Here is a 111,777-nt window from a genome sequence, read left to right on the forward strand (position 1 = left end):
ACAAGATCAAACCAAACAAACAACATCACACGACAACCTCTTCGCAAAACCACACAACACAACACACAAAAGCCCTCCGAGAGTAATCTCCGAGGGCTTTTTGCTATGCAGAAACAGGCAATCCCCATCCCATTGAAGCGGAAAGACCTATAACCGCCACTCGCCGCATCCTGCCCGAGGTCCTATGCCTGCGCATAGGATGACAGATCGATATATGCGAATAGAACCATAGGTGGTCGTCCTTCCCCTGACGTCGAGGACGAGGCGACCGATATATGCGGACAGAACTATAGATCTGTCATCCTACGCGAAGGCGTGGGACCTCAGCCAGAAAAGCGCAAAAGGCAAATATAAAACGCCTTGCCCCGGCTTAAGTGCTGCCTACCCGCCGCTCACTCCGGCCGTGACCAGACATAAAACCCGATCAGCACGAAGACCGCGGCCACGACCAGCATCAGGAGCGGGCCGGGATGGCTGCCCTTGTAGAAGGCGTAGAAGCCGAGCGTCATGCCGGCCGTCGACAGGAGCTTGCCGGAGCGCGGAATGGCGCCGCGCTCGCGCCAGGCGGCGAGAAGCGGACCGAACCGCCGATGCGACAGAAGCCAGGCTTCGAGGCGCGGCGAGGAACGGGCGAAGCAGCCGGCGGCGATCAGCAGGAAGGGCGTCGTCGGCAACAGCGGCAGGACGACGCCGATCGCTCCGATGGCCACCATCAGGCAGCCGATGATCATGTAGGCCTGTCGCATGCCCGAACCGTCCCGCCGCAGCCGGCGAGAGCGTCGCGACGCCGACGGAGCCGAGACTATGCGAGGCGTTCGCAACAGACAACTAGGGCCATTCCGACAAAAGTGTATCGCGGCTTCGCGCGGGGAATTGCGCCGAAGCAGGGAGCCGGACCATGTCCCGTGAGCCCGTTTCACCGGGAATGGTCCGGGCGGTCGCCGGACGCCACCGGAACGAAGGAAACGCTGCCGCGGCAGCTCTCGCCTTCTACGCAATATCGCCTAGCGATCGCGGCCTGTTCATCTTGACGCGGCGCCGGCCAGATGTTTTTGTCCGCAGGAAAGCCGCTGCGCCCTGCCGGCCGCGATGTCGCGATCGGCAAGGCTGCGCCGCACGCCGGAAAGGACCGAGACTTGAGCACTCTGAACCAGCCGTCCACCGCCTTCACCCGCTCGCTTGCCAGCTCGAATCGCGCCGTCAAGGTGACGGCCGTCGTGTTCGGCTCGCTGCTGATCGCCGCTGCGTCGCAGATCGAGGTGCCGTTCTTCCCGGTGCCGATGACCATGCAGACCTTCGCCGTGCTGCTGGTCGGCCTGCTGTTCGGTGCCCGCCTCGGCGCCGCGGCCGTTCTCGTCTATCTCGGGGAAGCGGCGATCGGCCTGCCGGTGCTGTCCGGTGCCGGCAATATCGCGACGCTGCTCGTCAAGCCGTCCACCGCCGGCTATCTCGTCGGCTTCGTCGGCGCCGCCTTCGTCGCTGGCCTGATCGCCGAGCGTACGGCCGGCCGGCTCTGGGGCACCTTCGCGGCCGCCGTCGCCGGCGAAGCGGTGCTGATGGCCCTCGGCGTTGCCTTCCTCGCCTGGCTGATCGGCGCCGACAACGCCGTCGCCTACGGCTTCCTGCCGTTCGTTCTGGGCGATGCGCTGAAGATCGTGCTGGCCGTGGCGGTCGCGCGCGGCGTCGGGCGGCTGTCGCTGCCGGGCGCGCTCTGATCCCGATCTTTACAAATGATTAGTTGTGCGGCCGCCGGTTTTCCCGGCGGCCGTCGTTTTGTGCGGATGATTCGTTTTTAGTTGGTTGTCCTTCAGGTTTTGGAAACGATCACCTTCCAAACTCTCCGCCCGCGGGGACGGCTGCGGCGATTCTGCTGGGCCGGGGAGTGACGAGGGCGATGAACAGATCGGGCGCAATCGAGAAGAAGCGGCTGCGCGAGCTCTATCGCTACCGCATTCTGGATACGCCGTCCGAGCCCGAGTTCGACGGCCTCTGCGAGCTCGCGCGCAGCCTGCTCGGCGCCGATGTCGCGGTCATCACCTTTCAGGATACCGATCGTTCGTGGTGCAAGGCGTCGGCCGGCCGGCATGTCGATACCCTGCCGCGATCGAGCTCGGTCAGCGAGCAGGCGGTGCTCGCCGGCGAGGTGGTGGTGTTCGAGGATATGGCCAACGAGCCGCTGTTCCGCGACCATCCGCTCGTCCAGGGGGACAACGGCTTTCGCTCGGCCGTCGGCGTGCCCATCGAGGTGAAGAAGGGCCTTTCCATCGGCGCCGTGGTGCTGATGTTCGGCGAGCCGCGGACGGTCTCGGCCGCCGATATCGACAATCTCCTGCGCCTGACGCACGCCATCATCGACCGGCTGCATCTCCGCCGCATCCGCATCGAGCGCGAGCTCGATCAGATCACCCGCGCCAAGAAGGACGCCGAGATCGCCGCCCAGAAGTGGGAGATCGGCAAGCAGCGGCGCCTCCTCGAGCAGACCGCCCGCCTCGCCCGCATCGGCGGCTGGGAATATGACGTCGTCGCCGACCGGATGATCTGGTCGGCCGAGATCTATCGCCTGCTGGAGCTCGACGAGACGGTCGCGCCGCCCAACCTGACGACGCTGCTCGACTATTGCCGCGAGGAGGCGGCCGGCGAGGTCAAGCGGCTGATCGTCCGGGTGCTGACGCGCGGCGAATCCTTCGAGACGGAAATTCCGCTGACGACCACGTCGGGACGGCGGCGCTGGGCGCGCTGCGTCTGCGAGGCGGAGGTCCAGCGGGGCAAGGTGGTCCGCCTGCTCGGAACGGTGCAGGACACCACGCTGCAGCGCGCCACCGAGGAGGAAGTCAACTTCATCGCCACTCATGACATGGTGACCGGTCTTCTCAACCGGGCCGTGTTCCAGGAGCGGCTCGACAGGGCGCTGACCTTCCGCACGCAGGCCCGCACCATCGGCCTCTATCTGATCGATGTCGACCACTTCAAGTCGGTCAACGACACGCTCGGCCATCACGCCGGCGACGTGCTGCTGGCCGAAGTGGGACGGCGGCTGCGCGAGGCGGTCGGCGAGCTCGGCATCGTCGCCCGGCTCGGCGGCGACGAGTTCGCGCTTTTGATGCCCGATTGCGGCGGCGAGGACGAGCTGACCGCCATCGGCGAGCAGATGATGCGCGGCCTGCAGGAGCCGATCGCCTACGACGCCGAGGCCATTCCGGTGACCATCTCGGTCGGCATCGCCCGCGCGCCGTCGGGCACGCCGGCCGACCAGTTGTTCAAGGACGCCGACATCGCCCTCTACGAGGCCAAGGGCGAGGGGCGAAACCGCTTCGTGCTGTTCGACCGGGCGATGCGCGAGGCGATCGAGCTGCGCCATTCCATCCTGAGGGCGATCCGCCAGGCCATCGACCGCGGCGACCTGCGCCTGCATTACCAGCCCAAGTATTCGCTGCGCACCGGCGTGCTGGCCGGCTTCGAGGCGCTATTGCGCTGGCACCGGCCGGACGGCTTCATCGCCAGCCCCGGTTTCTTCGGCATCGCGCTCGACGATCCGCAGCTCGGCCTCGCCATCGGCGACATGGTCATCCGCGAAGCGGTGCGGCAGGCGGCCGACTGGCGCGCCAGGGGCATCGTCTTCGACCATGTGGCGATCAACGTCGCCACGCCGCAGTTCCGGCGCGGCGACCTCTGCGACTGCCTGACCGCCGCGCTCGACGAATTCGGCGTGCCGCCGGCGGCGCTGATGGTCGAGGTGACCGAGAACGTGCTGCTGTCCAAGGTGGCCGACGAGGTGCAGACGACGCTGTCGCAACTGGCCGACAAGGGCATCAAGATCGCCCTCGACGACTTCGGCACCGGCTATGCCTCGTTGAGCCACCTCAAGGATTTCCCGGTCGACCTCCTGAAGATCGACCGCTCCTTCGTGGCGACGCTGACCGAGGAGCGCGAGAGCCGCTCCATCGTGCGCGGCATCACCGCGCTCGCCCACGACCTCGGCATTCCGGTGATCGCCGAGGGCGTCGAGACGACGGCCCAGCGCGACATGCTCCGGCATTTCGGCGTCGATTTCGGCCAGGGCTACCTGTTCTCCCGCGCCATGCTGCCGGCGCAGATCGAGTCGTCGGGGCTGGTCAACATGCTCCCCGTGCAGGCCCGCGCCTGAGCAAGAACAATTTCGCCGATCGGGCCGGTTCGGCCCGATCGGCGATGGAAATGCTCAGCCTTGCGAACGTTCAGGCGGCGAGCGCCGCCGCTTCCCTCGCCAGTTGCTCGATGCGCGCCCAGTCGCCGTTCCTGACGGCATCGGCCGGCGCCACCCAGGAACCGCCGACGCAGACGACGTTCTTCAGCTTCAGATAGTCGGGCGCGTTGTCGAGGCTGACGCCGCCGGTCGGGCAGAACACCATCTCGCCGAGCGGCGAGGCCAGCGCCTGCAGGTATTTCGGGCCGCCGGCCGGGCCGGCCGGGAAGAACTTGACGATGCGGTAGCCCTTGTCGCGGGCGACCATCGCCTCCGACGCCGTGGCGACGCCCGGCAGCAGCGGCACGCCGAGCTCGACCGCCGCGTCGAGCAGGTCGGGCGTGGCGCCGGGGCTGACCAGGAACTTGGCGCCGGCCTCGACGGCGGCCTTGGCCTGGGCGCGGTCGAGCACGGTGCCGGCGCCGACCACGCCGCCGGGGATGGCGCTCATCGCCCGGATGGCTTCGAGCGCCGCCGGCGTGCGCAACGTCACTTCCAGCGCCGGCAGGCCGCCCTTGACCAGCGCGGTGCCGAGCGGCACGGCGTCCTCGAGGCGGTCGATGATCAGCACCGGGACCACCGGCGCGCGGCGGAGAACGGCGAGAAGGGCGGCTGTGTCGAACATGGCGGATCCTTTTTCGTCGGCGATCGCCAGCGCATTGACATTGCAGATGAATGCGTTTGTGCGCCAGCCGGAAGACGGCGGCAGGATCACCGGAGAAAGCGCCCGCGTGCGTCCTGCCATTCCGGGGTGGTATGGCAGAAAACCATCGGCTCAGCCACTCGATTCCCGAATGACCAGATGCGGAGCTATGAGTTTATGCTCGAACGGCGGTTCCTCGCCGACGATCAGCGCGTAGATGGCGCGCGCCGCTTCCCGGCCGATTTCCTCGGAGCCGTTCTCGACGGTGGTGAGCGCCGGCGCCCAGGTTTCGGAGCCGTCGACGTCGTCATAGCCGGTGACGGCGATATCGACGCCAGGGCGGATGCCGAGGCGGGCGAAGCTGCTCATCAGGCCGAAGGCCAGCACGTCGTTGAAGCAGACGACGGCGGAGGGGCGCGGCGAATGGCCGGCGATGATCTCGGCCGCCTTGCGGCCGTCGCCCTGCGTCATCAGCTCGGGAACGTCGAGCACCGGCGTCAGGCCGGCCTCGGTCATCGCCTCGCGGAAGCCGGCGTAGCGGTCGCGGCCCGACGAGGTGGAGCGCAGCCCGCCGACGAAGGCGATGTCCTTGTGCCCCTTGCCGATCAGCAGGCGGGTGATCTCGTACATGCCGTGACGGTCGTCGCCGCGCACGCTCGGGGCATTGGCGCCGTCGATGTCGCGGCAGACCAGCGTCACCGGCGTGCCGGTACGCATGATGGCGTCGATGTCGGCGACGGTGGTGCCGACCGAGGGGCAGAGCACCAGGCCGTCGGCGTTCTGCTGCTGCAGCACCTGGACGAAATTGCGCTGGCGCTCGATGCTGTCGCGGTGATTGCAGATGAGGATGGTCAGCCCGTATGTCTCGAGCTCGCTCTCGACGGCGCGGAACACCTCGGCGAAATAGGGATTGAGCACGTCGTGCACCACCACGCCGACGATGTCGGTGCGGGCGGTCCTGAGCGAGGCGGCCTGCCGGTTGTAGATGTAGCCCATCTCGAGGGCCAGCGCCTGCACGCGCTTGCGCGTCTCGGCCGACACCGCCGGGTTGTCGCGCAGCGCCAGGGAGACCGTCGCGGTCGACACCTCGAGCTGCGCGGCGAGCTGGCTCAGCGTCACGCGGCGGCGGCGGAATCGGCGGAGGTCTTCCCGTTTGCTGGTGGTCATCGACGGTCCTGTTTTCTGCCTTCTCAATCGATCACATGAAGCATAAGGGCGGGCGGCGTCAACTGAATTGCCTACGTACGCAGCCGGTCGCCGGCGGTCTGCGCCGTCAGGTGCGCGCGGCGGCCGTTTCGCGCGCCCGCACGACGCGCTCCCTGTGCAGGAGGTAGAGGCCCGAGGCGATGACGACGCCGGCGCCGACGAGCGTCCAGATCGACGGCAGGTCGGCGAAGACGAGATAGCCGGTGATGATGGTCCAGATGAGCTGGACGTAGGTGTAGGGGGCGAGGCTGGCGGCCGTCGCGAAGCGATGGGCGCTCATCATCAGGAAGTGGCCGAAGCCGCCGGCGGCGCCCATGAAGATCAAGAGGCCCCAGACGAGCGGCGACGACGGCGTCTGCCAGACCACCAGGAGCGGCGGGATCAGCAGCAGGCTCGGCACGGCGGCGAGCGAGATGACCAGCGAGCCCGGATCGACCCGCGTGGCGAGATGGCGGGTGACCAGATAGTAGACGGCGCCGGACAGCATCGAGGCGAGCGCCAGCAGCATGGCCGGATGAAAGGTGCCGAGGCCCGGCTGGGTGATCAGCAGGACGCCGAGGAAGCTGACGATGATGGCGACGACGCGGCGGATGCCGATCTTCTCGTGGAGGAAGACCACCGACAGCAGCGTGATCACCATCGGCGACAGGAAGCCGATCGCCGTCGTCTCGGCCACCTGCAGGTAGTGGAGGGCGCTGAAGTTGGCGAGCGTCATCACCGTCAGGAGCAGCGCCCGCACGATCTGCAGGCCCGGGCATTCGAATCGCCAGGCACCGGGCGAGGACAATGGGTTCAGCACGGCCATCGCCATCAGGAGATTGATGACGTAGCGGAACCAGGAAACCTCGATCACCGGCAAATAGTAGCTCGCCGCCTTGGCCGTCGTGTCGAGGCAGGCGAAGACGATCGTCGCGCCGAACAGCAGGATCAGTGCCTTGAGGGGTACGCGGGCAGGCGAGGCGGACGGCTGGGACGGGGGCGGGATTGGCCCGGAAGAGGACATTCGGGGTTTCGCTGACGCATGACAGGACGGGCACCGGCGCGGATTCCGCCGCCGGATCGATTCAAAGTCATACTAAAGTATTGCCGCGGCGGATGTAAGCCGGTTCGCGACGCCGGCAGCCCGACTCCGACATTTGCATCCATCTGGCATCGCCGCGGCGACCTAAATGGCAAATCCGCGCCGCCGGCGACTCAGTCCGTGGCGCCCTCTTCGGCCTCGTCGTGCGGTATCGGGACGACGGGCTTGGCGACGGCGTCGGGCGTCTCCTCGTCGTCATCGTCGGCATTGGCGGCGACGCCGGCCGGCATGAGGTTCTTTTCGATCTGGCGCAGCAGCTTCTTGAGGCGCTTGCGGTCCTTCTCGTCGAGGCCGGCCAGCGCTTCCTTCTCGACGCGCTTCCAGACGGCATCGACGGCGCCGGCCCGCTCGCGGCCGGCGTCGGTCAGGAAGACGCGGGCGAGACGTCCGTCGGCGCTGGAGGTCTGGCGGGTGAGCAACCCCTGCGCGCCGAGGCGGGAGATCATCTTGGTGACGGTCGGCGGCTGCACGGCCAGCTCGGCGGCCAGCTCCGACATCGACTGGCCGTCGCGATCGGCCAGCGCCTTCAGCACCGCCTCCTGGCCCGGATGCAGGCCGATGCGGCCGAGGTGGACCGCGGCGCGCGTGCGATGGACGCGGGCCGCCTGCACCAGACGGTGGGTGACGCTCTTGCGATGGTTGAAGCTCATGCCGCTTCGTCTCCCTTGCCGGCGCCGGTCTCACCGGTCGCCGCTCTACACCTTTGAGTGATCCCCTTTTCACATGGAACTATGACACTTATTTAGGGGCCGAAGATTTTTCCGTGAGCCGCCGTCCGCCTTTGTCGTGCGTCCGTCAGAAGGGCGTGCTAGGACAGCGGTCCTCTCATCCGTGGAGATGCGCATGTCCGCTCCGGCCGCCGCCCTGTCCATTCCCGTCACCGTCCTCACCGGCTACCTCGGCGCCGGCAAGACGACGCTGCTCAACCGCATCCTGACCGAGGATCACGGCAAGCGTTATGCGGTCATCGTCAACGAGTTCGGCGAGATCGGCATCGACAACGACCTCGTGGTGGACACCGACGAGGAAGTGTTCGAGATGAACAACGGCTGCATCTGCTGCACCGTGCGCGGCGACCTGATCCGCGTCGTCGAGAATCTCGCCAAGCGGCGCGGCAGCTTCGATGCCATCCTGGTGGAGACCACCGGCATCGCCGATCCGGTGCCTGTCGCCCAGACCTTCTTCATGGACGAGGAAGTGAGGAAGTTCGCCCGCCTCGACGCCGTGGTGACACTGGTCGACGCCAAGTTCTTCCTCGACCGGCTCGGCGACGCGCCGGAGGCGGAGGACCAGGTGGCGTTCGCCGACGTCATCGTCCTCAACAAGACCGACCTCGTCACGCCGGAAGAGCTGCGCGAGGTGGAGACGACGCTCCACCAGCTCAACCCCTACGCCAAGATCCACCGCGCCACCCGCTCGGGCGTGGCGCTCGACGCCATTCTCGATCGCGGCGCCTTCGACCTCGACCGGGTGCTGGAGCTCGACCCGAGCTTCCTCGACGCCGACGAGCACGACCACGACCATGATCACGTCTGCGGTCCGGATTGCGACCACGACCATCACCATCACGACCACGATCACCACCACCACGGCCACGAGACGCACCACGACACCGAGGTGGCGTCGGTGTCGCTCAAGGGCGGCGAGCTCAATCCCGACAAGATCCTCGGCTGGATCTCGGAGATCACCCAGACGCAGGGGCCGAACATCCTGCGCCTCAAGGGTATCCTCGCCTTCCCCAACGAGCCGAAGCGCTATGTGGTGCAGGGCGTGCACATGATCGTCGAGGGCGATCTGCAGCGCGACTGGAAACCGGGCGAGCCGCGCGAGAGCCGCCTCGTCTTCATCGGCCGCAAGCTCGACCGCGCCGAGCTGGAAGCCGCCTTCAAGGCGGCGGTTGTTTGAATTCAGCCTCAGTCGCCGGCGGGCCCTCCGGCCCTTGGCTTCCGCTCCGCTTCCGTCCTTCGAGACGCTTCGTGTCTCGAAGGACTCGCTTCGCGCAGCGCCGCTTGGCGCAGGAAGCCGCTTTGCGGCTTCTGGTTTGTTCTGCCTCAATCGCCGGCGGGCCTCCGGCCCTTGGCTTTCGCGCTCCGCGCGGGCGCCGCTTGGCGCCGGAAGCCGCTTTGCGGCTTCATAGCGACCGCCGCTCTTGCATTTGCCGGCCGGATGACGCACTCCCGTCGTACCATTCCTAACATCGCTCCGGAGCCGCCATCGTGCCCGAGGTCACCCCGCTTCCGCTTTCCGGCTATGTCGTCGACGTCCATTACGTCGCCGGCGTGCCGGTCTTCGTCACCGGCGACGGCGCCGTCGCGCTCGGTACGGCCGGCCGGGTGGTGAAGCCGCATGCCGGCGGCATACTGGCATCCGCGCTGGCCGCCGACGGCAAGTCGATCATTACCGGTGGCGACGACGGCAAGGTGATGCGCACCACCGCCGACGGCACGAGCGCGCTGGTCGCCGAGCGGGGCCGCAAGTGGATCGACGTGATCGCCGCCGGGCCGGGCGGCGCCGTTGCCTTCGCCTCCGGCCGCACGGTGGTGGTGGTCGACGGCACCGGCAAGACGCACGAGCTGGAACGGCCGCGCGCCGCCCTCGGCCTCGCCTTCTTCCCCAAGGGGCTGCGGCTCGCCATCTCCGGCTACAACGGCGTCGGCCTGTGGTTCCCCGGCACCGCCGCGCCGGTGCAGGAGCTCGAATGGAAGGGCTCGCACATCGCGGTGACGCTGTCGCCGGACGGCGCCAACGTCGTCACCTCCATGCAGGAGATGGCGCTGCACGGCTGGCGCCTGCGCGACGGCCAGCACATGCGCATGTCCGGCTATCCGGCCAAGGTGAAGTCGATGTCCTGGTCGGCGAAGGGGCGCTACCTCGCCACCTCCGGCGCCGGCGTCTCGGTGCTGTGGCCGTTCTTCCACAAGGACGGGCCGATGGGCCAGCGGCCGCTGGAACTCGGCGGCCGCCAGGAACTGGTGACCCGCGTCGCCTGCCATCCCGCCGAGGAGATCGCCGCGCTCGGCCATGACGACGGCATGATCCTGCTCAGCCGCTTCGCCGACCGCGAGGAGGTGCTGCTCGCCAAGCCGAACGGCTCGCCGATATCGGCGCTCGCCTGGAGCGGCAACGGCCTGGAGCTGGCCTTCGGCTGCGAAAGCGGCGCCGCCGGCCTGATCGACCTGACGCGCTGATGACCGCCCTTCGATCCCTTCATCATCCCGTCCGCACCACGCCCGGCGAACAGCGTGACCTCGACGCCGCCTACGCGGCGCTCGCCGCCCGCGAGCGTCTGCTGCCGATCAAGGTGCCGGCCTTCTACCAGCGCAAGCTCGACGAGGAAGCGGCGGCGCTCGGCCACACCGAGGGGCCGCTTCACCGCATGGTGCGGCCGACGCGCGAGCGCTTCGGCGCGCCGGCCGGCGGCGAGGTGCCGGACTGGGTCGACGACCGTTCCAACATGCCGGTGCCCGGCTCGCAGGCGATCATCCACAAATACGCCGACCGCGTGTTGTTCATGCCGACCTCGATCTGCGCCGGCCATTGCCAGTATTGCTTCCGGCAGGACGTGCTGACCGACGCCCACGCCGAGGGCGGCGACCTCACGGGGCTTGCCGCTGAGGTGGCGAGGCTGACCGGCTATCTCGGCGCGCGACCGGAGGTGTCCGAAGTGGTGCTGTCGGGCGGCGATCCGCTGACGCTGTCGACGCGCGATCTTGCGCTGGTGCTCGCCGGCATCCGTGCCGTGCCGACCATCCGGTCGATCCGCCTGCATACGCGCACGCCGGCCTTTGCGCCGAAGGTGTTCGGCGACGACCGGAAGCTCGATCTCCTGGCCGAAGCGGGCGTGCGGCTGGTGCTGCACTTCGCCCACCCTTACGAGGTCTGCGGCGAGGTGGCCGCGGTGCTCGACCGGCTCGATCGCCACCGCATCCGCCTCTACAACCATTTTCCGCTGCTCAGGGGCGTCAACGATCATCGCGACGTGCTGGCGCGGCTGATCGAGGCGCTCGACGATCGCCGGGTGCGCACGCTGTCCGTCTACGTGCCGGAGCCGATCCGCCACTCGGCGCCGTTCCGGGTGACGCTCGACCGCTTTTTCGCCTTGCAGGACGAGCTGACCGCCACGACGCCGAGCTGGATCAACGCCGTCCGCTTCACCCTCGACAGCCCGGTCGGCAAGGTCCGGCGCGAGCATATCGTGGCGCGCGACCGAACCGCCGGCCTCGTCACCTTCGAGAAGGCGGGCAAGCGCTTCGTCTTCCCCGACTTCCCCGCCGAACTCGACATTCCCGGCGATCGGGACACGCTGCTCTGGAAGGGGTGATCACGCCACCACGGGCAGGAACAGCAGCACCGCGAACAGGATGGCGCCGCCCAGTGCCAGGAAGGACGCGGCGGCGACGAGCGGCTCGAAGCTGGGGTGGCCGTTGAGCAGAAACACCAGCGAGGGGAACATCACCACGGCGGCGATGGTGTTGAGTCCCCAGAGGATCTTCGGCAGGCGGCCGGTGCTTTTGCGCGGGTTGAGCGCAAAGAAGATGCCGTAGACCGACATCACCACGAAGCCGATCAGGTTGAGATGGGCGTGGGCGCCCGCCGCGGCGTGGTTGCCGCTCGCCGACATGTAGATGCCGAAGAACATGCCGACGATCAGCAGGACGGCGGCGGTGCGAAAGAACAGAAGCGAAATGGAATTGCTCACAATGGTCTCCCTGCCGGCGAAACGCCGGTCAGGTTGACCATACTATATTATACGTAGAAATACAGCCGGGGCGATCAGCGCACCAGGATGTTGCGGAAGCTCCAGGGGTTGTCCTCGTCGATATCCTCGGGGAAGAAGCCGGGACGGCCGGCGAGCGGCGTCCAGTCGGTGTAGTAGCCTTTCACCGGTCCGAGATAGGGCATCTGCACCTCGAGGCAGCGGGCGTGGTCCATCTCGTCGGTCTCGACGATGCCGGCCTGGGGATTTTCCAGCGCCCAGACCATGCCGGCCAGCACCGCCGAGGTGACCTGGAGGCCGGTGGCGTTCTGGTAGGGCGCGAGCTTGCGCGCTTCCTCGATGGTCAGTTGCGAGCCGTACCAGTAGGCGTTCCTGCCGTGGCCGTAGAGCAGCACGCCGAGCTCGTCGGCGCCGTCGATGATCTTGTCCTCGGACAGCACCTCGGTCGCCGGCTGCACCTGGCCGCCCTGGCCGAACATCTCGTGCAGCGAGAGCACGGCGATGTTGGCCGGGTGGTAGGCGTAGTGGCAGGTCGGCCGGTATTCGGGATGGGCGCCTTCGCCGACCGTGTAGTAGTCGGCGATCGAGATCGCCTCGTTGTGGGTGACCAGGAAGCCGAACTGCGGCCCCGGCGTCGGGCACCAGGTGCGGACGCGGGTGTTGGCGCCGGGCTGGAGCAGATAGATCGCCGCCTGGCAGCCGCCGTCGTGATGGCGGGCGGTGTCGGGCTCCCAGGTCTCGCTGGTGCCCCAGCCGAGCTCGGCCGGCTGCAGGCCTTCCGACACGAAGCCGTCCACCGACCAGGTGTTGCGGAAGACGTCCATCGAGTGGGGAATCAGCGTGCGCTGGGTGTCGCGCTCGGCGATGTGGATGCCCTTGACGCCGACGGCCTGCATCAGCCGCGCCCAGTCCTGGCGGCTTTTGGGCGGCGCGTAGGCGATCTCCATGTCGTGGGCGAGGTTCTCGAGCGCCACCTTGACGAACCAGGAGACCATGCCGGGATTGGCGCCGCAGCAGGAGACGGCGGTGGTGCCGCCGGGATTGTTGCGCTTTTCGGCCCGCACCGCCTCGCGCAGCCAGTAATTGGTGCGATGGGCCGGATCGATGTCCTTGTCGAAGTAGAAGCCTTCCCAGGGTTCGGCGACGGTGTCGATATAGAGCGCCCCGATCTCGCGGCAGAGCTTCAGGATGTCGAGCGAGCCGGTGTCGACCGACAGATTGACGCAGAAGCCCTGGCCGCCACCGGCGGTGAGCAGCGGCGTCAGGATGTCGCGATAGTTGTCGGGGGTGATCTTTGCCTGGATGTAGCGGATGCCATGATAGGCGAGGATGTCTCTTCCGGCATCGCTGGGGTCGATGACGACGAAGCGCGATCGGTCGAATTCAAGGTGCCGTTCGATGAGCGGCAGCGTACCGCGTCCAATGGAGCCAAAACCGATCATGACGATGGGACCGGTGATCGTGCCATGCACGGGCCATGAATTCATTCAAACCTCTCCTGTGGCGGCACCCCTGGTGCCGGAAGATCTCCGCGTCTTGCAGGTCAACGGGAATACAAATACCGGGTAAAACGGCGGCGCCTGTGCCTTCCATGCCGAACCCTTCAGACATTAGAGCATGCCGGCGGGAAGTTTTCCAGTCGCAGCCCTGTGGGAAATGCCGAGGTTCGACCTCCGGCCTACGGGAAAAGCCGGGTAATAGACGAGAGCGGGATGGCGACGCGGCGCGGTGGACTTGGGCAAGGCTCGAAAAACCGTGCCGCCGATAATCAAATCCAGCCCTGAAGCTCGCGGCGCACCACGTGCTCGATGACCGCCATGCCGTCGTCGCCGTCGTTGAGGCAGGGTATGCGGGCGAAGTCGACGCCGCCGTTGTGGCGGAAGATGTCGGCGTTCTCGACGCCGATCTCCTCGATGGTCTCCAGGCAGTCGGCGACGAAGCCCGGCGTCATGACGGCCAGCGACTTGACGCCCGAACGTGCCAGCGCCTCGACGGTCTTGTCGGTGTAGGGCTGGAGCCATTCCTCCGGCCCGAAGCGCGACTGGAAGGTGACGCGCAGGCGCTCCTCGTCCCAGCCGAGCCGCTGGCGCAACAGCCGCGCCGTCTTCTGGCAATGGCAGTAATAGGGATCGCCCTTCTCGAAATAGCTTTTGGGTATGCCGTGGAAGGAGGCGAGCACCACCTCCGGCTCGAAGGACAGCGTCGCGAGATGCGCCTCGGCCGAGCGGGCGAGGGCGTCGATATAGACGGGATCGTCGTGATAGGGCGGCACGGTGCGCAGCGCCGGCTGCCAGCGTCTGGTGAGAAGATGCTCGAAGGCCTTGTCGTTGACGGTGGCGGTCGTGGCGGCGGCATATTGCGGATAGAGCGGGTAGACAAGGATGCGCTCGCAGCCCGCCGCCTGCAGCGCGTCGAGGCGGCTGGCGATCGACGGATTGCCGTAGCGCATCGCCCAGTCGACGACGACGCCGTCCCCGAGGTGGGCCGAGAGCTTTTCCGCCTGCGAGCGCGTGTAGGTGCGCAGCGGGCTTTCGTCGCGTTCGCGGTTCCAGATGGTGGCGTAGTCGCGGCCCTTCTTCTGCGGCCGCGTGTTGAGGATGATGCCGTAGAGGACGGGATACCACTTGAGGCGCGGCGTCTCGATCACCCGCCGGTCGGTCAGGAACTCCTCGAGATAGCGGCGCATCGAGCGGCGATCGGTGCCGTCGGGCGTGCCGAGGTTGACGAGGAGGACGCCGACCTTGCCATGGGGAACGGCGGGATGATGGGGCAGCAGCGGCATTTCGGCTCGATTCAATCCAAGAGTTTAGAGGATTTCTAGCCGAAAGCGGCGCGGCGCGCGAGACCTCCGGCCAAAGCAGGCAACAGACGAAGGGAAGCGGAGAAAATCCGCCAAGACCATATGGGTATTGCGTATTCCCTGCGGTTTGCTTGTGTTTCTTGCCGAAAATGAGCTATTGAAGCCCGGCCTCCGCGGGAAAAGCGGGTCGGGTCGGCAGGATGACGATCGCCGCCCGGGGGAGGAGGCGGCCATCCCGCCGGGGGAAGACGATGCGAGGCTTGCTCAGGGTATGCGCGGCGATCGACGCGCTGAACGTCGGCGTCAATTATTTCGCCCGCTGGCTGGTGCTGGCGGCCATCCTGCTGTCGGCGGGCAATGCCATCGTCCGCAAGCTCTTCAACTACTCCGCCAATTCGCTGCTCGAGGGGCAGTGGTATCTGTTCTCGGCGGTGTTCCTGCTGTGCGCCGGCTATACGCTGCTCAAGGGCGAGCATGTGCGGATCGACATCGTCGCCTCGCATTTGAGCCGCCGGACGCAGGTCATCATCGACATCCTCGGCACGCTGTTGTTCCTGATGCCGTTCACCGTCGCCGCCATCTGGCTGAGCTGGCCGCAGGTGGTGTCCAAGGTCCTTTCCGGCGAAGTGTCGTCGAGCGCCGGCGGCCTGCCGCTGTGGCCGGCCTGGGTGCTGATCCCCGTGGGCTTCTCGCTGCTCGGCCTGCAGGGGGTGAGCGAGATCGTCAAGCGCATCGCCTTCCTGACGGGCGACGGACCGGACCCGTCGCCGGCTCACGCTTCCCATAACTGATCGGACGAGGATCGCCTGCCATGACCGCCTTCCTCGTCGCCAATCTCGCGCCGATCATGTTCGGCTCGATGCTGCTGTTCCTGCTGGTCGGCTACCCCGTCGCCTTCGCGCTCGCCGCCTGCGGTTTCGGCTTCGGCCTGATCGGCATCGAGCTCGGTCTGCTGTCGCCCAACCTGTTCCAGGCGATTCCCGACCGCGTCTGGTCGGTGATGAGCAACGACACGCTGCTCGCCATTCCGTTCTTCACCTTCATGGGCCTGGTGCTGGAGCGCTCCGGCATGGCCGAGGACCTGCTCGACACCATCGGCCAGCTGTTCGGCCCGATCCGCGGCGGTCTCGCCTACGCGGTGATCTTCGTCGGCGCGCTGCTCGCCGCCACCACCGGCGTCGTGGCGGCGTCGGTGATCGCCATGGGGCTGATCTCGCTGCCGATCATGCTGCGCTACGGCTACGACCGGCGCGTCGCCTCGGGCGTCATCGCCGCCTCCGGCACGCTCGCCCAGATCATCCCGCCGAGCCTGGTGCTGATCGTGCTGGCCGACCAGCTCGGCCGGTCGGTGGGCGACATGTACGCGGGCGCGCTCTACCCGAGCCTGCTCCTGACCGCCCTCTACGCGCTGTTCGTGTTCGTCGTCTCCATGGTGCGGCCCCAATGGGTGCCGGCCCTGCCGCCGGAGGCGCGGACGCTGCGCGGCTGGCGTCTCCTCGCCAAGGTGCTGACGTCGCTGGTGCCGCCGCTGGTGCTGGTGTTCCTGGTGCTCGGCACCATCTTCATCGGCGTCGCCACGCCGACCGAGGGCGGCGCCATGGGCGCGGTGGGGGCGCTGCTGCTGGCCATCTTCAACCGCCGCCTGACGTTCCGTATGGTGGTGCAGGCGCTGGAGCAGACGGCCAAGCTCTCGGCCTTCTGCATGTTCGTGCTGTTGGGCGCCCGCGTCTTCTCGCTGACCTTCTACGGCATCAACGGCCATCTCTGGGTGGAGAGCCTGTTGGCCGGCCTGCCGGGCGGCGAGGTCGGCTTCCTCATCGTCGTCAACATCCTGGTGTTCTTCCTCGCCTTCTTCCTCGATTATTTCGAGCTGGCCTTCATCATCATCCCGCTGCTGGCGCCGGTCGCCGACAAGCTCGGCATCGACCTGGTGTGGTTCGGCGTGCTCCTGGGCGTCAACATGCAGACGTCCTTCATGCACCCGCCGTTCGGCTTCGCGCTGTTCTTCCTGCGCTCGGTGGCGCCGAATCATCCGTATGTCGACAAGATCTCCGGCCAGAAGACGGCGCCGGTCACCTCGTCGCAGATCTATCTGGGCGCCATTCCCTTCGTCGTCATCCAGGTCTTGATGGTGGCCTTCATCATCCTGTTTCCGGGAATGGTGACGCACTACAAGTCGGATCGTCCGGTGGTGGATCTCGACAAGGTCAAGATCGAGATCATGGCGCCGACGCCGGCCGCTCCGTCCTTCGGCGCGCCGGGCGGTGCCGGGGCCAGTCCGTTCGGCACGCCGGCCGCTCCGTCCTTCGGCGCACCGGCGCCGGATTTCGGCGCGGCGCCCTGATGGCGACCCGGCAGCGTTGCTTCCGCAAGTTGCCGCGCCGCCATGCAATTCCGCCACAATGCCTCGCCACGGTTGCAGTGCCGTCCTTCTTTTGCGCGGCTGCCCCTGGGATCGATCAGACATGCCGAACAGCCGCCGGATCAGGGTTCCCTATTTCAGTCAGTGGGAAAGCGCCGGGTTGACGTCGGCCGTCGTCGCCGAGGGCGAGAGGGCGCTGCTCGGCGATCCGCTCTGGCAGCGATCGGGCGCCGCCAGCGTCGGGGAATACGCCCGCTGGGCCAACAATCTCTGCGGCATGGCCTGCCTCAAGATGATTCTCGGCGCGCGCGGCGAGGATCATCCGACGCTCGATCTCGCCAAGGCCTGCGCCGCCTACGGCGGCTATGTCGTCAACGAGGCCGAGGCATCCATCAGGGGCCTCATCTATGCGCCGTTCGTCAGCTTCGTCGAGCAGCGGTTCGGCCTCCGGGCCGAGGTCAAGACCGGAGTGGCGACGGCGGCGCTGCCATCGGTCCTCGACGAGTGGGATTTCTTCATCGCCTCGGTCAATCCGGGCATCCGGTGGCCGGAACGCGAACCGTCGTCGAAGGGCGGACATCTCGTGCTGGTCACCGCCGCGACGGCCGAGACCATCCGCTTCAACAATCCGTCGGGCCACGCGCCGGCCACCCAGGCCGACGTCGAGCTGCTGCCCGGCGTGTTCGACGGATTCTTCGCCAACCGCGGCATCGCCGTCAGCCTGTAGTGCGCCACGCCCCGCGTGCCGCCGTTCCGAGAGGTCGCCGTGACCGTTTCCGAAACCATCAAGCCCCGCATTGCCGTGCTGTTCGGCGGCCGATCCGCCGAGCACGAGGTGTCGGTGATGTCGGCCGAAAACGTCATGCGGGCGATCGACCCCGTGCGCTACGAAGCCGTTCCGATCTATATCGACCGGCAGGGCGCCTGGCGGCTGAGCTCCTTCGACGGCGGCAGACTCGCCCGGCCGGAGGCCGGCGCGCGGCTGACGCTGGTTCCGGGCGGCGGCGGCCGGCTGGTCGCTCTGCCCGACGCCGGGGCCGCCTACGATCTGCCGTCCGTCGACCTGATGTTCCCGGTGCTGCACGGCCAGAACGGCGAGGACGGCTCGCTGCAGGGGGTGGCCCGCGCGGCGCGGCTGCCGCTCGTCGGCTGCGACATTCTCGGGTCGGCGACCACGCTCGACAAGGACGTCGCCAAGCGCCTTCTCAGGGAAGCGGGGCTGCCGGTCGCCCGCTGGGTGGCGATCCGCCGCGATGCCGTTCCCGCCTTCGACGGGCTCGCGCGCCATCTGGGATTGCCGCTGTTCGTCAAGCCGGCGTCGCAAGGCTCTTCGGTCGGCGTCAGCAAGGTGTCGACCGAAGCGGAATTCCAGGCGGCGCTGGCCGAAGGGTTCAAGTACGACCGCAAGCTTCTGGCCGAAGAGTTCGTCGGCGGGCGCGAGATAGAATGCGCCGTGCTGGAGGATGCCGACGGCGTGCTGTCGGTCTCCCGGCCGGGCGAGATCGTGCCGGCGGCGCGGCATGGGTTCTACAGCTACGACGCCAAGTATATCGATGCCGGCGGCGCCGAGCTGAAGGTTCCGGCCGACCTGCCGGCCGACCTCGAACGGACGCTTCGCGATACCGCCGGCGCCGCGTTCCGGGCAACCGGCTGCGATGGCTGGACCCGGGTGGATTTCTTCGTGGCCGCCGATGGCCGCTTTCTCGTCAACGAGCTCAACACCATACCCGGCTGTACCGACATCAGCATGTATCCGCTGGCCATGGCGGCGAGCGGCGTGCCCATGCGCGACGTCGTCGATCGTCTCGTGCGGCAGGCGCTTGCCCGCCACGCCGCCGCGGACGGGCTCGGCTCATGAAAAGCCGCCCGGTCCGTCGGGGCCGGGCGGCGTATGAGACGGCGGGCGATTACTTGCCGGCGGCCTGCTGCGAGTAGACGTAGCTGTCGAAGTTGTATTCGGCGACGCGGAACCACTGGTAGCTTTCGGCGCGGAACTGCATCCACGGCTCGTAGATCTTCTTGAAGGCCGGATTCTTCGCCGCTTCGTCCTCGTAGAGCTTGAAGGTGGCGTCGTAGGCGGCGTCGAGGATCTCGCGGCTGAACGGCCGGAGCTGCACGCCCTGCGCCACCAGCCGCTTCAGGGCGGCGAAGTTGCGGGCGTCGTAGGCGGCGGTCATGTCGTCGTTGGCGAGCGCGGCGGCCGCCCTCAGCACGGCCTTGTAGGCCGTCGGCAGCTCTTCCCACTTCTTCTTGTTGATCATGTACTGCAGCGCCGACGAGCCTTCCCAGAAGCTCGGGTAATAGTAGTATTTCGCCACCTGGTAGAGGCCGAGCCGCTCGTCGTCATAGGGGCCGACCCACTCGGTGGCGTCGATGGTGCCCTTCTCCAGCGCCGGGTAGATGTCGGGCGCCGGGATCTGCTGCGGCACCACGCCGAGCATGGACAGCACCCTGCCGCCGACGCCGCCGACGCGGAACTTCAGGCCCTGAAGATCGGCGACGGTGTTGATCTCGTTGCGGAACCAGCCGCCCATCTGCGTGCCGGTGTTGCCGCCGAGCAGCATCACCGCGTTGTAGTTGGCGAGGAAGTCGTTCATCAGGTCGAGGCCGCCGCCCTGGTAGATCCAGGCCTGCTGCTGGCGGGTGTTGAGGCCGAAGGGCAGCGAGGTGGCGATGGCAAACGTCAGGTCCTTGCCGATGAAATAGTAGGAGGCGGTGTGGGTGATCTCGACGGTGTCGTTCTGCACGGCGTCGAGCACCTGCAGCGCCGGCACCAGCTCGCCGGCCGGGAACACCTGGATCTGGAACTTGCCGTCGGTCGCCTCGGAGACGGTCTTGGCGAACAGCTCGGAAGAGCCGAAGATGGCGTCGGTCGATTTCGGGAAGCTCGAGGCGAGGCGCCATTTGATCTCCGGCTGCGATTGCGCGATGGCCGGCATGGCGAGCGTCCCCACGCTCGCCGCGGCGCCGGTGGAGACGAGCCCGGCTTTCCTGATGAACTGACGACGATCCATGCGATCCTCCCTTGCCCCTTATGTCCTGGCCGCCGCATGGCGCGGCGGCATCGTTGAAACGCGAAAGCGGCGCTCGCTTCCGACGGAAGGCGGAAGCGGCACGGGCAGCATTAGAAACGGAAATTTCGGCATGGCGCAATTAGTTCATGCTTCAATCCTGCAAACTTTTCCGAAAGTTGCGTGAAATCGTCACCGGCGGCGACAGCCGTCCTCCGGGCTCAAAGATTGCTCTCCCGTTCGGCCGGCCGATCGGTTAACAAGGACAGGTTCCCAACGCTTCGGATCCGTTCATGACCACTCCCGTCGTCCTCTTCACTTCCGACGCCCGCGACTTCGACGGCTACACCTGGCACTCAGCCCCCACCACCTATCTCGAGGCGGTGCTCGACGTGTCCGGCGGCCTGCCGGTGATTCTCTCGGCCTTCGGGCCGCGCCTCGATCTCGACGCCGTTCTCGACCGGGTCGACGGCGTCGTGGCGACGGGCTCGAAGACCAACGTCCACCCGTCGCACTACGGCGTGGCGGCGACCGAGGCGATGGGGCCTTACGACGAGGTGCGCGACGCCACCAGCCTGCCGCTGATCCGGCGGACCATCGAGCGCGGCATCCCGCTGCTCTGCATCTGCCGCGGCCTGCAGGAGCTCAACGTGGCGCTGGGCGGCTCGCTCGCCTCCGACGTGCAGGAGCTGCCCGGCCGCATGGACCACCGCCATCCCGACGTCGCCGACATGGACGGCAAGTTCGCCATCCGCCACGGCGTGACGATCGCCGCCGGCGGCTGCCTCGGACGCATCGTCGAGGGCGAAATTCAGGTCAACTCGCTGCACCGGCAGGCGGTGGCCCGCCTGTCCGACCGTCTGGCCGTCGAGGCGACGGCGCCGGACGGCACCATCGAGGCGGTGTCGGTGAAGGGGGCGCCGGGCTTCACGCTGGGCGTCCAGTGGCATCCCGAATATTGGGGAGCGGCCGACGGTCCGTCGAAGGCCATTCTCGAGGCGTTCGGCGCGGCGATCGCCGCCGAGGCGGCCCGCCGCTAATCCTCAGCCCCAGAGCGAGGCGCCGAGCATCAACAGGCCGAACAGCAGCACGACGACCGCCGCGCCCGCCTCGATGACGGCGTGCAGGCGGTAGGCGGTGTCGCCGCCGCCGGTGGCGGCGAGGCGGACGGCGAGGCCGCGCGTGGTGACGGCGGCGAGCGTCAGCACGGCGACGGTGAGGCCGGTGCCGAGCGCCATGGCGAAGGCCGAGGCGATGCCGGCGGCGAACAGGCCCTGGCTCAGGGCGAATACCAGCACGATCAGCGCGCCGGTGCAGGGGCGGAGGCCGACGGCGACCACCGCCGACCACGCCTTCTTCCAGTCGAGGCGGCCGGCGGCGACCTCCGGCGACGGCGCGTGCAGATGGCCGCAGCCGTCGTCATGGATATGGCGGGCCGGCTTCAGCCCGAGCCGCTGATGGTCGTGGCCGCAATCGTCGTGGGAGAGGGCGGTGGAAAAGCTCGCCGTCATCACCGCCGGAGCGCCGCCCACGGTCACGGCGACGGGGGCATAGCGCTCGGCGAGCCAGTCGCCGACCGGACGGACGATCTTGCGCCAGACCAGCCAGAGGCCGAGCAGGACGATCAGCGCGAAGGATCCGGTCTCCAGCGCCGCCGCCGCCCGCGTCATGGCGATGGAGGTGGCGCCGAGCAGCACGGCGGCGACCACCACCATGACGACGGCCGTCACCGCCTGGGCCAGCGCCGAGACGAGGGCGAGGAGGGCGCCGTTGCGGGCCGTCTCGCGATTGGCCAGCACATAGGTGGAGATGACGGCCTTGCCGTGGCCGGGGCCGACGGCGTGCAGCACGCCATAGAGGAAGGAGAGCGCCATCAGCCACAGGCCGGCGCTGCCGTTCGCCTTCATGGCCGACAGCGTTGCCGTGAGGTCGCGATAGAACCCGGCCTGCCAGCCGGCGATCAGCCGAAAGAGCCCGGGAAGGAAGCCGCCGCCGGTGGCGGCCGGCTCCGGCAGGCCGACGCCGAACGGGCCCGTCCCGGCGAGGGCCGGCATGGCGGCGAGAAGGAGCACGGCGGCGAGGCCGAGACGGCGGGCGTTCAGGGACATGCGATATCGGCCCCGTTGGTCTGATCGTCGGCCAGAAGCTGCAACGCGGGCGGCAGGTTGCGCTGGTCGGCCGGCACGGCGGCCAGCGCGGCGGCGGCGGCCGGGTCCATGTCGGGCGGCCGGAACGCCTTGGCGGCGCAGGCGGCGGGGGCGCCGTCGAGCACGATCGGGCCATCCTTGTCGTCGATCATGCGGAAGGCGACGAAGAAGGTCGGATCGTAGATCTCCAGCCGGATCTTGCCGGCGGCCTTCACCGGCGCCTTGGTCGGCAGGGTGAAGAACAGGATGAGGTGGCCGCCGTCGTCCTGCAGCCAGTATTCGGTGGGCTTGTCGAAGTCGATGTCCTCGCCGCCGGCCCCGGTGATGAACGTGAAGTAGGCGTAGTCCTTCAGCGATTCGACGTTGATGTCGGCGAGCGGCTTCAGTTCGTCGGTGCTGAGCTTGCCGTCGCCGTTGGTGTCGAGGCCCTGGCTGGCAAAGGCCGAATAGGCGTCGTCGAAGCGCCAGATGTTGCGGACGGCGGTGATTTCGCCCTTGCCGTCGAACACCAACTCGGCCTTGGCGTCCACCCAGACATGCGGGTGGGCAAGGACGGGCGCGGCCGCACCGAAGGCGCCGACGAGCATGGCGGCGAAAAAGATCGTCCTCTTGGTCAACAGCGTCACCCCGTGGCGGCGGCGGTCAGCGCCTCCGGCGACACATCGCTGCCAAACAAGGCGGCACGATGTCAATGCGGCTCGGCCGTCTCCGCCGCCGGGCTGGTCGGGCCGGTGCCGCATTCGTCGCCGTTCTTCTGGAACCAGTCGGCCATGAAGTCGACGAAGGCGCGGATCTTGGCGGAGAGGTGCCGGCGGTGCGGGTAGACGACGTAGATGCTGGCCGCGCCCAGCTCGAAGTCGGGCAGCACGATCCTGAGCCGGCCGGCGGCGACATCGTCCTCCACCATCTTGTAGGGCACCGAGCCGAAGCCGAGGCCGGCCAGCACGGCGAGGCGCACCGCCGACGGCGAGTTCACCTCGACGCGGCCGGACACCGGCACCGTCTGCCGGGTGCCGTTGACCAGGTAGCGCCAGTTGAAGCGGTTGCGGAGATTGGAATCGATGATGCAGGGAAGCCGCGTCAGGTCGTCGGGCGTGTCCGGCAGGCCGTGCACGGCGGCGACGTCGGGGCGGACGACGGTGGCGAAACGATAGTCGGCAAGCTTGCGGGCGATCAGGCTCGAATCGGAGAGCTCGCTGACGCGGATGGCGCAGTCGAAGCCCTCGTCGATCAGGTCGACGAAGCGGTCGTCGAGCCGGAGGTCGAGGCGGATGGCGGGATTGGCCGCCACGAAATCCATGATCGCCTTGCCGAGCATCGAATCGCCGAAAGTGCGCGGGGCGGCGACGCGCAACAGGCCGGTGGGCTCGCCGTGGCGTTCGCGCACCATGTCCTGAAGATCGTCGACCCTTTGAAGGATTTCACCGGCATCGCGGAAATAGGCCTGTCCCAGTTCGGTGAGCGCCAGGCGCCGCGTCGTGCGATTCATCAGGCGGGCGCCCAACTCGTCCTCGAGTTCCTTGACGTATTTGGAGATCAGGGCCTTCGACCGGCCGAGCTTTCGTGCGGCCGCGGAGAATCCGCCCGCTTCGACGACCTCCACGAAAGTACGCATGCGAGTGAATGTATCCATTGTCCGCCGCCAGTTTGAGGACGCTCCGGTCTTTCGGCGATATCCTGCAAGCGATTCCGTGGCCTCCGGAACGCCCGCAAGATGGCGAAAGCGCTTTAGGACCGACCATGTGGCAGCCCTGCAATCGGCCTACCGGCAGTCGCGCCCATTAACTCTAATGACCTGAATCCAATCAGTTCCGTCAATATGAAAAATAAGGTCTCCATCGCAGAATCATGCGATTTTCTGCTGATTTACGTATAGTTTCCCGTGAGTGGACAATCGAATTCTTCCCGTTGAACTACTGCCGCTTCGGCAGCGTCGTTTGGACTTGGCATCGGGCGAGGCGAGGAGCGCCGCGCCTCCCTCCGGCGGAGGTGTCGCAGCGGGGGCACACCGCATGAAATTGTCGTCACAAACGGATTTTCGGGCTGGAAGGTCTTGCGGAAGGGGGCGACGCAGAGTACATGCGTCCTTGCCCAATTTCGCACGTGCCTGTGGTTGCGTGCCGGTTTCGCTAGGGCCGCTAACGGCGGTTCCGGCGAGGGCAAACCGGTGACCGGAGTTAAACCGGGTCTAAGCCGCTTCTCAAGCGGCGGACGCGACTTAAAGCAACGACGTAGAGGGCTTTTTTGGTCTCTGCCGGCGCTCCAAACGCCGACGTTACTGAAGAGGCACTACTTCCTTGCCGGACGTGCGGACTGGAGTCATCCGTCCAATCAAAGGCTGCACGACCAAAGGTTCCGCTCGCACGGCGCATCTTCGCCGGGCGCTCTGAGTCTCAGGTCGTAACCGACATCCACCGCCCGCCGGCAACGGCAGGCGACGAGGATGCATTCGCTCGCGCGTGCCGGGTCCACACCGGTCGCGGAGAGAGGCTGCTCATCCTCAGAATACAGTGTTTGGACGACGGAGTTCCCTGGGCCATGACCGCGCGCATCCTCGATTTCCTTGCCAGCCGACGACCCGAAGGCCCCTGCCTCGTGGTCGACCTCGATGTCGTCCGCGACAACTTCAACGCCTTCCGCCACGCCTTGCCCGACACCCGCATCTACTACGCGGTGAAGGCCAATCCGGCGCCGGAGGTGCTGCAGCTGCTCGCCGACCTCGGCTCGTCCTTCGACTGCGCCTCGATCCCGGAGATCGAGATGGTGCTGGCCACCGGCGCCACCGCCGACCGCATCTCCTTCGGCAACACCATCAAGAAGGAGCGCGACATCGCCCGCGCCCTGGAGCTGGGCGTCAACCTGTTCGCCGTCGACTGCGAGGCCGAGGTGGACAAGGTGGCCCACCAGGCCGAGGCGACCGGCCAGCGCCGCGCCAAGGTGTTCTGCCGCATCCTCTGCGACGGCGCCGGCGCCGAGTGGCCGCTCAGCCGCAAGTTCGGTTGCGACCCGTCGATGGCCGCCGAGGTGCTGGAGCACGCCCATCGCGCCGGCCTCACCGCCTACGGCATCTCCTTCCACGTCGGTTCGCAGCAGGGCAATGTCGAGGCCTGGGACGGCGCGCTGTCGTCGGCCGCCGCCATCTTCGGCGAGCTGGCCGAGCGCGGCATCCAGCTCAGGATGGTCAACCTCGGCGGCGGCTTCCCGACCCGTTATCTGAAGGACGTGCCGGCGACGGAGGCCTACGGCCGCTCGATCGACGAGGCGGTGCGCCGCCACTTCGGCAACCACGTGCCGGAGACGATCATCGAGCCGGGCCGCGGCATGGTCGGCGGCGCCGGCATGATCAAGGCGGAAGTGGTGCTGATCTCCAAGAAGCATCGCGACGACGCGCAGCGCTGGGTCTACCTCGACATCGGCAAGTTCGGCGGCCTCGCCGAGACGATGGAAGAGGCGATCCGCTATCCGATCCGCACCCGCCACGACGGCGGCGCCACGGCGCCCTGCGTGCTGGCCGGCCCGACCTGCGACAGCGCCGACGTGCTCTACGAGAAGACGCCCTACGAGCTGCCGATCAGCCTGGAGATCGGCGACGAGGTGCTGATCGAAGGCACCGGCGCCTACACCACGACCTATTCGGCGGTGGCCTTCAACGGCTTCTCGCCGCTCAAGTCCTACGTGATCTGATCCCGCTCCGGGCGGCCAGCCTCCGACCGGTTCCTTTGTGACTTCATCGCCCCGCCGGCAGCGGCGGGGGACGGGGTTGCCTCGATGATCGCCTACATGAACGAACAGACGGGTGACGTTTTCGCCCGCGAGATGCTGCTCGACCGCGCCTTCGGGCCGGCCCGCTTCCGCAAATCCTCGGAGAAGATCCGCTCGGGGCGTCTTCCCGCCGAGGGGCTGGCGCTCGTTGCCCGGGACGGCGACCGTCTCGTCGGCAGCGTGCGCCTGTGGGACGCGGCGGCCGACGGCAGCGGCACGCCGCTGTTGCTGCTCGGTCCGCTCGCCGTCGAGGACGACTGCCGCGGCGCCGGCATCGGCGCCGCGCTGATGCGGCTCGCCGTCGAGCGGGCGCGGGCACTCGGCCACGGCGCCGTCGTGCTGGTGGGCGACGAGCCCTACTACCGGCGCTTCGGCTTCTCGACCGACGGCATGGAGCGGCTTGCCATGCCCGGTCCCTTCGAGCCGGCCCGTTTCCTGGGGCTGGAGCTCGTCGCCGGTGCGCTCGGCGGCGCCGAGGGCGTGCTCCGGCCGGCCGGCCGCCTCGTTCCGGCGGAGCCCGCGACCGTCGCCGCCTGATTCGGCGGTCGCCAATGGCGATTGCTTTTTTTCTGCCTCGGGCGCCGGCGGGCCTCCGGCCCCTGGCTTCCGCTCCGCTTTACGTCTTTCGGGGCTTCGTCCCGAAAGACTCGCTTCGCGCGGCGCCGCTTGGCGCCGGAAGCCGCTCCGCGGCTTCGCGCATGTGACGGTGGGGCCGGCGCGGCATTTGAAATCCTCTCCGGAAGTGCTTAGATTTCATGGGCATTTCCGGGGAGGCTCAGATGGATGTGTTTTTGAGTGGCGGCGACATCGCCATCATCGCGCTGGTGCTGTTCGCCATCATCGTCGTGTTCGCCGGCATCAAGCAGGTGCCGCAGGGCTATAACTGGACCGTCGAGCGCTTCGGCCGCTACACGCGCACGCTCCAGCCCGGCCTCAACCTGATCGTTCCGTTCTTCGACCGCGTCGGCGCCAAGCTCAACCGCATGGAGCAGGTGCTGGACGTGCCGAGCCAAGAGGTGATCACCCGCGACAACGCCACCTGCACCGTCGACGGCGTCGCCTTCTACCAGGTGCTCGACGCGGCGCGCGCCGCCTATGAAGTGTCCAACCTCAAGAGCGCCATCCTCAACATCACCATGACCAACATCCGCACGGTGATGGGCTCGATGGACCTCGACAACCTCCTCTCCAACCGCGACGAGATCAATGCCCGCCTGCTGCACGTGGTCGACGCGGCGACCGAGGCCTGGGGCGTCAAGATCACCCGCGTCGAGATCAAGGACATCAATCCGCCGGCCGACCTCGTCGCCTCGATGGCCCGGCAGATGAAGGCGGAGCGCGAGAAGCGCGCCCAGATCCTCGAGGCCGAGGGCCTGCGCCAGTCGGCCATCCTGAAGGCCGAGGGCGAGAAGCAGGCGCAGGTGCTGCAGGCCGAGGGCCGGCGCGAGGCCGCCTTCCGCGACGCCGAGGCGCGCGAACGCCTCGCCGAGGCCGAGGCCAAGGCGACGGCGCTGGTGTCCGAGGCGGTGTCGAACGGCGACGTGCAGGCGCTCAACTACTTCATCGCCGACAAGTATACGCAGGCGCTCGGTCAGTTCGCCCATTCGCCCAACCAGAAGATCCTGATGCTGCCGGTCGAGGCGTCGGCGCTGATCGGCTCGCTGGGCGGCATCGCCGAACTGGCCCGCTCCGCCTTCGCCGATGACGGTTCGCGGGGCGGCCCGACCGACGCTTCGCCGCGCCGGCGCGGCGTCGTGCCGCCGGTCGGCGGCTGAGGGGAAGGGCCATCATGGGTTTGCTCGAAGGGTTGATCGTTTATCTCGGGCCGTGGTCGTGGCTGCTGCTGGCGCTGCTGCTCGCCGGCGTCGAGGTGGTGGTGCCCGGCACCTTCTTCATCTGGTTCGGCGCGGCGGCGCTGGTCGTCGGGCTGCTGGCGCTGGCCGTCGCCATGAGCTGGCAGGTGGAGCTGGTGCTGTTCGTCCTGCTGTCGGCGGCGGCGGTGCTGATCGGCCGGCGCGTCTACGGCCGGGCGGCCAAGGAGAGCGACGGCCTGGCCAACGACCGGCTCGGCCGGCAGGTCGGCCGCCTTGCCGTGGTCGACCGGGCGATCGAGGGCGGCTCCGGCCATATCCGCCTCGACGACACCATCTGGCGGGCCGACGGGCCGGACCTGCCGGCCGGCGCGCGGGTGCGGATCATCGGCCATCGCGACGGCCGCTTCCTGATCGAGCCCGAGACCGGCGGCTGACGCACGGCGCTCCGATATCGCCGGCTGCGTCCCGTCGGACAGATGGGACGCGGCGGATGTCCTAACGCCTCGTTAACCATCTCCCTTTACTCTTCGTCAATACTGGACACCGCTCGGGGCGGTGAGCGCGGCGACGGAGGCAAGGCGTGCATCGGCGGCAGACCTTTCAGGTGCTGACGATGGCGTCCGTCCTCCTCGCCGCGCCGTCCTATGCGCAGGACGCCGAGGACGCGGACGCCGCGCCGGCGCTCAGAAGCTCGCTGCCGGCCAAACCGGCCAACACGACCGCCGACCCGACGGCCGGCGAGACGGATGAGGCCACGGCGGCCAAGCCGGAGCCGGCCGAATTCGTCGTGCCGCCCCTGCGCTCCAGCCTTCCGGCGACCGATCTCCGGACGGTGATCCGGCCGGTGCCGCCGAGCCAGTCGGCCAGGCTGCCGTCAGTGGCGCCGAGCCTGCCGGCCGTCACGCGCGAGGCCGACGCCCGCGCCGAATACGAGCCGCTCGGTCTCCGCCTCGGCAGTTTCGTGATGAACGCCGCCACCTCGACCGGGCTCGGGCTTCGCTATCATTCGAGCGAGGGCGATGAAAGCTTCATCCGCTCGACCGGCGAAGTCACGGCCCGTTCCGATTGGGAGCGCAACAGCCTGGAGATGCGCCTTGCCGGCGGCTACCGCCGCTCGCTGACCGGCATCGAGGAAAAGCTGCCGGAAGGCGACGCATACCTCGCCGGCCGCTTCGACCTCACCGACGCTGACCGCCTGACGGCATCGGCCGGCTGGACGCTGCGCGACGACGAAGCGGGGGACGGCAAGGAAAACACCTTCTCCGGCACGCTCGGCTACGAGCGGTTCGGCGGCATTATCGGCCTCAAGACCGGCATCGGCATCGACCGGACGGTGAACGAGACCGACCCGACGCTCGACAATACCGCGCTGTCCTCGTCGCTGCGCCTGTCGCTCGACAGTGGCGCCATCCTGCAGCCCTTCGTGGAGATCGGCGCCTTCGGTCGCGACTTCGACCGGCCGGCGGCCGGCGACGGCCTCAGGCGCAACGGCGCCGGCGGCGAGGCGAAGGTCGGCCTGACGGCGGCGCGCGACGACCTCGCCGGCGAGATTGCCCTCGGCTACGGCTACGAGTGGCTCGACGAGGACAGGCTTGCCGACATCTCCGGCGTGGTCGGATCGGCCTCGCTGACCTGGGACGCCAGCGAGTTGCTGCGCCTGACGGGGAGCGCCTCGACCAGCTTCGCGCCGACGTCGACGGCCGGCGCCTCCGGCGTGCTCAAGCGGATCGGCGAGCTGACGGTCACCTATGCGCTGGCGCCGAACGCCTTCGTGGTGGGCGGCGGCGAGCTGATGCTGGAGGACTACGCCGGCATCGATCACCGGGTAACGACCATGACGCTGAAGGCCGGCGTCGGCTACAAGTTCAACCGGACGGTGGAGGTCGGCCTCGACGGCGAGCACAAGCTCGTCAGCTCCGACGCGGTGAGCGGCGACTATACCGACAGCAGCATCACCGCGACGCTGACCTTCCACAAATGAAGGCCGCCATCAGGCGACGGCCTCGCGGCGCTTGCTCCACTCCGCCCAGAAGATGCCGCCGAGCACCAGCGCCAGCGCCAGGGCGTGATAGGCGCGGAAGCTCTCGCCGAGCACCAGCACGGCGAGGATCGAGGCGAACACCGGGATGAGGTTGATGAACACGCCGGCCCGGCCCGGTCCGACCAGCTCGACGCCGCGCACGAAGAAGATCTGCGAGATCACCGAGGGGAAGACGGCGCAGTAGGCGACCACCAGCCAGCCGAACGGCGTCGGGGTGACATATTGGCCGATGGCGATCTCGGCGGCGAGGAAGGGCAGCGAGGTCAGGAAAGCGGCGACCGACAGGCCGGCGAAGAAGGAGATGCCGGCAATCTTCGGCCGGCGCGGCAGCAGCACGGTGTAGAGGGCATAGACGACGCAGGCGCCGAGCATCATCAGGTCGCCGGCGTTGAGATCGAGCGAGGCGAGGGTGCTCGCGTCGCCCTTGACGGCGATGACGCCGACGCCGAGGAGCGTCGTCGTCATGCCGGCCAACTGGCCGGAGCCGGCCCGCGTGCCGGCGATCAGATAGGCGAAGACGAAGACGAGGCCGGGCAGGGCGCCCTGGATGATGCCGATGTTGACCGCCGAGGTGAAATGGGCGGCGATGTAGAAGAAGGCGTTGAACGAGGTGAAGCCGAGCGCGCCCATGGCCAGCATGTAGGGCAGGCGGCCCTTCATCACCGCCCAGTCGGCAACGATGGGCCTGCGGGCGATGAGGACGAGCAGCAGCAGCACGCCCGACCAGCGGTAGGTGGTGAGCGCCATCGGCGACACCTCGCCGACGGCGAGGCGGCTCGCCACGGTGTTGCCGGCCCAGAACAGCGGCGACAGCGTGAGGAGCAGATAGGGCCGGCCGTAGAGGCGCGACCAGAAACCGTCATCAGCCACGGAACACCTCTAGCCGACTTGCTAACCGTCTCTTTCCTAGAGCCTTCCGCCGCGTTCCGCACGTCTCTTTGACGTAATCCGGTACGCCGGGTTCCGGATAAACGGCAGATTTCCGACATCGCGGCTTTCATTGGGGGGCGGGGGGCGTTATAGTCGGTCAAGCCCCGGTACCCAAGGTATCGGGGCTTTCCGTGTGCGGGCTGCCGGCGGCGGCGCGGCGCGGAAAGGTCTGACACATGAAACGACGGGACCTTTTTCAATGGCGAACGTAGTGGTGGTCGGCTCCCAGTGGGGAGACGAAGGCAAGGGCAAGATCGTCGACTGGCTGTCCGAACGGGCCGATGTGGTCGTCCGCTTCCAGGGCGGCCACAATGCCGGCCACACGCTGGTGATCGACGGTGTTTCCTACAAGCTGTCGCTGCTGCCGTCCGGCGTCGCCCGCCCGGGCAAGCTTTCGGTCATCGGCAACGGCGTCGTCGTCGATCCGCGCGCCTTCGTCAACGAGGTGACGCGCATCCGCGAGCAGGGCGTCAAGATCAGCCCGGACAACCTGCGCATCGCCGAGAACGCCACGCTCATCCTGTCCATCCACCAGGAGCTTGACGAGCTGCGCGAGAACGCCGCGTCGCCGACCACCCGCATCGGCACCACCAAGCGCGGCATCGGCCCCGCCTACGAGGACAAGGTCGGCCGCCGCGCCATCCGCCTCGTCGACCTCGCCCATCCCGAGACGCTGAACAACCGCATCGAGCGGCTGCTCGCCCACCACAATCCGCTGCGCCGCGGCCTCGGCCAGCCGGAGATCGCGCCCGAGACCATCCGCGACGAGCTGATGGCGGTGGCCGACTTCATCCTGCCCTACATGGACGTCACTTGGCGGCTGCTCGACGAGAAGCGTAAGTCCGGCTCCCGCATCCTGTTCGAGGGCGCCCAGGGCGCGCTGCTCGACAACGACCACGGCACCTATCCCTTCGTCACCGGCTCCAACACTATGGCCGGCCAGGCGGCCGCCGGCTCCGGCATGGGGCCGGGCGCGCTCGACTACGTGCTCGGCATCACCAAGGCCTACACGACGCGCGTCGGCTCCGGGCCGTTCCCGACCGAGCTGTTCGACGAGGTCGGCGACTTCCTCGGCCAGCGCGGCCACGAGTTCGGCACGGTCACCGGCCGCAAGCGGCGTTGCGGCTGGTTCGACGCCGTGCTGGTGCGGCAGACGGTGGTCGCCTCGGGCATCAACGGCATCGCGCTCACCAAGCTCGACGTGCTCGACGGCCTCGACGAGATCAAGGTGTGCATCGGCTACGAGATCGACGGCCGCACCCTCGATTACCTGCCCGCCAACCAGGAAGACCAGGCGCGGGTGAAGCCGATCTACGAGACCATGGAAGGCTGGAAGGAATCGACGGCCGGCGCCCGCTCCTGGGCCGAGCTGCCGGCGCAGGCGATCAAGTACGTGCGCCATATCGAGGAGTTGATCGGCGCGCCGGTGGCCATGTTGTCGACCAGTCCGGATCGGCTCGACACGATTCTTGTGCGTGATCCGTTTCAGGATTAAGTGATTCACCACGTTTTGCCGGCGTTCCCGCCGCAAAAAAGCCCGGCCGCCATCGCAAGGCTCGCCGTCGGGTGTCCTATCGAAACAGCGTTCCGCCGCAAGGCGGGGCGCCAAGCCGAGAGATGCGGTACATGGCCGACTACTATCCCGTATTGAAGCGTGCCATTTCCTCGCTGCCATCAGGGTCGGGCGAGGCGCGGCGCGCCGTCTACGAGAAGGCTCGGGTCGCGCTTCTCCGCCAGCTCAGCTCGTATAATCCGCCGCTGTCGCCGACCGAGATCGCCGACCAGCGCGTGGCGCTCGAGGATTGCATCCGCCGGGTCGAGGCCGAGGTGGCGGGTGTTGCCGAGGAAGCCGGGACCGGCGCGGAGCAGGCCCCGGCCGCGCCGCCCGCCGTCAAGGCGCCGCCGCCGGCGCCGGAAGAGCCCGCTCCCCGCGTCGAGCTGGAGCCGCGGCGGGAAGAGGCGCCGGCGCGCAAGGGCGGGCTGGCCTCGCTCTCGGCGCCGGAGATGAATCCGTTCCGCCATATCGAGCCGCTCGCCACGCCGGACATGAACCCGTTCCGGCACATCGAGCCGCTGCCGGCGCGCGGCGGCGCGCCCGTCCGCACCGAGCCGCCCGTCCGCGACGAGCCGTCCGACCGGGATGCGCCCCGGCCGCCGGCCAGCCTGCCGACCGAACGGCCGCGGCTGCCGACCGCCCGGCTGCCCGACGAGCGTGGCGAGCCGCGCATCGGCGTCGGCGTCAGCGCGCTGTCGCGCACGCTGAAGCAGGCCGATTCGCTGGGCGAGGCGTCGTCCACCGCCGTGCGCGCCGCGCGCCACGCCATGAACGAGGTCGAGGAGGTCGACGAGCCGATATCGGCGGAAAGGGTCGAGCCGGACCTCGGCAACGGCCGCGCCGCCGGTTCGCGCCCCGAGGCGGTTCTGCTCGGCACCTCCGATAAGCTCGACGCCGAACGGCTGCCGCCGCAGCGCGAGACGGCGACGCTGCCATGGCCGGAAGAGAACGCCGGCACCGGCCGGCGCGGCCGCCTGCTGCTCATCGGCCTCGTGGCGATCCTGGTGCTGGCGCTCGGCGGCGCCGTCTACGCATTCCGGGATACGCTGTCCGGGCTGTTCGCCGGGGCGCCGCAGGTCGAAGGCAACGCGGCGACGACCGGCGACGACGGTCTCGCCCCCAAGATCCTCGATCGGCTGCCGGCCGAGGGCGAGGCGCCGGCGGCGCCGGTCGCTCCCGATGCCGTGGCGGTGCAGACCGAGCCGGTCACCGCGCCGGCCGCCGTCGATCCCGACCTGCCGCCGGCGCCCGGCGGCGCGATGGCCCTGGCTCCGGCGACCCCGGCCCAGACGCCGCCCGCCGCCGAGGAGCCCGCCCTCGGGCCGACCTTGGCGGCGCCGGCGAGCCCGTCGGCTGCCGCCGGGACCGGCGAGACGATCGGCGTCGCCCAGAAAGCCATCCTCTACGAGGAGCCCATCCCCGGCGCGCCGGGCACCAAGCTCGACGGCACGGTGGTCTGGGCCTTCGTCAACGAGCCGGCGCTGCCCGGCGACAAGCCGGTGCCGCAGATCCGCGGCAATATCGAGATCCCCGAACTCGGCCTCAAGATGCGCCTTTCCATTCACAAGAATGACGATCAGGCGCTGCCGGCCAGCCACATCGTCGAATTCTCCTTCGACGTGCCGCCGTCGTTCGCCGGCAAGTTCATCGACGCGGCGCCCGGCATGATCGCCAAGCAGACCGAGGAAGCGCGCGGCGACACGATCACCGGCGCCGTCGCCAAGGTGTCGGACAGCCTGTTCTGGCTGGCGCTGTCGGGCCTCGAGCAGGACGTGACGCGCAACATCCAGTTGCTCAAGGAGCGGCCCTGGATCGATATCCCGATCCGCTACGGCAACCGCCGCCGGGCCATTCTCACCTTCGAGAAGGGCACGCCCGGCGAGAAGGCGTTCACCGACGCCTTCGCCGCCTGGGGAGAGTAACCTCGCGAGACCGGCGCCGCCCCTGAGCGGCGCCGGCCTTGCTTCAGGCGGGGCTCGACAGCTTCATCAGCACGAGACCGGCGAGGATCAGCGCCGCGGCGACGAGCCTCGTCGCGGTGACCGCCTCGCCGAGCACGGCGATGCCGACCGCGAAGCTGCCGACGGCGCCGATGCCGGTCCAGACCGTATAGGCGGTGCCGAGCGGCAGCGACTTCATGGCGACGGCGAGCAGGCCGAAGCTCATCAGCATGGCGACGAGGGTGACGATGCTGGCGCCGACTTGCGTGAAGCCGGCCGACAGCTTCATGCCGTAGGCCCAGACGACTTCCAGAAGTCCGGCGATCACAAGATACATCCAGGCCATGGCGGCCCTCCTTATCGTCGGGCCGGGCCGTCCCGGACTTGGAACCCGCCGCGGAAGGCGAGGGAGGGCGTTGCCTCGGGGGAGGAGATGGGACAGCCGGCCCTCGGCGTCAAGTGGAGGCCGGCGTCACTTCGCCAACAGCACGGCGCGGCCGACGAGCTTGCCGGACGGCAGGTGATGGATCTCGATCACCTTGCCCTCGGGGCCGTCGATGGTCAGCGACAGGCGGTCGGCGTCGACGTCCGTGCCGACGATGGTGCCCGGCGTCACCACCTCGATCAGCGTCTGGAACGGCGTGCCGGCCGGCGGCGCATCGTCGCCGCTCCTCGCCACGCGGAAGGCGATGGCGACGAACACGGCGATCAGGCCGACGCCGAGCGTGCCGGCGGCGATCAGCATCATGGTGCGCAGGCGGGCCTGTACCCGGGCGATGGCCGGATCGAGCGGCGCCTCGCGTTCGTCGTCGGTCGGCCCTGCCATGATGCTTTCCTTCAGCGCGAATTTCTGCGATAGGCGGCATTTAGAGCATCGGGCGCGGTTTGTCGACGCGCGCCCCCGGAGCAGAGGCCGATATGGCTGATGATGACGATATCGGCCTGGAAGACGAGTCCGGCGAGACGCGGACGGCCACCGTCGAGGCGGCGGCCAAGACGCGGTTCGACAAGCTGGTCGCCGAGGCCTTCCCCGACGTCAGCCGTTCGCGCCTGAAGGCGCTGATCGAGGCGGGCGCGGTCTCCGTCGACGGGGCGGTCGTCACCGACGCGGCGAAAAAGCTCGCCGGCAGCCTGGCGCTCGCCGTTCTGGTGCCGCCGGCCGAGGACGCGGAGCCGCAGGGCGAGGATATCCCGCTCGACGTCGTCTACGAGGACGACGACCTGATCGTCATCGACAAGCCGGCCGGCCTCGTGGTGCATCCGGCGGCCGGCAACTGGACCGGCACCTTGGTCAACGCGCTGATTGCCCATTGCGGCGACAGCCTGTCGGGCATCGGCGGCGTCCGCCGGCCGGGCATCGTCCACCGGCTCGACAAGGACACCACCGGCCTGATGGTGGTGGCGAAGAACGACCGGGCGCACGCCGGCCTCGCCGCCCAGTTCGCCGACCACGGCCGCACCGGCCCGCTCGAGCGCGGCTACCTGGCGCTGGTCTGGGGCAGCCCGGAGCCGTTTCGCGGCGTGATCGAGGCGCCGCTCGGCCGCTCGTCGTCCGACCGCACCAAGATGGCGATCATCCGGGGCGGCGGCGGCAAGGAGGCGATCACCCATTACGAGGTGGCGGAGCGCTTCCCGGCCGAGGCGGGGCGCGGCGCCGTCGCCTCGCTGGTCGAATGCCATCTCGAGACGGGGCGGACGCATCAGATCCGCGTGCATCTTTCGGCCGCCGGCCATCCGCTGGTCGGCGACGCGGTCTACGGCGCGCATTTCCTGACCAAGGCCAATCGCCTGCCGGAGGCGGCGGCATCGGCGGTGCGCGCCTTTTCCCGCCAGGCGCTGCACGCCTTCCTGATTGCCTTCGAGCATCCGGCGAGCGGCGAGCTCCTGCGCTTCGAGAGCGGACTGCCGCCGGACATGGCCGATCTCGTGGCGGCTTTCCGGGAACTTTAGGCTTTTTCACAAGTTTCCCATGAAATTGCCGGGATCGTCCCTATATTCGACTTTCAGTGCGCTTGCGTGGCAAGGCACCGAAGGGGATGCCGTGTCCGTCCGGGAGCGGTCCCGCGAACGTAAGGGGGGTGCTTGATGGCCCGTACCACATTGCCGATGATCGCCGCGGGAGAGGGCGGCCTCAGCCGCTATCTCGACGAAATCCGTCGCTTTCCGATGCTTGAGCCGCAGGAAGAATACATGCTGGCCAAGCGCTATGCCGACTATGACGACCGCGATGCTGCCCAGAAGCTCGTCACCTCGCACCTGCGCCTCGTCGCCAAGATCGCCATGGGCTATCGCGGCTACGGCCTGCCGATCGGCGAGGTCATTTCCGAAGGCAACGTCGGCCTGATGCAGGCGGTCAAGCGCTTCGAGCCGGACAAGGGCTTCCGCCTCGCCACCTATGCCATGTGGTGGATCAAGGCGGCGATTCAAGAATACATCCTGCGCTCGTGGTCGCTGGTCAAGATGGGCACGACGGCCAACCAGAAGCGGCTGTTCTTCAATCTCCGCAAGGCCAAGAGCCAGCTCCAGGCGCTCGGCGACGGCGACCTCAAGCCCGATCAGGTGGAGGCGATCGCCACCAAGCTCGGCGTGACCGAGGAAGACGTCGTGTCGATGAACCGGCGCCTCAGCGGCGACGCCTCGCTCAATTCGCCGTTGCGCTCGGACAGCGAGAGCGGCGAGTGGCAGGACTGGCTGGTCGACGACCGCGACGACCAGGAAACGGTCCTGGCCGATTCCGAGGAGCTCGATCAGCGGCGCGCCATGCTGAAGCGGGCGCTCGGCGTGCTCAACGAGCGCGAGCGCCGCATCTTCGAGGCGCGGCGGCTCGCCGAGGATCCGATGACGCTGGAAGATCTTTCCACCGAGTTCGGCGTCAGCCGCGAGCGCGTCCGCCAGATCGAGGTGCGCGCCTTCGAGAAGGTGCAGGAGGCCGTCAAGGCCCAGGCCCGCGAGCAGGTGCCGGCCGTCGTCGAGGCCGGCTGACGTTCGCCGGCCGAATGCGCGGCCGGTGGCGCGCCGCCGGCACTATCGCGCTTGTCCGCGCCGAGGCTTTGCGCTATAGAGGCGCCCGACCGGGCCATGCGGTGGACCGGAGACGAGCCGCCCGAGGTGTTCCTCGGGGCGGCTCGTTCCTCTGATGAGCCGCCGCGCGGCCGATACCCCACACCGGGCGCCCCGACAGGCCGGCGTCACTGATGCGCCCCCGCGGCGCCGGAAAGGACCGAAAAGATGAAGCAGGGCATTCATCCCGACTATCACGACATCAAGGTCGTCATGACCGACGGCAGCGAGTTCGTCACCCGCTCGTGCTACGGCGCCAAGGACGCGACGCTGAACCTCGACATCGATCCGAAGGTGCACCCGGCCTGGACCGGCGGCCAGCAGCAGTTGATGGACCGCGGCGGCCGTCTGTCGCGCTTCAATTCCAAGTTCGGCGGCCTGTTCACCAAGAAGTAAGGCGAGCCGACAGCCCGAACATGAAAAACCCCGGCGCGCGCTGCTCGCCGGGGTTTTGTTTTGGGCGTAACGGGTCGATCGAAAGTGGGAGTCAGCTTTCGACGCGGCGGGCGCCGAAAGCATTGGCGAGGCGGTCGATGTCGCGGGCGACGAGATTGGCGGCCGGTTCGGCGGCGGTTTCGTAGATCGCCTTGTCCATGTGGACGATGCGCTCGTGCAGCCGGTCGGTGCGCTCGATGATCGAGCGGAGCGCCGCCGGCAGCTCGCTCCACAGCGGGCCGGACATCACCGGCGCCTGGAAGTCGAGGCGAACCTTGTTCTTCTCGCTGCGCGCCTGCTCGGGCGACATCTCGCCCTCGTTGACGGCGCGCTGCATGAGAAGCCAGGAGGCGATCTGCATCAGCCGGGTGGTGAGGCGCATCGACTCGGTGGAATAGGCGAGCGTGGCGGCGCGGCCGAGCGCCCGGCTTTCGCTGCGGCCGTCGCCGTCGAGATAGCTCGCCGTCTCCTCGACCAGCGCCATGCCCTCGCGGAACAGCTCGCGGAACAGCTCCGAATTGAGCGCGCGGGCACCGAAGGCGATGGCCTCCGTGCCGGAATGGGACTTGCCGAATAGATCACTCATCACGCCACCTCTGCACCAGACGCTCGGACGATCGGCCCGGCCGGTTCCGCCGCCCATGAGTTGGACCGCGGAAGCGCCATCGCAAAGAAAAAGCTGGCGCGGATCGCCGCTCTTCCCCGCAATCCCCAGAACGGGACGAAATGACATCCCCTTCCGGAACAGTCGTCCGACTTTGCGATCAAGGTCGCAACAGGCATGCCAGGGACGGTCGGAGCCGGCCCGGACATGAATGAAAGGTTAACGCAAAGCGGAAAGGGAGTCTCGGCAAATCCGAGCGGCTGCATCGCGGCCCGATGCCCAAAAAAGAAGGCCGCCAGGGGCGGCCCTTCATAAGTTAAACAGGGAGGCGTCAAAAGAGTGACGAGAGCCACTCGTGATCCAACCGTGCGGATCACCGTCTTGATAAACGAAACTGGTAAATGCGCCCTTAACAATGAATATTTTTCGACGGAGGCTGGCCGGCCGGCTCAGAACTTGAACAGGGAGTCGGCGGCGCTGCGGACGTCGTCCTTCAGGCGGAGCGCTTCCTCGACCCGGCCGATCTCGGCCTGCAGCAGGTCGATGCGGGCGCGGAGTTCGGCCACCGAGAGGCGCGACAGATCCTGGCCGACGACATGCGCCGGGGGCGGCGGCTGGGGGCGATCGTCATCGATGGTCATCGAACGTCCTCCTCATTCTGGCACAGGAAAGTGAAGGCCGGCTCGCCCGGCATGTCAAGCCGGCGAAGACGGAATGAGCTAACCTCCCGGGGCTTTCAGGATCGGCGATTCGTTGCGAAGGAGCTCACCATGGCCGCGTTGCCCTCCGATATGCTGGCGATCGAAATTTCCCGTCCCGGCGGGCCGGAGGTGCTGAAGCCGGCGCGGCGGCCGCTGCCGGTCCTCTCCGCCGACGGCGTATTGATCGCCGTCGAGGCGGCCGGCATCAACCGGCCGGACGCGCTGCAGCGCCAGGGCGCCTACCCGCCGCCGCCCGGCGCCTCCGACATCCCCGGCCTCGAGGTGGCCGGCCGCATCGCGGCGGTCGGCGCCGAGGCGCGGGGGCTGGCGGTCGGCGACAGGGTGACGGCGCTGGTGGCCGGCGGCGGCTACGCCCAGTATTGCGCGGCGCCGGCCGGCAGTTGCCTGCCCTGGCCGGAGGGCTACGACGCCGTGCGGGCGGCCGCCTTGCCGGAAACCTTCTTCACCGTCTGGTCCAACGTGTTCGACCGGGGACGGCTGCGGGCCGGCGAGAGCTTCCTCGTCCATGGCGGCACGTCGGGCATCGGCACCACGGCGATCCAGCTTGCCCGCGCTTTCGGCGCGCGCGTCTTCGCCACGGCCGGCAGCGCCGACAAGTGCGACGCCTGCCGGCGGCTCGGCGCCGAGATCGCCGTCAACTACCGCGCGGAGGATTTCGTCGCCGTGCTCCAGGCGGCGACGGCGGGGCGGGGCGTCGACGTCATCCTGGACATGGTGGGCGGCGACTACGTCGACCGCAACTACGAGCTCGCCGCCGTCGACGGCCGCATCGTGCAGATCGCCTTTCTCGGCGGCGCGAAGGCCTCGGCCAACTTCGCCAGGCTGATGCAGAAGCGGCTCGTCCATACCGGCTCGACGCTGAGGCCGCGCGAGGCGGCCTTCAAGGCGGGGGTTGCCGCCTCGCTCCGCGACAAGGTGTGGCCGCTTCTTTCCGCCGGCACCGTTGCGCCGGTGATCGACCGGGTGCTGCCGTTCGACCGGGCGGCGGAGGCGCATGCCCGCCTCGAGGCCGACCACGTCGGCAAGATCGTGCTGACGCTGGAGGGCGCCTGAGAAAACTGCCCTTCGTCAATTGCGGAACGGCGGCGCCATCTGTATATAGGGGTCATTCCCCGCTCATCGTGATACGAGACGGAGGGCCGCCGGCGAAAGCCGGTGGACCAGCGAAGAGGATTTATCGATGTCGACCCCCTTGATGCCCAAGGCTACCGCCGTCTGGCTGGTCGAGAATACGGCCCTGTCGTTCGACCAGATCGCCGCTTTCTGCAAGCTGCACGCTCTCGAGGTGAAGGCCATCGCCGACGGCGAGGCGGCCCAGGGGATCAAGGGTCTCGATCCGATCCTGACCGGCCAGCTCGGCCGCGAGGATATCGAGAAGGCCGAGAAGGATCCGTCGATCCGCCTGAAGCTGCTCGATCCCAAGGTGCGGGTGCCGGAGGCCAAGCGCCGCGGGCCGCGCTATACGCCGGTGTCGCGCCGCCAGGACCGGCCGAACGCCATCCTGTGGCTGGTGCGCAACCATCCCGAACTCAAGGATGCGCAGATCATGCGCCTCGTCGGCACCACCAAGACGACGATCGCCCAGATCCGCGACCGCACCCACTGGAACTCCGCCAACCTGACGCCGGCCGATCCGGTGACGCTCGGCCTGTGCTCGCAGATCGAACTGGACATGGAGGTCGAGAAGGCGGGCAAGGCGTCGCCGGAGAAGGTGCTGACGCAGACGCTGCTGCCGGTCGAGGAGACCACCTCGCCCGACGCGCTCACCGGCTTCCGCGCCCCGTCGCGCGACGAGGAGGAGGAGCTCGACGCCGAGGCGGTGTTCGCCAAGCTCAACGCGCTGTCCGCTCCGAAGTCCGACGAGGACGACGACGACCGCTGAGCCGTCATCGCACCGGAACGATTTTTTCGACGGCCGCCCCTTCCGGAGGCGGCCGTTGTCGTTTCCGGGGTGCGTCTTGGTATTTTCGCTATCCGTGAAGACCCGCAGGGCGTCGACCGCCGGCGAAGGACATTTTTAGGGTTTGTTCAGACCTTGGTCGATGGCGCAACAAACGCGATCACGGGCTGGTTATCCGCGCAATTATACACAATAATTACAACGATAGACGCAATTTATAAACGGCGGGCCGCGCCTTGAACTCCGCGGCCATCGACTTCATATCAAAATTGTGACACGATGACCGTGTTGAGGCTTAGCCCACAGCAAGGAGGCCCGAATGTCTGTTCAGTCGCATATTGCAGAACTTGAACGCCGTCACGCCGCTCTCGAGCGTGAACTCGACGAGGCTAATCAGCACCCGAGCGTCGACGGCACGACACTGCGCGAATTGAAGCGGCAGAAGCTGGCCCTGAAAGACGAAATCGTCAAGCTGTCCTCCGAAGCCAAGGTCCTGCATTAAGGCCGCCGCGGTTCGGAACGTCATCTTAATTCGGCAAACGCCACGGCCTCTGGTCCGTGGCGTTTTGTTTTGGCACGGGCGGTTAGATCGCCTTGCGTCCTGACGGACGCAAGGCGATCTAGTTTCCTGTTGTCGCATCGGACCGAAAACCGGAGTCCACTTTTCGGTCCGATCCTTTAGGCCGCCATCGCGTCCTTGCCGGCGGCGGTCGGTTCGGGAACCGCCTTGGGAGCGGCCTTGGCCTTGCTCGCCTTGCCGAGGTAATCGAGGAAGTAGGCGAGCGCCGCCTGGGCGGTGATGCCGACGGCGATGAAGGCGATCTGCTCGACCGGGCCGGGCTGATCGGCGAACAGCACCACCTGGCCGACCACCGACAGCGCGGTTCCCAGCCAGAACACCGGCAGCGAATTGCGGCCGATGCGCGACAGCACGCCTTCCGGCGACAGACGCCCCAGCCAGCCCATGATCAGCCGGCTGTGGCCGATGACGTAGGCGAGCGACAGGATGTGCAGGAGGCGCGGCAGCGCCACCCAGGGCTTCTCGTTGATCTGGAAATTGTGCGGCAGCCAGCTCACCTCGGGGATGCTGCCGTAGAGATTGTAGCGGTGATAGACGCAGGCGGCGATCAGGTAGGCGAGCGCCAGCCACCAGAGCGGCCGGAAGAAGGGCACCGGCGTTTCGCCGCGCAGCACCCTTACGCCGGTGAAGAAGCCGACGCCGAAGATCAACTGCCAGGTGAACGGGTTGAAGAACCAGCCGCCGTTGCCCGGATAGGCCGGCATATTGAGCCCGAAGACATGGGCGGCGGCGTAGGTGGCGACCGAAGTGGCCAGCATGGCGCCGAGGCCGAAGAAGCGGGCCACCACCATCAGCACCGGCAGGAAAACCAACAGGCAGACATAGAGCGGCAGAATGTTGTGGTAGCCGATCTGCTGCGTCATCAAGGGTATGCCGATGAAGGCCTTGGTCGGCTCGGCATAGATGGTGTCGATGTTGAGGGGGGTGTTGAGAATGGGCATGCCCCACCGCTGGAGGGCGAAGCAGAAGATGCCGAGGCCGACCATCAGCGAGGCGATGTGGGCGACGTAAAGCACCACCACGCGCTTGGCGATCTTGGCCAGCGGCAGGGCGATGGCCCCGGCGTAGAAGCGGGGAAAATAGGCGAAGGCCGAGGCGACGCCGGCGAGCAGCACGAACGCCTCCGCCGAATCGGACAGGCCGAAATTCTTGTGCGTGTAGGGCTCGAGAACGTTACCCGGAATGTGGTTGATGAAGATCGACAGGAGCGCCAGGGCGCGCAGAATGTCGATCCGGTGGTCGCGTTTGCCGAGAGGCTTGATATTCATCGGTATTCTCCCGTCTCGGTGCGCCCTTCCGGGCTTTCTGCAAAACGTCTCCCGCAAGAATTGTAAGCGCCGACCTCGGCGAAGACGCGGCGGAACTATGGCCCCGGGGCTTTAACGCGTCAGAGGTCAAAGGGATGCATGGCGAGGCAAAAAAGCGGAGCGTCGGTCATTACATCGTCACCTGTCCCTGCGGGGGAGAGCGGCGGGCTCGTGCGGCCAAGGCCGGCTTGTATCGATTCGGAGCCCAGGCGGACCATGCTGCGCGTGGGGCGGATCGCCGGGTGCCGGCAGGCCGCGGATGGTCTCCGAGGAGGATCATGTCGTCCGCGCGTGCCCTCAGGGCAGGCGCGGAGCCATCGTTGTCTAGACACATTCGGCGGGGCCGGCAAGATGGAGAAAGCGCTGGGCGGGCATCCGGTCGTCGGAAAACGCGAGACAATCGCCGTGAGTCGGCTAAGTTTCCGGGCGTATTGCAAGGGGCGGGGCGCTCCTGATCGGTGTTCTCCGCCCATTCCGGACGGCCGGTTTTTCGATCGGGTGATCCGGGCGGAAAACGGCCGCGAAGGTGGCGCCACAGGGCCGGAAAACGCCGCCGGACACGCAAGGGGCGTGGGCGGCCGGGGGCGCGAAAGACGGGGGCTTTCCCGCCGAAGGCCATGAAAAGGCGGCGCGGATCTGCTAGACTGGCATAAATGCCGGGGCGCGGCCGCCGGTGGGGACGAGGCGAAGGGTTTGCTGGATGACCGGGCAGGAAGAAGGCAACGAACAGGTGCAACTGGAGCTGGCGCGGCTCCGCCAGGAGCACCGGGATCTCGACGCGGCCATCGACGCGATGGTGTCGCTCGGTACCGCCGATTCCATCCAGATCCAGCGCCTCAAGAAGCGCAAGCTGGTGCTGAAGGACCGAATCAAGCAGCTCGAGGACCAGACGGTTCCCGACATCATCGCCTGATCCCGACGGGCATGGGGAATCGGTTGCGGCTGCCGGACGCTCGGCTTTCCGGCACGGGATTGGCGTCTGAGGCTTGCCAGCGCCGGTTATTTCCCCTACCGCCATGGGCACCACGCCGCGAGCCGGGGATTTGCCGAGATGACCGATAAGCCGCCCGTCGCCATCATCATGGGCAGCCAGTCCGACTGGGCGACCATGAAGCACGCCGCCGACACGCTGGACGCGCTGGACGTGCCGCACAAGGCGATGATCGTTTCCGCCCACCGCACGCCCGATCGCATGGTCGCCTTCGCCAAGGGCGCCCGCGCCGACGGCTTCAAGGTGATCATCGCCGGCGCCGGCGGCGCGGCGCACCTGCCGGGCATGGTGGCGGCGCTGACGCCGCTGCCGGTGCTCGGCGTTCCCGTCGAAAGCCACGCCCTCAAGGGGCAGGACAGCCTGCTGTCCATCGTGCAGATGCCGGGGGGCGTGCCGGTGGGCACGCTGGCCATCGGCAAGGCCGGCGCCGTCAACGCGGCGCTGCTCGCCGCCGCCGTTCTGGCGCTGTCGGACGCGGCGCTGGCCGCCCGGCTCGATCATTTCCGCGCCCGCCAGACGGCCGCCGTTGCCGAGGAGCCGGTCGATGGCGCCTGAGATGCTTCCTCCCGGCTCGGTGGTCGGCATGCTCGGCGGCGGCCAGCTCGGCCGCATGATGGCGCTCGCCGCCGCCCGGCTCGGCCTTTCCGTGCACGTCTATTGCCCCGATCCCGACAGCCCGGCCTTCGATGTCGCCAGGGCGCATACCGTCGCCGGCTACGACGACGAGGCGGCGCTCGCCGCCTTCGCCGACCGATGCGACGTCGTTACCTACGAGTTCGAGAACGTGCCGGCCCGCGCCGCCGAGGTGATCGCCCAGCGGACCCTGCTGCGGCCCGGCGCGCTGGCGCTCGCCACCTCGCAGGACCGGCTCGTCGAGAAGACCTTCCTGCGCAAGGCCGGCGCCGAGGTGGCGGCCTTCGCGTCGATCGACCGGGCGGCCGACATCGACGCGGCGATCGCCGTCACCGGCCTGCCGGCCATCGTCAAGACCCGCCGCTTCGGCTACGACGGCAAGGGTCAGCGCAAGGTGGAGAGCCGTGAGGCGCTCGCCGCGGCGGTGACCGAACTCGGCGGCGCCGACCTCATTCTCGAGGCGCTGGTGCCCTTCGAACTGGAAGTGTCGGCCATCGTGGTGCGCGGCGCCGACGGCGCGGCCGCCGTCTACGACATCGGCGAGAATTCGCACGCCGATCACATCCTGAAGCAAACGCGGGTGCCGGCGCGGATCGGCGCCGAGACGGCCGCTGCCGCGGCGGCGCTCGGCCGCCGCATCGCCGATGCGCTCGACTATGTCGGCGTGCTCGGCGTCGAGCTGTTCGTGGTGCGCGACGACCAGGGCGAGCGGCTGGTGGTCAACGAGATGGCGCCGCGCGTCCACAACTCCGGCCACTGGACGGAAGACGGCGCGGTGACCTCGCAGTTCGAGAATCACGTGCGGGTGATCGCCGGCTGGCCGATCGGCTCGGTGGCGACCATCGCGCCGACGGTGATGGAGAACCTGATCGGCGCCGAGGCCGACGCCTGGGCGGCGATCGCCGCCGATCCCAAGGCGCGGCTGCACCTCTACGGCAAGGCCGAAAGCCGCCCCGGCCGCAAGATGGGTCATGTCAATCGGGTGGGCGTCTGAGAAAATCGTCAGGCGACGGCGACGCGGGCGGCGACCCGGCGGTCGAGCTCCACCTCGAAGCCGGCGAGGCTGACGCGGCCGCCCGGCTCCACCGTCAGCACCGTGTTGGGCGCGACGGCGGTCCACTGGTCGTGCGCCGCGTCGATCGGCTCGGACACCACGGTGATGCCGTCGTCGCCGTGCCGCCAGTAGAGGCTGGGCGGCCTGTCGTCGGACGAATAGCGGAAGGCATGCAGGTGCGTGCCGTCGGACAGCGCGGCGGTGAGGCGCAGCGGCTCGTCGACGCCGGCATCGATCATCGCCCGCCGCGTGTCGGCGAGCACGGCGCGCATGGCGGCGATCGGATCGGCGTCGAGGTCGTCGGCGTCGAGCAGCAGGAACAGCACCTCGGAATCGGTGGAGCCGCAGCGCTCGTGGTAGCGGGCGTCGGAAAGGCGCGCCTCGAGGCGGCGGCGGATGCGGTCCCAGCCGCCGACCTGGCCGTTGTGCATGAACATCCAGCGGCCGCTGACGAAGGGGTGGCAGTTGACGCGGGTGGTCGGCGTGCCGGTGGAGGCGCGGACGTGGGCGAAGAACAGCGGTGATGAAATCTGATGCGTCAGGCTCTTCAGATTGTCGTCGTTCCAGGCAGGCATGGCGTCGCGGAACAGGCCGGGCTCCTGCCAGGCGCCATACCAGCCGAGGCCGAAACCGTCGCCGTTGGTGGCGGCGAGGCATTCGGTGGCCGACTGGCTCTGATGGATCAGCGAGTGGCAGGGTTTGGACACCAGGGTATCCAGGAAGATCGGACGACCGGAATAGGCGAGCCAACGGCACATGGTAAGGGCGACCCCGAGGCGGACGCTGCAACAGAAGGCGGGTCAGCGGTCCTGACCCGATATCCACCTTCGCAAATCTCATGCCGACCATCTTGGCGAAAATGCGTTGACCATGATCTGCCGGCCTCACAAGGCGGCCCGGGTGTGGCTTTGGGGTTGCGCCGATGGCGGCCGGCCGGCCGGCGGGCGGATTTTCCGGCCTGTCCCGCCGATCTCTAGTGGACAGGCTGCCGGCGATTTGCTAGAGAACCACCACTCTTGCGGCGCCTTGGCGCGCTGCGGCGGGAATTCGTCATTCCCGCGAGATTGGTTTCATCATGTCGCCTGAGACGCGAAGCCGCGGGTGGGTCCGCCCCGGCCATATGGGTTTCACGGTGACCGACCACGGGAAGAACAGGCGTGCAGGTACTCGTTCGCGACAACAACGTCGACCAGGCTCTCAAGGCGCTGAAGAAGAAGATGCAGCGCGAAGGCATTTTCCGCGAGATGAAGCTGCGCGGTCACTACGAGAAGCCGTCGGAGAAGAAGGCCCGCGAAAAGGCCGAGGCGGTGCGCCGTTCGCGCAAGCTGGCTCGCAAGCGGGCTCAGCGCGAGGGTCTGGTGTCGGTCAAGGGCCGCACTCACTGATATACGGGCTCCGTCGCCCGATGGTGTTTGTCGAAGTCGAGGGACGGTCACGCGAGTCGACCGTCTCTTTTGTTATGTCCGGCCGTCGTGCCCGGTTTTGGCGGCCCGAGGCCATCCGCCGGGCGGTTTGCCGCGCGGACGACAGCGCCGAGCAAGGGTGCCCGCCGGTCCGGCTTTCGTCCGGTCTTGCCTGAAAGGGATGGTTTGATGCGGTTCATTGCGACGTCTTCGGCTCTTCGCGGTCTTACGGGCGCTCTCGCTCTCGGCCTTCTGGCGTCCGCCTGCACGACGTCCGGGCCGTCTCGCGAGCCGAGCTGGGTGGTCGACCCCAATGCCGGTTCGACGGCCAACATTGGCTCGCTGACCGCCGCCATCCAGCGCGATCCCCAGAACCCGGTGAACTACAACGTGCGCGGCTCGGCCTACGGCCAGGCCGGCCAGTTCCAGGCGGCGCTCGCCGACTTCAGCATGGCGATCCAGCTCAATCCCGGCTTCTCGCAGGCCTACAACAACCGCGCCCTGATCTATCGCCAGCTCAACCAGCCGCAGGCGGCGCTCGCCGACTACAATCAGGCGATAACCCTCAACGCCACCTACCAGCCGGCCTATCTCGGCCGCGGCACCCTCTACCGCCAGTCCGGCCAACTGGACCTCGCCATGGCCGATTTCGACCAGGCGGTGACGCTCAATACGTCGGACGCCAAGGCCTATTACAACAGGGCGCTGATCTACCAGACGCGCGGCAACCACATTCGCGCCGTCGCCGACCTCGACGCCGCCATCGCCCTCGACGCCAACGCGTCGGAGCCCTACAACGCGCGCGGTCTCAGCCACCTCCAGCTCGGCAAGAACAAGGACGCGCTGCAGGACTTCGCGGCGGCCGTCAACCGCAACAAGCAGTCGGCCGAATTCTGGACCAACCTCGGCATCGCCCAGATCCGCACCGGCGACGTCCAGCGCGGCCGCGATTCGATCAACCGGGCCCTGGTGCTGAAGCCGGGCTACGGCCCGGCCCGCGAAGCGTTGCAGACGGCGACGGCGCAAGGCTGACGCCTTTCTTCCTTCCGCGGAGATTCTGCTCGGCCGCCGGTTTCGGCGGCCGTGTCGTTTTGGGATCCGGCAAAGAAGAAGGCGCCGGAACGATGCGTTCCGGCGCCTTGCTTATTGCCATCGTTGGTGCCGCGACCCGCTTTATGCCGTCGGCTGCGGCGTGGCGCCGTCGGGCTCCTCGCCCTTGGGGCGGGGCTTGGTGGTCGGCACAGCCGAGCCACGCGGCGGCGTCGTGTCGTCGAAGGCGTCGCGCACCGGCGGCCGGCCGTTCATGATGCCGCGCAGCTCCTCGCCGGTCAGCGTCTCGAACTCCAGGAGCGCCTCGGCGATGGCGACGAACTTGTCGTGGTTCTCGGTGATGATGCGGCGGGCGTTCTGCTCGCCCTCCTCGATGTAGCGCCGCACTTCCTCGTCGATCAGCTTGGCCGTCTCGTCGGCCATGTTGGTCGACTGGCTGACCGAGTGGCCGAGGAACACCTCCTGCTCGTTGGGCCGGTAGCGGACGCGGCCGAGCTTCTCGCTCATGCCCCATTCCATCACCATCGAGCGGGCGAGGCTGGTGGCCATCTGGATGTCGCCGGCGGCGCCGGTGGTGACCTTTTCCGGGCCGAAGGTCTGGATCTCCGCCTCGCGGCCGCCGAACAGCATGGTCAGGCGGGCCACCGCCTTCTCGTAGGTCCAGTTGTAGCGGTCGCTTTCGGGCAGCGTCATCACCATGCCCAGCGCGCGGCCGCGCGGGATGATGGTCGCCTTGTGGATCGGGTCGATGGTCTTGTCGAGCATCAGCGCGATGATGGCGTGGCCGGCCTCGTGATAGGCGGTGTTGCGCTTCTCCTCGGGCGTCATGGCCAGCGACTTGCGCTCGGCGCCCATCATCACCTTGTCCTTGGCGTCCTCGAACTCGGTCATGGTGACGATGCGCTTGTTGCGGCGGGCAGCGAGCAGGGCGGCCTCGTTGACGAGGTTCATCAGGTCGGCGCCCGAGAAGCCGGGCGTGCCGCGGGCCAGCACCTTGAGGTCGACGTCCGGCGCCATCGGCACCTTGCGCACGTGCACCTTCAGGATCTTCTCGCGGCCGTTGACGTCCGGGTTGGGCACGGTGATCTGGCGGTCGAAGCGGCCGGGGCGCAGGAGCGCCGGGTCGAGCACGTCCGGGCGGTTGGTGGCGGCGATGATGATGACGCCCTCGTTCTGCTCGAAGCCGTCCATCTCGACCAGCAACTGGTTCAGCGTCTGCTCGCGTTCGTCGTTGCCGCCGCCGAGGCCGGCGCCGCGATGGCGGCCGACCGCGTCGATCTCGTCGATGAAGATGATGCAGGGGGCGTTCTTCTTGGCCTGCTCGAACATGTCGCGGACGCGCGAGGCGCCGACGCCGACGAACATCTCGACGAAGTCCGAGCCGGAAATGGTGAAGAAGGGCACGTTGGCCTCGCCGGCGACGGCGCGGGCGGTCAGCGTCTTGCCGGTGCCCGGCGGGCCGACCAGCAGCACGCCGCGCGGGATGCGGCCGCCGAGCCGCTGGAACTTCTGCGGGTCGCGCAGGAACTCGACGACTTCCTGCAGGTCCTCCTTGGCCTCGTCGATGCCGGCGACGTCGTCGAAGGTGACGCGGCCGTGCGCCTCGGTCAAAAGCTTGGCCTTGGACTTGCCGAAGCCCATGGCCTTGCCGCCGGCGCCGCCCTGCATCTGCCGCATGAAGAAGATCCACAAGCCGAGCAGAATCAGCATCGGCAGCCAGTTGAGCAGCGTGCCGATCAGCGAGATGCTCTCGGTGGGCGGGCGGGCGACGATGGTGACGCCGGCCTTGGTCAGCTCGCCGATATAATCGGCGTTGTAGGGCGCATAGGTCTGGAAGGTCGAACCGTTCTGCAGGTGGCCGGTGATCGTCTGGTTGACGATGGTCACGTCGCGCACGGCGCCCTGATCGACGTTCTTGAGGAACTCCGAGAAGGCCACGTCATTGCCGGGTTGGCGCGTGTCCGAGCCCTGGAAGAGCTGGAACAGAGCGACCAGCAGCAGCAGAATGATCACCCAGAGTGCGAAATTGCGGAAGTTTGCGTTCATCGTCGACCTTTGAGGCGCATCGCGCGATGCGGAAGGGGCGGGCAAGCGGGGCGGCGCGTCATCCTGGCCCCCATCACCCTAGCCCATGTCGGGTTAAGATAGGTTGTCGGCGCTGCCTTGCCAAGCCACGGGCCGGCAATCCTCGTTTGCAGTGAGCGACTCGGGGGGCGATTGCGCGCCGATCGGGCGAATTACCGTCGTCAGGCCGGCCGGCAGGTCGCCGCCGTCCGCCGCGCCGACCCTGGGGAGGCTGGCGATGGCGGCGGCAGGCATGTCGCCGTCGCGGGTCTCCGGACCGCGCGGGCCGATGATCAGGCGGTGGCCGCCGCCGCCGGCGATCGACACGTTGAACCGGCCATCCCAGACATGATCGCCGTCGGTCTCGACGACCAGCTCGGGAAAGCCGGCCCGCCCGGCCTCGGCATAGAGCCAGAGGCGATCCTGGCGCAGGTGCAGCACGACGCCGGCCATGGTGGCGCGCCGGGGGGCGGCGCCGGCGCGGAAGGCGGCGTGCCAGGTCTCCGGGGCGTCGGCGCGCGGCGGATAATCCGAGGGACGGACGGCGCGGATCAGCCGGACCAGGAGGCGGAGGCCGATCTCGTCGGGCGCGGCGACGAAGATTTCCCGGTCGACCGACCAGACGCCGCCGTGGTCGGTGGCCGCCCGGCGGTGGAGATCGTCGGTGACCGAGCGCAGCGCCGCCTCGGCGCGGGCCATGCGCCGGGCGGTGCCGGCCAGGCGGTCGGCGGTGAGGCCGAGGTCGGCGAGGGCCGGCAGCGTCTTGCGAAAGCGGACGCGGGTGTAGCGGTCGGAAGCGTTGGAGGGGTCGGTGAGATAGGGAACGCCGGCCTCCCCGAGGACGGCGAGAAGGTCGGCCTTGGCGACGTCGAGGAGTGGGCGCAGGAAGCGGACGCCGTCGATCTGCCGCTCGGGCGGCATGCCGGCGAGACCGGCGACGCCGGAGCCGCGCGCCAGGTGCATCAGCAGCGTTTCGGCCTGATCGTCGCGGGTGTGGGCGAGGAGCACGGCGTCGAGCCGGTGCCGGCGGGCCGCCTCGACGAGCAGGCGGTAGCGGGCGGCGCGCGCTTCGGCCTGGATGTCGCTCATCGGCGGCGGGCCGTCGTGATGCCAGACGAGCTTTTCGGCCGGGTGGCCGAGGCGGGCGGCGAGATCCAGGACGGTGTCGGCCTCGCGGGCGGCTTCCGGCCGGAGACCGTGATCGACGGTCAGCACGTAAAGGGCGGGCGCGGCGGGGCTCTGGCGCTTCCAGAGATCGAGCAGAACGAGCAGGGCCGTCGAATCGGGGCCGCCGGAGACGGCGATGCCGACGCGGCCAAGCTCGGCGAGCGGAGAGAACAGACGGTCGCGCAGCTTCGCCGCCGGAAGATCGGGCGAGGCGGGGCGGTCGTTCATGTCAGTCGCAGCCGAGCTTCTGCTTCTGCGTGGTGACGCGCGAGACGAGGCCGGACTGGGCCTTGGGGAATTTCTTGGTCAGCTCGCCATAGGTGGCGCAGGCGGCGCTGGTCTCGCCGAGGCCCTCGAGCGACAGGCCGAGCTTGAACAGGCTGTCGGGTGCCTTCTGGCTGGTCGGATGGTTCTTGTAGGTGGCGAGGTAGGAGGTGGCGGCGTCGCGATACTCATGGCGCGAGAAATAGCTCTCGCCGAGCCAGTATTGGGCGTCGGCGGCGCGCGGGTCGCCGGGGAAGTCGGTGAGGAATTTCTTGAAGCCGGTTTCCGCCGACGCGTAGTCGCCGCTGACGATGGAGGAATAGGCGCGGTCGTAGTCGGCGCCGGGATCGACGGTGGCGGGCGCCACCGAGGCCATCTGCTGCTGCGGCGCGGCCACGCCGCCGACGGGGGGCGGGGCGAGCGCGCCGGCTGCGCCAAGATCCTGGCTGGCGGCGGCCGCGAGGCCGCCGGAGGTGGTGATGGCCGTATCGGTCGGCGCCAGTTCGCCGCGGGCGATCGCCGACAGGTCGAGCGGCCCGCCGACGGCGCTCGCCGAGGGGGCGGCGGCGTCGGCCATGCTGCCGGGCAGCGTGCCGAGCGGGGCGGGCGGCGTGCCGAGCGTCGTGCCGGGCGCCGGCTGGGTGGCGGCCACCGCGCCGGGCGCGTCGATGGCAAAGCCGGCCGGCATCGTGCCGTCCTCGCCGACCGAATCCATCGGCGCGTCGGCGGCGGCCGTGCTGCCGGCGGCCGGAGGCGCCGCCGGCGGCGCGGCTTCCGAGCGCTTCTGGCCCTTGCCGCCTTCCAGTTGCTGCAGGCGGAACTCGTTGTCCTCCTGGGCGCGCTTCAATAGGTTCTGCAACTGCTCGAGCTGGTGCGTCAGCTCGTCGATGCGGCCGTTGAGCGAGCGCATCTGCTGTTCCATGTTGTCCATGCGGACCGCCTGCTGGGCGGCGTCCTGCTGGCCGGGAATGGCGGCCGGCGGCGTCGGGTCGGAGCCGAACAGGCCCGCCGAGGCGGGCGCGGCGGCGAGCAGGCCGGCGCCGAGCGTGGCGATGGCCAGCGCGGCGAAACGGAAACGGCTCGGTGGGCGGAAGAGGCGGCTGGTCATCAGCGCGGGCATCCCAGGCAAATCCAGTGGTTCAATTCCGACATTTGCATCCGCGCGCTGCCATCTTCATGGCAAATCGCGGCGCAACCCGGAGGACGGCGGCGGACGGACTTCCGGACGGCGCGGCGGTCGCCTCGGTCCCTCCGGCGGGAATTAAGCGCCGGACTTCGGCGGTATTGCGGCCGCAACACGAAAATCCCGGCCTCCGTGCAGGATTCCGGGACGATCGTGCCTGGGGTGTGGCGGCGGCGACGGCCGGGAGGTCAGCCGCCGGCGTTCAGCACGGTGACGGCGCGGCGGTTCTGCGCCCAGCAGCTATCCTGATCGCAGAGGGCGACCGGGCGCTCCTTGCCGTAGGAGATGGTGCGGATGCGGGTGCTGGCGACGCCGCGGGCCACCAGGAAGTCCTGCGCCGCCTTGGCGCGGCGGGCGCCGAGGGCGAGGTTGTATTCGCGCGTGCCGCGCTCGTCGGCGTGGCCTTCGACGGTGACCGTGTAGCGCGGATAGAGCGCCAGCCACTGGGCCTGGCGGCCGAGCGTGGTCTGGGCCTCGGTGTTGAGCGAGGTCGAGTCGGTGTCGAAGAACACGCGGTCGCCGACGTTGACCACGAAGTCCTGGGCGCTGCCCGGCGTGGCGGCGCCGGCGCCACCGGCTCCGCCGGCAAGCTGACCGTCGAGCTCGCTGGGGCTCTTGGCGCAGGCCGCGGCGAGGAGGGCAAGGCCGAGAGCAAGCGCTGCGCGGCGGCTGAAAATTCTGGTCGTTGTCGTCATGATACCGGTAATCCTCGAATACGTGCTGACCGGATGTTTCGAGAGTCTTGGTAAACGGCTTTGGTTAAGCTCACGTTCAAAGACATGGTTAACGAAGCATGAAATCTCGGGTTCCCGGCCTTTTGATGGTAAACGCGCGCCGAACTCGCGTCCGGCGCGGCGATTTCGTCACTTGAGCAACGGCGACCAGGCGGGGTCGGAGGCGAAGTTCGGCGTCGGCACGCGCTGCTCGTTGCGGCCGGTCAGGTCGACCGACCAGAGCTGCGGGCCGCCGTTCGGGCCGCCCGAGTCGCGGAAGAACATGATGACGCGGCCGTTGGGCGCCCAGGTCGGGCCTTCGTTGTGGAAGCCCTCGGTGAGAATGCGCTCGCCCGAGCCGTCCGGCTTCATGACGCCGATGGCAAAGCCGCTGCCGGACTGGCGGGTGAAGGCGATCAGGTCGCCGCGCGGGCTCCACACCGGCGTGCCGTAGCGGCCGTTGCCGAAGGAAATGCGGTTGGCATTGCCGCCGCCGGCGCTCATCACGTAGAGCTGCTGGTTGCCGCCGCGGTCGCTCTCGAAGACGATGCGCGAGCCGTCGGGCGAATAGGAGGGCGAGGTGTCGATCGCCGCCGTGTTGGTCAGCCGCGCCGGGGCGCCGCCGATCGGCATGGCGTAGATGTTGGCGTTGCCGTCCTGCTCGAGGCTCATCACCACCGAATTGCCGTCCGGCGAGAAGCGCGGCGAGAAGGTCATGTTGGGGAAGTTGCCGACCAGCGTGCGCTGGCCGCTCTCGATGTTGAGCAGGTAGACGCGCGGCTCGCTGGTGCCGAAGGACATGTAGGTGACCTGCTGGGAGGTCGGCGAGAAGCGCGGCGTCAGCACGAGGTCGCGGCCGTTGGTGAGGAAGCGGACGTTGGCGCCGTCCTGATCCATCAGGGCGAGGCGCTTGACGCGGTTGCCCTTGGGGCCGCTCTCGTCGACGAAGACGATGCGGGTGTCGAAATAGCCCTTCTCGCCGGTCAGCCGCTCGTAGATGGCGTCGGCGATGATGTGAGCGATGCGGCGCCAGTTCTCCGGCGTGGTGAAATACTGCTGGCCGGCGAGCTGGGTGCCGCCGAACACGTCCCACAGGCGGAAGTCGGCCTGCAGCCGGCCGTCGGCGGCGCGGACGATGCCGCCGGACACCAGCGCCTGGGCGTTGATCGCCCGCCAGTTTTGGAAGTTGGGCACGGCGTTGGGATCGGTGATGCGGTCGACGAAGGAGGCCTGGTCGAGCACCTGGAACAGGCCGGAGCGCTGCAGATCGCCGGCGATGACGCCGGCCATCTGCTGGCCGACGGCGGCGGTGTCGGCGCCGCCGACGAAGTTCGGGATGGCGATCGGCAGCGGCTGGATGTTGCCGCCGTTGATGTTGATGGTGATTTCGGCGCTCGACGGCGCCGCCGCGGCGAGGGCGGCGAGGGCCGTCAGCGCGGCAAACAGAGTTCGGACCAGTTTTCGCATCCTGAGGTGCTCCCAAACGGATGTTCCGGACGTGCTCCGATCGAGCGATGCGGCGCGGTCCGGCTCGATTTTCTTGGCTCGCCTCGTCAATAGGACGGCGGCGGGGTGAAATTCATGTTCACGACCTGCCAGTTGTCGAACTTGTCCTTCGGCAGGAACGGGTAAGGCGCGCAGCGCTGGACGGCGCGCACGGCCGCCTCGGCCACCGCCTGGCCGGCGGGGCCGGCGGGAACCGACTTGATCTCGGGCGGCGCGGCGAGGTCGCCATCGATGGTGAAGGTCACGCGCAGCGGCACGACCATTTGGTCGACGCCCTCGGCGCCGACCGGCGGATTGAAGCAGGCGGTGACCGCGGCGGTCAGCGCGTCGAGCTCGCTCTGGCTCATCTCGGCCACCGGGCCGGTGCGGTTCTCCGAGCCGAGCGAGGCCTCCCTGTCGGATTCGCGGCCGCCGCCGCCGGATGGGTCGACCTTGTTGAGCAGCGCCGCCATCTCGTTGGGGTCGAAGTTCTCGCTCTTGGAGTCCTTCTGCGTCTGCCTGGGCTTTTCCTTTACCGGCTTGGCGTCGGCCTTGTCCGGCTGGTCGGCCGCGTCCTCGGTCGGCTTCGGGGCCGGCGGCTTCGGCTTGACCGGCGGCAGCTTGGGCGGCACCGGCGCCGGCTTGTCGACTTCCTTGATCTTCTCGGCGATCTCGCCGGTATCGGCCTTGGGCGCCTCCTCGAGCGCCGCCATCTTGGGCTCGTCCGGCTTTTCGGCCGGCGGCGGCGTTTCGGCCGGCTTGGGCGGCGCGGCCTTGGGCGGCGGCGGTGGCGGCGCGTCGGCCGTCTTGGCGGCGGCGGTGTCGGTCGCCTTCTCGGTGATCGGCGTCGACTGGTCGTTCCTGGCGGCGCCGGCCCGCTGCGAATCGGGCCGCGGCGTCGGCGTCTTCACCTTGGCCTGCGAGGCATTGTCGGATTTCGGCGCGGTCTTGCTGCCTTCGGCGATCTTCGACACGTCGGAGATCGGCACGAGGTCGACCGGCAGCGCGTCCACCGGCGTGGCGTCGAACGGCTTCGCGCCGGAAAAGGATGCGAATCCCCAGGCGAACAGCAGGACGTGACCGATGACGGATGTCGTAAGACCTATGCGCATGTATCAGCCGGACGGCGCCGCGGCCGTCCCCTGTTCCTCTTGCGTGATAAGACCGATCTTCTTGAAGCCGGCCGCCGAAATGCGGGCCATGACGCGCATCACCATGCCGTAGTCGGCGGCCTTGTCGCCGCGCACGTAGATGCGGTCCTCGACGCCGTTCTTGGCGACGGCCATCAGCTTGGGGACCAGTTCCTCGTAGGAGATCTCGCTGTCCTGGATGAACACCTTGCCGGCGGCGTCGACCGAGATGTTGATCGGGTCGGTCTGGCCCTCCATCGGCCTGGCGGCGGTCTCGGGCAGGTCGATCGGCACGCCGACGGTGAGCAGCGGCGCGGCCACCATGAAGATGATGAGCAGCACCAGCATGACGTCGACCATCGGCGTCACGTTGATCTCGCTCATCACGCCCCGGGCATGACGACGCCTGCGGCGGCGGCTACCGGCCGGCGAACCTCCCCCTGCGACACCCATGCCCATGGCTCAGCTCCTGTCGTCGATCTGGCGCGACAGGATGGCGGCGAACTCGTCGGCGAAGCCATCCATGCGCGAGCCGAGCTTGGCGGCGTCGGCGGAAAGTTTGTTGTAGGCGAGCACCGCCGGAATGGCGGCGGCAAGGCCCATGGCGGTGGCGAGCAGCGCCTCGGAGATGGCCGGCGCCACCACCACGAGGCTGGTGTTCTTGGAGGTGGCGATGGCCTGGAACGAACTCATGATGCCCCAGACGGTGCCGAACAGGCCGATGAACGGGCCGGCCGAGCCGACGGTGGCCAGGAAGATGAGACGGGCCTCGAGGCGCTCCATCTCGCGGGAAATGGTGACGTCGATCACCTTGCCGATACGGTCGGTGATGCCCTGGAAGGAGACGCGGCCGGCTTCATGGCTGCGTTTCCATTCGCGCATGGCGGCGACGAAGATGGCGGCGAGCCCCTCGTTGGAGCGGGCGGTGAGCGAGCGGTAAAGCTCCTCCAGCGACTGCCCGGACCAGAACACCTTCTCGAAGCGGTCCATCGAGCGGCGCGCACGGTTATAGGCGACGATCTTGTCGACGATGATCGCCCAGCACCATACCGATGCGGCCAGAAGGCCGAGCATCACGGCCTTCACGACGAAACTCGCCTGCCAGAACAATGCCCAGATGGACACCTCGACGGCCGGTGCTGCGAGCGCGTTCTGGGTCAGTTCGACCGGATTCATGGGTGTCTTCCGTTGTCCTCAGGATGGGGCGGCGATCTCTTGGCGCCAGGTCGCGTCGGCCGGGGCAGGCTATGGCGGCATGTGTCGATGCCTGGGTCTCCACATGCCGCCGAAATTTGGCGAAAACGGGACTTGACGATCAGGAAAGCCGAGGGATTTCGCCCCTCCGCCGCCGGGACGGATTCCGCCGCCGACGGCGCCGGGGTCCCGTTCCTGTCATCCTATGGTATGGTTAAGGAAGGTTTACCGGAGCGGCAGATGTTGTGGCGGCCGGCGAGGACGTCAACGCATCTGGTGGTTGAACGGTCACGAATTTCGCCGCGCATCCTCGATCAGCGCGGCCATGGCGGGCGGCAGGCGGCGCGGCCGGCCGTTGCCGCCGGTCGCCACCACCTCGACCTCGGCCGCGGCGATGAGGTCGTCGCCGCGCAGGAGGCGCTGGGCGACAGTGAAGCGGGGGCCGGAGATGGAGGCGATCGCCGTCTCCACCGTCAGGAGATCGTCGAGAAAGCCGGGCTTCTTGTATTCGATGGCGAACCGGCGGACGACGAACAGCAGGGCATCGGGATTCGTGCGGTCGGCCGTGGCGCTCTGGCTGATGCCGAGGTCGCGCAGGAATTCGGTGCGGCCGCGCTCGAAGAAGCGCATGTGGCTGCCGTGGTAGAGGATGCCGCCGGCGTCGGTATCCTCGAAGTAGACGCGGACGGCGAGGCGATGGATCAATTCGTCATCTCGAAAAATAGGTTAATGCCCATGTCAAGATTACCGCCAATAGTGAGAATATGCCGGCCGATGCCACGGGATTTTGTTCGATCAGATTCGGCTCCCTTTCCGTGTGGGTTAGCATCTTCCGGTCGGCACGAGTGTAGATATCTGGACTGATTATTTCTTTTTCGAGAATAACATTTTTAGGCGCCGGCGAAGAAGACGGTCTCTTCACGGAGTCGATCTGCTTCAATAAGAGCCCTGCTATTAGCTTTTCAACATCGGAAACGTCCACTGTGCCGCGCAAAAAATTTCGATCGGCTGCCTCAAGAGCGGCATAGTAGGGTCTTTTGTCGTGCGAAATCTGCTCTGGTATTGTATTTTCGCCAGGTAGACGAAGCCCAAGATGAGCGGAAAGGAGAATATAAGAAATAATACGAGCCGTTCGTCCATTTCCATCAGTAAATGGGTGTATCCAGTTGATTCGCCAAAGAGCATAGGCCGCCAAATGTTCGGCAGATCGGGTCTTCCAATTCGAATTTATGTAGTTGCAAAAATCCTCGACCAACTCTGGAACATAATGAGCTGGTGGAGGGGAGTGACGGCTTCCTTCGATTCTGACATCTGTGTTGCGAAAAGTGCCGGCGAATTTATTGATTCCTTCAAGCGCGAATCTATTCAAGGTAAGAAGATCAGACGGCCGCAAGGCTGGGATGTGATCGCGACTGCCATCTAGCCAGTGTCCCAGAAAAGCCATCCCGACATCGAATTGACGAAGCGCATTTCTGGCTTCAGCTAGAGCTAGCTCCGCCGGATCGCTGATGAGTTCGGGCTCGTCTGAGACACTATGCCTATCGGTCATTTTTTAGAGCTCTTGGCTTCTTCCTTCAGAAGATTTTCCGCCTTTTTTACCGTATCTCTCGTAATTCTAGAGTTTTCGATGTTTGCTGAACCAAAAGCAAAGCTACGCCGTTGAGCTTCCCGTTCCTCGATAGACATTCCCGAATCTTTAATCTTCTCGATTGCTTGGCGGATCATCGTATCCATTGTCTGACCTCTTTAAAAGCGAATAGCGTTCAATTTTAGCATCTCGCATGACGGCTGACCATATCTCATTAATGGTCATTCCTCCTCGCCGTTGGAAAACAGCGTGAACTGGGCTTCCTCGGCGGCCTTCGGCACGGCGAAGCCGAGGTGGCGGAAGGCGTGCGGCGTCAGGAGGCGGCCGCGCGGCGTGCGCTGCACGAAGCCCTTCTGGATCAGGTAGGGCTCGACGATGTCCTCGATGGCGTCGCGCGGCTCGGCGATGGCCGCCGCGATGGTCTCGATGCCGACCGGGCCGCCGTTGAAGCTGAGGGCGATGGTGTTGAGGTAGCGGAGGTCGAGGGCGTCGAGGCCGATGGGATCGACGTCGAGCCGGATCAGCGCCCGGTCGGCGATCTCGGCGGTGATCGTCTCGGCGCCGTCGACGATGGCGAAGTCGCGGACGCGGCGCAGCAGGCGGCCGGCGATGCGCGGCGTGCCGCGCGAGCGCTTGGCGATCTCGGTGGCGCCATCGTCGGCGATGCCGATGCCGAAAATGCGGGCACCGCGCCGGACGATCCTTTCCAGTTCCTCGGTGGTGTAGAATTCGAGCCGGATGGGGATGCCGAAGCGGTCGCGGAGCGGCGTCGTCAACAGGCCGAGGCGGGTGGTGGCGCCGACCAGCGTGAACTTGGCGAGATCGATGCGGACGGACCGGGCGGCCGGTCCCTCGCCGATGATCAGGTCGAGCTGGTAGTCCTCCATGGCCGGATAGAGGATCTCCTCCACCGCCGGGCTCATGCGGTGGATCTCGTCGATGAACAGAACGTCGCGCTCCTCGAGATTGGTGAGGAGGGCGGCGAGGTCGCCGGCCTTGGCGATCACCGGGCCGGAGGTGGCGCGGAAGTTGACGCCGAGCTCGCGGGAGACGATCTGGGCCAGCGTCGTCTTGCCGAGGCCGGGCGGGCCGACGAACAGCACGTGATCGAGGGCTTCCTTGCGCGCCTTGGCGGCGTCGATGAACACCTGGAGGTTGGCGCGCGCCGACGCCTGGCCGACGAATTCGGACAGCGCGCCCGGCCGGATCGACTGCTCGAAGTCCTCGGCGCGCTTCTCGCCCGAAACGAGGCGGCTCTGTTCACTCATGGCGGTTCGATCGTCTCCGGCGGTCCAGGACATTTCCGGCGAAGCGGCTGGGCCGGAGGCGCCGGACCGTCCAGCCGAATCGGCGCGCGGCGCCGGCTGTTCGCCTTTCGTTTTGCACGAAAGGGGCACGGTTGCCAAGCAGTCGCCAAAGCGGCAGCACCCCGACGCCACAGGTTCCGGCCAATGTGCCCAATTGTTGGCTGTCAATGATCACAATTGCATCACGCCTCCGTGATCAGTCGCATTGACGTCACGTAAGGTCTGGTTAATTCTTTCCTGGGCTCGAGGGCGTTTCCATCCCCCTGCGGCGAGGTGGTCATGGTGGCTTTCAGGACGGTATTCGGGTTGATGCTGCTCGCGGTCGCGCTGGCGACGGTCGGCGACCTTTTCTCCAGCCCGGTACGGGCCGAAAGCATCGTCGGATTTTCCGACGACGAATTGATGGACGGTTTCCAGAAAACGGTGTTCGGCGTCGAATACGGCAGCGCGGTGGCCGGCGGCAGCGTCAAGAAGTTCGACGGCGCCGTGCGCATCCGCGTCGTCAATCTGGCCGACAAGGACCGGCAGCGCGAGATCGCCGGGTTCGTTTCCCGCCTGCCGCGCCTCGTCAGGGGGCTCGACATCCGCATGGCGGCGCCGGGCGAAAACCCCAACTTCACCGTCTACGTGGTCGATCGTGCCGATTACGTCGACACCGTGCGGGCCGACGTGCTCGGCTCGACGCACGGCGCCGCGCCGGGGCAATGCCTGGTGCGCGTCTATCCGAGCTCGCTCGGCATCGTCCGTTCGACGGCGGTGATCGTCTCCGACGAGGGCGACAGCCTGTTCCGCCGCTGCATGGTGGAAGAGATCCTGCAGGGCCTCGGCCCGATGAACGACAATGCCGCGCTCTATGCCTCGGTGTTCAACGACCGTTCGCGCCACGATCGCTTCATGCCGTTCGACCGGGCGGTGGTGTCGATGCTCTACGACCGGCGCATCCGTCCCGGCATGACGCGCACCGAAGTCGGCACGCTGTTGCCGGCCGTGCTCGCCGACGTGCGGCGTTCCGTCCGCTAAGCGCATCTCCGGCCGCCAGGCGAATTCCCGGAAGTTTGCTGGAGCACCCGCCGACAGGGTTATTCAACCCGATCGGCGGGTGTTTTGCAGAACGGCCTACCACATGCATGATCGCAACGCGGCGGAGCGTCGGCGCTCACTGCATGTTGCGCCGGATGCGGCTCAGGAACTGGTTCTGCTGGCCGGCGGGGCGTTTCTCGATAGCCGCCGTGATCTGGTCGCGCCTGTCGGGCATGGCGATGTAGAGCTTGGCCAGATCCTCGCGGCCGCGGTAGCTGGCGGCCAGCGTCGCGATGTCGGCGTCGACGATCGCCTTGACCGCCGGCGGCGTATCGGGAATCAGGGCTATCAACTGCATCCGGTCGGTGGCGAGGGCATATTGCCAGGGACCGTAGGCGCGGCTGAGCTCCAGGGCGCGGAACGTGGTGTCGCGCCGGTCGGCGTCGGTGGCCGCGAACCTTGCCAGCGTCAGCCACAGGATGGCATTGCCCGGCGCCGCCGCCACCATGGACTTGGCGCGCTCGTAGCAGGCGTCGTTGAGGCGCGGACGGTCCTCGAAGGGGATCGTCTCGGCGGTCTGGTCGAAGGCAAGCCGGCGGCAATCGAGGTCAAAAACGCCGAGCGCCCGCTTGCTGGAGAGGAACGGCACGTCCGGATCGGCGGCCACCGATTGCAGCCGGTCGGCGACGGTGCCGGCGGTGCTGAGGAAGGGAGCGGACTCCACGCTCATCCCGTAAAGGCCGAGGCAGAGCAATCCGGCCGAGAACAGGCCGATCAAGGGCGCGGACAGCTTCAGCGACAGCATGACTAACCTTCCCCAAATTTGGACGCCCGCCAGCGCCAACGGCCGGCAACCCCAAGGCGAATGCCGCGGTACGGAACCGAAAGGCGCGGCTGCCGTTCTCTCTATCCCGGACTGCCTTAACCGTCTCGATAAAATTCAACGGATACCGGGAGAAATCGCTGGACGTTTTCGAGCGTAAACCGGATAAATACGTAAAGACAAGAGGCGTCGGCGGCCTTCATCGCCGGCAGGCCTGCCGACGGTGGCGCAACCATTCGCCGCCGCCCCAGTTTGGAGCTCCCTATTGCTCACCGCGGTTCGATCGCTTTTCGGTCTTGGAACAAAATCCGAACCGGCTCCGCCGGCGAGCCGTCGCGAACGCATCGAGATCGACCCGAAGGACACCGTCATCTACGCCATCGGCGACGTGCACGGCTGCTTCGCCGAATTGAAGGCGGCCGAGCAGCGGATCGTCGCCGATGCCGCCGACATTGCCGCCGAGCGCCGGATCATTCTCTGCCTCGGCGATCTCGTCGACCGGGGGCCGCAATCGGCCGACGTGCTCGACCACCTGGCCGGCCCGCCGCCGCGCGGCTTCGAGCGCCTGTCGCTGTGCGGCAACCATGACGAGACCTTCCTCGCCTTCATCGACGATCCGCACGCCAACATGGGGTGGCTGGATTTCGGCGGCGAGCAGACGCTGGAGTCCTACGGCATCGACCTCCTGCGCCTGGCGCGGCATCGCGGCGGCACGGGCGGGCTCGGCGAGATCGCCCGGGCGACGGTGCCGGAGGCGCATGTCGAATTCCTCAGGAGCCTGCCGGTGGCGGTGCGGTTCGGCGACGTGCTGTTCGTTCACGCCGGCGTCCGTCCCGGCGTGCCGCTCGATGCGCAGGACGACGACGACCTGATGTGGATCCGCGAGCCTTTCGTCAGCCAGCCGAACGGGCTGGGGCTCACCGTGGTGCACGGCCACACGCCGGCCAACGAACCGGTGTTTGCGCCGGGGCGCATCGGCATCGACACCGGCGCCTTCGCGACCGGCCGCCTTACCGCATTGCGGGTGTTCGAGGGCCGGGCGGCTATCGTCGGGTGAACGCTGCGGCCCCTCGCGGCAAGGCCAGGCCTAAGGTTTTGCAGTGCGTCGGCGGATGCCGGACGGCAGCGTTTCGAGGGTCACGGGCGCGGCAACTCGGAACGATTTCCCGCGGGCGTGCAGCGCAAGCGACCAGGGATCGAACACCGGAACGTCGGCGGCGATGAATTCGCTGGTATCCCGGCTGACGACGACGAGGTCTTCCACGACCGCCATCGCCGCTATGAAGAGGTCCGGCTGGCTGAACGTGTGGCCGCGCTTTTGCCCGGCGACATGCAGCATCTTCCAGCGAAGGATGATGTCCTCGCCGATCGACAGGACGCGGCCTGCAAACAGGGGGCGCATCGTCCGGTCAAGCCACAGGTTCAGGTCGGCCCGGCGGCTCGCGTCGTCCAGCCGTTCGATGCCGAAGCGGATTTCGGCAAAGGTTATGTCCGACAGGAACAGCGTGTCGCCCGGCTGGTCGGCAATGAACGCCTTGACGTTTGCGTCGGGTCTCGGCTTGCGGAGTTCCGAAATCACGTTGGTATCGAGGAGCCATCCCCTCATAGGGGAACGTCCCGAACCGGCGCCTTGAAGGGCTCGCGGTCGAAGGAAACGTCCTGCAACGGCGATTCCGCAAGGGCCGTGACCAGGTCGAGCCCGCTGACCGGCTTTTGGATGCGGTCAAAATCTGCTGCGGAAACAATGACGGCCGCATCCTGCCCGTGCAGGGTGACGCGCTGCGGCCCGCTGGTCTGGGCATGGCGCACGACCTCGCTGAGGCGTACCTTGGCGTCCTGAAGGCGCCAGGAGGTAGGAGGGGAGCCAGGTGTCTTGCGGGAGGAGCGAGTGGCCATGACTGGTCTTTCTAGAGCATCGGACTGAAAAGTGGAATCCGGTTTTCAGAAAATCCGATGCAATAACAAAGGACTAGATCGTCACTTTGCGTCCGTTAGGACGCGCGACGATCTAGTCGTTCTGACCAGTTTATCGCACCGAATGGAGATGCTCGCAAGCAAGAACGGAACATGCCGGGAACGACGGCTTGTTCCGGCTCACCGGGCTGGATTTGGTAAAGGGGCAGTATTCCGCGAGGAAGAATTTCTTCGAGACAACGGATCCGGCCAATTTCAACGCGTTGTCCGTCGTTGGCAGGTTTGTATTCATATATCTTGGTTGAAGAATGAATTGGCGTTCCTACAGCCGGAACTCAAAAAATTAGGGAATGCCCAACTGCCGCAGTCAGGCATTCCCTTTCTTGTTGCCGTGCCGGCTTCAGCGCATGGCCAATTGGCGCCGTGTGAAGTCGAGGACTTCCGTCGGCGCCGCCACCGGGCCGGCGAAGCGGGTCGACACCAGCGCGCCATAGGGACTGGCCGAGAAGGTGGTGTTCACCACCTGGGCCGGCGCCTCGAACATGGTGGCGAGATGCAACTGGTCCGGGTGAACCAGCGTCCGGAAGCGGCCCCAGTAGACGGACTGGCCGCCATCGAGCAGCAGAGGGCCGTCCTCGGAGGCGATTTCCGGCAGTTCGAGATTGCCGAACATGTCGCTCTTGCCGCCGTCGATCACCGGCCGGGCCAGTTCGGCCGCCGGTGCCGGCGGCGCCGGCTTGCGGGGCGCCGGCGAGAGGGCGGCGGTCTGCACCGGCTGACGGGCGGCCGGGGCCGGCGGCAGCTCGGAGGCGGGCGGCGCGAAGGAAAGCGCGCTGGCCGGCTGCGGCGCCGGATCCTGGGCGACTTCGGCCAGCGCCAGCTGGGCGGCGATGGCGTCCTCGCGGCTGGCGGCCACCGGCAGCGGCACCGCGACGGGCGCCGGCGGCTTTGTCGGCGGCAGCATTATCATCGGCGCGTCGGCCATGGCGAGCTCCACGGCGGTGTCGGCGATCTCCGAAGGCTTGGCCTGCGGCAGCGGCACATTGTCCATGGCCAGCCGGTCGGCGCCGGTCAGCGTCGGCACGGCGGCCGGCTCGAGCCCGGCCGGCAGCGTCGCCTCGGCGAGGCTGGTCACCCGGCGTTCGGGCGCGACCGGCGCGGCGGGCGGCGGCGACGTGAAGGCGGCGGTCAGCACCGGCGCGGCGGGAGCCGCGGCCGGCGGGGCGATCTTCGGCGCCACCGGAGCCGGCTTGGCGGCAACGGCCGGCGCATCGCCATCGGCCGAGCCGATCTCCTCGGCGCTGTCTTCCTCGTCGTTAGAGAACAGCATGGCGAGCAGGCCCTTGCCGGAGCTCTTGGAGGAGGAAGAGGCCGAAGCCATGGCCACCGGGGCGGCGGCGCCCTTCTCGCGCTGCAGCTCGGCGAGGGCCTGTTGATAGCCGGGCAGGGGCTTGCCGTCGGTCGGGATATGGGCGGTCTTGCCGTCGGGGAACAGGCCGACGAGCTGGGTGCGGCTGAGGCGCGGCCAGGCGCGAACCGAGCCGACGTCGATATGCACGAAGGGGCTGTTGGCCGACGGATACCAGCCGACGCCGCCGTTCTGCATCTGCACGGCGATCATGCGCAGCTTGTCGACGGACACGTCGGGAATGTTCATGTCCATCGCCTTGCCCAGCGAGTGCTGGCTGTGCTTGGCGACGGCCGACGAACGGGAGCGCAGCATGTTGTTGGTGGCGAGCGACCGGTAGCCGCAAACCACCTGGATCGGCTGGCGCGACCCGGACTTCTGGTAGAGCTCCCACACCGTGTCGAACAGGCGCGGATCCATGCGCGTCGCCTCGTTGCGGCGCCAGTCGCGCAGGAAGCGGTTGAGCTCGGACAGCGCCGAGGGAATGTAGCGGCCATCCTTCTTGAAGGTGATGGTCAGCCGCTCCTTGGTATGCAGGTTGTAGAGGTCGAGGGTGCGGGCGTCGGCCGCTTTCGCCGCCGAGGCGAACAGCGACAGCGCCGCGGCCGTCCCCACGAAGGCGCCGAGCGCCGCGCGACCGGCGGCAAGGGCGAGGCGGGAAGAGGTCGCCGTTGCGCCGAACGCCTGGGCTGCTTTCATTGAAGCGATTCCTCTTGCCGATGGTGTGTTCGTTGTCCGGGTTTTCACGCGTCTTTGTCCGCTTGCTCTCGTCTCCAGCCAACGTGGATTATTGGCGGAGAGAATTAAGCAACGGTTTACCGTAAGCCCTTGAAGACCGGCTTAGGCTCCGATGGTCGGAAACTTCCCCTGGATTTCACGGCGCGTACAATACCCGCCACCGGCCGAAAGGCCAAGTGGGTAGTTCATGGCATGGCAGAAACGCCAAAAAACCTGCTCCGCCAAGGGCAAAGCAGGTATTTTCCTGGGGAAAATGCTTACGTGGCCGGTCAGACCTGCGACATGCCCAATGCCTTCTTGATGGCCTGGGTATGGCCGTAGATGTCGTCGCGGATCTGCAGCTTGCCGCCGTCGTCGACGAAGGCGGTGAAGTAGGCGAGATGCACTTTGAGGTGGGTGGCGATGTCGACGCGCTTCTCGTCGCCGCCGAACATCGCCTGCAGCTTCGGCACCGTCCATTGCGGGTCGCCCTGCAGCACGGCGTCGGCGAAGGCCATCGGGTCGTCGACGCGCACGCAGCCGTGGCTGAAGGCGCGGACGTCGCGGTTGAACAGGCTCCTGAGCGGCGTGTCGTGCAGGTAGACGGCGTGCTTGTTGGGGAACATGAACTTGATGTTGCCGAGGGCGTTGGCCTCGCCGGGCACCTGGCGGATGCCGACCGCCTTCACCGCGTTCTCGTCCCAGATGATGCGGGTCGGGTCGATCAACTGGCCGTCCCAGGTCACTTCGTAGCCGTGGCGGGAGAAGTAGCCGGCCGGGTCGGCCTGGATCTCCGGCAGCATCTCCTTGACCTTGATCGATTCCGGAATGTGCCAGTAGGGGTTGACCACCAGATACTGCATCTCGCCGGAAAACACCGGCGTCTGGTTGGTGGCCTTGCCGACCACGACGCGCGCCTCGTGCACCTGCTGGCCGTGGCGGAAGACGCGCACCTTGAACTCGGGAATGTTGACGAGGACGTAGTCCTGGCTGAGGTCGCGCGGCATCCAGCGCCACATTTCCATGTTGGCGATGATCTCGCCCTCGACATCGCGATGGGCGCCGTTGAGGAGCGCCAGCGTGCGGCTGCCGACCACGCCGTCGGCGTTAAGGCCGTTCTCCTTCTGGAAGGCCTCGACGGCGGAGATCAGCGCCTCGTCGTAGAGCTCGGGATCGAACAGATCGTCCCCGGGCGCGGCGACGCCGAGCCGCTTGCGCAGGGCGGGCACGCCGGCGTCGCTCATGCCGGGCTTCAGCGATTTGGCAAGGGCGACCGGTTCGGGCGCCGCTTCGGCGTTGCTCTTGGCGGCCCGCACCTCGGCCAGCATGGCTTTCAGGCGGCGGAAGCCCTCGGTCGGCGGATTGAAGCCGTCGAGCGCCGCGGCGGCGTCGCCGGCCTCGGCGACCGTGGCGAGCGCCCTGTCGGCGGGGATGCGCTCGGGCGTGCGCGTGATGTCCTTGGAGATGGACAGCGGCGCGACGCGGCCGCCGGACGCCTGCTCGGCGAAGGTCGCCACCGCCATGGAAACGCGGAGATCGGCGTTGGCGACCAGTTCGGTGTCGGGGGCGGAGAGGTCGGCCTCGGGCAGGGCATAGTCGAGCGGGTTGAGGCCGTCTTCCACGGCGTCGGCAAGGCGGGCGATCACCGCCTTGGCCTTGTCGGAATAATGATCGCCCTCGACCCAGAGCGGCTGGTTGCCGCGGGCGGCGTAGACCTTGGCGACGGCGTCGGCCCGGCGGCGGGCGTCGCCGGTCGCCGAGGCGACCACCTTGCCGATCTCGGCGACGATCGCCTGATCGACCGGCATGCCGGGGACGCCGGCGGCGACGACGGGCGCCGGGGCGGCATCGGCGGCCGGCGTCACGGCGGGCGCGGCGGTTTCGGTCGCCGGCGTGGCGGGCTCGACGCCGGGCGCGGTGGCCTCGGCGGGCGGCGCGGTGGGCTCGGCAGGCGGCGCGGCGGCCTCGGTGGCCGGCGGCAGCGGTTTGCTCTCGACGGCTGCCGGCGTGGCGGTGTCGGTGGTCTTGGCGCCGAGCGGATCGAAGCCGGTCTCGGCCAGGGCCGGCACGGCCGAAAGGCCGAGACCGATCACGGCGGTGGAAATGAGAAGCTTGGACAGCGAGGAGATCATCACGTTCACCACGGCCATTCCCGCGGGCAACCGAGCCGGACGGGAAACGTCATAGGGTTTGTCTTGGCGTTTCGGCAGCGCGCCGACAAGGCCGGCACACCGCCAAAAGTCGATTACTGGTTTCTTGTTACTCGGCGGCCACACCCGCGTCGTCGTCGCCGTCGGCGAGGCCGTATTCCTTGAGCTTGCGATAGAGCGTCGAGCGGCCGATGCCGAGCCGGCGCGCCACCTCGGCCATGCGGCCGCCGTAATGGTCGATGGCGAGGCGGATCATCTCCTCCTCGATGGCGATGAGCGGGCGGACGTGGCCGTCGTCGGCCAGCGAGCGCAGGAAGCCGAAGGGCGCCGGATCGTTGCCCGCGCCGGAGTTGACGGCGACGCCGATCAGGCCGTCCTCCGGCACCGCCGGGGAGGGAGCGCTTTCGACGACCACCGGCTCGGCCGGCGGCGGCGCGTCGGCGCCCTCGACGCGGCGGATGGCCGAGACGTGACCGGTCTGGGCGGCGATCTGCGGGAACTCGTCGACGGTGAGGTCGCCGCCGTCGCACAGGATGACGGCGCGGAAGACGGCATTCTCCAGTTGGCGGATGTTGCCCGGCCAGTTGAAGGCGCCGAGCATGGCGACGGCGTCCGGCCGGATGCCGGTGATGCGGCGCTTGCCCTCTTCGGCGGCGAAGCGCGAGACGAAATGCTCGACGAGCAGCGGGATGTCCTCGCGGCGATCGCGGAGCGGCGGCACGAAGATCGGATAGACGTTGAGCCGGTAGTAGAGGTCCTCGCGGAAGCGGCCTTCCTTGACCATGTCGAGCAGGCGCCGGTTGGTTGCCGAGATCAGGCGGAAATCCACCTTCTGCGACCGGCGGGCGCCGACCGGCTCGATCTCGCCTTCCTGGATGGCCCTGAGAAGCTGCACCTGCACGTCGAGCGGCAGCTCGCCGACCTCGTCGAGGAACAGCGTGCCGGTGTGCGCCTCCTGGAACTTGCCGGTGTGGCGGTCGACGGCGCCGGTGAAGGCGCCCTTCTCGTGGCCGAACAGCGTGCTCTGGACGAGGTTCTCGGGGATGGCGCCGCAGTTGACGGTGACGAAGGGCTTGGTGCGCCGGTCGGAGCCGCCCTGGATGGCGCGGGCGACCAGCTCCTTGCCGACGCCGCTCTCGCCCTCGATCAGGATGGGGATGCCGGAGGTGGCGGCGCGTTCGCCGAGGCGAAGCACGCGGGCCATTTCCGGGCTCTTGGTGATGATGTCGCGGAAACCGAGGCCGGCCGGCGCCGACCGCCTGCTGCGGCGGATCTCGCCCTCGAGGGCGGTGACCTTCAGCGCGTTCTGGATGGAGACGGCGAGCCGCTCGTGGTTGACCGGCTTGACGATGAAGTCGAAGGCGCCGGCCCGCATGGCGCCGACCACCGTGTCGATGGAGCCGCGCGAGGTCTGGACGATCACCGGCAGGCTCTCGCCGGCCTTGGCGAGGCGTTCGAGCACCGCCATGCCGTCGAGGTCGGGCATGACGAGGTCGAGGATCATCAATTGGAAATCGCCCCGGGCGGCCGCCAGCAGCGCCAGGGCCGCCTCGCCGCCGTCGGCGGTGACCGCCTGGTGGCCGAAGCGCTTGACGGCCTCTTCGAGGAGGCGGCGCTGGATCGGATCGTCGTCGACGATCAGGATACGAGCGGCCATGCGTTAGTCCGTCCTTCCGCGTCTGTGCCAATTCGGGGCACTGTGCCGGGCCAAGGGTTAAGAGAAGGTTAGGCCACGGCCGCCGATCACCTCTTTTTCACCGACATTTCCGTTGATCGTCGGTGGTTGGAGCACGTAGTCTTGCGCATGGCGTCCTGCGCCTTATCTGGAGTTGCCGTTCGATGAGCCGTTTCCGTCTGCCCCGTGCCGTTTTCCATCCCTCCGACGCCGGCGCCATTGCCGAGCCGCTGCCGGAGTGGGACCTGTCGGCGCTCTATGCGTCTCCGGACGATCCGGCCATCGAACGCGACATCCAGGCGGCGGCCGATGCCGCCGCCGACCTGGCCGGCCGCGCCAAGGGCCGGATCGAGGCGCTTCTGAAGGCGCCGGACGGCGCCGCCGCCTTCGCCGCGCTGATCGCCGACTACGAGAAGCTGCAGGATCTTCTGGGCAAGGTGATGTCCTATGCCGGCCTGCTCTATTCGGGCGACACCACCGATCCGCGGCGCATGAAGTTCTACGGCGACGTGCAGGAGAAGATCACCGCCATCTCCTCGGGCCTGCTGTTCTTCGAGCTGGAGATCAACCGCATCGACGACGGCCTGATCGAAGCCGGCTTCGCCGAACCGGCGCTCGCCCATTACCGGCCGTGGCTGACCGACATCCGCCTCGACAAGCCCTACCAGCTCGAGGACCGGGTGGAGGAGCTGTTCCACGAGAAGTCGATCACCGCCTATTCGGCCTGGAACCGGCTGTTCGACGAGACCATCGCCGGCCTGCGCTTCCCGGTGGACGGCGAGGAGCTCGCCATCGAGCCGACGCTGCACCTGTTGCAGGAGGCCGACCCGGCCAAGCGCAAGGCGGCGGCCGAGGCGCTCGGCAAGGTGTTCGGCGACAACATCGGCATCTTCGCCCGCATCACCAACACGCTGGCGAAGGACAAGGAAATCTCCGACCGCTGGCGCGGCTTCAAGGACATCGCCGATTCGCGCCATCTCGCCAACCGCGTCGAGCGGGAGGTGGTCGATGCGCTGGTCGAGGCGGTGCGGGCGGCCTATCCGCGGCTCAGCCATCGCTACTACCAGCTCAAGGCGCGCTGGATGGGCGGCCCGACCATGCCCTACTGGGACCGCAACGCGCCGCTGCCCGGCGCCGTCACCCGGCAGGTGCCGTGGCCGGAGGCCAGGGCGACGGTGCTCGACGCCTATGCCCGCTTCTCGCCGAGGATGGCCGATATCGCCCGCCGCTTCTTCGACGAGCGGTGGATCGACGCGCCGGTGCGGCCGGGCAAGTCGCCGGGCGCCTTCGCCCATCCGACGGTGCCGTCGGCGCATCCCTACGTGCTGCTCAACTATCTCGGCCGGACGCGCGACGTGATGACGCTCGCCCACGAGCTCGGCCACGGCGTGCACCAGGTGCTGGCCGGCCGGCAGGGGGCGCTGATGGCGCCGACGCCGCTGACGCTGGCCGAGACCGCCTCGGTGTTCGGCGAGATGCTGACCTTCCGCTCGCTGCTCGACAAGGCGGCGACGCCGGCCGAGAAGCGGACGCTGCTCGCCTCCAAGGTCGAGGACATGCTCAACACGGTGGTGCGGCAGATCGCCTTCTATTCCTTCGAGCGCAAGGTGCACGCCGCCCGCCGCGAGGGCGAGCTGACCGCCGACCGCATCAACGAGGCCTGGCTATCCGTGCAGGGCGAGAGCCTGGGGCCGGCCATCACCTTCGGGCCGGGCTACGAGACCTTCTGGGCCTATATCCCGCACTTCATCCACTCGCCGTTCTACGTCTACGCCTATGCCTTCGGCGACTGCCTGGTGAACTCGCTCTACGCCGTGTTCGAGACGGCCGGGGCCGGTTTCCAGGACAAGTATTTCGCCATGCTGGAGGCCGGCGGCACCAAGCACCACAAGGAGCTCCTGGCGCCGTTCGGCCTCGACGCCACCGATCCGGCCTTCTGGCAGATGGGCCTTTCGGTGATCGAGCGGATGATCGGCGAGCTCGAGGTGCTCGACGCGGGCACCGGCCGGTAGAAATGTCGGCGTCGACCACCCATCGTTGATAAGTATTTGCGCGCAAACACAATAAACCCGCCGGTCCGTCGGCGGGTTTTCCCTTTTGGGTCAACTACCTATGACCGGGAGCGCTCGGACCGGTTGTGGATTGCCGTCGTTCGGCGCCCGAAGGTTACGTTGCATTACGCAAGCAAAAGGCTCTAGGAGTTTTTCCGGAGGTCCTGCCGGCCTCGGCCTGCGTTCCGGGGAGGGAAGGCGGGAAGGGAGTCCCAGGGGCGGCTCTCCCGATGCTGGCGCACGAGAGAGACACCCTGGAGAAGCTCAATGAAGATTGCGGTGTTGAAAGAACCCGATCCCGAGGAGGGGCGCGTTGCCATCACGCCCGAGACGGCCAAGCGTTTCATCGGCCTTGGCGCCACGGTGCTGGTGGAAGCCGGCGCGGGGGTGCGGTCGCTCATCCTGGACTTCGACTATTCGATGGTCGGCGCCGTGGTGGCGGAAACGGCCGCCGATGCGGTCGGCGATGCCGACGTCGTGCTGACGGTGCGGCGTCCGTCGCAGGATATCCTCAGCCATCTCAAGAAGGGCGCGCTCGCCATCGCCATGATGGATCCTTACGGCGACGATGCCGCCATCAAGGCCATGGCCGACACCGGCGTCACCGCCTTCGCCATGGAGTTCATGCCGCGCATCACCCGCGCCCAGGTGATGGACGTGCTGTCGAGCCAGGCCAACCTCGCCGGCTACCAGGCGGTGATCGACGCCTCCTACGAATATGGCCGCGCCATTCCGATGATGATGACGGCGGCCGGCACGGTGCCGGCGGCGCGCGTCTTCGTGATGGGCGCCGGCGTCGCCGGCCTGCAGGCCATCGCCACCGCCCGCCGCCTCGGCGCCGTGGTGACGGCGACCGACGTGCGGCCGGCCGCCAAGGAGCAGGTGGAAAGCCTCGGCGCCAAGTTCGTCGCCGTCGAGGACGAGGAGTTCAAGCAGGCCGAGACGGCGGCGGGCTACGCCAAGCCGATGTCGGCCGAATACCAGGCCAAGCAGGCGGCGCTGGTCGCCGAGCACATCAAGAAGCAGGACATCGTCATCACCACGGCGCTGATTCCCGGCCGGCCGGCGCCGCGCCTGGTCTCCGCCGACATGGTGAAGTCGATGAAGCCCGGCTCGGTGATCGTCGACCTCGCGGTCGAGCGCGGCGGCAACGTCGCGGGGGCCAAGCTCGGCGAGGTGGTGACGACGCCGGAAGGCATCCGCATCGTCGGCCACAAGAACGTGCCCGGCCGCATCGCCGCCACCGCCTCCCAGCTCTATGCCAAGAACCTTTTCACCTTCGTCGAGACGCTGGTCGACAAGAAGGAGAAGGTTCTCGCCGTCAACTGGGACGACGAGCTCGTCAAGGCGACCGCGCTGACGCGCGACGGCGCCGTCATCCATCCCGCTTTCCTGAACTGACGCGGAGACTATCCGATGTCCTCTATGCTCACGGCCGATCAGGCCCTTGAACAGGCGCGCCAGGCCGCCCGCGCCGCCGCCGAGGCGGCCCGCGCCGCCGAAGCCGCCGCCAACGCCGCCGCCGATGCCGTCGCTTCCGGCCAGGCGGGCGCCGCCGCCGACGGGCTGGGCGCCGCCGCCCACGCTCTGTCCGGCGGGGTGATCGATCCCTTCGTGTTCCGCCTCTCCATCTTCGTGCTGGCGATCTTCGTCGGCTACTACGTGGTGTGGTCGGTGACGCCGGCCCTGCATACGCCGCTGATGGCGGTGACCAACGCCATCTCCTCGGTGATCATCGTCGGCGCCTTGCTCGCCGTCGGCGTCGAGTTCCTGGCGCCCGGCACCGGCGTGTCGCGCGGCTTCGGCTTCGTCGCCGTCGTCCTGGCGTCGGTGAACATCTTCGGTGGCTTCCTGGTCACCAGCCGCATGCTCGCCATGTACAAGAAGAAGCATTGAGGGGACGGACATGACCGCCAATATCTCCGCCGTCCTCTATCTCGTCTCGGGGGCGCTGTTCATCCTGGCGCTCCGGGGGCTCTCCAGCCCGGTGACGGCCCGGCGCGGCAACCTCCTGGGCATGCTCGGCATGGCGATCGCCATCGTCACGACGCTGGCCTCGATCAAGCCGTCGTTCGGCGCCTACGCGCTGATCGTCGTCGGCCTCGCCATCGGTGGCGGCGTCGGCGCCTTCATCGCCCGCAAGATCGCCATGACGGCCATGCCGCAACTGGTCGCCGCCTTCCACAGCCTCGTCGGCCTCGCCGCCGTGCTGGTGGCCGCCGCCGCGCTCTACGCGCCGGAAGCCTTCGGCATCGGCCTGCCCGGCTCGATCCACGGCCAGGCGCTGATCGAGATGAGCCTCGGCGTCGCCATCGGTGCCGTCACCTTTACCGGCTCGGTGATCGCCTTCCTGAAGCTCGATGGCCGGATGAGCGGCAAGCCGATCATCCTGCCGTTCCGGCACCTCGTCAACGCGGCGCTGGCCGTGCTGTTGGTGGTATTGATCGTGCTCCTGGTCAACACGGAAAGCCACTTCGTGTTCTGGCTGATCGTGCTGGTGTCGCTGGCCTTCGGCGGCCTGATCATCATCCCGATCGGCGGCGCCGACATGCCGGTGGTCGTCTCGATGCTGAACAGCTACTCGGGCTGGGCGGCGGCCGGCATCGGCTTCACCTTGGGCAACACGGCGCTGATCGTCACCGGCGCGCTGGTCGGCTCGTCGGGCGCCATCCTCTCCTACATCATGTGCAAGGGCATGAACCGGTCGTTCATCTCGGTGATCCTCGGCGGCTTCGGCGGCGAGACCGCGGCGGCCGGCGGCGAGGTGGAGCAGCGGCCGGTCAAGCAGGGCTCGGCCGAGGACGCCGCCTTCATCATGAAGAACGCCTCCAAGGTGATCATCGTGCCGGGCTACGGCATGGCGGTGGCCCAGGCGCAGCACGCGCTGAGGGAGATGGCCGACAAGCTGAAGGCGGAGGGCGTCGAGGTGAAATACGCCATCCATCCGGTGGCCGGCCGCATGCCCGGCCACATGAACGTGCTCTTGGCCGAGGCGTCGGTGCCCTACGACGAGGTGTTCGAGCTCGAGGACATCAACTCGGAGTTCGCGCAGGCCGACGTCGCCTTCGTCATCGGTGCCAACGACGTCACCAACCCTGCCGCCAAGACCGACAAGGCGTCGCCGATCTATGGCATGCCGATCCTCGACGTCGAGAAGGCGGGCACGGTGCTGTTCGTCAAGCGCGGCATGGGCTCGGGCTACGCCGGCGTCGAGAACGAGCTGTTCTTCCGCGACAACACCATGATGCTGTTCGCCGACGCCAAGAAGATGGTCGAAACCATCGTCAAGAACCTCGAATGAGGATCGGGACGGGTTGAAAAAGAAAGGGGCCGTCGCGGCATACGCGGCGGCCCTTTTGCTTCGGGCCGCATGGCCATGGAAAATGCCCCGGGCGAGACGCACCCGTTTGCCACAGGCGTGGAAGGCCGGATCAATCTCTCCGGCTTGAAGAAGGCGAGATTCAGGTCCCGATGCGGGCGGCGATCCGTTCCCTATGCTGGGCGACTTTTGCCACCAGCGTCTTTTCGGTGCGCTTGAAGCGCTGGATCGGCATCGGCACGGAAATGGCGAACGAATTGCCGGTTCCATCGCGCAGAGCAAATCCTATTGCGCCGATGCCGGGCGAGTTCTCCTCGCGGTCGAAGCCGAACCCGCCGGCGCGGGCCTCCTCGATCTCGCGCCACAGCCGCGGCTCGTCGGTGAGCGGGCGGTCGGGATGCTCGCGGAGGCTGCGCTCGATAGACCGCCGCGCCTCCTCCGGCGTCATCAGCGCCAGCAACGCCTTACCGTTGGCGGTGCAATGCAACGGGAAGCGCTCGCCGATCACCGTGACCACCGTGAGCCGGCGCTTGCCCGGAACCTGGTCGATGAACACGGCGCTGCCGCCGCGCAGGATGGCAAGGTCGACGGTGTCCTCGATGTCGCGGTTGATGTCGACCAGGAACGGCCTAAGGATGCGCTTGATGTCGTAGTCGGCGGCGGCGGCGAGCTGCAGAATGGCCGGGCCGAGGCGCACCTTGCCGTTCGGCGTCGCCGCCATCAGCAACCCCTCCTCGGCGAGCGCGGTGACGATGCGGTAGACGGTCGAGCGCGGCAGCGACACGTCCTTGGCGATCTCGGCCAGGCTGAGGCCGTCCTGCACGCCCTCCAGCGCCCGCAGGATGGCCGCCGCCCGCGCAATCACCTGAATGCCGCCTCTATCGGCGGCCATAGGCACGTCGGTCATTTCTGCTTCGCCTTTCGAGATTACTGCCCGCTTCGTGGCTGCGCTCTTGGCTAACGCGGCGCAGCGACGTTGACAAGCACTATGTAGGCAAAGGCGACGCGCGTGGAATGCAGAGGCACGGGTCGACAAAGGAAAGGACGGGCGCGGCAAGGCCGCGCCCGTCCTCGTTCGGATTTCCGTTCACGTCCTGGGACGAGACAAGCTCCCGGTCGCCGGGGTCAATGGTGGCCGGCGGGCACCGACGCGTCGAGCTTGCCCTTGCAGGTATCGGTGATGAAGAAGATCATCGCAGCGCCGACGAAATCCAGGAAGATGAAGAAAATGTAGGCGGCGTCGTATTCCCCGGTCCATTTCAGACTGGCGGCGATGACGGCGAAGCAGCACACCCGGAACAGGCAGGCGATGGTGGAGATCACCCGGTTGGCGGCGGCGAAGTCGTAGCGGCCGTAAACCGAGCCGACCTGCGATGTCGCCAGCTCCTTGATGCCGGCGATGCTCATGCCGACGAGCAGCAGGGTGAAGTAGGTGAAGAGGTCGCTGCCGCGCACCAGGAGGCAGGCATGGGTGACGGCGAAGAAGAAGGCGTAGACGATGGACGTGCGCCGGGTGCCGAAGCGGACGTCGAACCAGCCCCAGACATACGAGAACAGGGCGCAGAAGAAGGCGGCGGTGGTGAACATCCAGATCGCCGTCGACTGGTCGTAGCCGACCGATATCAGCCGCGGCACGAGCTGGGAGACGACGCCGATGTCGACCAACCACAGCACGCCGTAGCCGAGCGAGATCAGCCACATGTCCTTGTCGCGCAGCAGGACCGGGATGGTGAACGGGCTCTTGTAGTTCTCCAGTTCGGCCAGGTTGGCGGCGAGCTGCTCACGCGACACCGGCTCGTTGTCGGGGTAAAGGCCGAGTTCCTCCGGCGTGTTGCGCACCCAGACGATGGCGGCCAGTCCGACAGCGATCAGCGCCAGGCCGCAGGCGGCGTAGCCGTTCTGCGTACCGAGGCCGCGGAACAGGAACACCATGATCGGCACCAGCGTCGCCGTGCACAACGACATGCCCATGGTCGCCCAGCCGAGCGCCAGACCCTTCTTGCGCGGGAACCATGTATTGAGCAGCGTGCCTGGCACGTTGAAGCAGACGCCGGTAGCCAGGAAGTTGAGCAGCGTCAGGCCAATGGCGTACTCGATGTAGGTGGTGACGCGGCCGAACCAGATTAGCGTCACGCCGAGCAGGATGAGTCCGACGACGGCGACCAGCTTGGCGCCCCTGCGGCTGATCAGCTCGGCGATGGCCAGCGAGCCGATGACGCCGAGCCAGCCGGCGGGAGTGGAGAACGCCAGGAGCGTAGCAAAGTCCCAGCCGTGCAGGTCGACGAAGCTCTGCACGATGACATTGAGGCCGTCGGCGGTCCAGGCGGCGAAGTTATAGTACATGATGAGCGCGAAGCCGACCATCGACCAGCCGCGCGCGCCGAAATTGCTGTTGACGCCGGCGTGGGCCGGCCGGGCCGCGGGCTGCGCGGCGTAAGCATCTGTGGGCATCGTTTCCTCCTGGTTCGCTGTGGCCTTTTCCAGGCTCTATCTCGCCCGCTCACGCCGGCGGTTCGCGTGTTGTCTGACCACATTGCGGTACATTCGATTTGCGATACGAGATTAACTCTTGCGGCGGCATCGTCAATCGCCGCCGCATCCCGATGGAAGAAATACAGACTAGACATTGGTATATGCTGAAATGAAATGCAGTTCAGATAATAGAGATAAAGCAAACATCTCGCGGCACGAAGTGTCGCGAGCGTCTGTTCGTAATAATTCTTTTCTTCAGGCTGCGCCTGTCCTCAGGTGGCAGGGCGGCGCAGGTCGAGAATCTCCCTGGCGTCGGCGGGGCCGGCGACCTCGCGGTCGGCCTCGCGGACGAGGCGCGCGGCGCGGGCAACGAACTCGGCGTTGTTCTTCGCCAGCCGCCCCTTGCCGATATAGACGTTGTCCTCCATGCCGACGCGCACATGACCGCCGAGCGCGATGGCGGTCATCAGCACCGGCAAGTGGCCGGCGCCGATGCCGAGCGCCGACCAGGGAGTGCCCTCGGGCAGCAGGTTCTTCAGGTAGACGAGGTTGTCGACGGTGGCGGCGGTCCCGCCGGCGGCGCCGAGCACGAACTGGTAGTAGGCCGGCGCCTTCAGGATGCCCTTCTTGATGTAATAGGCCGAGGTGTAGAACATGCCGGCGTCGAACACCTCGATCTCCGGCTTGACGCCGTTGTCGTTCATCACCGCCGCCAGCTTCTCAAGGAAGGCCGGGTGGTTGATGAACAGCGTCGAATGCATCCAGTTCATCGACCCGGCGTCGTAGGAGGCGAGCTCCGGCTTCAGCGCCGCCACGTGGATCATGCGCGTTTCGTCGGTGGCGTTGAGGTCGCCGGACGTGGTGAGGTTGAGCGCGATGTCGCAGCGCTCGCGGATCAGCCCGACCGTCTCGGTGAAGCGGCCGATATCCATGGTGCCGCGGCCCGCGTCGTCGCGCATGTGCAGGTGGGCGATGGCGGCGCCGGCCTGCCAGCACTCGTAAACGTCGTCGGCGATCTCGCGCGGCGTCATGGGAACGGCCGGATTGTGCTCCTTGGTCGGGAAGGCGCCGGTCGGGGCGACGGTGATGATGGTCTTGGCCATGTCTCTGGTCCTCGGGCAGGCGGAAGGGAAGGAAGACGCCTCAGGCGTAGGCGCGCGACGCCTTCAGTTGATGGATGAGGCGCTTCATGAAGGCGCGCTGACGCTCGGGCACCGTGTCGGCGTCCCAGCGGTAAAAGCCCTCGCCCGATTTCACGCCGAGCTTGCCCTCGGCGACGCGCCGGCGCAGCAGGGGATTGGCGTCGCGGCGATCATCCATGACGGCGAGGAGGTTGTCGCCGACCGTGCACCAGACATCGAGACCGCCGAAATCCGCCACCTCGAGCTGGCCGGTGGTGGCATAGCGGAAGGCCGGGCCGAATTTCAGCGCCTTGTCGATGTCCTCGGGCGTGGCAACGCCCTGCTCGATCAGCGAGAACACCTCGCGCGCCACGCCTTGCTGGATGCGGTTGGCGACGAGGCCGGGCACGTCCTTCAGCACCTTCACCACCTGCTTGCCGGCGGCCTCGTGCAGGGCCGCCGCCTCGGCGTAGAGCGCTTCCGCCATGTTGCCGAAGAAGGAGAGCTCGACGATCGGCATCAGCAGCGGCGGATTGTACCAGTGCGTTACCATCATACGCGCCCGGCGGCGGCCAGGGAGGCCGGCCATCATCTCGGCGAGCGGCAGGCTGGAGGTGTTGCTGGCGAAGATCGTCTCCGGCGGGCAGAGGCGGTCGAGTTCGGCGAACAGCTTCTGCTTCAGGTCCATCCGCTCGGGGATGGCCTCGACCACGAAATCGCGATCATGGACGGCGGCGGCCGGGTTATCGGTCAGGCGGATGCGCGCCAATGCCGAAGTCGCGTCGATGGAGGTAATGACTTCCTCCTCGGCCAGCAGGGCATAGGCGGCTTCGATGGCCGGACGCACGCGCTCGCGCTGCGCCTCGGCCGGCTCGTAGAGCGCGACGTCGCAGCCGGCGAGCGCGAAGGCGGCGGCGATGCCGTGCCCCATAGTGCCGCCCCCGACGACGCCAGGTCTCGTCAGCATGAGAAAGGTCCCTTCGAAATAAATGCGTCGTTGACGATGGCGGACGGAACGCCGGGCATCCCGTCCGCCGGGATCGGCCTTAGCCGGCGGTGTAGCCGCCGTCGGCGTAGAGCACGTGGCCGGTGTAGAAGTCCGACGCTGCCGAGGCGAGGAACAGCAGCGGACCGGCGAGGTCCTGCGGCTCGCCGAGCCGGCCGACCGGCACGCGGCCGAGGAAGCCCTTGCGCACGGCGGTGGCGTTGTCGTTTTCCTCAAACATCCAAGCCGTCAGCGGCGAGCGGAACACCGTCGGCGCGATGGCATTGACGGTGATGCCCTGGGTGCCCAATTCGCAGCCGAGCGCCTTGGTGATGCCGTCCACCGCGGACTTGGAGGCGCAGTAGGCGGTGTAGCCGGCGGGATGGCCGAGCAGCCCCCGCGCCGACGACATCAGCACGATCTTGCCGCCGCCGCCCTGGGCGAGCAGTTGCTTGGTGAAGGCGCGCGCCACCAGCCAAGACTGGGTGACGTTGGCGTCCATAACGTCGAGGAAGCGCTCGGGCGCCATGTCGACGATCTTGGCGACGTCGTTCTTGCCCGAGGCGACGACGAGGATGTCGACGCGGCCGAAGGTGGCGACGGCGGTCCTGACCAGCTCGTCGCAAACGGCTTCCGAGGTCGGGCGCACGTTGACCTCGGCCACCTCGGCGCCGCGGGCGCGGCACTTCTCGGCGATGGCGGCGAGTTCGGCCTTCTTGCCGGCGGCCAGCACCAGCTTGGCGCCGGCGGCGGCGAGCACTTCCGCCGCCACTTCGCCGAAGGCGCCCGAGGCGCCGGTGACGACGGCGACCTTGCCGGCGACGGAGAACAGCTCCAGCGGATTGCTGAGATAATCGCTCATGGCTTCACTCCCGGCGGATAAGGGATCACGACCAGCATGGTGACGATGCCGTTGGTGCGGTTCTCGATCTTGCGGATCTCGCCGGCCGGGATGGTGCAACTGTCGAATTTCTTCAGCACCGTCTCGACGCCGTCGACGATGACGGTCATCTCGCCGTCGAGGATGAAATAGACCTTCTCCACCGGCGTGGCGTCCGGGCCGGCGCCGCCGCCGGGCAGGAACTGCGACAGGCCGAGCCATTGGTTTGTGGGGCCGCCGGGCTCGAAGCCCTGCAGGCGCAGGCCGACGACGCCCCAATGGTTGGGCGCCTCATAGGGCTTCGCCTCGGCGAAGCGTTTGACGAACATCTTGATTGTCCTTGCTTGAGGAGCCGCCCCTAAGACGTGCGGCCGACGCCGGACGGCGGGCGCGGCGGCCGGCGCCGGCGCGTCCGCGCAGGCAGACACGCCGGGCCGGGGCGTTCACATGGCGCCGTACTTGTAGAGACGCGGCTCGGCGGGAACCAATTCGTCCTCGTCGATCTCGGCGACGCAGCGCACCATGGAGCCGTCGCCCATGTGCCAGCGAATGGGCAGGGCGAAGAAACGGAAGCGCTTGTTCTTCACCTTGTCGAGGTCGCCGCCGAGGTTCTCGACGCCGACGATGCCGTTGCCCAGAAGGTACTTGTGGCAGGGCTCCCACGTGCCGGGATTGCCCGTCGCCTCGAGCTCGCCGAACTTCTCCTGGTACCTCTCCCGGCCGTGGACCTTGATGTAGACCTCGCGGTCGAACTCGGCGTAAGCCTCCTCGCCGAACTGCTCGATATATTCCTCGCAGATCGTCCTGCCGGTGTAGCCGGGCAGCTTCATGCACGTTCCATTGTTGCCCATGGAGGTGTGCAGCGGGTGGTCGAGGGCCTGCTGGTCGAGGGCCACGACCTTGACCTGGTGCTTGACGAACCATTTGCCGGCGTCGATGCCGGTGCCGAGCGAATAGTGGTAGTATTCCTTGCTGTCGTCGAACTGTCGGTGCATGCCGGTGTTGAGGCAGACAACCATGCCCTTGAGGTCAGCCGGCTTCATGCCCGCGCGCTCGACGGCGGCCTCCAGGTCGGCCGGCATGATCAGCTTCCAGCGGTCGACGCGCACGTCGAGACAGACGGCGTCGCCGCAATAGGCGTCGACCGGCAGTTCGTGCGTATAGAGCGCGCGGCTGCCGTCGAACATCTTCTCCATGACATGGCGCGGCGCGTCGCAGTGGGTGCCGGTGTGCATCGTGCATTTGATCGACTGGGTGAGCACGCCGGCCTTGGCCATGCTGTGCATCGGGGCAATCTCCGGCTTGGAGAAATATGGCCACAGCGGCATGTCTCCGAAGAACGGATGGCTCAGGTCCACAAAGACTTTCTTCCCCATTTCAAACTCCATCATTGGCGCGCTCGCGGGCGAACGCTGAGGAAAGGATGCGCCTCCCGCCGACCCGTGGCGGGCCCGGCGCAGGGTGAACGGCCGGCCGGCGAGGACGCGTAACTCGGTGAGGCGGGCGAGGCCCGTCCGCGGCGGGCGGCGAATCGCTCGCGCTCGTCCGCCGGCAGATGCGGGCCTGGTCACCTCGGCCGTCGAATGACCGAATTCTTCAGATTTCAGCGAGCTTCTTCACGCCGCTCATGGTTGGGCCTCCCTTTGCCGTTTCTGTGTTTATGATCGCATTACGGAATCTATGTACCACGATACGGTTATTCGCGACAATGCGTGATCGACCGTATCATGAGATACTTGTTTCGCGATGCGGTCATGATACGATTGAAGGCAGACTTGGGCAAAACGGCCCGGGCGGCTGTCGTCGCGACAGCCGACGGATCAACCGGCCGGGAAACCGGGAGGAATACATGTGCAAACTCACACGGCTCGCGGAGGCGATCGCGGGCATTCCCATCGGCGCGACGCTGATGATCGGCGGCTTCATGGGCGTCGGTACGCCCGAGCGGATGATCGACGAGATCGTCCGTCAGGGGACCGGCGAGCTGATCGTCATCGCCAACGACACGGCGCGGCCAGGCGTCGGCATCGGCAAGCTGATCGACGCGCGTCTGGTGAAGCGGGTCGTCGCCAGCCACATCGGCACCAATGCCGAGACGCAGCGCCAGATGATCGCCGGCGATATTGAGGTCGAGCTGATCCCGCAGGGTACGCTGGCCGAGCGCATCCGTTCCGGCGGTCACGGGCTCGGCGGCGTGCTGACAGCCACCGGCGTCGGCACCGTCGCCGCGGCAGGCAAGCCGACACTGGAAATCGACGGCCGCATCTTCCTGGTCGAGCGGCCGCTCCGGGCCGATTTCGCGCTGGTGGCGGCGCGGCAGGCCGACCACCTCGGCAATCTCGGCTACGCGCTGACCGCCCGCAACTTCAACCCGCTGATGGCCATGGCCGCCGACCGCGTGCTGGCCGAGGCGCGCTCCATCGTGCCGACCGGGGTACTGCCCCCCGACGCGGTTGGCACGCCGTGCGTCGTCGTGGACATGCTGATCGCCGTGGAGGCCCGCCGTGGATGACAAGAATCTGATCGCCAAGCGCGTGGCATGCGAACTCTCCGACGGCATGCTGGTCAATCTCGGCATCGGCCTGCCGACGCTGGTCGCCCGGCACGTGCCGGCCGACATCCGGGTGCATTTCCAGTCGGAGAACGGCATCGTCGGCATGGACAGCCTCAACGAGCACGGGCTGGCCGAGGACGATCTTTCCGACGCCGGCGGCAACCCGATCTCGGCCGTGCCTGGCGCGGCGGCGTTCGACAGCGCCTTCTCCTTCGGCCTGATCCGCGGCGGCCATCTCGACGTCACCGTGCTCGGCGGCCTGGAGGTCGACGAAGCCGGGCTGCTCGCCAACTGGATGGTGCCGGGCAAGATGGTGCCGGGCATGGGCGGGGCGATGGATCTGGTGACCGGCGCCAAGAAGGTGATCGTCGCCATGATGCATACCGCCAAGGGCGCGGCGAAGATCGTGCCGGCCTGCACGCTGCCGCTGACCTCGGCGCGGCGCGTCGACCTCATCGTCACCGAGCTGGCGGTAATCGAGCCGACCGACGCCGGGCTGGTGCTGCGCGAGGTGGCGCCGGGCGTCACCCCCGCCGACGTCGTCGCTGCCACCACGGCGCGGCTCATCGTACCGGACAACATAGCGACGATGGCGGTCTGACGGCTGGAATTCGTCGGCAAAATTAAGGTGGCGGCGCCGACAGCTGCTTGGAACAGCGGTGGTTCGACCGCTGGGCGCTGCCTTTTGTCCAGTGAGATAGCCGCCCTTCCAGCTCAACGAAAATTGCGAAAACTGAAAGGCTTGATCCATGACTGAGGTCGTTATCGTATCGGCGGTTCGGACCGCCATCGGCTCGTTCAACGGTTCGCTGGCACCGTTGCCCGCTCATGAACTTGGAGCGGCGGTTATCCGCGCGGCTCTCGAAAGGGCGTCGGTCCCCCCGCAAGACGTCGATGATGTGGTGTTCGGCCAGGTGCTGGTTGCCGGTCATGGCCAGAACCCGGTACGCCGCGCCGCGCTCGCTGCCGGTCTGCCGGTCTCGTCGACCGCCTTCGGCCTCAGCCAGGTGTGCGGTTCTGGATTGCGGGCCGTTCTCCTTGCCGCTCAGATGATCCGCGCCGGCGACGCGCGCATCGTTATCGCTGGTGGACAGGAAAGCATGAGCCAGGCCCGCCACGTCATTCACATGCGCGGTGGCGTCAAGATGGGGACCGCGCAATTGACCGATTCGATGATCGTCGATGGTCTCTGGGATGCCTTCGGCGACTACCACATGGGGCAGACAGCGGAGAACGTTGCGGAACGGTGGAATCTGACCCGTGCCGAACTTGATGCCTTCGCCGCAACGTCGCAGCAGCGCGCCGCCGCCGCCCGGGCCGCCGGGCGTTTTACCGACGAGATCGTTCCAGTGACGGTGCCGGGGCGGAAGGGCGACGTGATTTTCGCCGAGGACGAATTCATCCGGCCGGACACCACCGCCGAGGGGCTTAGCAAGCTGAAGCCCGCCTTCGCTAAGGACGGCAAGGTGACGGCCGGCAACGCCTCCGGCCTCAACGACGGTGCGGCCGCACTAGTGCTGATGACAGCAGAGCTCGCCAACGATTGTGGTCTTGCGCCGCTCGCCCGAGTTGTGGCAGGGGCCACGGCGGGCGTTGATCCGGCGATCATGGGTATCGGCCCGGTGCCGGCCTCACGCAAGGCGCTCGGCAAGGCCGGCTGGCAGGTCGGCGATCTCGACCTTATCGAAGCCAATGAGGCCTTTGCCGCCCAGGCGCTCGCTGTGCGCCGCGACCTCGACCTTGATCCGGAAAAGGTGAACGTCAACGGCGGCGCCATCGCCCTCGGGCATCCGATCGGCGCCTCCGGCGCCCGGATCCTCGTCACACTCCTCCACGAATTGCGTCGTCGCGATACTCGTAGAGGTCTCGCCACCCTCTGCGTCGGTGGCGGCATGGGCGTCTCACTCTGCGTGGAGCGTGTCTGACTTTCGGCGTGTTGCGCCTCACCATACGCCGACTATTCGATGCATCCGATGCCTACCAGATTCTAACGCTACACGACCCGTAGCCGGGAGTACCGAAAGGCTTCCGACCTCAAGAATCAACCCATCAAGGAGGGCACTTCCATGAAGTTCAGCGAAGCCAATGATCTCCTAAAGCCGGGCTATCTTTCTTTCGAAACAGGTGTAGCAAGCTACCCCGACGGCTGCAAAACAGTCGCCGCGCTAACGCGTATGCCGCATTGTCGCGCCAAGATGGTGCATTGGTGGTTTGGTTGGCTTGGTGGCGACGACCAGTATAAGCTCTGGCATCCGCGCGACCACGTCGCCAGCGCTTGGAAAAATCGGGTGAATGGTAACTATATCGGTGCAGTTCATCTTGTGGAGGAGTATCTCGGCCGCGATGTGGATCCGGTGGTCCATAGCCTGCAGGTGAATTTCGACGATCCGCATGAATTCTTTGATCCTGTTGGCTACGATGCCTTCGATGGCGTCGCGATTTGCGGCCGGCCAGGTGCCAAGGGTGTGCCATTCACGATCGGTCACATGTGCCACTTCGTGCGCAACACCGATTACGGTTGCGAAATGCGGACCCGATTCTGGCTAGGCGACATCAAGGATGCAGCGACAAAGGAACTTGTGCCGGACACGGTGGCCGCAGAAGTGCGCGCGGTGGCCGTCAACGATGCGTTCTGCGCCCACCTTCTCCAGCACAGCATTGAGGAAATGGGCTATCTCGCCGATCTCCTGCCGGTACTTTACCGCCAGGTCACGGAAGACAGCAGTTTTTGAACCTTTCGGCGATGACAGCCCGGAGCATCGTCTCGGTAGACTTCAATAGAGCATCGAACGAGCGATCGGACGTTTCGCTCTGCGTGGAACGTTACTGATCCGCTGCGTTTGGTCACGTTTGAGCTTTTCGATTGACAGTGGCGCGAACCAATGCGGAGCAGATGCAGTGGGGCGTGTAGGCGTTTCCCCATCGGTCGCTTTAGCCGCAAACCAGTCCGGTCGCGCCTCGAAGATATGGCCGATCATGCCGTTCTTGACGCCAAGCGCGCGCTCGTTTCGCAGGAACACGATTTGGTCGCCGACGGCGAAGTTTCGGACACCATCCTCGGTGCGGAAGGCGTCGCCTTCGCCAACGAAGCCTTTGCCGCTCAGGCGCTGGCGGTCAGCCGCGAGTTGGAGTTCGACACTGATAAGCTGAACGTCAATGGTGGCGCCATTGCGCTCGGCCACCCGATCGGTGCCTCGGGAGCCCGCATCCTGGTGACGCTCCTCTCCGAAATGGTACGGCGCGACGCGAAGAAGGGCCTTGCCACCTTGTGCATCGGCGGCGGCATGGGCGTCGCCGTCTGTGTGGCCCGCGACTGACCGCGTTCCTCCTGCCGGCCGCGGTCTGATCCCGCGGCCGGCGTATCCTCATCCGATCGGCCGTGCCGACATGCCGATGGTCGTCTTCGCCACTCGGGCTAGGCGGCGGCGCTGTGCGTCAGGCCGCATGACCGTGGAACAGACCCCAGGCGAGACGGCGGCGGCGGGCGTTCCAGGCGAGCAGGCCGGCGACGACGCCGAGCATCGCCACGTCGCCGACCGGATAGGCGATCCAGATGCCGATCTCGCCGGCCGCCAGCGGCAGGAGGGCGAACAGCGGCAGGCCGATGACATAGGTGCGGACGAGGTTGAGGACGGCCGCGCTGCCGGCCATGCCGAGCGCCTGATAATAGCCGGCAAGGATCATCAGCGGCGCCGACAGCACGTAGGTGATGGATATCAGCGGCATGACGCGCGCCACCTCGGCGATCACCAGGGGGGCGTCGACGAACAGGGCGCCGAGCGGCCGGGCCAGGAAGACGAAGGCGCCCTCGAAGATCGCCGCGTAGACGACGGCGACGATGAAGGCGATCTTCAGCGTCGTGCGCACCCGCTCGCCGAGGCCGGCGCCGAAGTTGTTGCCGACGATCGACTGGCAGGCCATGGACATGCCGAGCAGCGGCAGGAAGGCGAAGGTCAGGATGCGGGTGACGACGCCATAGGCGGCGACGGTGGCGGCCGGGTCGGCGGTCGACCAGAGCTGGATGTCGGCGATGATCAGGCCGCTCGACAGGCTGAAGCCGAGCAGGCCGAGCGACGCCGGCGCGCCGAGAACGACGATCTCCTTCCAGTTTGCGAGGATCGAACCGGTGCCGCGGGCATAAAGCGGCAGCGGCGTGCGGCCGGCGAGGCGGTAGACGGCGACGGCGGCGAGCGCCGCCGCTTGGGCCAGCAGGGTGCCGGCCGCCGAGCCGGCGACGCCGAGGCCGAACCATCCGATCAGCAGGGAGCTCAGGGCGATGTTGAGAAACGTCATCGCCACGGAGATCGTCGCCGTGGCGCCGACCCTGCCTTCCGACCGCAATGCGTTGCCCTGGATCGACAGCAGGAAGCTCAGCGGTGTGCCCGTCACCATGATGGAAACGAACAGAAGCCCCATGCGGGCAAGCTCGGGGTCGCCGTTCGACAGCGCCCGGGCCAGCGGTCCGCCGCCGACGGCGAGGGTGGCGATCAGCAGGCCGGCGACCGAGAGGGCCAGAAGGTTGGCGGCGGTGACGGTGCCCTCGGCGGCGCGGATGTCGCCGGCGCCGATCCGGCGGGCGATCAGCGACGCCATGCCCGAGGACACCATGGTCTGCAAGGCGATGATCAGCAGCGACACCGGGAACATCAGCGTCACGGCGGTCAGCGCCTTCGGCCCGGCGAGGCGGCCGAGCAGCAGGGCGTCGACGACGGCGTAAAGGCCGTTCACCGTCATGAACAGCACGATCGGCGCGGCGGTGCGCGCGAACACCCGTGCCAGCGAGCCGTGAAGATAGGGATTGGGCGCCTGGTCCCGCCCGGTCATGAACGCGCGCCCCGGCGATGATCCAGCGGCAGCCGATGCCGGAACGGGCGGCTCATTGCCGGCCGTCGAGATAGGTCTCGAAGGCCTTGAGCGTCGTCTCGGAGACGTAGTGCTCGATGCCCTCGGCGTCCATTTCGGCGGCCTCCGGCGGCACGCCGACGGCGATCAGCAGGCGCACCACCAGGCGATGGCGGGCCTTCACCTGACGCGCCATGGCGGCGCCGGCCTCGGTGAGGAACACGCCGCGGTAGGGCCTGGATATGACGAGGCCCTCGCGCTTCAGCCGCAGCACCGCCTTGTTGGCGGTCGGGTGGGTGACGCCGAGGCGGCGGGCGATGTCGGTGATGCGCGCCTCGCCGAACTCCTCGGTGAGGTCGGCGATCAGCTCGGTGTAGTCCTCGAAGAGAGCCGTCGAGCGGATGGCGCGGGCATTGGTGAAGCGGTCGGCGTCGGTCGCCTCCGGCAGGGTGCCGTCCCCGGCCTCGGGCGGCAGGTCGTCCCTCGACATGGATCCCGTCCTTTGCGGCCTTGCGCGGCAACGGATCGATCCGCCGCACCTCCGTGTTGGTGAGACGGAACATTATGCAGCTCCGGCTAAGATTTGCAACCGCCGCACAAGTCTCATCCCTGTGGAACCGATCGGGGGGCTGCGGACTTTAATCGGGGACCCCAGGCCTCGTCCCGGGCCGAAACTCATTACGGTTGCGCAGATTTTATTGCAAGTTAATCGCAACTGGCTTGACGGAAATGTAGCCCGTGCTATATTTCCAAGCATAGGAAACCTCCTGGTGATCCGAATGTCCGCAGTCTCCCAGTCCATTCTCAGCGCAACCCCCTCCGGAATGACCAGCCGCACGTCGGTCGCCATCTCCGAAGCGCTGGCCGGGCGGCTCAAGGGACCCAGGGCCATGCTGGCCTTCGTCGGCCCGGCGGTGATCGCCTCAATCGCCTACATGGACCCCGGCAACTACGCCACCAACATCGGGGCGGGCGCCGGCTATGGCTACGCGCTGATCTGGGTGGTGGTGGTGGCCAACCTCGTCGCCATGCTGTTCCAGGCGCTGTCGGCCAAGCTCGGCATCGTCACCGGCCGCAACCTCGCCGAAATGAGCCGCGATCACTTCCCCTTCCCGGTGGTGATCGGCATGTGGATCGTCTCCGAGATCGCCGCCATGGCCACCGATCTCGCCGAGTTCCTGGGCGGGGCGATCGGCCTGTCGCTGTTGTTCGGCACCTCGCTGATCACCGGCATGGTCATCACCGCTCTCGTCACCTACGCGCTCCTGATGTTCGATCGCGGCGGCTACCGGCCGATGGAGCTGATCATCGGCGGCCTGGTCGGCGTCATCGGCGTCAGCTACCTGATCGAGATGCTGATCGCCCCGATCGACTGGGCGGCCGCCGCCAGCGGTGCCGTTACCCCGGTCCTGCCGGACGCCGGCGCGCTGACCCTGGCCGTCGGCATCATCGGCGCCACCGTCATGCCGCATGCCGTCTATCTCCACTCCGGCCTCACCCAGCACCGGGCGCCGGTACGCAACGAGGGCGAGCGCCGCAAGGTGCTGAAGTTCTCCAACATCGAAGTGGTGGCGGCGCTGGCCGTCGCCGGCCTCGTCAACATCGCCATGGTGATGATGGCCGCCTCGGCCTTCCACGCCGGCCACAGCGACGTCGCCGAGATCGAGACCGCCTACCACACCCTGACCCCGCTGCTCGGCGCCGCCGCCGCCGGCGTGTTCCTGGTGTCGCTGATCGCCTCCGGCATCTCCTCGTCGGTGGTCGGCACCATGGCCGGCCAGATGATCATGCAGGGCTTCGTCCGCATGGAGATCCCGGTGTTCGTGCGCCGCCTCGTCACCATGGTGCCGGCCTTCGCGGTGGTCGCCGCCGGCGTCAACGCCACCGACGCGCTGGTCATCAGCCAGGTGGTGCTGTCGCTGTCGCTGCCGGTGCCGATGATCGCCCTGGTGCTTCTGACCCGCCGGGCCGACATCATGGGCGCCTATGCCAACGGCCGGCTGACCGACGGCCTGGCGATCGCCGCCACCGTCGCGGTGCTGTCGCTCAACGCCATCCTGGTGGCCGGCGTCCTTGGGATGGAAATCCCGGGCGTCGCCGGTTGATATCGTTATAAATTCCGCCCGGTGCGCACGGATCCCTCTTTCCGGACCGCACCTCCGGGCGCAGCGCCGCGAGGCACTTTTGCCGGCGTTGCCCGTGCCCGTTGCGCTCTGCTTCCCGAGTGGCGTGCCGGCCGATTCCGCGCGGCGCATTTCCAAACGATCTCGGAAAACGATTCAAAAACACCTATTCCCGACTCTTTGGGCTACCTCCGCGAATCGTGATGGGGGACTTCTTAACCTGTGAACGCACAATAAGCAGATTAGGATCGTTCAGAAGAGTGGCGATACCCGCCATTCCTGTCGTATAGTCTAGCGACGAGCCCTGCGAGTTCCGCGTTCCGATGACCATGTCCACCCGCCTCATACCGAACCAGCCGGTTCCCCCGCTCAGGGTGAAGACCGTCGGTGGTCCGTGCTGGCGGCTGTGCGACCAGAAGCCCAAGCACTTCACGCTGGTGCTGTTCTATCGCGGCCTGCATTGCGGCTTCTGCAAGGCGCAGCTCCAGGCCTACGAGGCGCGCTACGAGGAATTCCGCAAGCTCGGCGTCCGGGTGCTCGCCGTTTCCGCCGACGACCGCGAGCGGGCCGAGCGGACGGTGCGCGACTGGCATCTCGACGAGCTGACGGTGTGCTGGGGCCTGACGATCGATCAGGCGCGCGATTGGGGCCTCTATCTCAGCGAGGGCCGCGGCAAGGCGATCGACGGCGTCGAGGAGCCGAGCTGGTTCGTCGAGCCGGGCATGTTCTTCATCAAGCCCGATGGCCGCCTCTATGCCGGCTTCGTCCAGACGGTGCCGGTGGCCCAGCCCCGCATCGACGACGTCATCGCCGGCATCCGCTTCGCCATCGAGACGGCGGCCGAACCGCCGGGCGGCGCCGACGAGGAAGCCTGCCGGGGCGACGACTGCGGCTGTGCCGAGCCGGTCAAGCTGCACGCCGTCGGCAAGTGTTGAGCGGCCGAGCCGGCCTCTTCCTATCCGACGATCTGTATCCGGCGGGAAAGCGCAGGCTTCCCCGCCGAAATTATACCTGTCAGCGCAGCTCCACCGCGTAGTCCTCGACCGGCTTCACCGTCTTGATGAGGCCGGCGTCCTTCATGAACTGAGAGAAGCGCTGGTAGCGGCCGGCGTCGAGCGCCGCCGGGCGCTTGGCGAAGCGCGGCAGCGTGTCGGCCCAGGCGCGGCGGTTCAGCTCGTCGTCGAGGTCGGGATAGGCCTTGACGAACAGCGCCCAGGCGTCGTCCGGGTGGTTGGTGAGGTAGATGGTCGCCTCCTCGACGGCGGCGAGGAATTCCGGCAGCCGCTTGTCGGCGACGAGGTCCTTACGCGTCACGTAGATCAGCTCGTCGTAGGCCGGCATGCCGTTCTCTTCCGGATAGAAGGCGACGCCCTCGTGGCCCTCGATCTTCATCTGGTTGAGCTCGAAATTGCGGTAGCCGCCGACCACTGCGTCGACCTGGCCGGCCAAGAGCGACGCCGACAGCGCGAAATTGACGTTGATGAGCTCGACGTCGTCGATGCCGAGGCCGGCGGTCTTCAGGAACTGGCCGAGCATGGCATCCTCGAAGCCGGACACGGAATAGCCGATCTTGCGGCCCTTGAGGTCGGAAAGCGACTTGATGGGGCCGTCCTTCAGGACGATCAGCGTGTTGAGCGGCGTCTCGATCAGCGTGCCGAAGCGGACGAGCGGCAGGCCGGCGTCGACGTCGAGGTCGAGGCTCGGCTGGTAGTGCAGCGCCACGTCGGCCTGGCCGGCGGCGACGAGGCGCGGCGGCGCCGACGGGTCGGCCGGGGCGACGAGGTCGACGTCGAGGCCATGGGCGGCGAACAGGCCCTTTTCCTTGGCGACCACCAGCGGCGCGTGGTCGGGGTTGACGAACCATTCGAGCAGCACGGAGAGCTTGTCGGCGGCGCTGGCCGGGGCAACGGCAAGCATGAAGGCGGCGGCAAGGGCGGGAAGACGGCGCATTGGAGGTCCTTTCGAAGGTTCAGTCTTTTTCGACCCAGGGAATGAGGCGGAGCGTCAGCCGGTCGACGGCGATCTTGAGGAGCAGCGTTGCGGCGGCCAGCACGCCGAGGGCGGCGAACAACAGCGGCGTCTGCATGCGGGCGTTGGCCTGCACCATCAGCAGGCCGAGGCCGCGCGAGGCGCCGACCCATTCGCCGATCACCGCGCCGATCGGCGCGTAGACGGCGGCGACGCGAATGCCGGTGACCAGCGCCGGCAGGGCGGCCGGCACGCGGATCAGCCTGAGCGTGCGGAAGCGGCCGGCGCCGTTGAGGCGGGCGAGGTCGAGAAAATGCGGCGGCGTGCGGCGTAGGCCGTCGGCGAAGGCCGAGGCGACGGGGAAGAAGATCACCAGCGTGGTCATCACCACCTTGGAGGCGAGGCCGAAGCCGAACCACAGCACCAGGAGCGGCGCCAGCGCGAACACCGGCAGCGCCTGGCTGACCACGAGGAGCGGTGACAGCAGCCGGCCGGCGAGCGGCGAGGCGGAAACGGCAAATCCGGCGGCAAGGCCGAAGGCGATGCCGGCGGCAAGGCCGAGCATGGTTTCCAGCAGCGTCACGCCGGCTTCGGCGAGAAGGCGCGGGCCGTAGGCGCCATAGGCGGCGACCACGTCGGCCGGCGACGGCAGCAGGAAGGCGGGCAGCGCAAGGCCGGTCGCCGCCGCCTGCCAGAGGACCAGCACGGCGGCGAAGGAGATGAACGCCTGGATGGCGACGCCTCGGCCGGCGGCAAGCATCGTCTTCGGGCGCATCGCGGGTCCCATCGTTCGCGCAGCCCTCGAAAGGGCGGATGGGCCAAGAGCGTCGGGGGAAAGCATGGCCGGATGGGCCGCAAATCATGCGGCGAGGCCATGAGGTTCCGTCCCTTCGCCGGTATGACCCGGATCAGGTTCGAAGGGTTCGACCCGCCTCGCGGATCATCTCAGCCCTCCCGTATGGAGGACACCCCTCGGAACGAGGATAGTTATGATCGCCCGCGGGACGGATGTCCAGAGCGGCGGCCGATCATGCGGGCATAACCAGAGAGAAAGCGGCTGTCCGGAGGAAGGAAGCCGGCGCTTTCGCCCTCGACCGATGCTCGATCCGGCGGCGGGCGCCCGGGAACAGCGTAGCGACAGAGGCAATCGCCTTGCCTGTCAGGGATTCCTGCGGCTTCTGGCAGCGTCCCTCAAAAGCCGAGCCGGAAAATGAAATACCCCCTTGCGCTCTCAAGGGCCCTTCGCTATATCCGCCCCACGCTTTCCAAAGCGTCCGCGCTCCCATCGTCTAGCGGTCCAGGACGTCGCCCTCTCACGGCGAAAACACCGGTTCGAGTCCGGTTGGGAGTGCCAAACATTCCAAACATCATTGAAATTGTTAGATTATTGGCTCTATATCCCTCATGCCGAACATGGTGAGGGAACTTCGTCATTGTTGAATGCGTTCTGGATCTCCTATGCTTAACGAATGTTGGATGATGGCGCGCACGACTTGATCCTCGAATTGGTCTGAGGCTGGCTCCAGGGAAACCCTGTGCAGCTATGGTTCGTCCTACTGTTTGGGAAATGAGATCACTCACAGGATTCGGCTCTGCCAAAACGCGGTGTGTCTCACTTTCCTAGACCAAGTTAGCTATCGGTTAGGATGACCAATTTATGGTAGTATCATACAAGGGAGATCGGGAAATGAACTGGCGCCCAGCGCATGAAGCCCACGCGATTGAGCGGGCGAATTTCTCGCTGTTTTTTCAGGAAGAGATTCCTGCAAAAGCGCTCAATGGCGCTGTCGATAGTATCACCGAAAAAGTTCTGTCGCTTGGATTCGCCCCAGTTGTACCGCCGCCGCCGAACAATGTTTTTGTGGTGAACATCGGGTCTGCGGTCGTTCAGCCTCAGGTGGAAGGGCGTGGGTTCCAGCTCAATCGCTCCGGCGAGTTAATTGAAGAACTGATTTTTCAAAAAGGCTTTATAGCCTACTCGACGACTCGTTATACGCGGTGGAAGGACGTTATCGGCCGAATTGCTGATCTTATTAGTCCTGTCGCAGAGAAATATATTTCCATTTCAAATGTTATGTCGTTGAAGCTTGAATATTATGATAGATTTGTATTTGAAGGTGAGCCCGGTCTGGCAGATTTTGGTGGGGCTTTGAGTGCTGGCTCGAAGTATTTGCCAGAGTTTTATCGCGACATGAAAGACCTTTGGCATTCTCATGTCGGATATTTTGTTCCTGCTAAGGGAGGCTACAAAAGGCTCATTAACATCAATGTTGATGCCCTTGATGTCGTTCCAAAGGGAGCTGAACCCACGGATCCAAAAAATTCGCGCCGTTCTGTCGGTATCTACACGATGGCCGAAGACCGGTTTTGGTCGGAAATTCCGCCGGTGCAGCCGAGTTCAATGCGTGAGATATTGACTTTTGCTGACGAGATGCATCTCGCCTTGAAACAGACGCTCGCTGAGGTTATTTCTCCACCATTGGTAGATTCGATTTCCTTGAATCCAAAGGAGGGGTGAGATGGACGGCACTGCAGCTGCTACACTCTTCTCCTGGCATCTTCAGGCATCGGAGATCATCGGTGCGACGTCCAGCAACAGTCGTCCTACGATAGTTCGTGAACGTTGCATTGCATCGGCGGACGGTTCGTTCCAGGTCGTTCCCGACTATGTTGTCATTGGGCCTACGACGTCTCGAAAAGAGATTTATACCTTCCCCTCGACGGAGCGGCCTGAGGAAGCTGTCGTTGCGCAAATTCGCGAGTTTCTAGAACTGCAGGAAGGTTGGGACGGAGAGTTCGCTTCGAAGCCTGACGCGGATTCGATTGAGGGTGCATCCAACCTCGTCCGCTTGTTGGGTCGGTCTGCAATGGCACTTGAGCCTACTCTACATGCTGACGGTAGCGTCATTCTCGAAACGGATGACGGCTCGGCGATTCATTTTGTGGGCGCCAGGCACATAAGTGCAATTCTGCCGGGCTTTGCCGGAATGCTCAGTTTTGATGGAATGAGTATTCCGCCGGAAATATCTGAAGCTCTTAGCGCATAAGTAGGTCGTTGCAACATGTCCACGCAGGATTGCAAGGGTGCTTTTGCGGCTGTATTTGCAACGAATAAGGGAAAAGAGTTAGCCTCTGCGATCGATGCTTGCTCGCCCAAATGCGCATGTCAGCATAATACTGTTAGCGAATACTCCATTGGACCCATCGGTGATGATGAGTACTTAATTCGTTTAGTGATTTCTCCCCAACATGTTAGGATTAAAAAAACCGCGACCACGCCTAAGGACGGGGTATTGTCGCAGGCTGAGTCTAGCGGAATGTCTATCTTCCGCGATAGCGCTTCAAATGAAGAGTTAAAAGCCGTAGCGGAAAAACTTGTCAACGGCGCTCGTAGCAATGGGAACGCAAAAGCAGGCTTATTTGGCGTTCTACGCTTTCGGTGTGGCGATGCTCGTGACTACTTCCCCGATGATGAAGAAGATCCAGTTTATTGCATCTATGATACCGCAAAAGCTGATCTGCCATCGCACGGGGACACATTCCAACGTGTGAACGGCTTTGATCAGCCTCGTCGCGACCTTCGACGAAAGGGGCTCTTTTCTGTCCTTGAAAAGACGTTTGTGCCGGTTGACAAGTTCCGTGACGGTCTGCTTGCCTCCTTGGCTCCGCCCTCAGGTCAATAGCTGGGGCTGGAGCGTCTAAGGCCAGTGTAAAGGAACAGATCCATGGCAAGCCGCGCCATGGTGCCAATGGGGTGTCGTGCTTCGAAGGCGGCGACCTCGGCGACGGTCCAGGTGTGGAAGCCCTCCGACTTGGAGCTGATCTTTTTCACATCCCTGACCGGGTTATGATCGATCAGGCCCGCCTCAAGGGCGAACTCCATCAAAACCGACATTGCCTTGAGGAAGTTGTTAGCTGCCGAAGGCGTGGCGGCGCGTCGATCACGGCCGGCCATGAGCATTCGGCGGTCGATTTCTTCGATGCGGAGATTTCCGCCGGTATCGTCGATGCTGGCGAACAGGCGATCTCTGTTTCCCTGGTGGATTGGGCAAGCGGCGCGAAGGTCGCGGACTTCTCGTACTGCTGGATCAGCCAGCGGAGCGTGCCGGCTGATGCTTCAGGCCGCTTGCCCGGCTTGGTGATGCGCTGGCCTGAAGGGCGGCGTTATAGGCTCGCCAGAACTCGTCGGTGCCGTACTCATCGGGAGTGACAAATTATCAATAATCTGAGTTGAGATTGTAATTCGCTGTCCATTGTCTGGACATGGGCGAGCGGAGATTTGCGTCCGTTGGCCGCTGGCATGCGCGAAGACACAAATCCGCATGCCTGAAGCAAGGGCGTCCGAGCGCTGTCGCTGTTGATCCGGTGGAGGCGTTCCCCGCGAGGGGTATCGCTGGCAGAGATTGACAGTTCTATCGCTATAAGAGATATTCTCTCCATGAAGGTGATCGCCTACAGCAAGGATGCGCTGAAAACGTTGCGGCGAATGCCTGCCAACACGGCGTCGACCATCCTCGCCAAGGTCGCCCAATACGCCGCCGACCCGGCCTCTCTTGCCAACAATGTCAAATCGCTGGCCGGTATGCCCAGCATCCTTCGGCTGCGCGTCGGCGACTGGCGCGTGCTGTTTTCCGAGGACGGCGAGGTGATCGCCATCATCAGGATCGCCCCTCGCGGCGGCGTCTACGAATGAGGTTCGATATGAACGCGCAGTATCTGACCACTCCGTCCGGCGAACGTATGGTCGTCATTCCCGAGGCGGAATACGAGCGTCTTGTTGCCACCGCCGAAGACGCGGCGGACCGGGCCGTCGTCGCGGATTTCCGCCGTCGGCTGGCGGTCGGCGAGGAAGAACTCGTGTCCGATGAGATCGTCGGGCGCCTGCTTGCCGGTGACAATCCCGTCCGGGTCTGGCGCGAGCATCGCGGGCTGTCGGTGTCCGCCCTGGCGGCCAAGGCGGGCATCGGCCAGCCCTACCTGTCCGAGATCGAGGCCGGCAAGAAGGAGGGGGGCATCGGTACCATGAAGAAGCTCGCCGCCGCCCTCGGCGTTGCCATCGACGATCTGGTTTGAGGATGTCGGCCCGGTTTTGAGCGAGGCTTTCAATTCCGGGGGCTGTCCCCGGTTCGTGTTCGCACGCCTTTCTCCGACGACGAACGCCGCGACCTGGGGGAGTCGCGGCGTTCATGCGGGCCGGCGGGCGAGCGTGGCCCGGCCGGAAGGGTGCGGCGACCGGGGAAGCGGCCGCCGCACGTCCGTCGTCAGGCCTTCGGCTTGGTGACGATGACGTTCCAACTGCCGGGCATCAGCCTGGCGTTGAGCGCGTCGTTTTCGATGCCGACCGACTTGATCGGCGCCGGCGCCACCGTGTTGGGGGCGTCCTTGGTGTTCACCGCCTTCATGTTGGGGTGAGAAACCTGCAGCGCCTCGGTCACCTCGCGCGTGCCGCCGAAGCCGCGCAGCTCGACCTTGAGGTCCATCGGCTCGGCGAGATTGCGGTTGAGCGCGAAGATCACCACTTCGCCGGTGCTCTCGTCCTCGGTGACGGCCGAGATCAGGTAGGGCATCTCCTCGGCGGTCTTGCCGGCGAAGCTGCCGGAGGTGGCGAGCGTCCTGAGCACGCGGCCGCGGGCGTATTTCGCCGTCAGCGCGAACGGATGGAAGATGGTCTGCCGCCAGGCCGGGCCGCCCGGCTCGGTCATGATCGGGCCGATGATGTTGACGAGCTGGGCGAGGCAGGCGCACTTGACGCGGTCGGCGTTGTTGAGCAGCGTGATCAGCGCGCCGCCGATCAAGAGCGCGTCCTCGGTGTTGTAGACCTCCTCGATCAGCGGCGGATGCTCGGGCCAACCGGGCTTCCTGAGATCGTCGTGGCCCCGCGCCTTGTACCAGACGTTCCACTCGTCGAGCGACAGCATGATGCGCTTCTGCGAGCGGCGGTTGGCCGCCACGGCGTCGGCGATCGCCGCCACTTCCTTGATGAAATAGTCCAGCAGCTCGATGTTGCCGAGGAACTCCTCGGTCGAGTCATGCGGGTTCATGAAATAGGTGTGCAGCGAGATGAAGTCGACGTGGTCGAAGCAGTGGTCGAGCACCTCGTATTCCCAGCGGGCGTAGGTGGCCATGTCGCGGTTCGATGAACCGCAGGCTGACAGCTCGATCGACGGATCGACCCAGCGCATCACCTTGGCCGTCTCGTGGGCGGCGCGGCCGTATTCGACCGCCGTCTTGGCGCCGATCTGCCAGGGGCCGTCCATCTCGTTGCCGAGGCACCAGAACTTGATGTCGTGCGGCTTGTCGTAGCCGTGGCTCTTGCGGAGCTCGCTGAGCTCGGTGCCGCCGGGGTGGTTGCAATATTCGATGAAGCGGCGGGCGTCGTCGATGCCGCGCGTGCCGAGGTTGACGCCGAACATCGGCTCGACGCCGACCTGGCGGCACCAGTCGATGAATTCGTTGGTGCCGAAAGCGTTGGTCTCGGTCGAGAACCAGGCGAGGTCGAGCCGGCGCGGCCGCTGTTCCTTCGGGCCGACGCCGTCCTCCCAATTGTAGCCGGACAGGAAGTTGCCGCCGGGATAGCGGACGATGGTGACGCCGAGTTCCCTGGTGAGCTCGGCGACGTCCTGGCGGAAGCCGTTCTCGTCGGCGGTGGAGTGGCCCGGCTCGAAGATGCCGGTATAGACGCAGCGCCCCATATGCTCGACGAAGGTGCCGAACACGCGGCGGTCGAGATCGGAAATGGCAAAATCGGCGTCGACGATAAGACGAGCGGACGTCATGAGCTTCAGCTTTCGGGTTTGGATGGTCTCGGAAGGGTACAGCGTTCCCCGGCGCGGCGTCCGGCACGGGTCGGAAGGCGCCTGTCGTCGTCCGTATCCAACTGGCGGGAGGAGCCGGCCGGACGGTCGTGGTGTCCTGCCCGGCCGGCCGTGAAGATCCGGCCGGGCAGGGTTTCGTGGCTTACTTCGCGTTGGCGAGCAGCTCGTTGATGCGGGTCTCGGCGTCGGTCAGCGCCTGATCGACCGACTTGTCGCCGCGCATGGCCGAACCGACTTCCTCGCCCTCGATGTCCTGGATCGAGAACTGACGCTTGACGGCCGACGGCAGGGCGGTGCCGTTGACGGCCAGCGAGGCGATGTCGGCACGATGCGGCAGGTTCTTGAACTGATCGCTGTCGATGATCGACTTGCGGATCGGCAGATGGCCGGTGCGCGACCATTCGTAGTTGTTGTCCCAGAGGAACTTCATGAACTCGATCGCCGAGGCGCGCTGCGCGTCGGAAAGATCCTGCTTCAGAAGCACCCAGCTATGGCCGTCGGCCCAGACGCGCGGGCTGCCGGGGTAGATCTGCGGGAAGGCGGTCACCGCGTAGCCGTTGGCGAGCGCGCCGTCCTTCTTGGCTTCCTGGTCGTAGGTGTCGATCAGCCAGGTGCCGCAGATGAACACGCCGCCGTCGCCGGCCGCGAAGCTCGACACGGAGGCCGCGTAGTCCTGGTTCTTGGTGGTCAGATCCTTGGAGTAGATGTCGGCCAAGAGTTGCAGGGCACCCTTCGCTTCCGGCGAGGAGAAGTTCACCTTGTTGGGATCGGCGAAGAAGTCGGCGTTCTGCTGGTAGAGCAGCGTGTCGAAGGTGCGGGTGTAGAAGGCCGTCTCGTTGGCCAGCGTCGAGATGAAGTAGGGCTTGCCCGTCTTCTCCTTGAACTGGGCGGCCTGGGCGAACAGCTCGTCGGTGCTCTTGGGCAGGATCGGCTTGCCCGCCTCGTCGACGAGGCCGGCCTGCTTGAACAGGTTGAGGTTGATGTGCCACAGCCAGGTGTGGGTGTCGAACGGCATGGCGTAGATCTTGCCGTCCTTGGTGACGCCCTGGCGGGCGGCGTCGGTCATGTCATTGACGTCGATGCCGGCCTTGGCGAAGTCTTCATCCAGGGGCTCGAGCAGGCCGCGCGACGAATAGTCGGAGATGACCGCCTCGTGCATGACCGAGATGACCGGCGGCTCGCCCGACCGGATGCGGGCGGTGAGCTGGTCGTAGCCCGGCCACTCGACGATCTCCGGCTTGACGGTGGTGGTGGTGCTCTCGGCGTTGAACTTGTTGATCAGCGCGGTGATGATGCCGCACTCGCCGTTGGCCTTGGTCACGTCGGTGACGGAGCCGTAGTCGGCCTCGCAGGCGCCGAAGAAGCGCGAGACGGAGATCTCGGTCTTGTCGGCCGCAAGCGCGGCACCGGCGCCGGCCGTGACGACCAGACCCGCCAGCAGAACGGTGGATAGCTTTCTCATTGGACCTCCTCCAATACGGCCGATCTCTCTGACAATCCTTCGCGCTCGGCCGGTCATGCGCTGGATTCCGCCTTGCCGATCCCCTCCTCCGGGGATCAGGTGATCGCCGCGCCGGCCACGGCACGGACGATGTATTTCTGGAAGAACAGGTAGACGACGAACACCGGCAGGCCGGCGAAGATCGCCTGCGCCATCAGGAAGCCGAGGCCTTCCGACTGGGCGAAATTGGTCTGAGTCGAGGCGATGCCGACGGTGATGGTGAACATCTCCGGCTTGGTCGCCGAGATCAGCGGCCACAGGTAGTCGTTCCAGGCGCCGAGGAAGGAGAAGATGCCGAGCGTCGCCTGGGCAGGGATGGTCAGCGGCAGCAGCACCTTCCAGAAGATCTTGAAGCGCGAGGCGTTGTCGAGCATCGCCGCCTCGTCGATATCCTTGGGAATCGCCTTGAAATACTGGGTCATCAGGAAGACGCCGAAGGCGCTCGACAGGCCCGGCAGGATGATCGCCGGGTAGGTGTTGTGCATCTTCAGATCGGAAAAGATCTGATGGCGGGCGATGATCACCGCCTGCTCCGGCACGGCGAGGCCGAGCAGCACCAGGATGAAGATGACGTCGCGGCCCTTGAACTCGGCGCGGGCGAAGCCGTAGCCGGCGAGCGAGGATAGGATGAGGATGCCGACGGTGACGCCGACCGACACCACCGCGCTGTTCCACAGCCAGCGGAACACGCCCGACGTCTGGAAGATGTCGGTGTAGTTCTTGAGCGTGTAGGGCGGGTGGAAGGCCGAGGCCGTCGAGATCATCAGCTCCGAGTTCGGCTTGAACGACAGGATGAGCACCCAGGCGATGGGCAGCATCCAGACAATCGCGACGAGGACGACGGAGGCGAGGATCACCTTGTTGCCGATACCGCGACCGACGATACGTTCACTGGCAGCCATGGCTTATTCCTCCACGCGCTTGCGGGATGCGAAGAACTGGGCGAGCGCGGCGACCGCCATGATAATGAACAGGATCTCCGAGGCGGCGGCGGCGTAGCCGAGGTTCCAGGAGCGGAAGCCCTGCTCGTAGATGAACAGCACGATGGGGCGCGAGGCGTTGTTCGGACCGCCCTGGGTGAGCAGCAGCGCCTGGCCGAACAGCTGGAACTGGGCGACGATTTCGTAGATCACGACGACCAGCAGGGTCCGGCGGATCGACGGCATGGTGATCGACCAGAACGAGCGCCAGCGGCTGGCATTGTCGAGGGCGGCGGCCTCGTAGAGCTCGCCGGGGATCTGCTGCAAGGCGGCGAGGAACAGCATCATCGGCAGGCCGATGATCCACCAGACCGTGGTGATGGCGATGGCCGGCAGCGCCAGCGACGCCGTTGTGGTGAAGGCCAGAGGCTCCATGCCGAAGAAGCGCATGATGCCGGCGATGGCACCGTTGCCGGGCATGTACATCATCTTCCAGATGATGGTGACGATGGTGACCGACAGAACCGACGTGCCGAAGAAGATGGCGCGCAGCGTTGCCGACGTTCGGTCGCTGCGGTTGAGGGCGAGCGCCAGCAACAGGCCGATCGCCACGAAGGCCGGCACCGTCATCACCACGAACCAGATCGTGTTCCAGACGGAGCCGATGAAAACCTTGTCGTTGAACAGGCGATAGTAGTTGGCCAATCCGGCAAATTTCGACGTGTCGTCGAACATGTCGGACTGGAGCATCGACATCCAGATGCCCTTGAACAGCGGATAGACCAGGAGCGCGAGGTAGAATGCCAGATAGGGCGCTACGAACAGCGCGTTGGACCAGCGCGGCCCGATCGAGGCGCCGGTCGGGCGCTTGACCGCCGCGGTCGCCTTGCCGGGAGAGAGCGTGACGTCCGTCATCTCATCCTCCGTCACTGGCGTGCGTGGTAGGCGAGGCCGGCGGCGTCGAACAGGTGCGCGGTGGCGCCCTCGACCGCCAGGCGGACGGCATCGCCCGGCTGGACCTGGCTGATGCCCGTGTCCTCGGCCACCAGCGTGCTGCCGTCCATCAGGCGGACGTGCAGATGGGTACGGTCGCCGAGGCGCTCGGCCACTTCCACCTTGCCGGGAATGGCGCCGTCCTGCCGGACGCGGATCGCCTCGGCACGGACGCCGACGCGCAGCTCGGCGCCGGCCGGCAGGGCGTCGGCGGGCACGTCGGTGTCGATGACCGAGCCGTCGCCGAGCATGGCGGAGGCAAGGCCGCCGCGATCGCGCACCTGAACGGGCAGGAAATTCATGGCCGGCGAGCCGACGAAGCGGGCGACGAATTCGGTGGCCGGGCGGCCGTAGATGTCCATCGGCGTGCCGACCTGCTCGACCTTGCGGGCGTTCATCACCACGATGCGGCTCGCCAACGTCATCGCCTCGACCTGGTCATGGGTGACGAAGATGGTGGTGGCGCGCGTCTGCTGGTGCAGGCGGGCCAGTTCGACGCGGGTGCGCACGCGCAGCGCGGCGTCGAGATTGGAAAGCGGCTCGTCGAACAGATAGGCCTTGGGGTCCTTGACCAGGGCGCGGCCGATGGCGACGCGCTGGCGCTGGCCACCGGAGAGCTGGCCGGGCTTGCGCTGCAGGAGATGGCTGATTTCAAGAATGCGGGCGGCTTCCTCGATGCGGCGGGCGATTTCCTCCTTGGGCGTGCCGATGTTCTTGAGACCAAAAGCCAGGTTATCGAATACGGTCATATGCGGATAGAGTGCGTAGTGCTGGAACACCATGGCGACGCCGCGCGCCCCGGGAGGAAGATGGTCCACCCTTTCCCCGCCGATGCGGATTTCGCCGCCGTTGACCGTCTCCAGCCCGGCGATCATGCGCAGAAGCGTGGATTTGCCGCAGCCCGACGGTCCGAGGAAGGCGATGAACTCGCCGGAGTGGATGGTCAGCGACAGCTCCGAGATCACCTCGACGGAGCCGAACCGCTTGGACACCGAATCCAGTTCGATGCTGCTCACCTGCATTCTCCTCCACAAAACCAGTTTTCTTCTTATGGTATGATGATAAGATTGTACGGCGAGCAGGGGCCTTGTCAATCCTCGCCTTGGACATTTTTGCCGAGAACGGTACAGCTAGTCGGCGCTTTCCGGGGAAAGAGCGGGATTCGCCGGGTGCCGATCTCTGCCGGGGCCTTGATCGGGCATGCCGCCGGAAGCGGTGGCGCGCCCGCCGGACGGCCCGGGCATTCGCCGGCTCGAGGGCACTCTCGGGCCGGCGGAATGCCGTCAATTGGTTTGGCTGGGCAGCCGCCGTTCGACCTGGCCGGTTCGGCCCGATCGGCGGCTGCCTCAGGAAAGAAAAGTATGTTCGAAAGAGATTCCACCATTGGCACCATGAGCGCCCAGGTCGCGCGTATCATCGGCACCCGCATCGTCTCCGGCGAATTCGGCCCCGGCGACTCGCTGCCGATCGAAGCCGAGCTTTGCCTGGAATACGGCGTCAGCCGATCGACGGTGCGCGAGGCGGTGAAGAATCTCGCCGCCAAGCGGCTGATCGAGGTGGCGCCCAAGCTCGGCACGCGGGTGCTGCCGTTCGCCGACTGGAACCTGCTCGATCCCGACGTGCTGTCCTGGCGGCTCAGCGCCCAGTTCGACGAGCGGATCATCGAGGATCTCTACGAGGTGCGCCAGTGCTTCGAGCCGCGCGCCTGCTATCTCGCCGCCCGCTCCGGCACCTCCGACGACCACGACCGCATCTGCCGGCGCTATGCCGACATGGTGTCGATGCTGGACCAGGCGCCGCTCGCCGCCGGCGCCGAGAGCGAGTTCCACCTCGCCATCATCGCGGCGACGCACAACGGCCTGTTCGTGACCATCGGCGGCGCCGTCAAGACGGCGCTGAAGGCGTCGTTCAGCGTCACGCAGAAGGACGCCAGCGGCACGCCGATCGATCTCGCGCCCTACGAGGAAGTGCTGTCGGCCATCCTGGCGCGCGACGGCGAGCGCGCCGAGAAGGCGATGCGCCGGCTGCTCGATCTTTCCCGCCAGCGCGTGCTGGCGGCCGTCGCCCATACGCGCGAGCGCAATCGCGGCTGGCGTTGACCGTTCCGCTCGTATGATGGCTCACGCTGCCGCCTGCTGCTCGTCCGGTTCGGCCGGCGGTGCCCCGGAAGAGACGCCGCGCCGTTTCGCCGCGTGGCGCGCCACGGCCTGAAAGCCGTCGGAAATCAGCACCGCCAGGACGCCGGTGACGACGCCGCCCTGGACGATGAAGGCGAGATTGTTGGACAGGAGGCCGGCGACGATCACCTCGCCGAGCCCCTTGGCGGCCACCGTCGAGCCGATGGTCGCCGTGGCGAGGCCGATGACCGCCGACAGCCTGATGCCCTCGACGATCAGCGGCATGGCGAGCGGCAGCTCGACCTTGAGAAGACGCTGGCGGCCGGTCATGCCCATGGCCGAGGCGGTCTCAACGACGGCGGGCGGCAGCGTCGACAGGCCGACGAGGGTGTTCTCGAAGATCGGCAGCAGGCCGTAAAGGAACAGCGCCAAGCGGGTCGACCCCTCGCCGAAGCCCATGATCGGTACCGACAAGGCCAGCACGGCCACCGGCGGGAAGGTCTGGCCGATATTGACGACGGCGCGCGACAGCGCGAGGAACTCGGCACCGGCCGGCCGCGTGACGAAGATGGCAAGGCCGACGGCGACGATGGCGGCGGCCAGCGTCGACACCGCCACGGTGAACAGATGCGACAGCGTGAGATCGACGAGGCTGCTCTGATGGTAGATGGGCGGCGCGCCGTTGCTGGTCAGCGGCGCCAGCAGGCCGGCGAAACGGTCCGGCGCCAGCAGAAAGGCGATGAGCGCCGCGAAGACCACGAGCCGCAGGATGGTGCCGGGACGGATCAAGTCGCGGATCATCTGGGCCGCGCCGCCCGGTCGGCGATGCTGTCGAGGGTGACGCGGCCGAGCGGCGTGCCGGCGGCGTCGACCACCGGCGCCGCCTTGCGGCCGGACCACAGGAGCGCGCCGAGACCCTCGTAAAGGCTGGCGTCGGCGGCGAGCGGCGCGCCGCCGGCTTCGCCCGGCTCGACCGCCGCGCCGACCGACCCGAGCGTCAGGTAATGGAAGGGACGGTCGACGGCGCCGATCAGGTCGTCGACGAAGGCGTCGGCCGGCCGCGCCAGGATGTCGGCGGCCGGCGCATATTGCTTGAGGTTGCCGCCGTCCATCACGGCGATGCGGTCGCCGAGGTGGATGGCCTCGTCCATGTCGTGGGTCACCAGCAGAATGGTGGTGCCGGTGCGCCGCTGGATCGCCTTGAGGTCGGCTTGCGCCTTGCCGCGAATGATCGGGTCGAGGGCGCCGAACGGCTCGTCCATCAAGAGCAGGGCGGGTTTGGCCGCCATCGCCCGGGCGACGCCGACGCGCTGCTGCTGGCCGCCGGAGAGCTCATGCGGGTAGCGGCCGGCGAACTGGGCGTGATCGAGCTGGAACAGCTCCATCAGTTCCTCGACGCGGGCGGCCACCTTCCTCCGGTCCCAGCCGAGCAGCATCGGCACGGTGGCGATGTTGCGGGCGACGGTCCAGTGCGGAAAAAGGCCGTGGTTCTGAATGGCGTAGCCGATCGACCGGCGGAGCTCATGGGCCGGCATCTTCGATACATCGTTGCCCTGAACCAGGATGCGACCCTCGGTCGGCTCGACCAGCCGGTTGACCATGCGCAGCAGCGTCGATTTGCCGGAACCGGAGGTGCCGACGATGACCGTGATCGTGCCCGCTTCGACGTGCATGTCGACGTCGTTGACGACGGCGATGTCGCCATAGACCTTGGTGAGATGGCTGAGTTCGATCATGCCTTGCCCTTGCCGGAAATCTCGATGACGGCGTCGAGCACGACGGCGGCGGCGAATGCCAGCGCCACCGGCGGCAGCGCGCCGAGCAGGATGAGGTCGGTGGCCGTCTGGCCGAGCCCCTGGAACAGGAAGACGCCGAAGCCGCCGCCGCCGATCAGCGCCGCCACCGTGGCGAGGCCGATGTTCTGGACGAGGACGATGCGGATGCCGGTGAGGATCACCGGCAGGGCGAGCGGCATCTCCACCTGGATGAGCCGCTGGCGGTCGGTGAGGCCCATGCCGCGCGCTGCGTCGACCACGGCGCGGGAGACGCCGTTGAGGCCGACCACGGTGTTGGCGACCATCGGCAGCAGCGAATAGAGAAACAGCGCCAGGAAGGCCGGCGCCATGCCGATGCCGCGAATGCCGATGGCGTGGGCGCCCGGCACGTTGGCGGCGATCCAGCCGAGCGGGGCGATCAGGATGCCGAACAGCGCCATCGACGGGATGGTCTGGATGATGTTGAGCACGTTGATCAGCGGATCGCGCAGCTTGCGGAGGCGATAGGCGAGGACGCCGAGCGGCAGACCGATGACGACGGCGGCGGCGAGCGAGCCGGCGGCGAGCACCAGATGGGTTCCCGCCTCGCGCCAGAACACGTCGGCGCGGTTGCGGTATTCGGCGATCAGCGACAGGTGGCTCCAGGCGCCGGAGGCGAGCAGGGCGACGACGAGCGCCGCCGTGACGGCGAGGGCGACCAGCCGGCCGACCGGGCCGAGCTTCAGACGCACCATGGCGTCGGTGACCAGCATGGCGGCGGCGAACACGCCGACCCAGAAGCCGCTGGCCGGGGCGATACGGGCGTAGGGGTTGTCGGCCGGCGTCAGGTGGGCGCCGGCGGCGCCGGCCCCGAGCGCCAGGGCGGCGAGCGCCAGCGCGCCGAGGGCGAGGCGGAAGGTCGGCCGGCGGCTCGCCACCGCCGTCACCAGGGCGGCGACCAGCACGGCGGCGACCGCCGCCGCCGTGCCCGCCGGCAGCGCGTCGAACAGCCGCAGTCCGGTTCCGGAGGCGATGCGGGTGGCCCGGAAGGTGGCGAACGGCAGCGCCAGCGCCACGACGACGAGGATGGCGATGACGACGCCGAGACGGTCGACCCGCGGCGTGGCGGCCCGGTCCGTTGCGGCGTCCGAAAGCGTCGTCATCGCCATCCTCTGGGCAATCCTCAGGAAGGAGCGGAGGAGCGGAAACTCCCCCGCGACAGGCTCTTACTTCAGGAAGCCCTTGGACTTCAGGTAGTCCTCGGCGACCGCCTTGGCCGGCTCGCCGCCGATCTGGACGCGGGCGTTGAGGGTCTGCAGCGTCGTCAGATCGAGGCTCTCGAAGATCGGCTTCAGCGTGTCGGCGATCGCCGGATTGGCCTTCAGCACCTCCTCGCGGACGATGGCGGTCGGCTGGTAGACCGGCTGCACCGCCTTGTCGTCGTCGAGCACCACCAGGCCCGAGGGGGCGATGGCGCCGTCGGTGCCGTAGACCATGGCGGCGTTGGCGCCGTTGGTCTGGTCGGCCGCCGCCTTGATGGTCGCCGCCGTGTCGCCGCCGGACAGCACGATCAACTGGTCGGGCGTCAGCTTGAAGCCGTAGGTCTCCTGGAAGGAGGGCAGCGCCGACGCCGAATTGACGAACTCGGCCGAGCCGGCCAGCTTGACCTTGCCGCCCTTGGTCACCCAGGCGCCGAAATCGCTGAGCGACTTGACGCCGGCCTCGTCGGCGACGTCCTTCCTGAGCGCGATGGCCCAGGTGTTGTTGGCCGGCGACGGCGTCAGCCAGACGATCTTGTTGGCGTCGTAGTCGAGCTTCTTGGCTTCCTCGTAGGCCTTGGCGGCGTCCTTCCAGAGGGGATCGTCGGCCTTGTTGAAGAAGAAGGCGGCGTTGCCGGTGTATTCGGGATAGATGTCGATCTCGCCGGCGGTGATCGCCTGGCGCACCACCGGCGTGCCGCCGAGCTGGATGCGGTCCTCGACCTCGATGCCGGAATTCTGAAGGGCGAGCAGAATGATATTGCCGATGACGCCGCCTTCGGTGTCGATCTTCGAGGATACCACGACCTTGGCGTCGGCGGTGCCGGCGAGCAGGCCGAGGGCAAGCACAGCGGTGGCGTATTTCAGATGGGTCATCACTGTTCTCCTGGCTGGTGGCGGAATTCGTTGTTTCAATTCTTGCCGGCTCCAGGGGGAAACGCGGCGGTCTCGGACCTGGTCAAAAATAGCGAGGCGGAGGCCGAAAGTTGGCAGTGGTGCAACCCTGCCGCTCGCAACGGCGCGGCAGCCGGCCGCCGCTGTTGCGAGACGCGGCTGACATATGGCTCGGGCCGGGGCATTCCCGTGTTGCATGGAAATGCTCTATCTTATTGAATCGACGCATTTTCCTCACGCGAGCCGGTATCCACTTCGCTCGGAAACGCCCTGGATCGCCGCGCGTCCCGACAGACGCGGGGTGACGATCTGGTTTTTTGTCGCCGCATCGGATTTTCCGAAGACCGGTTTCCACTTTTCGGTCCGATGCTCTGGCAACGGCGACGGCGCTGCCCGCAGCCACCATTACGACTTTCCCTGCAACAAGGGCAGTTGGCAATCCGCCGCGGATTCCAGGGCAGGACAGGTCGGGCACACTCGTCACCTTTCGCCGGGAACGAATCCGAGGTTTCCAACTTAGCTAAATCCTCCAACCGCAGATTCGGTTCCCAGCCCTTTGCTCCCATGGCGTGAGGGCGTTTGGGCTTGGCTCGCCTGCCTGACATCAGGCGGCGGATGTCTCTTCGCGCTCGGCTTCCGCATAGTAGCGGCCGATGCGCTCGACCTCGTTCTTCGAGCCGAGGATCACCCCGGTGCGCTGGTGCAGCCGCTCCGGCATGATGTCGAGGATGCGCTCGCGGCCGGAGATGGCGAGGCCGCCGGCCTGCTCGATGATGAAGGCCATCGGATTGGCTTCGTAGAGCAGGCGCAGATGGCCGCCCCGCGGGGCGTTCTCGCTGTCCACCGGATACATGAACACGCCGCCGCGCATCAGGATGCGGTGCACCTCGGCTGCCATCGCTGCGTTCCAGCGGGTGTTGAAGTTCTTGCCGCGCGGGCCCTCCGCGCCAGCGACGCATTCCTTGACATAACGCCGGATCGGCGCCGGCCAGTGGCGCTCGCGCGAGGCGTTGATGGCGTATTCGGCGGTATCCTCGGCAATACGCATGTCGGGGTGGGTGAGGACGAAGACGCCGATGTTGTGGTCGAGCGTGAAGCCGTTGACGCCGTTGCCGGAGGTCAGCACCATCATGGTCGACGAGCCGTAGATGGTGTAGCCGGCCGCCACCTGCCTGACGCCCGGCTGCAGGTAGACGCGCTCGTCGGAAGGGTCGGTGCCGTCGGGCAGCCGCAGAATGGAGAAGATGCTGCCGACCGCGGTGTTGACGCCGATGTTGGACGAGCCGTCGAGCGGGTCGAACAGCAGCAGGTAGCGGCCGTCGGAGCCGCGCGAGATATAGGCGTCCTCCAGCTCCTCGGAGGCGACGCCGGCCCAGTTGCCGCTCTGGTCGATCATGTAGAGGAAGATGTCGTTGGCGAGAACGTCCAGCTCCTTCTGCTCCTCGCCCTGCACGTTGCGCGAGCCGGCGTAGCCCATGGTGCCGGCCATGGCGCCGCGGTTGACCTCGTTGGAGATGGTCTTGCAGGTGGTGCAGATGTCGGTCATCAGCGCCGTGAAGACGCCGCTGCCGCCGAGGCGGCGCTGCTCCTGCACCAGGAAGAGCGGCAGGGTGATGCGTCGATAGGTCATGTTCTCTCCTGTTGGCAGGGGACGGCCGGTCGCCTCGCTCGATCGTCTTCAATATCGCGATGAACAGAAAACAGGCGTCTGCTGTTGGTTTGTGCCCTAAATAAAATCATTCATATCGAACGTCTTTTGAGACTTTTCGCTCGACCGGCAAAGATCACGGCTTCGATAATAGTCGCTCCGCAATGCATCTGAAGTTATCCATTCGGCGAAATAGCCATGAAAACCGCCGGCGCATGGCACATATACGAAAAATGGATGGCTCGTTTCGGTGGCTTGCCAGGATCACTATCGATGGCGGCAGCGATCGACGCGGCGGGCCGGGCGAAGACGTGGCGCCGAAAGGGAGGCGAGAGAAGGCTTTCAATCGTCCGCCGGGACGCTATGCTTCCGGCGCTTCCGCTTCATTGCCGCTTCGTTTCCGCTTCTGGGAGCCGATCATGCTGGTACTCGACGCCGCCGCCACCGCGTCCGCCCTCGACTATCCGGCGCTGATCGCCGGCCTGCGCGAGATGTTCGCCGCCGGCGTCACGGCGCCGCTCCGCCACGCCCACGGCCTGTCGCGCACCGGCGAGCCGGACGCCACGCTGCTGATGATGCCGGCCTGGATGGGCGACGGCAGCCACGGCGGCGTCAAGATCGTCAATGTCGTGCCGGGCAACGCGGCGCGCGGCCTCGCGGCGGTGACGGCCAGCTATCTGCTGTTCGACGAGACGACCGGCGCCCACGTGGCGCTGTTCGACGGCGCCGCGCTGACCGGCCGGCGCACGGCGGCCGCCTCGGCGCTCGCCGCCTCCTACCTGGCCCGCGCCGACGCCCGCACGCTCCTGGTGGTCGGGGCCGGCCATATCGGCTCGGAGATGCCGGACGCCTATCGGGCCGTGCTGCCGATCGACAGGGTACTCGTCTGGAATCCGACGCCGACGCGCGCCGGGCGCCTGGTCGACGATCTCAGGGGCCGGGGCATCGACGCCGAGGCGCGCAGCGATCTCGAGGCGGCGGTCGGCGAGGCGGACGTCATATCCTGCGCCACGCTTTCCACCGCGCCGCTGGTCCGGGGCGACTGGCTGAAGCCCGGCCAGCATCTTGATCTCGTCGGCTCGTTCACGCCGGAGATGCGCGAGGCCGACGACCGGGCGGTGACGCGCAGCCGGGTGTTCATCGACGGGCCGGCGGCGGCCATCGAATCGGGCGACATCAAGGGGCCGATGGCCTCGGGGGCGCTGAAGGAGATCGCCGGCACCCTCTACGATCTCTGCGGCGGCCGGGTCGAGGGACGGCGGTCAGCGGCCGATGTAACGATGTTCAAGTCGGTCGGCCTCGCCGTCGAGGATCTCGCCGCCGCCCGCGTCGCGCTCGCGGCGCGGCGGCAGGATTGACAGTTCGTCGAACAGCCCGCCGGCCGACTTCAGGTCGATCACCGCCTTGACCGGCAGGTGGTCGGAGGCGCGGCGGGCGACCGGGCTGTCGTGCACGCCGAAGCCGGCGACCAGTCCCTCGGGCCAGCCGAATATGCGGTCGAGCGGAAACACCGGCCGGCGCGAGGGGAAGCTCGGCACGGCGTCGGCCGTCTGGAACAGCGGCGACAGCCGCTCGAGCGGCGAATTCACCCGGCCCGGCCGCCATTCGTTGAAGTCGCCGCAGAGCAGCGTCGGCATCGGCTCGCGCGCCTCGAGATGGGTGCGCAGGCGCTCCATCTGCAAACGGCGGGTGCGGCTCAACAGGCCGAGGTGGGCGGCGACGACGCGCAGGCGGCGGCCGCCGATGTCGAACTCGGCCAGCACCGCGCCGCGCGGCTCGGCATGCGGCA

The 111,777-nt window shown here is 67.0% G+C and carries 107 protein-coding genes, 1 tRNA gene, 1 pseudogene and 1 riboswitch (1 of these 110 only partly in view); of the genes and pseudogenes, 49 read left to right on the forward strand and 60 right to left on the reverse strand.

Features of this window, described 5'->3' with window-relative positions:
- Positions 1-392: 392 nt before the first annotated feature.
- Positions 393-746 (reverse strand): YbaN family protein, encoded by a 354-nt coding sequence (locus CJ014_RS19655; RefSeq protein ID WP_100082203.1) that lies wholly within the window; start codon positions 744-746, stop codon positions 393-395.
- Between the two features lie 390 nt (positions 747-1,136).
- Between CJ014_RS19655 and CJ014_RS19660 the strand changes: the two genes are divergently transcribed.
- Both CJ014_RS19660 and CJ014_RS19665 read left to right on the forward strand, forming a co-directional pair.
- Positions 1,137-1,715, forward strand: coding sequence for a biotin transporter BioY (locus CJ014_RS19660; RefSeq protein ID WP_207765817.1), 579 nt, complete (start codon positions 1,137-1,139; stop codon positions 1,713-1,715).
- A 179-nt stretch (positions 1,716-1,894) separates the two neighbouring features.
- Entirely contained in the window at positions 1,895-4,144 is a 2,250-nt protein-coding gene (locus tag CJ014_RS19665) for a putative bifunctional diguanylate cyclase/phosphodiesterase (protein ID WP_100082205.1), read from the forward strand.
- 70 nt (positions 4,145-4,214) lie between these two features.
- Here CJ014_RS19665 and eda read toward each other — a convergent pair whose 3' ends face one another.
- The 4 genes from eda to CJ014_RS19685 all read right to left on the reverse strand — a co-directional run bounded on the left by eda (position 4,215) and on the right by CJ014_RS19685 (position 7,802).
- Positions 4,215-4,847, reverse strand: a complete 633-nt coding sequence (gene eda, locus CJ014_RS19670) for a bifunctional 4-hydroxy-2-oxoglutarate aldolase/2-dehydro-3-deoxy-phosphogluconate aldolase (RefSeq protein ID WP_100082303.1) — start codon at positions 4,845-4,847, stop codon at positions 4,215-4,217.
- 150 nt (positions 4,848-4,997) lie between these two features.
- Positions 4,998-6,032: a LacI family DNA-binding transcriptional regulator gene (locus CJ014_RS19675; RefSeq protein ID WP_100082206.1), complete on the reverse strand. Its 1,035-nt coding sequence runs from the start codon at positions 6,030-6,032 to the stop codon at positions 4,998-5,000.
- A gap of 106 nt (positions 6,033-6,138) precedes the next feature.
- The gene (locus CJ014_RS19680; protein WP_100082207.1) at positions 6,139-7,074 is read right to left on the reverse strand and encodes a DMT family transporter; all 936 of its coding nucleotides are present in this window, start codon (positions 7,072-7,074) and stop codon (positions 6,139-6,141) included.
- Positions 7,075-7,265: 191 nt separating this feature from the next.
- Entirely contained in the window at positions 7,266-7,802 is a 537-nt protein-coding gene (locus CJ014_RS19685; protein ID WP_100082208.1) for a MarR family winged helix-turn-helix transcriptional regulator, read from the reverse strand.
- A 187-nt stretch (positions 7,803-7,989) separates the two neighbouring features.
- Between CJ014_RS19685 and CJ014_RS19690 the strand changes: the two genes are divergently transcribed.
- The 3 genes from CJ014_RS19690 to CJ014_RS19700 all read left to right on the forward strand — a co-directional run bounded on the left by CJ014_RS19690 (position 7,990) and on the right by CJ014_RS19700 (position 11,473).
- Positions 7,990-9,057 (forward strand): CobW family GTP-binding protein, encoded by a 1,068-nt coding sequence (locus CJ014_RS19690; protein WP_425351935.1) that lies wholly within the window; start codon positions 7,990-7,992, stop codon positions 9,055-9,057.
- Between the two features lie 311 nt (positions 9,058-9,368).
- Positions 9,369-10,340 carry a WD40 repeat domain-containing protein gene (locus tag CJ014_RS19695; protein WP_100082210.1) on the forward strand — a complete coding sequence of 324 codons (972 nt, stop codon included), beginning with the start codon at positions 9,369-9,371 and terminating at the stop codon, positions 10,338-10,340.
- Complete coding sequence (locus CJ014_RS19700; protein WP_100082211.1) at positions 10,340-11,473, forward strand: radical SAM protein; 1,134 nt, start codon at positions 10,340-10,342, stop codon at positions 11,471-11,473. The genes CJ014_RS19695 and CJ014_RS19700 overlap by 1 nt, the downstream gene beginning before the upstream one ends.
- Here the strand turns inward: CJ014_RS19700 and CJ014_RS19705 are convergent, their stop codons facing one another.
- The 3 genes from CJ014_RS19705 to hemH all read right to left on the reverse strand — a co-directional run bounded on the left by CJ014_RS19705 (position 11,474) and on the right by hemH (position 14,651).
- Positions 11,474-11,851 (reverse strand): hypothetical protein, encoded by a 378-nt coding sequence (locus tag CJ014_RS19705; protein ID WP_100082212.1) that lies wholly within the window; start codon positions 11,849-11,851, stop codon positions 11,474-11,476. It abuts the gene before it with no gap.
- Positions 11,852-11,925: 74 nt separating this feature from the next.
- A complete protein-coding gene (locus CJ014_RS19710; RefSeq protein ID WP_100082213.1) occupies positions 11,926-13,356 on the reverse strand; it encodes a homospermidine synthase in 1,431 nt (476 codons plus the stop codon).
- 281 nt (positions 13,357-13,637) lie between these two features.
- Positions 13,638-14,651, reverse strand: coding sequence for a ferrochelatase (hemH, locus tag CJ014_RS19715; RefSeq protein ID WP_100082214.1), 1,014 nt, complete (start codon positions 14,649-14,651; stop codon positions 13,638-13,640).
- A 269-nt stretch (positions 14,652-14,920) separates the two neighbouring features.
- Here hemH and CJ014_RS19720 point away from each other — a divergent pair, with 269 nt between their 5' ends.
- The 4 genes from CJ014_RS19720 to CJ014_RS19735 all read left to right on the forward strand — a co-directional run bounded on the left by CJ014_RS19720 (position 14,921) and on the right by CJ014_RS19735 (position 18,889).
- Positions 14,921-15,460, forward strand: coding sequence for a TRAP transporter small permease subunit (locus tag CJ014_RS19720; protein WP_100082215.1), 540 nt, complete (start codon positions 14,921-14,923; stop codon positions 15,458-15,460).
- Between the two features lie 20 nt (positions 15,461-15,480).
- A complete protein-coding gene (locus CJ014_RS19725) occupies positions 15,481-17,013 on the forward strand; it encodes a TRAP transporter large permease (protein WP_100082216.1) in 1,533 nt (510 codons plus the stop codon).
- A 121-nt stretch (positions 17,014-17,134) separates the two neighbouring features.
- Positions 17,135-17,758 carry a C39 family peptidase gene (locus CJ014_RS19730; protein WP_100082217.1) on the forward strand — a complete coding sequence of 208 codons (624 nt, stop codon included), beginning with the start codon at positions 17,135-17,137 and terminating at the stop codon, positions 17,756-17,758.
- A 39-nt stretch (positions 17,759-17,797) separates the two neighbouring features.
- The gene (locus tag CJ014_RS19735; protein WP_100082218.1) at positions 17,798-18,889 is read left to right on the forward strand and encodes a D-alanine--D-alanine ligase family protein; all 1,092 of its coding nucleotides are present in this window, start codon (positions 17,798-17,800) and stop codon (positions 18,887-18,889) included.
- A gap of 49 nt (positions 18,890-18,938) precedes the next feature.
- Here the strand turns inward: CJ014_RS19735 and CJ014_RS19740 are convergent, their stop codons facing one another.
- Positions 18,939-20,045, reverse strand: coding sequence for a TRAP transporter substrate-binding protein (locus tag CJ014_RS19740; RefSeq protein WP_100082219.1), 1,107 nt, complete (start codon positions 20,043-20,045; stop codon positions 18,939-18,941).
- Between the two features lie 290 nt (positions 20,046-20,335).
- Here CJ014_RS19740 and CJ014_RS19745 point away from each other — a divergent pair, with 290 nt between their 5' ends.
- Complete coding sequence (locus tag CJ014_RS19745) at positions 20,336-21,082, forward strand: gamma-glutamyl-gamma-aminobutyrate hydrolase family protein (protein ID WP_100082220.1); 747 nt, start codon at positions 20,336-20,338, stop codon at positions 21,080-21,082.
- Positions 21,083-21,085: 3 nt separating this feature from the next.
- Here the strand turns inward: CJ014_RS19745 and CJ014_RS19750 are convergent, their stop codons facing one another.
- From CJ014_RS19750 to CJ014_RS19760, 3 genes are all read right to left on the reverse strand, one after another.
- Positions 21,086-22,150: a nickel/cobalt transporter gene (locus CJ014_RS19750; RefSeq protein ID WP_100082221.1), complete on the reverse strand. Its 1,065-nt coding sequence runs from the start codon at positions 22,148-22,150 to the stop codon at positions 21,086-21,088.
- On the reverse strand, positions 22,141-22,806 hold the full coding sequence (locus tag CJ014_RS19755) for a DUF1007 family protein (RefSeq protein ID WP_165790920.1): 666 nt from the start codon (positions 22,804-22,806) through the stop codon (positions 22,141-22,143). Before CJ014_RS19755 ends, CJ014_RS19750 begins: the two co-directional genes overlap by 10 nt.
- Positions 22,807-22,877: 71 nt before the next feature.
- Positions 22,878-23,822, reverse strand: coding sequence for a LysR family transcriptional regulator (locus tag CJ014_RS19760; RefSeq protein ID WP_100082223.1), 945 nt, complete (start codon positions 23,820-23,822; stop codon positions 22,878-22,880).
- Between the two features lie 905 nt (positions 23,823-24,727).
- Here CJ014_RS19760 and CJ014_RS19765 point away from each other — a divergent pair.
- The 5 genes from CJ014_RS19765 (at position 24,728) to CJ014_RS19785 (ending at position 29,746) form a co-directional block, all read left to right on the forward strand.
- A complete protein-coding gene (locus CJ014_RS19765) occupies positions 24,728-25,873 on the forward strand; it encodes a type III PLP-dependent enzyme (RefSeq protein ID WP_100082224.1) in 1,146 nt (381 codons plus the stop codon).
- Between the two features lie 84 nt (positions 25,874-25,957).
- Positions 25,958-26,488 carry a GNAT family N-acetyltransferase gene (locus CJ014_RS19770; protein WP_100082225.1) on the forward strand — a complete coding sequence of 177 codons (531 nt, stop codon included), beginning with the start codon at positions 25,958-25,960 and terminating at the stop codon, positions 26,486-26,488.
- A 254-nt stretch (positions 26,489-26,742) separates the two neighbouring features.
- On the forward strand, positions 26,743-27,726 hold the full coding sequence (locus tag CJ014_RS19775; protein ID WP_100082304.1) for an SPFH domain-containing protein: 984 nt from the start codon (positions 26,743-26,745) through the stop codon (positions 27,724-27,726).
- A gap of 14 nt (positions 27,727-27,740) precedes the next feature.
- Positions 27,741-28,199 carry an NfeD family protein gene (locus tag CJ014_RS19780; RefSeq protein WP_245427476.1) on the forward strand — a complete coding sequence of 153 codons (459 nt, stop codon included), beginning with the start codon at positions 27,741-27,743 and terminating at the stop codon, positions 28,197-28,199.
- A 179-nt stretch (positions 28,200-28,378) separates the two neighbouring features.
- On the forward strand, positions 28,379-29,746 hold the full coding sequence (locus tag CJ014_RS19785) for an outer membrane beta-barrel protein (protein WP_133121886.1): 1,368 nt from the start codon (positions 28,379-28,381) through the stop codon (positions 29,744-29,746).
- Positions 29,747-29,755: 9 nt separating this feature from the next.
- Here CJ014_RS19785 and CJ014_RS19790 read toward each other — a convergent pair whose 3' ends face one another.
- Positions 29,756-30,676 (reverse strand): DMT family transporter, encoded by a 921-nt coding sequence (locus tag CJ014_RS19790; protein ID WP_100082227.1) that lies wholly within the window; start codon positions 30,674-30,676, stop codon positions 29,756-29,758.
- Between the two features lie 259 nt (positions 30,677-30,935).
- On the opposite strand from CJ014_RS19790, the gene CJ014_RS19795 reads away from it, so the two are divergent.
- Together CJ014_RS19795 and CJ014_RS19800 are read left to right on the forward strand one after the other, a co-directional pair.
- Positions 30,936-32,231: an adenylosuccinate synthase gene (locus CJ014_RS19795; protein ID WP_100082228.1), complete on the forward strand. Its 1,296-nt coding sequence runs from the start codon at positions 30,936-30,938 to the stop codon at positions 32,229-32,231.
- A 131-nt stretch (positions 32,232-32,362) separates the two neighbouring features.
- The gene (locus CJ014_RS19800) at positions 32,363-34,213 is read left to right on the forward strand and encodes a hypothetical protein (protein ID WP_100082229.1); all 1,851 of its coding nucleotides are present in this window, start codon (positions 32,363-32,365) and stop codon (positions 34,211-34,213) included.
- A 43-nt stretch (positions 34,214-34,256) separates the two neighbouring features.
- On the opposite strand, the gene CJ014_RS19805 is transcribed toward CJ014_RS19800, so the two are convergent.
- Complete coding sequence (locus CJ014_RS19805) at positions 34,257-34,577, reverse strand: DMT family transporter (protein WP_100082230.1); 321 nt, start codon at positions 34,575-34,577, stop codon at positions 34,257-34,259.
- Between the two features lie 126 nt (positions 34,578-34,703).
- A complete protein-coding gene (locus CJ014_RS19810; protein WP_100082231.1) occupies positions 34,704-35,057 on the reverse strand; it encodes a hypothetical protein in 354 nt (117 codons plus the stop codon).
- Positions 35,058-35,149: 92 nt separating this feature from the next.
- Between CJ014_RS19810 and CJ014_RS19815 the strand changes: the two genes are divergently transcribed.
- The 3 genes from CJ014_RS19815 to rpmE all read left to right on the forward strand — a co-directional run bounded on the left by CJ014_RS19815 (position 35,150) and on the right by rpmE (position 37,687).
- The gene (locus tag CJ014_RS19815) at positions 35,150-36,181 is read left to right on the forward strand and encodes an RluA family pseudouridine synthase (protein WP_100082232.1); all 1,032 of its coding nucleotides are present in this window, start codon (positions 35,150-35,152) and stop codon (positions 36,179-36,181) included.
- A gap of 135 nt (positions 36,182-36,316) precedes the next feature.
- Entirely contained in the window at positions 36,317-37,213 is an 897-nt protein-coding gene (gene rpoH, locus CJ014_RS19820; protein ID WP_100082233.1) for an RNA polymerase sigma factor RpoH, read from the forward strand.
- A gap of 246 nt (positions 37,214-37,459) precedes the next feature.
- Positions 37,460-37,687, forward strand: coding sequence for a 50S ribosomal protein L31 (gene rpmE / locus CJ014_RS19825; protein WP_100082234.1), 228 nt, complete (start codon positions 37,460-37,462; stop codon positions 37,685-37,687).
- Between the two features lie 91 nt (positions 37,688-37,778).
- Here rpmE and rcdA read toward each other — a convergent pair whose 3' ends face one another.
- On the reverse strand, positions 37,779-38,312 hold the full coding sequence (gene rcdA, locus CJ014_RS19830; RefSeq protein ID WP_100082235.1) for a protease adaptor protein RcdA: 534 nt from the start codon (positions 38,310-38,312) through the stop codon (positions 37,779-37,781).
- A gap of 467 nt (positions 38,313-38,779) precedes the next feature.
- Complete coding sequence (locus tag CJ014_RS19835) at positions 38,780-38,971, reverse strand: DUF1192 domain-containing protein (RefSeq protein WP_100082236.1); 192 nt, start codon at positions 38,969-38,971, stop codon at positions 38,780-38,782.
- Between the two features lie 129 nt (positions 38,972-39,100).
- On the opposite strand from CJ014_RS19835, the gene CJ014_RS19840 reads away from it, so the two are divergent.
- The 3 genes from CJ014_RS19840 to CJ014_RS19850 all read left to right on the forward strand — a co-directional run bounded on the left by CJ014_RS19840 (position 39,101) and on the right by CJ014_RS19850 (position 41,454).
- Entirely contained in the window at positions 39,101-40,105 is a 1,005-nt protein-coding gene (locus CJ014_RS19840) for an NAD(P)H-quinone oxidoreductase (RefSeq protein ID WP_100082237.1), read from the forward strand.
- Between the two features lie 127 nt (positions 40,106-40,232).
- Positions 40,233-40,934, forward strand: coding sequence for a DUF1013 domain-containing protein (locus CJ014_RS19845; protein ID WP_245427479.1), 702 nt, complete (start codon positions 40,233-40,235; stop codon positions 40,932-40,934).
- 337 nt (positions 40,935-41,271) lie between these two features.
- Positions 41,272-41,454, forward strand: a complete 183-nt coding sequence (locus CJ014_RS19850; protein ID WP_100082239.1) for a YdcH family protein — start codon at positions 41,272-41,274, stop codon at positions 41,452-41,454.
- Positions 41,455-41,630: 176 nt separating this feature from the next.
- On the opposite strand, the gene CJ014_RS19855 is transcribed toward CJ014_RS19850, so the two are convergent.
- Entirely contained in the window at positions 41,631-42,800 is a 1,170-nt protein-coding gene (locus tag CJ014_RS19855; protein ID WP_100082240.1) for an OpgC family protein, read from the reverse strand.
- A 739-nt stretch (positions 42,801-43,539) separates the two neighbouring features.
- On the opposite strand from CJ014_RS19855, the gene CJ014_RS19860 reads away from it, so the two are divergent.
- The 3 genes from CJ014_RS19860 to CJ014_RS19870 all read left to right on the forward strand — a co-directional run bounded on the left by CJ014_RS19860 (position 43,540) and on the right by CJ014_RS19870 (position 45,457).
- Positions 43,540-43,752, forward strand: coding sequence for a YdcH family protein (locus CJ014_RS19860; RefSeq protein WP_100082241.1), 213 nt, complete (start codon positions 43,540-43,542; stop codon positions 43,750-43,752).
- 138 nt (positions 43,753-43,890) lie between these two features.
- Complete coding sequence (gene purE, locus CJ014_RS19865; protein ID WP_100082242.1) at positions 43,891-44,385, forward strand: 5-(carboxyamino)imidazole ribonucleotide mutase; 495 nt, start codon at positions 43,891-43,893, stop codon at positions 44,383-44,385.
- Positions 44,375-45,457 carry a 5-(carboxyamino)imidazole ribonucleotide synthase gene (locus CJ014_RS19870; protein WP_100082243.1) on the forward strand — a complete coding sequence of 361 codons (1,083 nt, stop codon included), beginning with the start codon at positions 44,375-44,377 and terminating at the stop codon, positions 45,455-45,457. The genes purE and CJ014_RS19870 overlap by 11 nt, the downstream gene beginning before the upstream one ends.
- An 8-nt stretch (positions 45,458-45,465) precedes the next feature.
- Here the strand turns inward: CJ014_RS19870 and CJ014_RS19875 are convergent, their stop codons facing one another.
- The gene (locus CJ014_RS19875) at positions 45,466-46,275 is read right to left on the reverse strand and encodes a class II glutamine amidotransferase (protein ID WP_100082244.1); all 810 of its coding nucleotides are present in this window, start codon (positions 46,273-46,275) and stop codon (positions 45,466-45,468) included.
- Positions 46,276-46,674: 399 nt separating this feature from the next.
- Between CJ014_RS19875 and rpsU the strand changes: the two genes are divergently transcribed.
- Together rpsU and CJ014_RS19885 are read left to right on the forward strand one after the other, a co-directional pair.
- A complete protein-coding gene (rpsU, locus tag CJ014_RS19880; RefSeq protein WP_026783967.1) occupies positions 46,675-46,902 on the forward strand; it encodes a 30S ribosomal protein S21 in 228 nt (75 codons plus the stop codon).
- Positions 46,903-47,109: 207 nt separating this feature from the next.
- Positions 47,110-47,952 carry a tetratricopeptide repeat protein gene (locus CJ014_RS19885; RefSeq protein WP_100082245.1) on the forward strand — a complete coding sequence of 281 codons (843 nt, stop codon included), beginning with the start codon at positions 47,110-47,112 and terminating at the stop codon, positions 47,950-47,952.
- 141 nt (positions 47,953-48,093) lie between these two features.
- On the opposite strand, the gene ftsH is transcribed toward CJ014_RS19885, so the two are convergent.
- The 12 genes from ftsH to ruvB all read right to left on the reverse strand — a co-directional run bounded on the left by ftsH (position 48,094) and on the right by ruvB (position 60,026).
- Positions 48,094-50,016, reverse strand: coding sequence for an ATP-dependent zinc metalloprotease FtsH (ftsH, locus tag CJ014_RS19890; RefSeq protein WP_100082246.1), 1,923 nt, complete (start codon positions 50,014-50,016; stop codon positions 48,094-48,096).
- A gap of 93 nt (positions 50,017-50,109) precedes the next feature.
- A complete protein-coding gene (gene tilS, locus CJ014_RS19895; protein WP_100082247.1) occupies positions 50,110-51,429 on the reverse strand; it encodes a tRNA lysidine(34) synthetase TilS in 1,320 nt (439 codons plus the stop codon).
- Between the two features lies 1 nt (position 51,430).
- Positions 51,431-52,573 carry a tol-pal system protein YbgF gene (gene ybgF, locus CJ014_RS19900; RefSeq protein WP_133121887.1) on the reverse strand — a complete coding sequence of 381 codons (1,143 nt, stop codon included), beginning with the start codon at positions 52,571-52,573 and terminating at the stop codon, positions 51,431-51,433.
- Between the two features lie 263 nt (positions 52,574-52,836).
- Positions 52,837-53,343 (reverse strand): peptidoglycan-associated lipoprotein Pal, encoded by a 507-nt coding sequence (gene pal / locus CJ014_RS19905; RefSeq protein WP_100082249.1) that lies wholly within the window; start codon positions 53,341-53,343, stop codon positions 52,837-52,839.
- A gap of 168 nt (positions 53,344-53,511) precedes the next feature.
- Positions 53,512-54,828 carry a Tol-Pal system beta propeller repeat protein TolB gene (tolB, locus tag CJ014_RS19910; RefSeq protein WP_100082250.1) on the reverse strand — a complete coding sequence of 439 codons (1,317 nt, stop codon included), beginning with the start codon at positions 54,826-54,828 and terminating at the stop codon, positions 53,512-53,514.
- Between the two features lie 86 nt (positions 54,829-54,914).
- Positions 54,915-55,958: a hypothetical protein gene (locus tag CJ014_RS19915; protein WP_100082251.1), complete on the reverse strand. Its 1,044-nt coding sequence runs from the start codon at positions 55,956-55,958 to the stop codon at positions 54,915-54,917.
- 3 nt (positions 55,959-55,961) lie between these two features.
- Positions 55,962-56,435, reverse strand: a complete 474-nt coding sequence (gene tolR, locus CJ014_RS19920) for a protein TolR (RefSeq protein ID WP_100082252.1) — start codon at positions 56,433-56,435, stop codon at positions 55,962-55,964.
- A gap of 3 nt (positions 56,436-56,438) precedes the next feature.
- The gene (gene tolQ / locus CJ014_RS19925; protein WP_100082253.1) at positions 56,439-57,152 is read right to left on the reverse strand and encodes a protein TolQ; all 714 of its coding nucleotides are present in this window, start codon (positions 57,150-57,152) and stop codon (positions 56,439-56,441) included.
- Between the two features lie 306 nt (positions 57,153-57,458).
- Positions 57,459-57,875 carry a YbgC/FadM family acyl-CoA thioesterase gene (locus tag CJ014_RS19930; RefSeq protein WP_100082254.1) on the reverse strand — a complete coding sequence of 139 codons (417 nt, stop codon included), beginning with the start codon at positions 57,873-57,875 and terminating at the stop codon, positions 57,459-57,461.
- 4 nt (positions 57,876-57,879) lie between these two features.
- The gene (locus tag CJ014_RS19935) at positions 57,880-58,719 is read right to left on the reverse strand and encodes a Fic family protein (RefSeq protein ID WP_100082255.1); all 840 of its coding nucleotides are present in this window, start codon (positions 58,717-58,719) and stop codon (positions 57,880-57,882) included.
- A complete protein-coding gene (locus CJ014_RS19940; protein ID WP_100082256.1) occupies positions 58,716-58,904 on the reverse strand; it encodes a hypothetical protein in 189 nt (62 codons plus the stop codon). The genes CJ014_RS19935 and CJ014_RS19940 overlap by 4 nt, the downstream gene beginning before the upstream one ends.
- A gap of 75 nt (positions 58,905-58,979) precedes the next feature.
- A complete protein-coding gene (gene ruvB / locus CJ014_RS19945; RefSeq protein ID WP_100082257.1) occupies positions 58,980-60,026 on the reverse strand; it encodes a Holliday junction branch migration DNA helicase RuvB in 1,047 nt (348 codons plus the stop codon).
- 318 nt (positions 60,027-60,344) lie between these two features.
- Here ruvB and CJ014_RS19950 point away from each other — a divergent pair, with 318 nt between their 5' ends.
- Complete coding sequence (locus tag CJ014_RS19950; protein ID WP_100082258.1) at positions 60,345-61,085, forward strand: DUF2927 domain-containing protein; 741 nt, start codon at positions 60,345-60,347, stop codon at positions 61,083-61,085.
- Positions 61,086-61,221: 136 nt separating this feature from the next.
- Here CJ014_RS19950 and CJ014_RS19955 read toward each other — a convergent pair whose 3' ends face one another.
- Positions 61,222-61,890 (reverse strand): hypothetical protein, encoded by a 669-nt coding sequence (locus CJ014_RS19955; protein WP_100082259.1) that lies wholly within the window; start codon positions 61,888-61,890, stop codon positions 61,222-61,224.
- Between the two features lie 283 nt (positions 61,891-62,173).
- On the opposite strand from CJ014_RS19955, the gene CJ014_RS19960 reads away from it, so the two are divergent.
- A complete protein-coding gene (locus CJ014_RS19960) occupies positions 62,174-62,965 on the forward strand; it encodes a metallophosphoesterase family protein (RefSeq protein WP_100082260.1) in 792 nt (263 codons plus the stop codon).
- Between the two features lie 30 nt (positions 62,966-62,995).
- On the opposite strand, the gene CJ014_RS19965 is transcribed toward CJ014_RS19960, so the two are convergent.
- The 5 genes from CJ014_RS19965 to CJ014_RS19990 all read right to left on the reverse strand — a co-directional run bounded on the left by CJ014_RS19965 (position 62,996) and on the right by CJ014_RS19990 (position 69,754).
- Positions 62,996-63,514, reverse strand: a complete 519-nt coding sequence (locus CJ014_RS19965) for a type II toxin-antitoxin system VapC family toxin (protein WP_100082261.1) — start codon at positions 63,512-63,514, stop codon at positions 62,996-62,998.
- Positions 63,511-63,804 carry a type II toxin-antitoxin system Phd/YefM family antitoxin gene (locus tag CJ014_RS19970; protein WP_100082262.1) on the reverse strand — a complete coding sequence of 98 codons (294 nt, stop codon included), beginning with the start codon at positions 63,802-63,804 and terminating at the stop codon, positions 63,511-63,513. The genes CJ014_RS19965 and CJ014_RS19970 overlap by 4 nt, the downstream gene beginning before the upstream one ends.
- A 418-nt stretch (positions 63,805-64,222) precedes the next feature.
- Positions 64,223-65,929, reverse strand: coding sequence for a peptidoglycan L,D-endopeptidase MepK (gene mepK, locus CJ014_RS28050; protein WP_207765818.1), 1,707 nt, complete (start codon positions 65,927-65,929; stop codon positions 64,223-64,225).
- Positions 65,930-66,237: 308 nt separating this feature from the next.
- On the reverse strand, positions 66,238-68,091 hold the full coding sequence (locus tag CJ014_RS19985) for a L,D-transpeptidase family protein (protein ID WP_133121888.1): 1,854 nt from the start codon (positions 68,089-68,091) through the stop codon (positions 66,238-66,240).
- A gap of 115 nt (positions 68,092-68,206) precedes the next feature.
- Positions 68,207-69,754: a sigma-54-dependent transcriptional regulator gene (locus CJ014_RS19990; RefSeq protein ID WP_100082264.1), complete on the reverse strand. Its 1,548-nt coding sequence runs from the start codon at positions 69,752-69,754 to the stop codon at positions 68,207-68,209.
- Positions 69,755-69,936: 182 nt separating this feature from the next.
- On the opposite strand from CJ014_RS19990, the gene CJ014_RS19995 reads away from it, so the two are divergent.
- The 4 genes from CJ014_RS19995 to CJ014_RS20010 all read left to right on the forward strand — a co-directional run bounded on the left by CJ014_RS19995 (position 69,937) and on the right by CJ014_RS20010 (position 75,124).
- The gene (locus CJ014_RS19995) at positions 69,937-71,784 is read left to right on the forward strand and encodes a M3 family oligoendopeptidase (protein ID WP_100082265.1); all 1,848 of its coding nucleotides are present in this window, start codon (positions 69,937-69,939) and stop codon (positions 71,782-71,784) included.
- 306 nt (positions 71,785-72,090) lie between these two features.
- Complete coding sequence (locus tag CJ014_RS20000; RefSeq protein ID WP_100082266.1) at positions 72,091-73,224, forward strand: Re/Si-specific NAD(P)(+) transhydrogenase subunit alpha; 1,134 nt, start codon at positions 72,091-72,093, stop codon at positions 73,222-73,224.
- A 24-nt stretch (positions 73,225-73,248) separates the two neighbouring features.
- Positions 73,249-73,719, forward strand: a complete 471-nt coding sequence (locus tag CJ014_RS20005; protein WP_425351937.1) for a proton-translocating transhydrogenase family protein — start codon at positions 73,249-73,251, stop codon at positions 73,717-73,719.
- 10 nt (positions 73,720-73,729) lie between these two features.
- Positions 73,730-75,124 carry an NAD(P)(+) transhydrogenase (Re/Si-specific) subunit beta gene (locus CJ014_RS20010; RefSeq protein WP_100082268.1) on the forward strand — a complete coding sequence of 465 codons (1,395 nt, stop codon included), beginning with the start codon at positions 73,730-73,732 and terminating at the stop codon, positions 75,122-75,124.
- A 160-nt stretch (positions 75,125-75,284) separates the two neighbouring features.
- Here CJ014_RS20010 and CJ014_RS20015 read toward each other — a convergent pair whose 3' ends face one another.
- From CJ014_RS20015 to CJ014_RS20045, 7 genes are all read right to left on the reverse strand, one after another.
- Positions 75,285-76,049: an IclR family transcriptional regulator gene (locus CJ014_RS20015; protein ID WP_100082269.1), complete on the reverse strand. Its 765-nt coding sequence runs from the start codon at positions 76,047-76,049 to the stop codon at positions 75,285-75,287.
- A 218-nt stretch (positions 76,050-76,267) separates the two neighbouring features.
- Positions 76,268-77,593, reverse strand: coding sequence for an MFS transporter (locus tag CJ014_RS20020; RefSeq protein WP_100082270.1), 1,326 nt, complete (start codon positions 77,591-77,593; stop codon positions 76,268-76,270).
- Between the two features lie 293 nt (positions 77,594-77,886).
- Complete coding sequence (locus CJ014_RS20025; protein WP_100082271.1) at positions 77,887-78,717, reverse strand: beta-keto acid cleavage family enzyme; 831 nt, start codon at positions 78,715-78,717, stop codon at positions 77,887-77,889.
- A gap of 40 nt (positions 78,718-78,757) precedes the next feature.
- Complete coding sequence (locus CJ014_RS20030; protein ID WP_100082272.1) at positions 78,758-79,702, reverse strand: 3-hydroxyacyl-CoA dehydrogenase family protein; 945 nt, start codon at positions 79,700-79,702, stop codon at positions 78,758-78,760.
- 79 nt (positions 79,703-79,781) lie between these two features.
- Positions 79,782-80,582 carry an SDR family NAD(P)-dependent oxidoreductase gene (locus tag CJ014_RS20035; RefSeq protein ID WP_100082273.1) on the reverse strand — a complete coding sequence of 267 codons (801 nt, stop codon included), beginning with the start codon at positions 80,580-80,582 and terminating at the stop codon, positions 79,782-79,784.
- Complete coding sequence (locus CJ014_RS20040; protein WP_100082274.1) at positions 80,579-80,929, reverse strand: cupin domain-containing protein; 351 nt, start codon at positions 80,927-80,929, stop codon at positions 80,579-80,581. The genes CJ014_RS20035 and CJ014_RS20040 overlap by 4 nt, the downstream gene beginning before the upstream one ends.
- Positions 80,930-81,043: 114 nt before the next feature.
- Positions 81,044-81,976: a cyclase family protein gene (locus CJ014_RS20045; RefSeq protein WP_100082275.1), complete on the reverse strand. Its 933-nt coding sequence runs from the start codon at positions 81,974-81,976 to the stop codon at positions 81,044-81,046.
- Positions 81,977-82,449: 473 nt separating this feature from the next.
- On the opposite strand from CJ014_RS20045, the gene CJ014_RS20050 reads away from it, so the two are divergent.
- The 5 genes and pseudogenes from CJ014_RS20050 to CJ014_RS20075 all read left to right on the forward strand — a co-directional run.
- Entirely contained in the window at positions 82,450-83,112 is a 663-nt protein-coding gene (locus CJ014_RS20050; RefSeq protein WP_100082276.1) for a CoA transferase subunit A, read from the forward strand.
- Complete coding sequence (locus CJ014_RS20055) at positions 83,105-83,755, forward strand: 3-oxoacid CoA-transferase subunit B (protein WP_100082277.1); 651 nt, start codon at positions 83,105-83,107, stop codon at positions 83,753-83,755. Before CJ014_RS20050 ends, CJ014_RS20055 begins: the two co-directional genes overlap by 8 nt.
- Positions 83,756-83,903: 148 nt before the next feature.
- The gene (locus tag CJ014_RS20060; RefSeq protein ID WP_100082278.1) at positions 83,904-85,079 is read left to right on the forward strand and encodes an acetyl-CoA C-acetyltransferase; all 1,176 of its coding nucleotides are present in this window, start codon (positions 83,904-83,906) and stop codon (positions 85,077-85,079) included.
- A 141-nt stretch (positions 85,080-85,220) separates the two neighbouring features.
- A complete protein-coding gene (locus CJ014_RS27580) occupies positions 85,221-85,886 on the forward strand; it encodes a DAPG hydrolase family protein (protein WP_133121889.1) in 666 nt (221 codons plus the stop codon).
- A gap of 348 nt (positions 85,887-86,234) precedes the next feature.
- Positions 86,235-86,471: pseudogene (locus CJ014_RS20075) on the forward strand (acetyl-CoA C-acetyltransferase); the annotation flags it as partial.
- A 118-nt stretch (positions 86,472-86,589) separates the two neighbouring features.
- Here CJ014_RS20075 and CJ014_RS20080 read toward each other — a convergent pair.
- Together CJ014_RS20080 and mntR are read right to left on the reverse strand one after the other, a co-directional pair.
- Entirely contained in the window at positions 86,590-87,978 is a 1,389-nt protein-coding gene (locus CJ014_RS20080) for an MATE family efflux transporter (protein ID WP_100082281.1), read from the reverse strand.
- A 52-nt stretch (positions 87,979-88,030) separates the two neighbouring features.
- The gene (mntR, locus tag CJ014_RS20085) at positions 88,031-88,486 is read right to left on the reverse strand and encodes a manganese-binding transcriptional regulator MntR (protein ID WP_100082282.1); all 456 of its coding nucleotides are present in this window, start codon (positions 88,484-88,486) and stop codon (positions 88,031-88,033) included.
- 289 nt (positions 88,487-88,775) lie between these two features.
- On the opposite strand from mntR, the gene CJ014_RS20090 reads away from it, so the two are divergent.
- Together CJ014_RS20090 and CJ014_RS20095 are read left to right on the forward strand one after the other, a co-directional pair.
- The gene (locus CJ014_RS20090) at positions 88,776-90,101 is read left to right on the forward strand and encodes an Nramp family divalent metal transporter (protein ID WP_100082283.1); all 1,326 of its coding nucleotides are present in this window, start codon (positions 88,776-88,778) and stop codon (positions 90,099-90,101) included.
- Positions 90,102-90,442: 341 nt separating this feature from the next.
- Positions 90,443-91,054, forward strand: coding sequence for a peroxiredoxin-like family protein (locus tag CJ014_RS20095; protein WP_100082284.1), 612 nt, complete (start codon positions 90,443-90,445; stop codon positions 91,052-91,054).
- A 79-nt stretch (positions 91,055-91,133) separates the two neighbouring features.
- Here CJ014_RS20095 and CJ014_RS20100 read toward each other — a convergent pair whose 3' ends face one another.
- The gene (locus CJ014_RS20100) at positions 91,134-92,069 is read right to left on the reverse strand and encodes an ABC transporter substrate-binding protein (protein WP_100082285.1); all 936 of its coding nucleotides are present in this window, start codon (positions 92,067-92,069) and stop codon (positions 91,134-91,136) included.
- A gap of 19 nt (positions 92,070-92,088) precedes the next feature.
- Complete coding sequence (locus tag CJ014_RS20105; RefSeq protein WP_245427482.1) at positions 92,089-92,862, reverse strand: ABC transporter permease; 774 nt, start codon at positions 92,860-92,862, stop codon at positions 92,089-92,091.
- Between the two features lie 93 nt (positions 92,863-92,955).
- Positions 92,956-93,070, reverse strand: a riboswitch (TPP riboswitch).
- A 295-nt stretch (positions 93,071-93,365) separates the two neighbouring features.
- Between CJ014_RS20105 and CJ014_RS20110 the strand changes: the two genes are divergently transcribed.
- The 4 genes from CJ014_RS20110 to CJ014_RS27590 all read left to right on the forward strand — a co-directional run bounded on the left by CJ014_RS20110 (position 93,366) and on the right by CJ014_RS27590 (position 95,770).
- Positions 93,366-93,441 (forward strand) — tRNA-Glu (locus CJ014_RS20110).
- Between the two features lie 333 nt (positions 93,442-93,774).
- Entirely contained in the window at positions 93,775-94,605 is an 831-nt protein-coding gene (locus tag CJ014_RS20115; RefSeq protein WP_165790921.1) for a TIGR04255 family protein, read from the forward strand.
- Between the two features lies 1 nt (position 94,606).
- Positions 94,607-95,134: a hypothetical protein gene (locus tag CJ014_RS20120; protein ID WP_100082287.1), complete on the forward strand. Its 528-nt coding sequence runs from the start codon at positions 94,607-94,609 to the stop codon at positions 95,132-95,134.
- Between the two features lie 15 nt (positions 95,135-95,149).
- Positions 95,150-95,770 (forward strand): hypothetical protein, encoded by a 621-nt coding sequence (locus tag CJ014_RS27590; protein ID WP_133121891.1) that lies wholly within the window; start codon positions 95,150-95,152, stop codon positions 95,768-95,770.
- Here CJ014_RS27590 and CJ014_RS20125 read toward each other — a convergent pair.
- On the reverse strand, positions 95,764-96,042 hold the full coding sequence (locus CJ014_RS20125) for a hypothetical protein (RefSeq protein ID WP_133121892.1): 279 nt from the start codon (positions 96,040-96,042) through the stop codon (positions 95,764-95,766). The two genes, CJ014_RS27590 and CJ014_RS20125, sit on opposite strands and share 7 nt — an antisense overlap.
- A 483-nt stretch (positions 96,043-96,525) precedes the next feature.
- Here CJ014_RS20125 and CJ014_RS20130 point away from each other — a divergent pair, with 483 nt between their 5' ends.
- Complete coding sequence (locus tag CJ014_RS20130) at positions 96,526-96,780, forward strand: type II toxin-antitoxin system RelE family toxin (RefSeq protein WP_100082289.1); 255 nt, start codon at positions 96,526-96,528, stop codon at positions 96,778-96,780.
- A gap of 8 nt (positions 96,781-96,788) precedes the next feature.
- Positions 96,789-97,160: a helix-turn-helix domain-containing protein gene (locus CJ014_RS20135; protein ID WP_100082307.1), complete on the forward strand. Its 372-nt coding sequence runs from the start codon at positions 96,789-96,791 to the stop codon at positions 97,158-97,160.
- A 188-nt stretch (positions 97,161-97,348) separates the two neighbouring features.
- Here CJ014_RS20135 and arfA read toward each other — a convergent pair whose 3' ends face one another.
- From arfA to CJ014_RS20160, 5 genes are all read right to left on the reverse strand, one after another.
- Positions 97,349-98,863 (reverse strand): arabinosylfuranosidase ArfA, encoded by a 1,515-nt coding sequence (gene arfA / locus CJ014_RS20140; protein WP_100082290.1) that lies wholly within the window; start codon positions 98,861-98,863, stop codon positions 97,349-97,351.
- A gap of 181 nt (positions 98,864-99,044) precedes the next feature.
- Positions 99,045-100,364, reverse strand: coding sequence for an extracellular solute-binding protein (locus tag CJ014_RS20145; RefSeq protein ID WP_100082291.1), 1,320 nt, complete (start codon positions 100,362-100,364; stop codon positions 99,045-99,047).
- Positions 100,365-100,459: 95 nt separating this feature from the next.
- A complete protein-coding gene (locus tag CJ014_RS20150; protein ID WP_100082292.1) occupies positions 100,460-101,305 on the reverse strand; it encodes a carbohydrate ABC transporter permease in 846 nt (281 codons plus the stop codon).
- 3 nt (positions 101,306-101,308) lie between these two features.
- Positions 101,309-102,238 carry a carbohydrate ABC transporter permease gene (locus tag CJ014_RS20155; protein ID WP_100082293.1) on the reverse strand — a complete coding sequence of 310 codons (930 nt, stop codon included), beginning with the start codon at positions 102,236-102,238 and terminating at the stop codon, positions 101,309-101,311.
- An 11-nt stretch (positions 102,239-102,249) separates the two neighbouring features.
- Positions 102,250-103,338 (reverse strand): ABC transporter ATP-binding protein, encoded by a 1,089-nt coding sequence (locus CJ014_RS20160; RefSeq protein ID WP_100082294.1) that lies wholly within the window; start codon positions 103,336-103,338, stop codon positions 102,250-102,252.
- 339 nt (positions 103,339-103,677) lie between these two features.
- Here CJ014_RS20160 and CJ014_RS20165 point away from each other — a divergent pair, with 339 nt between their 5' ends.
- Positions 103,678-104,415 carry a FadR/GntR family transcriptional regulator gene (locus CJ014_RS20165; RefSeq protein ID WP_100082295.1) on the forward strand — a complete coding sequence of 246 codons (738 nt, stop codon included), beginning with the start codon at positions 103,678-103,680 and terminating at the stop codon, positions 104,413-104,415.
- 21 nt (positions 104,416-104,436) lie between these two features.
- Here CJ014_RS20165 and CJ014_RS20170 read toward each other — a convergent pair whose 3' ends face one another.
- From CJ014_RS20170 to CJ014_RS20190, 5 genes are all read right to left on the reverse strand, one after another.
- Complete coding sequence (locus tag CJ014_RS20170) at positions 104,437-105,234, reverse strand: ABC transporter permease (protein WP_100082296.1); 798 nt, start codon at positions 105,232-105,234, stop codon at positions 104,437-104,439.
- Positions 105,231-106,169, reverse strand: a complete 939-nt coding sequence (locus CJ014_RS20175) for an ABC transporter ATP-binding protein (protein ID WP_100082297.1) — start codon at positions 106,167-106,169, stop codon at positions 105,231-105,233. Before CJ014_RS20175 ends, CJ014_RS20170 begins: the two co-directional genes overlap by 4 nt.
- Positions 106,166-107,350, reverse strand: coding sequence for an ABC transporter permease (locus CJ014_RS20180; RefSeq protein ID WP_425351936.1), 1,185 nt, complete (start codon positions 107,348-107,350; stop codon positions 106,166-106,168). Before CJ014_RS20180 ends, CJ014_RS20175 begins: the two co-directional genes overlap by 4 nt.
- A 63-nt stretch (positions 107,351-107,413) precedes the next feature.
- Positions 107,414-108,322: a glycine betaine ABC transporter substrate-binding protein OsmF gene (osmF, locus tag CJ014_RS20185; protein WP_100082299.1), complete on the reverse strand. Its 909-nt coding sequence runs from the start codon at positions 108,320-108,322 to the stop codon at positions 107,414-107,416.
- Between the two features lie 622 nt (positions 108,323-108,944).
- Positions 108,945-109,970, reverse strand: a complete 1,026-nt coding sequence (locus CJ014_RS20190) for a class 1 fructose-bisphosphatase (protein WP_100082300.1) — start codon at positions 109,968-109,970, stop codon at positions 108,945-108,947.
- A gap of 437 nt (positions 109,971-110,407) precedes the next feature.
- On the opposite strand from CJ014_RS20190, the gene lhpI reads away from it, so the two are divergent.
- Positions 110,408-111,346 (forward strand): bifunctional Delta(1)-pyrroline-2-carboxylate/Delta(1)-piperideine-2-carboxylate reductase, encoded by a 939-nt coding sequence (lhpI, locus tag CJ014_RS20195; protein ID WP_100082308.1) that lies wholly within the window; start codon positions 110,408-110,410, stop codon positions 111,344-111,346.
- On the opposite strand, the gene CJ014_RS20200 is transcribed toward lhpI, so the two are convergent.
- Positions 111,251-111,777, reverse strand: partial view of an endonuclease/exonuclease/phosphatase family protein gene (locus CJ014_RS20200; RefSeq protein WP_100082301.1) — the 3' portion only. The gene runs 403 nt beyond the window's last position; only the last 527 of its 930 coding nucleotides appear in the window; its start codon lies beyond the right edge, outside the window; it ends in the stop codon at positions 111,251-111,253. The two genes, lhpI and CJ014_RS20200, sit on opposite strands and share 96 nt — an antisense overlap.

The organism is Pleomorphomonas carboxyditropha, assembly GCF_002770725.1.
GTDB classification, from domain to species: Bacteria; Pseudomonadota; Alphaproteobacteria; order Rhizobiales; family Pleomorphomonadaceae; genus Pleomorphomonas; species Pleomorphomonas carboxyditropha.

Coding starts and splice junctions, on each gene's coding strand:
- CJ014_RS19655 (WP_100082203.1), bottom strand. CDS start 746: ATGCGACAGGCCTACATGATCATCGGCTGCCTGATGGTGGCCATCGGA.
- CJ014_RS19665 (WP_100082205.1), top strand. CDS start 1,895: ATGAACAGATCGGGCGCAATCGAGAAGAAGCGGCTGCGCGAGCTCTAT.
- eda (WP_100082303.1), bottom strand. CDS start 4,847: ATGTTCGACACAGCCGCCCTTCTCGCCGTTCTCCGCCGCGCGCCGGTG.
- CJ014_RS19675 (WP_100082206.1), bottom strand. CDS start 6,032: ATGACCACCAGCAAACGGGAAGACCTCCGCCGATTCCGCCGCCGCCGC.
- CJ014_RS19680 (WP_100082207.1), bottom strand. CDS start 7,074: ATGTCCTCTTCCGGGCCAATCCCGCCCCCGTCCCAGCCGTCCGCCTCG.
- CJ014_RS19685 (WP_100082208.1), bottom strand. CDS start 7,802: ATGAGCTTCAACCATCGCAAGAGCGTCACCCACCGTCTGGTGCAGGCG.
- CJ014_RS19690 (WP_425351935.1), top strand. CDS start 7,990: ATGCGCATGTCCGCTCCGGCCGCCGCCCTGTCCATTCCCGTCACCGTC.
- CJ014_RS19700 (WP_100082211.1), top strand. CDS start 10,340: ATGACCGCCCTTCGATCCCTTCATCATCCCGTCCGCACCACGCCCGGC.
- CJ014_RS19710 (WP_100082213.1), bottom strand. CDS start 13,356: ATGAATTCATGGCCCGTGCATGGCACGATCACCGGTCCCATCGTCATG.
- hemH (WP_100082214.1), bottom strand. CDS start 14,651: ATGCCGCTGCTGCCCCATCATCCCGCCGTTCCCCATGGCAAGGTCGGC.
- CJ014_RS19720 (WP_100082215.1), top strand. CDS start 14,921: ATGCGAGGCTTGCTCAGGGTATGCGCGGCGATCGACGCGCTGAACGTC.
- CJ014_RS19725 (WP_100082216.1), top strand. CDS start 15,481: ATGACCGCCTTCCTCGTCGCCAATCTCGCGCCGATCATGTTCGGCTCG.
- CJ014_RS19730 (WP_100082217.1), top strand. CDS start 17,135: ATGCCGAACAGCCGCCGGATCAGGGTTCCCTATTTCAGTCAGTGGGAA.
- CJ014_RS19740 (WP_100082219.1), bottom strand. CDS start 20,045: ATGGATCGTCGTCAGTTCATCAGGAAAGCCGGGCTCGTCTCCACCGGC.
- CJ014_RS19745 (WP_100082220.1), top strand. CDS start 20,336: ATGACCACTCCCGTCGTCCTCTTCACTTCCGACGCCCGCGACTTCGAC.
- CJ014_RS19750 (WP_100082221.1), bottom strand. CDS start 22,150: ATGTCCCTGAACGCCCGCCGTCTCGGCCTCGCCGCCGTGCTCCTTCTC.
- CJ014_RS19760 (WP_100082223.1), bottom strand. CDS start 23,822: ATGGATACATTCACTCGCATGCGTACTTTCGTGGAGGTCGTCGAAGCG.
- CJ014_RS19765 (WP_100082224.1), top strand. CDS start 24,728: ATGACCGCGCGCATCCTCGATTTCCTTGCCAGCCGACGACCCGAAGGC.
- CJ014_RS19770 (WP_100082225.1), top strand. CDS start 25,958: ATGATCGCCTACATGAACGAACAGACGGGTGACGTTTTCGCCCGCGAG.
- CJ014_RS19780 (WP_245427476.1), top strand. CDS start 27,741: ATGGGTTTGCTCGAAGGGTTGATCGTTTATCTCGGGCCGTGGTCGTGG.
- CJ014_RS19785 (WP_133121886.1), top strand. CDS start 28,379: ATGGCGTCCGTCCTCCTCGCCGCGCCGTCCTATGCGCAGGACGCCGAG.
- CJ014_RS19795 (WP_100082228.1), top strand. CDS start 30,936: ATGGCGAACGTAGTGGTGGTCGGCTCCCAGTGGGGAGACGAAGGCAAG.
- CJ014_RS19800 (WP_100082229.1), top strand. CDS start 32,363: ATGGCCGACTACTATCCCGTATTGAAGCGTGCCATTTCCTCGCTGCCA.
- CJ014_RS19805 (WP_100082230.1), bottom strand. CDS start 34,577: ATGGCCTGGATGTATCTTGTGATCGCCGGACTTCTGGAAGTCGTCTGG.
- CJ014_RS19810 (WP_100082231.1), bottom strand. CDS start 35,057: ATGGCAGGGCCGACCGACGACGAACGCGAGGCGCCGCTCGATCCGGCC.
- CJ014_RS19815 (WP_100082232.1), top strand. CDS start 35,150: ATGGCTGATGATGACGATATCGGCCTGGAAGACGAGTCCGGCGAGACG.
- rpoH (WP_100082233.1), top strand. CDS start 36,317: ATGGCCCGTACCACATTGCCGATGATCGCCGCGGGAGAGGGCGGCCTC.
- rpmE (WP_100082234.1), top strand. CDS start 37,460: ATGAAGCAGGGCATTCATCCCGACTATCACGACATCAAGGTCGTCATG.
- rcdA (WP_100082235.1), bottom strand. CDS start 38,312: ATGAGTGATCTATTCGGCAAGTCCCATTCCGGCACGGAGGCCATCGCC.
- CJ014_RS19835 (WP_100082236.1), bottom strand. CDS start 38,971: ATGACCATCGATGACGATCGCCCCCAGCCGCCGCCCCCGGCGCATGTC.
- CJ014_RS19840 (WP_100082237.1), top strand. CDS start 39,101: ATGGCCGCGTTGCCCTCCGATATGCTGGCGATCGAAATTTCCCGTCCC.
- CJ014_RS19845 (WP_245427479.1), top strand. CDS start 40,233: ATGTCGACCCCCTTGATGCCCAAGGCTACCGCCGTCTGGCTGGTCGAG.
- CJ014_RS19850 (WP_100082239.1), top strand. CDS start 41,272: ATGTCTGTTCAGTCGCATATTGCAGAACTTGAACGCCGTCACGCCGCT.
- CJ014_RS19855 (WP_100082240.1), bottom strand. CDS start 42,800: ATGAATATCAAGCCTCTCGGCAAACGCGACCACCGGATCGACATTCTG.
- CJ014_RS19860 (WP_100082241.1), top strand. CDS start 43,540: ATGACCGGGCAGGAAGAAGGCAACGAACAGGTGCAACTGGAGCTGGCG.
- purE (WP_100082242.1), top strand. CDS start 43,891: ATGACCGATAAGCCGCCCGTCGCCATCATCATGGGCAGCCAGTCCGAC.
- CJ014_RS19870 (WP_100082243.1), top strand. CDS start 44,375: ATGGCGCCTGAGATGCTTCCTCCCGGCTCGGTGGTCGGCATGCTCGGC.
- CJ014_RS19875 (WP_100082244.1), bottom strand. CDS start 46,275: ATGTGCCGTTGGCTCGCCTATTCCGGTCGTCCGATCTTCCTGGATACC.
- CJ014_RS19885 (WP_100082245.1), top strand. CDS start 47,110: ATGCGGTTCATTGCGACGTCTTCGGCTCTTCGCGGTCTTACGGGCGCT.
- ftsH (WP_100082246.1), bottom strand. CDS start 50,016: ATGAACGCAAACTTCCGCAATTTCGCACTCTGGGTGATCATTCTGCTG.
- tilS (WP_100082247.1), bottom strand. CDS start 51,429: ATGAACGACCGCCCCGCCTCGCCCGATCTTCCGGCGGCGAAGCTGCGC.
- ybgF (WP_133121887.1), bottom strand. CDS start 52,573: ATGACCAGCCGCCTCTTCCGCCCACCGAGCCGTTTCCGTTTCGCCGCG.
- pal (WP_100082249.1), bottom strand. CDS start 53,343: ATGACGACAACGACCAGAATTTTCAGCCGCCGCGCAGCGCTTGCTCTC.
- tolB (WP_100082250.1), bottom strand. CDS start 54,828: ATGCGAAAACTGGTCCGAACTCTGTTTGCCGCGCTGACGGCCCTCGCC.
- CJ014_RS19915 (WP_100082251.1), bottom strand. CDS start 55,958: ATGCGCATAGGTCTTACGACATCCGTCATCGGTCACGTCCTGCTGTTC.
- tolR (WP_100082252.1), bottom strand. CDS start 56,435: ATGGGCATGGGTGTCGCAGGGGGAGGTTCGCCGGCCGGTAGCCGCCGC.
- tolQ (WP_100082253.1), bottom strand. CDS start 57,152: ATGAATCCGGTCGAACTGACCCAGAACGCGCTCGCAGCACCGGCCGTC.
- CJ014_RS19935 (WP_100082255.1), bottom strand. CDS start 58,719: ATGACCGATAGGCATAGTGTCTCAGACGAGCCCGAACTCATCAGCGAT.
- CJ014_RS19940 (WP_100082256.1), bottom strand. CDS start 58,904: ATGGATACGATGATCCGCCAAGCAATCGAGAAGATTAAAGATTCGGGA.
- ruvB (WP_100082257.1), bottom strand. CDS start 60,026: ATGAGTGAACAGAGCCGCCTCGTTTCGGGCGAGAAGCGCGCCGAGGAC.
- CJ014_RS19950 (WP_100082258.1), top strand. CDS start 60,345: ATGGTGGCTTTCAGGACGGTATTCGGGTTGATGCTGCTCGCGGTCGCG.
- CJ014_RS19955 (WP_100082259.1), bottom strand. CDS start 61,890: ATGCTGTCGCTGAAGCTGTCCGCGCCCTTGATCGGCCTGTTCTCGGCC.
- CJ014_RS19965 (WP_100082261.1), bottom strand. CDS start 63,514: ATGAGGGGATGGCTCCTCGATACCAACGTGATTTCGGAACTCCGCAAG.
- CJ014_RS19970 (WP_100082262.1), bottom strand. CDS start 63,804: ATGGCCACTCGCTCCTCCCGCAAGACACCTGGCTCCCCTCCTACCTCC.
- mepK (WP_207765818.1), bottom strand. CDS start 65,929: ATGAAAGCAGCCCAGGCGTTCGGCGCAACGGCGACCTCTTCCCGCCTC.
- CJ014_RS19990 (WP_100082264.1), bottom strand. CDS start 69,754: ATGGCCGCTCGTATCCTGATCGTCGACGACGATCCGATCCAGCGCCGC.
- CJ014_RS19995 (WP_100082265.1), top strand. CDS start 69,937: ATGAGCCGTTTCCGTCTGCCCCGTGCCGTTTTCCATCCCTCCGACGCC.
- CJ014_RS20000 (WP_100082266.1), top strand. CDS start 72,091: ATGAAGATTGCGGTGTTGAAAGAACCCGATCCCGAGGAGGGGCGCGTT.
- CJ014_RS20005 (WP_425351937.1), top strand. CDS start 73,249: ATGCTCACGGCCGATCAGGCCCTTGAACAGGCGCGCCAGGCCGCCCGC.
- CJ014_RS20010 (WP_100082268.1), top strand. CDS start 73,730: ATGACCGCCAATATCTCCGCCGTCCTCTATCTCGTCTCGGGGGCGCTG.
- CJ014_RS20015 (WP_100082269.1), bottom strand. CDS start 76,049: ATGACCGACGTGCCTATGGCCGCCGATAGAGGCGGCATTCAGGTGATT.
- CJ014_RS20020 (WP_100082270.1), bottom strand. CDS start 77,593: ATGCCCACAGATGCTTACGCCGCGCAGCCCGCGGCCCGGCCGGCCCAC.
- CJ014_RS20025 (WP_100082271.1), bottom strand. CDS start 78,717: ATGGCCAAGACCATCATCACCGTCGCCCCGACCGGCGCCTTCCCGACC.
- CJ014_RS20030 (WP_100082272.1), bottom strand. CDS start 79,702: ATGCTGACGAGACCTGGCGTCGTCGGGGGCGGCACTATGGGGCACGGC.
- CJ014_RS20035 (WP_100082273.1), bottom strand. CDS start 80,582: ATGAGCGATTATCTCAGCAATCCGCTGGAGCTGTTCTCCGTCGCCGGC.
- CJ014_RS20040 (WP_100082274.1), bottom strand. CDS start 80,929: ATGTTCGTCAAACGCTTCGCCGAGGCGAAGCCCTATGAGGCGCCCAAC.
- CJ014_RS20045 (WP_100082275.1), bottom strand. CDS start 81,976: ATGGGGAAGAAAGTCTTTGTGGACCTGAGCCATCCGTTCTTCGGAGAC.
- CJ014_RS20050 (WP_100082276.1), top strand. CDS start 82,450: ATGTGCAAACTCACACGGCTCGCGGAGGCGATCGCGGGCATTCCCATC.
- CJ014_RS20060 (WP_100082278.1), top strand. CDS start 83,904: ATGACTGAGGTCGTTATCGTATCGGCGGTTCGGACCGCCATCGGCTCG.
- CJ014_RS27580 (WP_133121889.1), top strand. CDS start 85,221: ATGAAGTTCAGCGAAGCCAATGATCTCCTAAAGCCGGGCTATCTTTCT.
- CJ014_RS20080 (WP_100082281.1), bottom strand. CDS start 87,978: ATGACCGGGCGGGACCAGGCGCCCAATCCCTATCTTCACGGCTCGCTG.
- mntR (WP_100082282.1), bottom strand. CDS start 88,486: ATGTCGAGGGACGACCTGCCGCCCGAGGCCGGGGACGGCACCCTGCCG.
- CJ014_RS20090 (WP_100082283.1), top strand. CDS start 88,776: ATGTCCGCAGTCTCCCAGTCCATTCTCAGCGCAACCCCCTCCGGAATG.
- CJ014_RS20095 (WP_100082284.1), top strand. CDS start 90,443: ATGACCATGTCCACCCGCCTCATACCGAACCAGCCGGTTCCCCCGCTC.
- CJ014_RS20100 (WP_100082285.1), bottom strand. CDS start 92,069: ATGCGCCGTCTTCCCGCCCTTGCCGCCGCCTTCATGCTTGCCGTTGCC.
- CJ014_RS20105 (WP_245427482.1), bottom strand. CDS start 92,862: ATGCGCCCGAAGACGATGCTTGCCGCCGGCCGAGGCGTCGCCATCCAG.
- CJ014_RS20115 (WP_165790921.1), top strand. CDS start 93,775: ATGAACTGGCGCCCAGCGCATGAAGCCCACGCGATTGAGCGGGCGAAT.
- CJ014_RS20120 (WP_100082287.1), top strand. CDS start 94,607: ATGGACGGCACTGCAGCTGCTACACTCTTCTCCTGGCATCTTCAGGCA.
- CJ014_RS27590 (WP_133121891.1), top strand. CDS start 95,150: ATGTCCACGCAGGATTGCAAGGGTGCTTTTGCGGCTGTATTTGCAACG.
- CJ014_RS20125 (WP_133121892.1), bottom strand. CDS start 96,042: ATGGCCGGCCGTGATCGACGCGCCGCCACGCCTTCGGCAGCTAACAAC.
- CJ014_RS20130 (WP_100082289.1), top strand. CDS start 96,526: ATGAAGGTGATCGCCTACAGCAAGGATGCGCTGAAAACGTTGCGGCGA.
- CJ014_RS20135 (WP_100082307.1), top strand. CDS start 96,789: ATGAACGCGCAGTATCTGACCACTCCGTCCGGCGAACGTATGGTCGTC.
- arfA (WP_100082290.1), bottom strand. CDS start 98,863: ATGACGTCCGCTCGTCTTATCGTCGACGCCGATTTTGCCATTTCCGAT.
- CJ014_RS20145 (WP_100082291.1), bottom strand. CDS start 100,364: ATGAGAAAGCTATCCACCGTTCTGCTGGCGGGTCTGGTCGTCACGGCC.
- CJ014_RS20150 (WP_100082292.1), bottom strand. CDS start 101,305: ATGGCTGCCAGTGAACGTATCGTCGGTCGCGGTATCGGCAACAAGGTG.
- CJ014_RS20155 (WP_100082293.1), bottom strand. CDS start 102,238: ATGACGGACGTCACGCTCTCTCCCGGCAAGGCGACCGCGGCGGTCAAG.
- CJ014_RS20160 (WP_100082294.1), bottom strand. CDS start 103,338: ATGCAGGTGAGCAGCATCGAACTGGATTCGGTGTCCAAGCGGTTCGGC.
- CJ014_RS20165 (WP_100082295.1), top strand. CDS start 103,678: ATGTTCGAAAGAGATTCCACCATTGGCACCATGAGCGCCCAGGTCGCG.
- CJ014_RS20170 (WP_100082296.1), bottom strand. CDS start 105,234: ATGATCCGCGACTTGATCCGTCCCGGCACCATCCTGCGGCTCGTGGTC.
- CJ014_RS20175 (WP_100082297.1), bottom strand. CDS start 106,169: ATGATCGAACTCAGCCATCTCACCAAGGTCTATGGCGACATCGCCGTC.
- CJ014_RS20180 (WP_425351936.1), bottom strand. CDS start 107,350: ATGACGACGCTTTCGGACGCCGCAACGGACCGGGCCGCCACGCCGCGG.
- osmF (WP_100082299.1), bottom strand. CDS start 108,322: ATGACCCATCTGAAATACGCCACCGCTGTGCTTGCCCTCGGCCTGCTC.
- CJ014_RS20190 (WP_100082300.1), bottom strand. CDS start 109,970: ATGACCTATCGACGCATCACCCTGCCGCTCTTCCTGGTGCAGGAGCAG.
- lhpI (WP_100082308.1), top strand. CDS start 110,408: ATGCTGGTACTCGACGCCGCCGCCACCGCGTCCGCCCTCGACTATCCG.